The organism is Psychroserpens sp. AS72 (genome assembly GCF_038900375.1).
Lineage (GTDB): Bacteria > Bacteroidota > Bacteroidia > Flavobacteriales > Flavobacteriaceae > Psychroserpens.
Genome location: NZ_JBBMRC010000002.1, coordinates 403,699 through 519,041 on the forward strand (window position 1 = coordinate 403,699; position 115,343 = coordinate 519,041).

The 115,343-nt window shown below is 31.3% G+C and carries 111 protein-coding genes (2 of these 111 only partly in view); 45 read left to right on the forward strand and 66 right to left on the reverse strand.

Features of this window, described 5'->3' with window-relative positions; genetic code table 11:
• Window positions 1-924, reverse strand: the 5' portion of a protein-coding gene (locus WNY78_RS05295; protein WP_342872147.1) for a VWA domain-containing protein. 204 nt of this gene lie to the left of the window's left edge; only the first 924 of its 1,128 coding nucleotides appear in the window; it begins with the start codon at window positions 922-924; its stop codon lies off the left edge, out of view.
• Window positions 925-978: 54 nt separating this feature from the next.
• Entirely contained in the window at window positions 979-1,656 is a 678-nt protein-coding gene (locus tag WNY78_RS05300; protein WP_342872148.1) for a Crp/Fnr family transcriptional regulator, read from the reverse strand.
• A 105-nt stretch (window positions 1,657-1,761) separates the two neighbouring features.
• Between WNY78_RS05300 and WNY78_RS05305 the strand changes: the two genes are divergently transcribed.
• The 13 genes from WNY78_RS05305 (at window position 1,762) to WNY78_RS05365 (ending at window position 13,823) form a co-directional block, all read left to right on the forward strand.
• Window positions 1,762-4,134, forward strand: coding sequence for a heavy metal translocating P-type ATPase metal-binding domain-containing protein (locus WNY78_RS05305; protein ID WP_342872149.1), 2,373 nt, complete (start codon window positions 1,762-1,764; stop codon window positions 4,132-4,134).
• Between the two features lie 80 nt (window positions 4,135-4,214).
• On the forward strand, window positions 4,215-4,403 hold the full coding sequence (gene ccoS, locus WNY78_RS05310) for a cbb3-type cytochrome oxidase assembly protein CcoS (RefSeq protein ID WP_342872150.1): 189 nt from the start codon (window positions 4,215-4,217) through the stop codon (window positions 4,401-4,403).
• A 6-nt stretch (window positions 4,404-4,409) separates the two neighbouring features.
• Window positions 4,410-6,605: a cytochrome-c oxidase, cbb3-type subunit I gene (gene ccoN / locus WNY78_RS05315; protein ID WP_342872151.1), complete on the forward strand. Its 2,196-nt coding sequence runs from the start codon at window positions 4,410-4,412 to the stop codon at window positions 6,603-6,605.
• 6 nt (window positions 6,606-6,611) lie between these two features.
• Entirely contained in the window at window positions 6,612-6,797 is a 186-nt protein-coding gene (locus tag WNY78_RS05320) for a CcoQ/FixQ family Cbb3-type cytochrome c oxidase assembly chaperone (RefSeq protein WP_342872152.1), read from the forward strand.
• The gene (locus tag WNY78_RS05325) at window positions 6,794-7,744 is read left to right on the forward strand and encodes a cbb3-type cytochrome c oxidase N-terminal domain-containing protein (RefSeq protein ID WP_342872153.1); all 951 of its coding nucleotides are present in this window, start codon (window positions 6,794-6,796) and stop codon (window positions 7,742-7,744) included. The genes WNY78_RS05320 and WNY78_RS05325 overlap by 4 nt, the downstream gene beginning before the upstream one ends.
• Before the next feature lie 3 nt (window positions 7,745-7,747).
• Window positions 7,748-9,172, forward strand: coding sequence for a cytochrome c oxidase accessory protein CcoG (gene ccoG / locus WNY78_RS05330; protein ID WP_342872154.1), 1,425 nt, complete (start codon window positions 7,748-7,750; stop codon window positions 9,170-9,172).
• Window positions 9,173-9,258: 86 nt separating this feature from the next.
• Window positions 9,259-9,705, forward strand: coding sequence for a FixH family protein (locus WNY78_RS05335; protein ID WP_342872155.1), 447 nt, complete (start codon window positions 9,259-9,261; stop codon window positions 9,703-9,705).
• Window positions 9,706-9,809: 104 nt separating this feature from the next.
• Window positions 9,810-10,511, forward strand: a complete 702-nt coding sequence (locus WNY78_RS05340) for a sulfite exporter TauE/SafE family protein (protein ID WP_342872156.1) — start codon at window positions 9,810-9,812, stop codon at window positions 10,509-10,511.
• 77 nt (window positions 10,512-10,588) lie between these two features.
• Window positions 10,589-11,008: a CBS domain-containing protein gene (locus WNY78_RS05345; RefSeq protein WP_342872157.1), complete on the forward strand. Its 420-nt coding sequence runs from the start codon at window positions 10,589-10,591 to the stop codon at window positions 11,006-11,008.
• A gap of 108 nt (window positions 11,009-11,116) precedes the next feature.
• Window positions 11,117-11,821 (forward strand): purine-nucleoside phosphorylase, encoded by a 705-nt coding sequence (gene deoD, locus WNY78_RS05350; protein ID WP_342872158.1) that lies wholly within the window; start codon window positions 11,117-11,119, stop codon window positions 11,819-11,821.
• 81 nt (window positions 11,822-11,902) lie between these two features.
• Window positions 11,903-12,337: an Rrf2 family transcriptional regulator gene (locus WNY78_RS05355; protein WP_342872159.1), complete on the forward strand. Its 435-nt coding sequence runs from the start codon at window positions 11,903-11,905 to the stop codon at window positions 12,335-12,337.
• A gap of 134 nt (window positions 12,338-12,471) precedes the next feature.
• Entirely contained in the window at window positions 12,472-13,203 is a 732-nt protein-coding gene (ric, locus tag WNY78_RS05360) for an iron-sulfur cluster repair di-iron protein (RefSeq protein ID WP_342872160.1), read from the forward strand.
• 158 nt (window positions 13,204-13,361) lie between these two features.
• Window positions 13,362-13,823: a hemerythrin domain-containing protein gene (locus WNY78_RS05365; RefSeq protein ID WP_342872161.1), complete on the forward strand. Its 462-nt coding sequence runs from the start codon at window positions 13,362-13,364 to the stop codon at window positions 13,821-13,823.
• A 21-nt stretch (window positions 13,824-13,844) separates the two neighbouring features.
• On the opposite strand, the gene WNY78_RS05370 is transcribed toward WNY78_RS05365, so the two are convergent.
• The 9 genes from WNY78_RS05370 to WNY78_RS05410 form a co-directional block, all read right to left on the reverse strand.
• Window positions 13,845-14,231, reverse strand: a complete 387-nt coding sequence (locus WNY78_RS05370) for a hypothetical protein (protein WP_342872162.1) — start codon at window positions 14,229-14,231, stop codon at window positions 13,845-13,847.
• Between the two features lie 87 nt (window positions 14,232-14,318).
• Window positions 14,319-15,101 carry an ABC transporter permease gene (locus WNY78_RS05375; protein WP_342872163.1) on the reverse strand — a complete coding sequence of 261 codons (783 nt, stop codon included), beginning with the start codon at window positions 15,099-15,101 and terminating at the stop codon, window positions 14,319-14,321.
• Entirely contained in the window at window positions 15,094-15,801 is a 708-nt protein-coding gene (locus WNY78_RS05380) for an ABC transporter ATP-binding protein (protein WP_342872164.1), read from the reverse strand. Before WNY78_RS05380 ends, WNY78_RS05375 begins: the two co-directional genes overlap by 8 nt.
• A complete protein-coding gene (locus tag WNY78_RS05385) occupies window positions 15,795-17,030 on the reverse strand; it encodes a nitrous oxide reductase family maturation protein NosD (protein WP_342872165.1) in 1,236 nt (411 codons plus the stop codon). The genes WNY78_RS05380 and WNY78_RS05385 overlap by 7 nt, the downstream gene beginning before the upstream one ends.
• Before the next feature lie 4 nt (window positions 17,031-17,034).
• On the reverse strand, window positions 17,035-17,472 hold the full coding sequence (locus tag WNY78_RS05390) for a nitrous oxide reductase accessory protein NosL (RefSeq protein WP_342872166.1): 438 nt from the start codon (window positions 17,470-17,472) through the stop codon (window positions 17,035-17,037).
• A gap of 29 nt (window positions 17,473-17,501) precedes the next feature.
• Window positions 17,502-18,119, reverse strand: a complete 618-nt coding sequence (locus WNY78_RS05395) for a hypothetical protein (protein ID WP_342872167.1) — start codon at window positions 18,117-18,119, stop codon at window positions 17,502-17,504.
• Between the two features lie 155 nt (window positions 18,120-18,274).
• Window positions 18,275-20,245, reverse strand: coding sequence for a Sec-dependent nitrous-oxide reductase (gene nosZ, locus WNY78_RS05400; RefSeq protein WP_342872168.1), 1,971 nt, complete (start codon window positions 20,243-20,245; stop codon window positions 18,275-18,277).
• Between the two features lie 27 nt (window positions 20,246-20,272).
• A complete protein-coding gene (locus WNY78_RS05405) occupies window positions 20,273-20,845 on the reverse strand; it encodes a fasciclin domain-containing protein (protein WP_342872169.1) in 573 nt (190 codons plus the stop codon).
• Window positions 20,846-20,879: 34 nt separating this feature from the next.
• Window positions 20,880-21,383: a cytochrome c gene (locus WNY78_RS05410; protein WP_342872170.1), complete on the reverse strand. Its 504-nt coding sequence runs from the start codon at window positions 21,381-21,383 to the stop codon at window positions 20,880-20,882.
• Between the two features lie 190 nt (window positions 21,384-21,573).
• On the opposite strand from WNY78_RS05410, the gene WNY78_RS05415 reads away from it, so the two are divergent.
• Both WNY78_RS05415 and WNY78_RS05420 read left to right on the forward strand, forming a co-directional pair.
• Window positions 21,574-24,861: a hypothetical protein gene (locus WNY78_RS05415; RefSeq protein WP_342872171.1), complete on the forward strand. Its 3,288-nt coding sequence runs from the start codon at window positions 21,574-21,576 to the stop codon at window positions 24,859-24,861.
• A 20-nt stretch (window positions 24,862-24,881) separates the two neighbouring features.
• Window positions 24,882-26,834: a prolyl oligopeptidase family serine peptidase gene (locus WNY78_RS05420; protein WP_342872172.1), complete on the forward strand. Its 1,953-nt coding sequence runs from the start codon at window positions 24,882-24,884 to the stop codon at window positions 26,832-26,834.
• A gap of 92 nt (window positions 26,835-26,926) precedes the next feature.
• On the opposite strand, the gene WNY78_RS05425 is transcribed toward WNY78_RS05420, so the two are convergent.
• Window positions 26,927-27,748, reverse strand: a complete 822-nt coding sequence (locus tag WNY78_RS05425) for a universal stress protein (RefSeq protein WP_342872173.1) — start codon at window positions 27,746-27,748, stop codon at window positions 26,927-26,929.
• A gap of 37 nt (window positions 27,749-27,785) precedes the next feature.
• Window positions 27,786-29,150, reverse strand: coding sequence for an oxygen-independent coproporphyrinogen III oxidase (gene hemN, locus WNY78_RS05430; protein WP_342872174.1), 1,365 nt, complete (start codon window positions 29,148-29,150; stop codon window positions 27,786-27,788).
• Window positions 29,151-29,373: 223 nt separating this feature from the next.
• On the opposite strand from hemN, the gene WNY78_RS05435 reads away from it, so the two are divergent.
• From WNY78_RS05435 to WNY78_RS05465, 7 genes are all read left to right on the forward strand, one after another.
• Window positions 29,374-29,994 (forward strand): superoxide dismutase family protein, encoded by a 621-nt coding sequence (locus WNY78_RS05435; RefSeq protein WP_342872175.1) that lies wholly within the window; start codon window positions 29,374-29,376, stop codon window positions 29,992-29,994.
• Window positions 29,995-30,071: 77 nt separating this feature from the next.
• On the forward strand, window positions 30,072-30,602 hold the full coding sequence (locus tag WNY78_RS05440) for a sigma-70 family RNA polymerase sigma factor (RefSeq protein WP_342872176.1): 531 nt from the start codon (window positions 30,072-30,074) through the stop codon (window positions 30,600-30,602).
• Between the two features lies 1 nt (window position 30,603).
• Complete coding sequence (locus WNY78_RS05445; RefSeq protein WP_342872177.1) at window positions 30,604-31,407, forward strand: anti-sigma factor; 804 nt, start codon at window positions 30,604-30,606, stop codon at window positions 31,405-31,407.
• Window positions 31,408-31,549: 142 nt separating this feature from the next.
• Window positions 31,550-32,659, forward strand: coding sequence for a helix-turn-helix domain-containing protein (locus WNY78_RS05450; RefSeq protein ID WP_342872178.1), 1,110 nt, complete (start codon window positions 31,550-31,552; stop codon window positions 32,657-32,659).
• Between the two features lie 109 nt (window positions 32,660-32,768).
• Window positions 32,769-34,244 carry a S41 family peptidase gene (locus tag WNY78_RS05455; RefSeq protein ID WP_342872179.1) on the forward strand — a complete coding sequence of 492 codons (1,476 nt, stop codon included), beginning with the start codon at window positions 32,769-32,771 and terminating at the stop codon, window positions 34,242-34,244.
• A 148-nt stretch (window positions 34,245-34,392) separates the two neighbouring features.
• A complete protein-coding gene (locus tag WNY78_RS05460) occupies window positions 34,393-34,893 on the forward strand; it encodes a hypothetical protein (RefSeq protein ID WP_342872180.1) in 501 nt (166 codons plus the stop codon).
• A 6-nt stretch (window positions 34,894-34,899) separates the two neighbouring features.
• Window positions 34,900-35,394, forward strand: coding sequence for a hypothetical protein (locus tag WNY78_RS05465; protein WP_342872181.1), 495 nt, complete (start codon window positions 34,900-34,902; stop codon window positions 35,392-35,394).
• 201 nt (window positions 35,395-35,595) lie between these two features.
• Here WNY78_RS05465 and WNY78_RS05470 read toward each other — a convergent pair whose 3' ends face one another.
• The 4 genes from WNY78_RS05470 to WNY78_RS05485 form a co-directional block, all read right to left on the reverse strand.
• A complete protein-coding gene (locus WNY78_RS05470) occupies window positions 35,596-37,830 on the reverse strand; it encodes a TonB-dependent receptor plug domain-containing protein (RefSeq protein ID WP_342872182.1) in 2,235 nt (744 codons plus the stop codon).
• A 13-nt stretch (window positions 37,831-37,843) separates the two neighbouring features.
• Window positions 37,844-39,142, reverse strand: coding sequence for a cell surface protein (locus WNY78_RS05475; protein WP_342872183.1), 1,299 nt, complete (start codon window positions 39,140-39,142; stop codon window positions 37,844-37,846).
• 94 nt (window positions 39,143-39,236) lie between these two features.
• The gene (locus tag WNY78_RS05480) at window positions 39,237-39,785 is read right to left on the reverse strand and encodes a DUF4331 family protein (protein ID WP_342872184.1); all 549 of its coding nucleotides are present in this window, start codon (window positions 39,783-39,785) and stop codon (window positions 39,237-39,239) included.
• Between the two features lie 58 nt (window positions 39,786-39,843).
• Window positions 39,844-40,506 carry a DUF4331 family protein gene (locus tag WNY78_RS05485; protein WP_342872185.1) on the reverse strand — a complete coding sequence of 221 codons (663 nt, stop codon included), beginning with the start codon at window positions 40,504-40,506 and terminating at the stop codon, window positions 39,844-39,846.
• A gap of 206 nt (window positions 40,507-40,712) precedes the next feature.
• On the opposite strand from WNY78_RS05485, the gene WNY78_RS05490 reads away from it, so the two are divergent.
• From WNY78_RS05490 to WNY78_RS05500, 3 genes are all read left to right on the forward strand, one after another.
• Window positions 40,713-41,153 carry a nucleoside deaminase gene (locus WNY78_RS05490; RefSeq protein ID WP_342872186.1) on the forward strand — a complete coding sequence of 147 codons (441 nt, stop codon included), beginning with the start codon at window positions 40,713-40,715 and terminating at the stop codon, window positions 41,151-41,153.
• A 127-nt stretch (window positions 41,154-41,280) separates the two neighbouring features.
• Window positions 41,281-42,468, forward strand: a complete 1,188-nt coding sequence (locus WNY78_RS05495) for an LETM1-related biofilm-associated protein (protein WP_342872187.1) — start codon at window positions 41,281-41,283, stop codon at window positions 42,466-42,468.
• Window positions 42,469-42,531: 63 nt separating this feature from the next.
• Window positions 42,532-42,975 (forward strand): DnaJ domain-containing protein, encoded by a 444-nt coding sequence (locus WNY78_RS05500; protein ID WP_342872188.1) that lies wholly within the window; start codon window positions 42,532-42,534, stop codon window positions 42,973-42,975.
• A 2-nt stretch (window positions 42,976-42,977) separates the two neighbouring features.
• Here WNY78_RS05500 and WNY78_RS05505 read toward each other — a convergent pair whose 3' ends face one another.
• The 6 genes from WNY78_RS05505 to WNY78_RS05530 are packed head-to-tail and all read right to left on the reverse strand — an operon-like array spanning window position 42,978 to window position 46,853.
• Window positions 42,978-43,733, reverse strand: coding sequence for a LytTR family DNA-binding domain-containing protein (locus WNY78_RS05505; RefSeq protein WP_342872189.1), 756 nt, complete (start codon window positions 43,731-43,733; stop codon window positions 42,978-42,980).
• Window positions 43,734-43,764: 31 nt separating this feature from the next.
• Window positions 43,765-44,088 carry a 2TM domain-containing protein gene (locus tag WNY78_RS05510; RefSeq protein WP_342872190.1) on the reverse strand — a complete coding sequence of 108 codons (324 nt, stop codon included), beginning with the start codon at window positions 44,086-44,088 and terminating at the stop codon, window positions 43,765-43,767.
• Window positions 44,088-44,426 carry a 2TM domain-containing protein gene (locus tag WNY78_RS05515; RefSeq protein WP_342872191.1) on the reverse strand — a complete coding sequence of 113 codons (339 nt, stop codon included), beginning with the start codon at window positions 44,424-44,426 and terminating at the stop codon, window positions 44,088-44,090. Before WNY78_RS05515 ends, WNY78_RS05510 begins: the two co-directional genes overlap by 1 nt.
• 12 nt (window positions 44,427-44,438) lie before the next feature.
• On the reverse strand, window positions 44,439-45,788 hold the full coding sequence (locus tag WNY78_RS05520) for a histidine kinase (protein WP_342872192.1): 1,350 nt from the start codon (window positions 45,786-45,788) through the stop codon (window positions 44,439-44,441).
• A gap of 6 nt (window positions 45,789-45,794) precedes the next feature.
• Window positions 45,795-46,418 carry a hypothetical protein gene (locus tag WNY78_RS05525; RefSeq protein ID WP_342872193.1) on the reverse strand — a complete coding sequence of 208 codons (624 nt, stop codon included), beginning with the start codon at window positions 46,416-46,418 and terminating at the stop codon, window positions 45,795-45,797.
• 12 nt (window positions 46,419-46,430) lie between these two features.
• Window positions 46,431-46,853 carry a DUF2141 domain-containing protein gene (locus tag WNY78_RS05530; protein ID WP_342872194.1) on the reverse strand — a complete coding sequence of 141 codons (423 nt, stop codon included), beginning with the start codon at window positions 46,851-46,853 and terminating at the stop codon, window positions 46,431-46,433.
• A gap of 205 nt (window positions 46,854-47,058) precedes the next feature.
• Here WNY78_RS05530 and WNY78_RS05535 point away from each other — a divergent pair, with 205 nt between their 5' ends.
• Together WNY78_RS05535 and WNY78_RS05540 are read left to right on the forward strand one after the other, a co-directional pair.
• Window positions 47,059-48,852 carry a serine hydrolase gene (locus tag WNY78_RS05535; RefSeq protein WP_342872195.1) on the forward strand — a complete coding sequence of 598 codons (1,794 nt, stop codon included), beginning with the start codon at window positions 47,059-47,061 and terminating at the stop codon, window positions 48,850-48,852.
• Window positions 48,853-49,028: 176 nt separating this feature from the next.
• On the forward strand, window positions 49,029-49,409 hold the full coding sequence (locus WNY78_RS05540) for a hypothetical protein (protein ID WP_342872196.1): 381 nt from the start codon (window positions 49,029-49,031) through the stop codon (window positions 49,407-49,409).
• Between the two features lie 195 nt (window positions 49,410-49,604).
• Here WNY78_RS05540 and WNY78_RS05545 read toward each other — a convergent pair whose 3' ends face one another.
• Window positions 49,605-50,537 (reverse strand): peptidylprolyl isomerase, encoded by a 933-nt coding sequence (locus WNY78_RS05545; protein WP_342872329.1) that lies wholly within the window; start codon window positions 50,535-50,537, stop codon window positions 49,605-49,607.
• Window positions 50,538-50,650: 113 nt separating this feature from the next.
• Between WNY78_RS05545 and WNY78_RS05550 the strand changes: the two genes are divergently transcribed.
• Entirely contained in the window at window positions 50,651-51,085 is a 435-nt protein-coding gene (locus tag WNY78_RS05550; protein ID WP_342872197.1) for a hypothetical protein, read from the forward strand.
• 44 nt (window positions 51,086-51,129) lie between these two features.
• On the opposite strand, the gene WNY78_RS05555 is transcribed toward WNY78_RS05550, so the two are convergent.
• Window positions 51,130-53,331, reverse strand: coding sequence for a RecQ family ATP-dependent DNA helicase (locus WNY78_RS05555; protein ID WP_342872198.1), 2,202 nt, complete (start codon window positions 53,329-53,331; stop codon window positions 51,130-51,132).
• Between the two features lie 86 nt (window positions 53,332-53,417).
• Here WNY78_RS05555 and WNY78_RS05560 point away from each other — a divergent pair, with 86 nt between their 5' ends.
• From WNY78_RS05560 to lptB, 5 genes are read left to right on the forward strand one after another with little or no spacing between them, the layout of a single operon-like run.
• Complete coding sequence (locus tag WNY78_RS05560) at window positions 53,418-54,383, forward strand: KpsF/GutQ family sugar-phosphate isomerase (protein WP_342872199.1); 966 nt, start codon at window positions 53,418-53,420, stop codon at window positions 54,381-54,383.
• Window positions 54,383-55,213: a twin-arginine translocase subunit TatC gene (gene tatC / locus WNY78_RS05565; RefSeq protein WP_342872200.1), complete on the forward strand. Its 831-nt coding sequence runs from the start codon at window positions 54,383-54,385 to the stop codon at window positions 55,211-55,213. Before WNY78_RS05560 ends, tatC begins: the two co-directional genes overlap by 1 nt.
• Window positions 55,206-55,550, forward strand: coding sequence for a carboxymuconolactone decarboxylase family protein (locus tag WNY78_RS05570; protein WP_342872201.1), 345 nt, complete (start codon window positions 55,206-55,208; stop codon window positions 55,548-55,550). Before tatC ends, WNY78_RS05570 begins: the two co-directional genes overlap by 8 nt.
• Window positions 55,551-55,557: 7 nt before the next feature.
• Entirely contained in the window at window positions 55,558-56,376 is an 819-nt protein-coding gene (locus tag WNY78_RS05575) for a glycosyltransferase (RefSeq protein WP_342872202.1), read from the forward strand.
• Between the two features lies 1 nt (window position 56,377).
• Window positions 56,378-57,145 (forward strand): LPS export ABC transporter ATP-binding protein, encoded by a 768-nt coding sequence (gene lptB, locus WNY78_RS05580; RefSeq protein WP_342872203.1) that lies wholly within the window; start codon window positions 56,378-56,380, stop codon window positions 57,143-57,145.
• 104 nt (window positions 57,146-57,249) lie between these two features.
• Here lptB and WNY78_RS05585 read toward each other — a convergent pair whose 3' ends face one another.
• From WNY78_RS05585 to WNY78_RS05600, 4 genes are all read right to left on the reverse strand, one after another.
• Window positions 57,250-57,687 carry a hypothetical protein gene (locus WNY78_RS05585; RefSeq protein WP_342872204.1) on the reverse strand — a complete coding sequence of 146 codons (438 nt, stop codon included), beginning with the start codon at window positions 57,685-57,687 and terminating at the stop codon, window positions 57,250-57,252.
• A gap of 78 nt (window positions 57,688-57,765) precedes the next feature.
• Window positions 57,766-58,362, reverse strand: a complete 597-nt coding sequence (locus WNY78_RS05590; RefSeq protein WP_342872205.1) for a hypothetical protein — start codon at window positions 58,360-58,362, stop codon at window positions 57,766-57,768.
• A 9-nt stretch (window positions 58,363-58,371) separates the two neighbouring features.
• Window positions 58,372-59,199, reverse strand: coding sequence for a tellurium resistance protein TerC (locus tag WNY78_RS05595; RefSeq protein ID WP_342872206.1), 828 nt, complete (start codon window positions 59,197-59,199; stop codon window positions 58,372-58,374).
• 9 nt (window positions 59,200-59,208) lie between these two features.
• Complete coding sequence (locus tag WNY78_RS05600) at window positions 59,209-59,952, reverse strand: CDP-alcohol phosphatidyltransferase family protein (protein WP_342872207.1); 744 nt, start codon at window positions 59,950-59,952, stop codon at window positions 59,209-59,211.
• A gap of 124 nt (window positions 59,953-60,076) precedes the next feature.
• On the opposite strand from WNY78_RS05600, the gene WNY78_RS05605 reads away from it, so the two are divergent.
• Window positions 60,077-61,141 (forward strand): PorV/PorQ family protein, encoded by a 1,065-nt coding sequence (locus WNY78_RS05605; RefSeq protein ID WP_342872208.1) that lies wholly within the window; start codon window positions 60,077-60,079, stop codon window positions 61,139-61,141.
• Window positions 61,141-62,739 carry an apolipoprotein N-acyltransferase gene (gene lnt, locus WNY78_RS05610; RefSeq protein ID WP_342872209.1) on the forward strand — a complete coding sequence of 533 codons (1,599 nt, stop codon included), beginning with the start codon at window positions 61,141-61,143 and terminating at the stop codon, window positions 62,737-62,739. The genes WNY78_RS05605 and lnt overlap by 1 nt, the downstream gene beginning before the upstream one ends.
• Window positions 62,740-62,752: 13 nt before the next feature.
• On the opposite strand, the gene WNY78_RS05615 is transcribed toward lnt, so the two are convergent.
• From WNY78_RS05615 to WNY78_RS05650, 8 genes are all read right to left on the reverse strand, one after another.
• Window positions 62,753-64,147 carry a sugar transferase gene (locus tag WNY78_RS05615; protein WP_342872210.1) on the reverse strand — a complete coding sequence of 465 codons (1,395 nt, stop codon included), beginning with the start codon at window positions 64,145-64,147 and terminating at the stop codon, window positions 62,753-62,755.
• A gap of 61 nt (window positions 64,148-64,208) precedes the next feature.
• Window positions 64,209-65,216 (reverse strand): glycosyltransferase family 4 protein, encoded by a 1,008-nt coding sequence (locus WNY78_RS05620; RefSeq protein WP_342872211.1) that lies wholly within the window; start codon window positions 65,214-65,216, stop codon window positions 64,209-64,211.
• On the reverse strand, window positions 65,167-66,531 hold the full coding sequence (locus tag WNY78_RS05625) for an O-antigen ligase family protein (protein WP_342872212.1): 1,365 nt from the start codon (window positions 66,529-66,531) through the stop codon (window positions 65,167-65,169). The genes WNY78_RS05620 and WNY78_RS05625 overlap by 50 nt, the downstream gene beginning before the upstream one ends.
• Before the next feature lie 68 nt (window positions 66,532-66,599).
• The gene (locus WNY78_RS05630) at window positions 66,600-67,409 is read right to left on the reverse strand and encodes a transglutaminase domain-containing protein (RefSeq protein WP_342872213.1); all 810 of its coding nucleotides are present in this window, start codon (window positions 67,407-67,409) and stop codon (window positions 66,600-66,602) included.
• Between the two features lie 147 nt (window positions 67,410-67,556).
• A complete protein-coding gene (locus WNY78_RS05635; protein WP_342872214.1) occupies window positions 67,557-68,690 on the reverse strand; it encodes a glycosyltransferase in 1,134 nt (377 codons plus the stop codon).
• The gene (locus WNY78_RS05640; protein ID WP_342872215.1) at window positions 68,678-69,790 is read right to left on the reverse strand and encodes a glycosyltransferase family 4 protein; all 1,113 of its coding nucleotides are present in this window, start codon (window positions 69,788-69,790) and stop codon (window positions 68,678-68,680) included. The genes WNY78_RS05635 and WNY78_RS05640 overlap by 13 nt, the downstream gene beginning before the upstream one ends.
• Window positions 69,787-71,115: a glycosyltransferase family A protein gene (locus tag WNY78_RS05645; RefSeq protein WP_342872216.1), complete on the reverse strand. Its 1,329-nt coding sequence runs from the start codon at window positions 71,113-71,115 to the stop codon at window positions 69,787-69,789. Before WNY78_RS05645 ends, WNY78_RS05640 begins: the two co-directional genes overlap by 4 nt.
• A gap of 48 nt (window positions 71,116-71,163) precedes the next feature.
• Window positions 71,164-72,204, reverse strand: a complete 1,041-nt coding sequence (locus WNY78_RS05650) for a glycosyltransferase family 4 protein (protein ID WP_342872217.1) — start codon at window positions 72,202-72,204, stop codon at window positions 71,164-71,166.
• Between the two features lie 246 nt (window positions 72,205-72,450).
• Here WNY78_RS05650 and WNY78_RS05655 point away from each other — a divergent pair, with 246 nt between their 5' ends.
• Window positions 72,451-72,615 (forward strand): hypothetical protein, encoded by a 165-nt coding sequence (locus tag WNY78_RS05655; protein ID WP_342872218.1) that lies wholly within the window; start codon window positions 72,451-72,453, stop codon window positions 72,613-72,615.
• A 162-nt stretch (window positions 72,616-72,777) separates the two neighbouring features.
• Here the strand turns inward: WNY78_RS05655 and WNY78_RS05660 are convergent, their stop codons facing one another.
• The 11 genes from WNY78_RS05660 to WNY78_RS05710 form a co-directional block, all read right to left on the reverse strand.
• On the reverse strand, window positions 72,778-73,029 hold the full coding sequence (locus WNY78_RS05660) for a hypothetical protein (protein WP_342872219.1): 252 nt from the start codon (window positions 73,027-73,029) through the stop codon (window positions 72,778-72,780).
• Between the two features lie 140 nt (window positions 73,030-73,169).
• On the reverse strand, window positions 73,170-74,210 hold the full coding sequence (locus tag WNY78_RS05665; RefSeq protein ID WP_342872220.1) for a glycosyltransferase family 4 protein: 1,041 nt from the start codon (window positions 74,208-74,210) through the stop codon (window positions 73,170-73,172).
• A 571-nt stretch (window positions 74,211-74,781) separates the two neighbouring features.
• The gene (locus WNY78_RS05670) at window positions 74,782-75,984 is read right to left on the reverse strand and encodes a glycosyltransferase family 4 protein (RefSeq protein ID WP_342872221.1); all 1,203 of its coding nucleotides are present in this window, start codon (window positions 75,982-75,984) and stop codon (window positions 74,782-74,784) included.
• A gap of 46 nt (window positions 75,985-76,030) precedes the next feature.
• Window positions 76,031-76,543 carry a glycosyltransferase gene (locus WNY78_RS05675; protein WP_342872222.1) on the reverse strand — a complete coding sequence of 171 codons (513 nt, stop codon included), beginning with the start codon at window positions 76,541-76,543 and terminating at the stop codon, window positions 76,031-76,033.
• Entirely contained in the window at window positions 76,530-77,498 is a 969-nt protein-coding gene (locus WNY78_RS05680) for a glycosyltransferase family 2 protein (protein ID WP_342872223.1), read from the reverse strand. Before WNY78_RS05680 ends, WNY78_RS05675 begins: the two co-directional genes overlap by 14 nt.
• 409 nt (window positions 77,499-77,907) lie before the next feature.
• Window positions 77,908-78,819, reverse strand: a complete 912-nt coding sequence (locus WNY78_RS05685) for a hypothetical protein (RefSeq protein WP_342872224.1) — start codon at window positions 78,817-78,819, stop codon at window positions 77,908-77,910.
• Complete coding sequence (locus WNY78_RS05690; protein ID WP_342872225.1) at window positions 78,816-79,937, reverse strand: glycosyltransferase; 1,122 nt, start codon at window positions 79,935-79,937, stop codon at window positions 78,816-78,818. The genes WNY78_RS05685 and WNY78_RS05690 overlap by 4 nt, the downstream gene beginning before the upstream one ends.
• 38 nt (window positions 79,938-79,975) lie before the next feature.
• On the reverse strand, window positions 79,976-81,364 hold the full coding sequence (locus tag WNY78_RS05695; protein WP_342872226.1) for an asparagine synthase-related protein: 1,389 nt from the start codon (window positions 81,362-81,364) through the stop codon (window positions 79,976-79,978).
• A gap of 202 nt (window positions 81,365-81,566) precedes the next feature.
• On the reverse strand, window positions 81,567-82,337 hold the full coding sequence (locus WNY78_RS05700) for a class I SAM-dependent methyltransferase (protein WP_342872227.1): 771 nt from the start codon (window positions 82,335-82,337) through the stop codon (window positions 81,567-81,569).
• Between the two features lie 4 nt (window positions 82,338-82,341).
• A complete protein-coding gene (locus tag WNY78_RS05705; RefSeq protein WP_342872228.1) occupies window positions 82,342-83,259 on the reverse strand; it encodes a glycosyltransferase family 2 protein in 918 nt (305 codons plus the stop codon).
• A gap of 159 nt (window positions 83,260-83,418) precedes the next feature.
• Window positions 83,419-84,348: a glycosyltransferase family 2 protein gene (locus WNY78_RS05710; RefSeq protein WP_342872229.1), complete on the reverse strand. Its 930-nt coding sequence runs from the start codon at window positions 84,346-84,348 to the stop codon at window positions 83,419-83,421.
• Between the two features lie 255 nt (window positions 84,349-84,603).
• Here WNY78_RS05710 and WNY78_RS05715 point away from each other — a divergent pair, with 255 nt between their 5' ends.
• Window positions 84,604-86,040, forward strand: coding sequence for an MBOAT family O-acyltransferase (locus tag WNY78_RS05715; RefSeq protein ID WP_342872230.1), 1,437 nt, complete (start codon window positions 84,604-84,606; stop codon window positions 86,038-86,040).
• Window positions 86,041-86,043: 3 nt separating this feature from the next.
• Entirely contained in the window at window positions 86,044-86,913 is an 870-nt protein-coding gene (locus WNY78_RS05720; protein ID WP_342872231.1) for a hypothetical protein, read from the forward strand.
• Between the two features lie 77 nt (window positions 86,914-86,990).
• Here WNY78_RS05720 and WNY78_RS05725 read toward each other — a convergent pair whose 3' ends face one another.
• The 18 genes from WNY78_RS05725 to WNY78_RS05810 form a co-directional block, all read right to left on the reverse strand.
• The gene (locus WNY78_RS05725) at window positions 86,991-88,004 is read right to left on the reverse strand and encodes a hypothetical protein (RefSeq protein WP_342872232.1); all 1,014 of its coding nucleotides are present in this window, start codon (window positions 88,002-88,004) and stop codon (window positions 86,991-86,993) included.
• Window positions 88,005-88,051: 47 nt separating this feature from the next.
• Complete coding sequence (locus WNY78_RS05730; protein WP_342872233.1) at window positions 88,052-89,023, reverse strand: sulfotransferase; 972 nt, start codon at window positions 89,021-89,023, stop codon at window positions 88,052-88,054.
• Window positions 89,024-89,131: 108 nt separating this feature from the next.
• Window positions 89,132-90,355: a glycosyltransferase gene (locus WNY78_RS05735; RefSeq protein ID WP_342872234.1), complete on the reverse strand. Its 1,224-nt coding sequence runs from the start codon at window positions 90,353-90,355 to the stop codon at window positions 89,132-89,134.
• Between the two features lie 32 nt (window positions 90,356-90,387).
• Window positions 90,388-91,362, reverse strand: coding sequence for a glycosyltransferase family 2 protein (locus WNY78_RS05740; RefSeq protein WP_342872235.1), 975 nt, complete (start codon window positions 91,360-91,362; stop codon window positions 90,388-90,390).
• Window positions 91,363-91,364: 2 nt separating this feature from the next.
• Window positions 91,365-92,156, reverse strand: a complete 792-nt coding sequence (locus WNY78_RS05745) for a glycosyltransferase family 2 protein (RefSeq protein WP_342872236.1) — start codon at window positions 92,154-92,156, stop codon at window positions 91,365-91,367.
• A 425-nt stretch (window positions 92,157-92,581) separates the two neighbouring features.
• Window positions 92,582-93,316, reverse strand: coding sequence for a hypothetical protein (locus WNY78_RS05750; protein WP_342872237.1), 735 nt, complete (start codon window positions 93,314-93,316; stop codon window positions 92,582-92,584).
• A 287-nt stretch (window positions 93,317-93,603) separates the two neighbouring features.
• Window positions 93,604-94,545: a sulfotransferase gene (locus WNY78_RS05755; RefSeq protein WP_342872238.1), complete on the reverse strand. Its 942-nt coding sequence runs from the start codon at window positions 94,543-94,545 to the stop codon at window positions 93,604-93,606.
• Window positions 94,545-95,567 (reverse strand): glycosyltransferase, encoded by a 1,023-nt coding sequence (locus WNY78_RS05760; protein WP_342872239.1) that lies wholly within the window; start codon window positions 95,565-95,567, stop codon window positions 94,545-94,547. The genes WNY78_RS05755 and WNY78_RS05760 overlap by 1 nt, the downstream gene beginning before the upstream one ends.
• The gene (locus tag WNY78_RS05765) at window positions 95,560-96,366 is read right to left on the reverse strand and encodes a sulfotransferase domain-containing protein (RefSeq protein WP_342872240.1); all 807 of its coding nucleotides are present in this window, start codon (window positions 96,364-96,366) and stop codon (window positions 95,560-95,562) included. The genes WNY78_RS05760 and WNY78_RS05765 overlap by 8 nt, the downstream gene beginning before the upstream one ends.
• Window positions 96,363-97,061: a WbqC family protein gene (locus WNY78_RS05770; protein WP_342872241.1), complete on the reverse strand. Its 699-nt coding sequence runs from the start codon at window positions 97,059-97,061 to the stop codon at window positions 96,363-96,365. The genes WNY78_RS05765 and WNY78_RS05770 overlap by 4 nt, the downstream gene beginning before the upstream one ends.
• Window positions 97,058-98,128 carry a DegT/DnrJ/EryC1/StrS family aminotransferase gene (locus tag WNY78_RS05775; RefSeq protein WP_342872242.1) on the reverse strand — a complete coding sequence of 357 codons (1,071 nt, stop codon included), beginning with the start codon at window positions 98,126-98,128 and terminating at the stop codon, window positions 97,058-97,060. The genes WNY78_RS05770 and WNY78_RS05775 overlap by 4 nt, the downstream gene beginning before the upstream one ends.
• A gap of 6 nt (window positions 98,129-98,134) precedes the next feature.
• Window positions 98,135-99,373: an ABC transporter ATP-binding protein gene (locus WNY78_RS05780; RefSeq protein WP_342872243.1), complete on the reverse strand. Its 1,239-nt coding sequence runs from the start codon at window positions 99,371-99,373 to the stop codon at window positions 98,135-98,137.
• Window positions 99,374-99,425: 52 nt separating this feature from the next.
• Window positions 99,426-100,271, reverse strand: coding sequence for an ABC transporter permease (locus tag WNY78_RS05785; RefSeq protein ID WP_342872244.1), 846 nt, complete (start codon window positions 100,269-100,271; stop codon window positions 99,426-99,428).
• A gap of 187 nt (window positions 100,272-100,458) precedes the next feature.
• A complete protein-coding gene (locus WNY78_RS05790) occupies window positions 100,459-101,442 on the reverse strand; it encodes an SDR family oxidoreductase (protein ID WP_342872245.1) in 984 nt (327 codons plus the stop codon).
• The gene (locus WNY78_RS05795) at window positions 101,442-102,734 is read right to left on the reverse strand and encodes a nucleotide sugar dehydrogenase (RefSeq protein WP_342872246.1); all 1,293 of its coding nucleotides are present in this window, start codon (window positions 102,732-102,734) and stop codon (window positions 101,442-101,444) included. Before WNY78_RS05795 ends, WNY78_RS05790 begins: the two co-directional genes overlap by 1 nt.
• Window positions 102,735-102,736: 2 nt before the next feature.
• On the reverse strand, window positions 102,737-103,324 hold the full coding sequence (locus WNY78_RS05800; protein WP_342872247.1) for a sugar transferase: 588 nt from the start codon (window positions 103,322-103,324) through the stop codon (window positions 102,737-102,739).
• Between the two features lies 1 nt (window position 103,325).
• Entirely contained in the window at window positions 103,326-105,800 is a 2,475-nt protein-coding gene (locus WNY78_RS05805; protein ID WP_342872248.1) for a polysaccharide biosynthesis tyrosine autokinase, read from the reverse strand.
• A 3-nt stretch (window positions 105,801-105,803) separates the two neighbouring features.
• Window positions 105,804-106,598 carry a polysaccharide biosynthesis/export family protein gene (locus WNY78_RS05810; RefSeq protein ID WP_342872249.1) on the reverse strand — a complete coding sequence of 265 codons (795 nt, stop codon included), beginning with the start codon at window positions 106,596-106,598 and terminating at the stop codon, window positions 105,804-105,806.
• 104 nt (window positions 106,599-106,702) lie between these two features.
• Between WNY78_RS05810 and WNY78_RS05815 the strand changes: the two genes are divergently transcribed.
• The 7 genes from WNY78_RS05815 to WNY78_RS05845 form a co-directional block, all read left to right on the forward strand.
• A complete protein-coding gene (locus WNY78_RS05815) occupies window positions 106,703-108,571 on the forward strand; it encodes an ABC-F family ATP-binding cassette domain-containing protein (RefSeq protein ID WP_342872250.1) in 1,869 nt (622 codons plus the stop codon).
• A 57-nt stretch (window positions 108,572-108,628) separates the two neighbouring features.
• A complete protein-coding gene (locus WNY78_RS05820) occupies window positions 108,629-109,399 on the forward strand; it encodes a class I SAM-dependent methyltransferase (protein ID WP_342872251.1) in 771 nt (256 codons plus the stop codon).
• A gap of 67 nt (window positions 109,400-109,466) precedes the next feature.
• Window positions 109,467-110,153 (forward strand): ABC transporter ATP-binding protein, encoded by a 687-nt coding sequence (locus WNY78_RS05825; RefSeq protein ID WP_342872252.1) that lies wholly within the window; start codon window positions 109,467-109,469, stop codon window positions 110,151-110,153.
• Between the two features lie 241 nt (window positions 110,154-110,394).
• Complete coding sequence (locus WNY78_RS05830) at window positions 110,395-110,970, forward strand: cob(I)yrinic acid a,c-diamide adenosyltransferase (protein WP_342872253.1); 576 nt, start codon at window positions 110,395-110,397, stop codon at window positions 110,968-110,970.
• A 150-nt stretch (window positions 110,971-111,120) separates the two neighbouring features.
• Window positions 111,121-111,342 (forward strand): DUF2795 domain-containing protein, encoded by a 222-nt coding sequence (locus WNY78_RS05835; RefSeq protein ID WP_010177336.1) that lies wholly within the window; start codon window positions 111,121-111,123, stop codon window positions 111,340-111,342.
• 285 nt (window positions 111,343-111,627) lie between these two features.
• Entirely contained in the window at window positions 111,628-114,984 is a 3,357-nt protein-coding gene (gene secA, locus WNY78_RS05840; RefSeq protein WP_342872254.1) for a preprotein translocase subunit SecA, read from the forward strand.
• A 280-nt stretch (window positions 114,985-115,264) separates the two neighbouring features.
• Window positions 115,265-115,343: the start of a TlpA disulfide reductase family protein gene (locus tag WNY78_RS05845; RefSeq protein ID WP_342872255.1), read on the forward strand. It continues 464 nt past the right edge of the window; 79 of the gene's 543 nt are visible here — the first part of the coding sequence; it begins with the start codon at window positions 115,265-115,267; the stop codon falls past the right edge of the window.

Sequence of the window (115,343 nt, forward strand, 5' to 3'; positions counted from 1 at the left end):
TTTATTGGTTATATAAGGGTTGAGACCATTACTATCTTTATAATATTGACCATCTGGTAATTTTAAACAACTTGGTTTTCCATCGGTAATCATGAAAATTTGTTTATTGGTGTTACGCTTTCTTCGGAGTAAGTCCATTGCTAATTGCAAACCTGCAACGGTATTTGTATGATATGGTCCGACTTTAAGGTATGGTAAATCTTTAATTTCTATTTGCCAAGAGTCATTTCCGAAGACAATAATATCCAATGTATCTTTTGGATAACGCGTTGTTATCAATTCTGCCAATGCCATCGCAACACGTTTTGCTGGTGTGATACGATCTTCTCCGTATAAAATCATACTGTGGCTAATATCAATCATCAAAACCGTACTCATTTGAGATTTATGAAGCGTTTCTTCAACTACCAAATCATCTTCGGTTATACTAAAATCACCAATCCCATGATTAATTTGAGCGTTACGAATACTTTCGGTCATTGAGACTTTATCTAAAGCATCACCAAATTGGTAGTTTCTAAAATCTCCAGTATGTTCGTCTCCTAAACCTATTCCCTTGCTCTTATGATTTCCTTGACCGCTTCGTTTAATATTTCCGAAGATATGCTCTAAAGCTTGTTGACGAATAGCACGTTCAGTTTTTGCAGTAATAGCCATACCTCCATTTCCATCTGGATCAATGTCTTCTTTGATATAGCCTTTCATTTTTAAATCTTCGATAAAATCGTCAATTGTATATTCTGCAGTCGTTAATTCATACTCTTTATCTAATTCTCGAAGCCAAGAAATAGCTTCGTCAAAATCTCCAGACGTATGTGTAATTAATTCTTTAAAAATCTCAAAAAGTTTATCAAAAGGGGATTGATTAGGTGCTTCGTAAGGTTTAAATACGAAGCCTTTTTTTAAATTATTAGTTTCTTTCATAGCAGTATAAAAATACGACTATTTCAACTCAATTATTATAAAGTTTTTATAAAACTAGTCGACTAGTTTTAATTTTTGAAGATTTTCTATTTTTATCTGTTTTCCTTTTGTAGAAATCAAACCATCTTTCTTAAATTGAGATAATATTCTAATTGCAGACTCAGTAGCTGTACCAGCCATATTAGCATAATCCTCTCTAGATAAAACTAGATTTAAATAGCCCTTTTCATCTACACCAAATTCTTTCTCAACATATATTAGTGCCTGTGCAACTCGTTGTTTTACACTTTTTTGAGCCATATCAATCAAATCTCCTTCAGCACCTCTTAAATCTTTTGCTAAATTCTGGAGTACATCAAAAGAAAAGACTTGATTTTGCTGTAGAGGCTCAACAATTTGATCTTTTGGCACATAGCATAATTCAATATCATTTAGTGCTATTGCACTTAGGTTAGTACGTTCATCAGATATTATGGATCGTTGGCCAAGAAGCTCACCTTTTCCTAACAATTTTACAGTTTGGTCATTACCATTAGCACTTAGTTTAGTCAATTTCGCAACTCCATGACGAACACAAAATACACCATTTAAAGACTCGCCTTCTTCAAAAATAATCTCGCCTTTTTTATAAAATTTGGTCGTTTTACAATCTGACACTCGTTTTAACTCTTCTTTAGTTAAAGACTTCATGGAGTTTAACTGCCTGGCAATACAATGTTCACACTTACTCATACCTAGTTTTTGTCCTTTTGTAAAAATAATTAAAACATGACAAATATCATATTTTAAAACCTCTCTTTATGTGACTTTTGTTACAGGTATAAATGAGCAAATATTATGGAACAAACTACTTGTTTCCACTGTGGTGATGATTGTAATGCAGCAATTATTCTCTATGATGAAAAAAACTTCTGTTGTAATGGCTGTAAGACGGTTTATGAGATTTTCTCAGAAAACGACTTAACATGTTACTATGATTTACAAGCTTCTCCTGGTGCTATCCCAAAAGATATAGAAGGTAAATACGATTTTCTTTCTCAAGATAATATCATTGAAAAACTCACCGAATTTAACGATGGTAAGACTCAAATTGCAACTTTATATATTCCGCATATTCACTGTAGCTCTTGCATTTGGATTTTAGAAAACCTCAACAAATTAAATCCAAACATATCGTCGTCTCAAGTTAACTTCGGTAAAAAGAATATTCGTGTCACATATAATCCTGAGAGTACATCATTAAAAGACGTTGTCATATTATTAAGTACTATTGGTTATGAACCTTATATTTCATTAGATGATTTTAAAACCGGACAACAAAATGTCAATAGAAGTCTTATTTACAAATTAGGAATTGCAGGTTTCGCATTTGGTAATGTCATGTTTTTGTCTTTTCCAGAATATTTTCAAGTAGGCGAATTTTGGTTAGAGCAATACAAACACTTGTTCCGTTGGCTGATGTTTGTCTTCTCTTTACCAGTCGTTTTTTATTCTGGAGCAGATTATTTTATCTCTGCATTTAAAGGTCTACGATCCAAATTATTAAATATTGATGTCCCAATTGCATTAGGAATCGCTGTATTATTCATTAGAAGTACAGCTGAAATCATTTTTGATTTAGGTTCAGGATTTTTTGACAGCTTAACAGGTCTAGTATTCTTTTTATTATTGGGGAAATTCTTTCAGCAAAAAACATATTCCTTTTTATCTTTTGAGCGCGATTACAAATCCTATTTCCCTATTGCGATAACCATTATTTCTTCGGAAGGTATTGAAACTCCTATCCAAGTGTACGATATTAAAAAGGGAGATCGATTACTCATTAGAAATGAAGAGCTCATCCCAGTTGACGGTATCTTAATCAACGGAAAAGCACGAATTGATTACAGTTTTGTTACAGGAGAATCTGAAACTGTTAGTAAGATTTCTGGCGACAAACTCTTTGCTGGTGGTAAGCAAACCTCTGGTGTTATCGAAATGGAAGCCATCAAATCTGTAGAACAAAGTTACCTCACTCAATTATGGAGTAATGATGTATTCAGTAAAAACAAAGAAGATGGATTCACAACCTTAACCAATAAAATTAGCAAGAAATTTACAATTGCTGTGTTAAGTATTGCAGCTATTGCAACAACTTTTTGGCTCTTCGTAGACGCTTCAAAAGCGATGAATGTGTTCACTGCTGTATTGATTATTGCTTGCCCTTGTGCGATTGCACTTTCGGCACCTTTTACCTTCGGAAATTTGTTACGCATCTTCGGAAAGTTAAAATTTTACGTTAAAAACGCTTCTGTCATAGAACAGCTTGCATCAATTAATACCATCATTTTTGACAAAACTGGAACCATAACGTCTAATAAAAAAAGTACAGCGCAATACGATGGCTTAGCTCTAAACCCTTCCGAAGAAATTTTACTAAAAAACACACTTCGTGGTTCTAATCATCCGTTAAGCAGAACGCTTTATGATATTTTAGATGAACACAATATCATTTCGCTAAATAATTTTGAAGAACACTTAGGAAAAGGAATTGAAGCAACATATAACTCAGATCATATTAAAATTGGCTCAGCAAGTTTTGTTGGCGCACAAGAAACTTCGGTTTTAAATACTCAAGTACATATAAGTGCTAATAATGAATATAAAGGAAAATATACATTTTATAATAGTTACAGAAAAGGACTATCAAAGCTCTTTAACAATCTAAAAAAGAATTATGATTTAGTCATTCTTTCTGGTGATAATGAAGGAGAATTTGAGAATCTCAAAAAAATATTGCCTTCTAAAACAAAACTGATATTCAATCAAAAACCAGACGACAAACTAGACTACATCAAATACCACCAAACCGAAGGCGCAAAAGTCTTAATGATTGGTGACGGATTAAATGACGCAGGCGCTTTAGCACAGAGTAATGTTGGTATTGCCCTATCTGAAAATGTAAACGTCTTCTCTCCAGCTTGTGATGCTATTTTAGATGCATCAAAATTTAACCAACTTAACAAATTTATTGGTGCCTCAAAAAGTGCTATCAAAATTATAAAATGGAGTTTTGTTTTGTCTTTTATCTATAATATTATTGGGCTTTATTTCGCAGTCACTGGACAATTAGCTCCTGTAATTGCTGCCATTTTAATGCCTTTAAGCTCTATTAGTATTGTTGTCTTTACTACGATAGCAACAAATCTTTTAGGAAAGAAATTAGAATGATTAAAAATAACCAAACATGATAAAAATCATGTTTTAAAAACTTGTTCAAGCGTAATTTTGAACCATAACTTCTAATAGGTATGAGTGTTATATATATTTTATTGAGTATCAGCATTATTGTTGCTATTGTGTTTTTTATTGCATTTCTAACTGCAGTAAGAAAAGGACAGTTTGATGATAGTTATACACCTTCTGTTAGAATGCTATTTGAAGACGAACTCGTCAAAGAGGAACCAAAACCAACTATAAAAATCAAAAAGACTAATTAATTTACTATGGAAGTTCAACAGTTTCACTACGATAATAAAATCGTTAAAAATTTTCTCTATGCAACCATGCTTTGGGGAGTTGTAGGTATGTCAGTAGGTTTACTACTAGCATTCATGTTTTTATTCCCTAATATGACCAGCGGGATTTCCTGGTTAAGCTTTGGTCGTTTAAGACCTTTACATACCAATGCTGTTATTTTTGCATTTGTAGGAAATGCCATTTTTGCTGGTGTTTATTATTCTACTCAACGTTTGCTAAAAGCAAGAATGTTTAATGATACCTTGAGTAAAATTAATTTTTGGGGTTGGCAATTAATCATTGTTGGAGCAGCTATTACTCTTCCTCTTGGTTATACATCATCAAAAGAATATGCCGAATTAGAGTGGCCTTTTGATATCGCCATTGCTGTTATTTGGGTTGTATTTGGATGGAATTTAATTGGTACCTTACTAAGACGTCGTCAACGTCATTTATATGTCGCTATTTGGTTTTATTTAGCAACATTTGTAACTGTAGCAGTACTTCATATTTTTAATAGTTTATCATTACCCGTTTCATTAACAGGAATGAAAAGTTATTCTGTTTACGCAGGTGTTCAAGATGCTTTAGTACAATGGTGGTATGGACATAATGCAGTAGCATTTTTCTTAACCACACCATTTTTAGGTTTGATGTACTATTTTGTACCAAAAGCTGCAAATAGACCAGTATACTCATACAGATTATCTATTGTACACTTCTGGTCCTTAATATTCATTTACATTTGGGCTGGACCTCACCATTTATTATACACTGCATTACCAGAATGGGCTCAAAACCTTGGTGTTGCATTCTCAATCATGCTCTTAATGCCATCTTGGGGAGGAATGATAAACGGTCTATTGACACTACGTGGTGCATGGGATAAAGTGCGTACAGATCCTGTTTTAAAATTTATGGTAGTCGCCATTACCGGTTATGGTATGGCAACTTTTGAAGGTCCAATGTTATCTCTAAAAAGTGTAAATGCCATGGCGCATTTCACAGATTGGATTATTGCGCACGTTCATGTTGGTGCTTTGGCTTGGAATGGGTTTTTAACCTTCGGAATGATCTACTACCTAGTACCAAAACTATTTAAAACAAAAATGTATTCTATTGGTTTAGCAAATCTTCACTTTTGGATTGGCACTTTAGGAATCATCTTTTATGCATTACCTATGTATGTCGCAGGATTTACACAATGGGCTATGTGGAAACAATTTAATCCAGATGGAACATTGGTTTATGGTAATTTCCTTGAAACTGTAACTGCTATCATGCCATTATATTGGATGCGTGCAATTGGAGGAACATTATTTATTACAGGTATGATAATTATGGTAGTCAATGTGATTATCACTATTATAAAAGGTAGCAAAGTAACAGATGAACTTGCAGAAGCTCCTGCACTTCAACGTGTATCAAAAAAACGTGTTGCTGGTGAAGGATGGCACACTTGGTTAGAACGTAAGCCTGTTAAATTAACCATTTTTGCAACAATCGCTATATTAATTGGTGGTATTGTTCAAATCGTACCAACTATATTAGTTAAATCTAATATTCCTACAATTACCAGTGTTAAACCATATACACCTTTAGAACTAGAAGGTAGAGATATTTACATAAGAGAAGGTTGTGTTGGTTGTCACTCACAAATGGTAAGACCATTTAGAAATGAGGTAGAACGTTATGGCGAATATTCTAAAGCTGGTGAATTTGTTTATGATCATCCATTCCTTTGGGGAAGTAAACGTACAGGACCAGATTTACATCGTGTTGGTGGTAAATATTCAGACAATTGGCACCTAAACCATATGTATGATCCACAAAGTACTTCATCTGGTTCTATAATGCCTTCATATCAGTGGTTAGTGAGAAATGAGCTTGACAAAACGCAAATCGAAGCTAAAATGAAAGTCATGGTTACTCTTGGAGTACCATATACTGATGAGGAGATTGCTAATGCACAAAACTCTATGACTGAACAAGGTACTCAAATTGAGAAAAATCTTTATACAGATCCAGATTTTGCATCATCATACGAAGCTGATAAAGCTGCAGGTGGAGAAGCTTTTATTGAAATGCGAAATAGAGAAATAGTAGCAGTAATTGCTTATTTACAACGTCTTGGTACAGATATTAAGGTTAAAGATGAAGACGTTACAACAACTCAAAACTAATTAATCATGTTAAAATTTGTAAAAAACCACATGGAAAGTATCACAGGAATAGAGATATATCCTATGATTTCCTTAATCATATTCTTCACTTTTTTTGTCATCTTATTTTGGTGGGTTATTACTGCTAAAAAAGACTACATCACGACAGTGAGTAATATTCCTTTAGACAACCAAAATCCATCAGAACTATGAGAAATATACCATCATGGGTAAGAATACCTGTTGTATTCTTTATCATTGTAGCACTAACAGAATTTATTATTGATTCTGGAGATAAACCTGCATTTATAGAACAGCCTTTAGTTGCATTATTTTTATTACTTGTTTTACTTATAATCATTGCTATAGAAAGTATTATTGGTGCTTTAGACAATGTTCTATATCAAAGTTTAGATGCTGAAGCAAAAGCTAGATACGATGCAAATCGTAATGCGCCTTCTAAAATAATGCAATGGATTAATAAAACATATACTAAATCTTTAGGACAAAAACCTATAGAGCAAGAACATGTCATTATTCTGGATCATAACTATGATGGCATTAAAGAATTAGATAACGATTTACCACCTTGGTGGAAATATGGATTTTACGCATCTATAGTTTTTGGGGTATTTTATTTGACAAAATATCATGTATTTAATGGTGATAACCAAATTGATGAACTGGAAGCAGATATAGCTCAGGCAAAAATTGATATTGAAGAATACAAAAAAACTGCTAAAGACTTGGTCGATTTTAATACAGTAATTGCTTTAACTGAAGCAAGTGATTTAAATGCTGGAAAAGCAATTTTTGAAACCAATTGTGTGGCTTGTCATAAAGCAGATGGTGGTGGTGGAATTGGTCCTAACCTAACCGACAAACATTGGATTTTAGGTGGAGGAATCAAAAATATATTTAAAACAATATCTGAAGGTGGTCGTGACGGAAAAGGTATGATTGCATGGAAACAAAGTTTAAAACCTGCAGAAATAGCTCAAGTAGCAAGTTACGTCCTAAAATTTGAAGGCACCACTCCTGCTGAACCTAAAGCACCAGATGGCGATATTTGGGTTGATAAAGATGCACCTTCTGAAAATATTAAAACAAAAGCTACAGAAGTAAATACAGATTCTGTTATAACTACAGAAGACAATTAAATCATGGAAACACCCAAAAACGAAACTTTTAGAGATTCTATTGGTACACTTACCGAAGATGGAAAACGTGCTTGGGTATATCCAAAAAAACCAAGTGGTCGCTATTACGAAAAACGAAAGATTGTTAGTTATGGTCTAATAGCGTTTTTATTTATTGCTCCATTTATTAAAGTTGGTGGCAATCAATTTTTAATGTTCAATGTATTAGAACGTCGTTTTAATATTTTTGGATTTCCATTTTGGCCACAAGACTTCTACCTATTTGTAATTTCAATGTTGATTGGTGTTATTTTCATTGCACTTTTTACGGTAGCTTTTGGACGTATTTTCTGCGGATGGATTTGTCCGCAAACCATATTCATGGAAATGGTTTTTAGAAGAATCGAATATTGGATTGATGGTGATAGAAACAAACAACGTAAACTAGATAGACAAAAATGGGATGCAGAAAAGATTAGAAAACGTCTTTTAAAATGGTTTATATTTTTAGTCATTTCGTTTCTTATTGCAAATGTCTTTTTGGCGTATTTAATTGGAAGTGATAAGCTTATTAGATATATAACTGAAGGTCCTTTTGCACATACAGGTACACTCATTCCACTTATTATATTTACAGCCGTTTTCTATTTTGTATTTGCATGGTTTAGAGAGCAAGTATGTATCATAGCTTGTCCTTATGGTAGATTACAAGGTGTTTTACTTGACAACAAATCTATAATCGTTGCTTATGACCATAAACGTGGTGAAGCTGAGAATGGACGGAAAAAATTCAGAAAAAATGAAGATAGAGAAGCTCTTGGTCATGGAGATTGCATTGATTGTTTACAATGTGTAAATGTATGTCCTACAGGAATTGATATTAGAAACGGTACGCAATTAGAATGTGTAAACTGTACAGCTTGTATTGATGAGTGCGATCACATTATGGAAAGCATTGATTTACCAAAAGGCTTAATAAGATATGCAAGTGAAGATGAAATAGAAAAGAAAAAGAAATTTGAATTCTCACCTAGGTTAAAAGGCTATACAGCAGTATTGGTTATTTTAATTGGTGTACTATCAGGTTTACTTTTATTAAGATCAGATGTTGAAGCTAGAGTTTTAAGGCTTCCTGGTCAATTATATGAACATAAACAAGGCGATATTATTAGTAACGTATTTACATACAAATTAATCAATAAAACCACAGATACTATAAGTGATGTAAGCTTTAAATTACGGAAATACAAAGGTGAGATCAAATTGGTATCTACGTCTAATAATTTTGAAGTACCAGCTCAAGGCGCTGCCGAAGGCACATTATTTATAGAAATTGACAAGAGTGAACTTTCTGGTGATAAAAACAAATTAATGATTGAGGTTTATAGCAAAGATGAATTGATTGAAACCACAACTGTTAACTTTTTAGGCCCAAGAAGTTATAACTAAATTATCCTAAAAGGTATTTTTGATATCTTGTAAGTATAAAAAACAAATCGTTTAACTAATAGATACCCATTTCGTGGGCAATGATTATGAAATTTAATTGGGGAACAGGAATAGTAATTGCATTTATAGCTTTTATAAGCTTTATTATGTATTTCGTTATCAACATGAACATGACTGATAAATATGATACATCTTTAGTAAGAGAAGATTATTATGAAGCAGAATTAGAACTACAAAATGATATTGATAAAGAAAATAATTCTAAAAGTTTAGAAACAAATCTGACTTGGAAACGTACAGATGAAGGTTTAGAAATTTCGTTTCCTGAATCTTTAGATTCAGATAAAATCACTGGAAAAGTGTTCCTATATAGGCCATCTAATAAACAAGTGGACTTTGAAACTGCAATTTCATTGTCTAACCAAAATTTGCTCATACCTGACAAACGTTTATTGGATGGTCGTTGGAACATTAGAGTAGATTGGCAATATAATGGAAAATCATATCTCTACAAAAAAGAGATTACTTATTAAATAGTATTGTCACCTCGAGCGCAGTCGAGAGGTCACTTAAATAATATAATTAATAATTAGGTCTCGACTGCGCTCGACCAGACAAAATATAAAATTCTTAATAAATGCTCTGGTCTGCACTCATATTTGGTCTTTTAGGAAGTTTTCACTGCGTTGGTATGTGTGGTCCTATCGCCTTTATGTTACCTGTAGATAGAAGTAATTCTACAAAAAAAGTATTTCAGATTTTTTCTTATCACTTCGGAAGGTTGCTCGCCTACTCCATTATTGGTCTCGTTTTTGGCTTAGTTGGTAAAAGTTTATATCTCTTCGGAATCCAGCAACAACTTTCAATTTTTATCGGAATTTTAATGATAGTGGTTGTGTTAATTCCGGTTCGGATCTTTAATAAATACAACTTCTCAAAACCGCTGTTTAGGCTCATTTCCGCAGTAAAAACAGCTTTAGGAAAAGCTTTAAAAAAGAAAACAGCAGATACGTTTTTAACCATAGGGTTTCTTAACGGGTTTCTCCCTTGCGGATTAGTATACATGGCAGTTTTTGCCTCATTAGCGATGCAAAATGCAGTGTATGGTAGTTTATATATGATGCTTTTTGGTTTGGGTACAATCCCATTAATGACTACTGCAATTTATCTAGGCAAATTTTTAAATAGTACTGTAAAACAACGTATTCAAAAAGCAATTCCTGTTTTTGTTGTAATTATTGGATTACTATTTATAATTCGTGGTATGGGTTTAGGAATTCCTTACTTATCTCCTGCTCCTATAGTAGAAATAACTTCTAGTGCAATAGACTGTCATTAACTTTTGTAACTGATATTAATCATGGTTTTTTAGGGTATCTAATAGTAACTTTACTATAGAATTTAAAACCTAAGAACATGAAAAAAAGAACACCTATTTCTGCAATAATGACAACAGATGTCATCACATTAAATCATTCTGATAATCTAGAAATTGCAGAATCACTATTCAAAAAAAATAAAATTCGACATATTCCAGTTGTAAGTGGCGACGAAATAATAGGTATGTTAAGCTATACAGATTTATTAAGAATAAGTTTTGCAGATGCTATAGATGAAGAAGAACAAGATGTTGACACTGTAGTTTATAATATGTTTACCATTGAGCAAGTTATGGCTAAAAATCTTATTAGTGTAAATCCTAATTCTACCATAAAAGAAGTTGCAGAAGTACTTTCAAAAAAAGAATTTCATGCATTACCAGTAATAGACAATAATAAATTGGTTGGTATTGTAACAACAACAGATTTAATAAATTATTTGATTGAACAGTTTTAGTATGTTATCATTAAAAAACAAATCCTGAAAGATTTCTTTCAGGATTTGTTTTTTAATTATCTTAAACCCCTAAACATAAGTAATACGAACAAATAACATTAAAATATAATGAGTACACATATTGAAGCAAAAAAAGGAGACATAGCAGATACCGTTTTATTACCTGGTGATCCAATGAGAGCCAAATGGATTGCAGAAACATTTTTTGATACTCCTACGTTATATAATGATGTTAGAGGTATGTTAGGATACACAGGTACTTATAAAGGAAAACGTGTTTCAGTTCAAGGTACAGGTATGGGTATACCTTCTTGTTTGATTTACTGTCATGAACTCATAAATAACTATGGTGTTAAAAATTTAATAAGAGTAGGATCTGCTGGTTCTTATCAAAAACACGTAAAAATTAGAGACGTTGTTTTAGCAATGTCTGCTTCATCAACTTCTGGTATTAATAATTCTCGTTTTATAAATGCAGATTATGCTCCAACAGCAAATTTTGACTTGTTTATGAAAGCAGCATCATATGCTAAAGCAAATAATATTTCAGTAAAAGCTGGTAGTGTACTATCATCTGACGAGTTTTACGAAGATGACTTTGATTCTTATAAAAAATGGGCTGATTTTGGAGTCCTTTGTGTCGAAATGGAAACTGCTGGTTTATATACAATTGCAGCTAAATACAATGTAAACGCACTCTCAATTTTAACAATTTCAGATTCTTTAGTTTCAAAAGAATCACTTTCAGCAGATGATCGTGAATCTACATTTAAGACTATGATAGAAATAGCTTTAAATATGAACAATGATTAAATTATAACAAAAATTTAATTAAGACAAAACTATCCGTATTAAAAAAAAGCATTATTTTTGTAGTGTAAAAAAACCAGAGACATGTTTTCTAAAGCTTGTGAATATGGCATAAGAGCCTCTATATTTATTGCGAAAAATTCGTATGAAGGGAAACGTGTATCTCCCAAGAAAATTTCAGAAGAAATAAACTCACCTCAAGCTTTTACCGCTAAGATTCTACAAATTTTAGTGAAACATGATATTATAAATTCTGTAAAAGGAGCTTATGGTGGGTTTGAGATTGATAAAAAACGAATTGCTACAATTAAATTATCTCAAATTGTTGAAGCGATTGATGGAGACAATATTTATAAAGGTTGTGGACTAGGATTAAAAAAATGCAATGATAAACATCCTTGTCCTGTACATGATAAGTTCATAAGCATTAGAGAAGGACTTAAAACTATGCTTGAAAATACAAATCTAGAAGAATTAGCGCTTGACATTAAAACTGGTGTCTCATTTTTAAAAATCTAAAACACAAAAAAAACATTAAGATCCCAATATAAAATTGGGATGAGTTCAACTTGAAATTTTCAAATTGAAAATTGAGTTTCACTCAAAAAAATTTAAGTTTATTTAAGATAAATTTATCCGAAATAAAAATAATCATGGAAACATTACTTAAGAACACACAAAAACAAATTGGAGAATTTGTTGCAGACGATTTTAGAACAGCAGCTGTTTTTGCAAAACACAAAATAGATTTTTGCTGTAACGGAAATAGGTCTATACATGAAGCCTGTGAAAAAAAAGGGATTGATAGCAACCTAGTTATCGAAGAACTAGAAGCTGTTGTAAACTCCTCATCAAATCAATCTATAGATTACAAATCTTGGCCTTTAGATTTGTTGGTAGAATACATTGAAAAAAAACATCATAGATATGTTGAAGAAAAGATACCTGTATTACGTCAGTTTTTAGACAAACTGTGTCGCGTACATGGAGAACGTCATCCAGAGCTTTTTAAAATAAACGAATTGTTTACTGCTTCAGCTGGTGAATTAACTGCTCATATGAAAAAAGAAGAACTTATACTTTTCCCTTTTATAAAAAAAATGGTCAAAGCTAGTTTAGATCATGGAGCAGTAGAATCTCCACAATTTAAAACCGTTGAAAACCCAATCGCAATGATGATGGAAGAGCACGATAATGAAGGGGAACGTTTTAGACAAATTGCAGAGCTTACTGATGATTATAATCCGCCTTCAGATGCTTGTAACACTTACAAAGTCACATATGCAATGTTAGATGAATTTGAAAAAGATTTGCATTTACATATCCATTTGGAAAACAATATTTTGTTTCCTGAAGCTATAAAATTGGAAAAAATTTTTGAATAACATTTGGTTTGTTATTTAGCAACACTTCCTTTAAGTGACTTAACCTACTGTAATAATCACTGCTTTTGTTAGGAGTTATTACTGGCTTTTTATAAGCAGTATATTCTTACCACTAGGAATTTTACTCATACTCATTAATATTTTAAACACAAAAACACATGAGTCTAAAACCACAAAAACGACACAAAGCTTTACAACCATTAAGTAGAGAACATCATCATGGATTGTTATTATCCTGGAAGATAAGAACTGGTTTTAAGAAAAATATTGAACCAAAACGAATGCGAATCTATGCCAATTGGTTTTTTGAACATCACCTCATACCACACTTTGAAATTGAAGAAGCTCATATCTTTTCCATTTTAGATCAAGAAAATGAGCTGATAAAAAAGGCTTTAACAGATCACAGACGTATAAAACGTTTATTTTCCGAAGAAAATGAAGATTCGAAAACATTGAGTAGAATTGAAGAAGAATTAGAACAACACATTAGATTTGAAGAGCGCATTTTATTTCCAGAAATACAAAAGGTGGCTACAGAAGCTCAAATGCTTGACATAGAAAAAATTCATCAGCCAGAATCTTTTAAAGACAATCTAGATGATGAATTTTGGTTGTAAAATGTACTGTGAAATAGATGTCTAATCTATTTTAAAAAACTTAAAGTAAGCATCAATTAACTGTTCTAAATTATGAAGTGCAGCTTTAGCTTTTTGTTCATCCTCTTCCTCTTTTAAAATTGATATTTCATCAAGCATAGGAACTAAAACCACATGTAATTGGTCATGTGGCTCTCCTTTCATACTACAATGTTTTATAATGTAGCTTGTTTGCTTTGATAGTTTAATCCCTAAAGTTTTATATGTGGTTTGGTTACTTGATTTAAATGCTGAAATGATAGAATCCATTTTTAAAACGCCTTCTTCTGTTTCTAAATTAGCAATCCATTTTTCATCAACATTAAGTTTAATTGATAACGTATCCATAATAGAAATTGCTTCATTACTAGAATCGCGATTTAAATCCAACTTTTTTGTTTCACTTTTACAACTAATCATAAAAATTAGCAAGCATACTGTTATAAAAAACCTATTCATAATTAAAAATTAAGTGTATTAAAAATCTTTCTTTTTCGATTTAAAGACAATTCGTAAGACTGGCATAACCACCCAAAAAGTTAACATTACAAAAGATACAATTAGTCCAAAACTAGTTCCGAAGAATTGTTTAAAAACAGCTCCTGTATATCCTAATAATGCTGAAATATCTAACTTTAAAAGAATTAAAGTTCGAGATAAATCTATAGGATTTAACATGGTACCAATTAATGATAGTTTATCTAATGGGTAATCTTCAAACATGATTAAGGTCATTAAAAACAAGCCATCGTAAATGACTGCAAGAAATAGCCAAAGTAAGATGGCATAACCAAAACCTTTAATTTTATTTTCGTTTGAGAGCGCAATATTAAAGGCTAAAGCTGTAAAAATTAAAGTTAAAAATGTTCCTGTAATGAGTAATAACGAAAAGTCCCAAATAGCACTACTTTCAAACAAACCATAAAACACAAACGGAATTCCTAAACCTAAAATTAAACTCATAGAAAGTGAAAGAGCAACACCTAAATATTGACCTAAAAAAATAGACGAGCGTTTTACAGGTTGTGCTAATAGTAGCTCTGTAAATTCTTGCGAATTATAATAGTACATGACGCCAAAAATGGTCCCTATTAATGGTACCAAAACAATGATGACATTCATTAAGGTAATTACTGCTTTGGATAAATCGTTATTTAAAAATAATAACACAATACCAAGCAATAAATAAAATGCGAAATAGACGTAACTCCAACGACTGCGCATGAGGTCGTAAAAACTATATTTTAATATTTTAAGCATGATTATCTGTTAATATAGACGCAATTGCGTGTTCAAAATCTGGCTGATTGGTCTTGGATTTTAATTCTGAAATTGGCCCTTTAAAGTAAATTTTCCCTTCTAAGATAAATACAATTTCATCTGATATTTCTTCTACAAAACTCATAATATGTGAGGTTATGAGTATGGTTTTTCCTTTAGCTTTTTCAGCCTTTATTAAATCTTTTAAACGTATTAATGATATTGGATCTAAACCAGTTGTAGGTTCGTCTAAAATAACTAACGGACTATCAAACATGAAGGTCAACACAAGGTTTACTTTTTGTTTTGTTCCTCCAGAAAGGTTTCCTAATTTTTTATCTAAAAAAGGTTCTAATCTAAATAGTTCAATTAAACGTTGGTCTTCATTAGTTGGTTTGCGTAAGTCTTTAATCATTTTGATTAACTCCTTTACCTTAAGATTACTTGGAAAATTAGCTATTTGTGGTAAATAGTCAATTTTATGTCTGTATTCTGAATTTTTCTTAATGTTTTCACCAAGTACAGTTATAGTTCCTTTATTAGGAATAACCATTCCTAAAACAGATTTAATTAACGTTGTTTTACCAGAGCCATTTGGACCAAGTACAGCGAATATTCCGCCTTTACTTATATTTAGATCAACACCACTTAGCACTTGATTCTTTCCAAATCTTTTATGTAAGTTTTCAATAGTTACCATGTTACTTTTTTTATTTGTGGATTGTTATCTAGTAAATTATCTGGTGTAAATACTGGTGATACTTTTTCAGAAAAATCAATAATATCTATAAACATACTACGCAATAAAATAATGGTTTCTGGAGTGCGATTTACAATGTAAGAAAACAGTTTTACCGGTCTGTAAGGCACATCTCCTATTCCATTTTTATCTAAATCGTAACCTGTATAATTGCTCCAATAGTTTTTATCAAAAACATTATCATTTACATTACTGTTATAAGCAATATCAAAAGAATTGTATAAAAAATTATTTTCCGTAAACGTATTCGCATAACAAGCGCCTTTAACTTTAATTGCCCAACCATTATTTGAAAAATTGTTGTGTTTATAGTTTATTCGGTTAGAGCCTTCAATGTTGATACCAATGGTATTATCTTCAAAAGTGTTACCAATTATTTCGGCATCATTAATTTCTTTGAGTAACATACCATAAGATGCAGTTCCCCAATTCTCTTTGAAGATATTATTATACATTTTAATTTTCTTAGAAAACATGACTGCCACTCCTGCTCCATTATTTTCAAAAGTATTGTCTTGATATATATCATCATTAGAAAACATAAAATGTAAGCCATAGCGTATATTTAAAGCGCTAACATTGTTTTTTATTAGGCAATTATCTGAGAATTCTAAATAAATTCCGTCTCTAACATGCTCTACATAATTTTGTTCAATTTCAATGTTATTGCTATACCATAATTGAATCCCATTTCCGGAGTTATACTCTTCTAAAGCATCTCCAATAATCTTATTATGAAATACTTTTCCGTCTTTAGATTTTTCGATATAAATTCCGAAGAACAGCTTTTCTAAAACTAAATTTTGAATCACAAAATTTTTGCTTCTTTTAACTCTTATTGCTGCATAATCTTCAGTATAACTTGTACCAACATTAATGATAAATAAGCCATCTACAGTAACATCATCAGCAGTTATTGTAATAATTTCCCCTTTTGATTCACCATCAATCACAGGGTAGTTTTCACCGATGATTGTTAAAGATTTATCTACAATAATAGAATGCTCTTTATAAGTTCCTTTTTTTACAATTATAGTATCAAACTCTTTGGCTTGGCTAATAGCAGCTTTTAAAGTTGAAATAGAACATGTTTTACAAACCTCTATCGTTTGGGCGACACTTATATTAGCTAGTAAAATAGCTAATAAAAATAGACTTAGATTTCTCATGAGACTACTTATTTAAATGCGATAGTAACTCTGACCAAGAATATAATTCACCACCTTTTTCTGCTTGTACTTTTTCAGCATCAATTTTATTTTTAAAAGCTGATAAAAATGCTCCCATAGGACTCGAAATGTTTTTACTGATTAAGAATGTTGCTTGGGTAGCATCAATTAATTCTTCTGGCTCTGTGTAGTTGTTTGATAAATATAATGCTATTTCAGAAGTATCAAAATCGTCCAAAAAATTGACCATACACTCGGTTGCATCAAATTTATAGACTTTTCCTTTTTTGGTTACAATTTCAGCTGCATGAACTTTATCTACGATAGTCATTTTACAAAAATGACAACCATCATTTCCATAATCTATGGGTTTTGGTGACACATTACAGCTTATAAAAATTAACAGTAATATGAGTATTGAATAGTATTTTAGTGTTTTCATTTTTTTAGTGTTTTGAAAATGTAATATTACTAGGTTATTTTCTTCAAACTCGTTTTTCGGCCTAACCAAAAAGCGACAAGTGTTAAAGACATTCCTACAAACATAAGATATCCTCCAGTATGTGGTAAAGAAGTAACATCAAAGTTTAATAGTTTCTTAAAACCAATTAATGGTGGCTTATAAGACATTGGTGTACCATCAGGATTAGTAACTTTTATAATAGCATGTGGATCTAAATTACCACCATAATCTGCTAACCAATTATTAAAATCGTACATACCTAATACACCCAATATAGACATTAAAACAAACCAGCCTATAAAATATTTATAACTTACTTTATTAAAAAATCCTAACAGACCAATAACAATACCTAACATAACCATGCCGAATATTACTTTTGGAAACATTGAGAATTCCCACATTTCTTCAGCTTTTGGTATGGTTTTCATACCTATGTAGTGGTTTAACCCATCAATATTTTGTAAATCAAATTCTGAAACGCCTTTAATACCATCAATATAAATATTCATCCCTAAAGGGTCTGGATATTGAGGTGCTCCAAGCATAATGTTCCATAACGGAAATTTAAAAAGCCCTAATAACAGTAATGAACCTATAATCATTATAATGCTAGCCTTTTTCATGGTATTTAATATTTAACTATAATATATTCAGTGAGGTTTTCTGTATAAACAGAATTTAGTGATTTAAAAAGAAAGGCGAGAGCGAAAATTCAACTCTCGCCTTAATTAGAGAAATAAACACTAAAACAAAATTTCTCTAATTATTTTACTATTAATTATTCTATATCTTCTCCTAGAGACCACTTAATTGGTGTCTCTGAATCTGCAGCAGATACTCTAATATAACCTTGCATTTCCTGATGTAATGCAGAACAGAAATCTGTACAGTAAAATGGCCAAACACCAACTTGTTTAGGTTCCCAAACAGATGTTTTTGTTTGTCCTGGCATTATTAATAATTCTGAAGAATTTTGACCTAATACTGCAAATCCGTGTGGTACATCAAAATCTTGCTCTAAATTAGTAACGTGGAAATATACTTTGTCTCCTACTTTAACACCTTCAATATTATCTGGTGAGAAATGACTTCTAATAGTAGTCATATAAATATGTACATCTTTACCTTCTCTAACCACTTTGGTATCATCATCTGATTTAACTGCATAAGGATGCTTGTTGTCTGCTAGCTTATAGATTTTTTGAGATTGTGCTTTAATAATACCTGCTTCCATTGCAGCAGCATAATGTGGCTCTCCATGTGTTGGAAAATCTAAAAGCAACTCCATTTTATCTCCAGAAATATCATACAATTGTGCTGAATGCTCCATTTCTGGACCTGTTGGTAAATAACGATCTTTTGTTATTTTATTCATTGCAAACATGTATTTACCTTGTGGTTTTCCAGAATTTCCTCCAGGAATAGTTAAGTGACCAACAGAGTAATATGTAGGTTTTCTATCAATAACTTCCCAAGTCCCTAATTTCCATTTTACAACTTCAGAAGAAATAAAGAACGTTGTATATGCATTTCCTTTTCCATCAAACTCTGTGTGTAATGGTCCTAATCCTGGTTGCTCAACTACTCCTGCTAAAACATCTTCAAAGTTTAAAATTGGAATTCCGTAAGCTTCACCAGCAAACTTTTTGTTTTCAATGGCATCTAACATTTTTGTGAATGAATGCACTGTTAAGTTTGCAGACAATTTACCATTACCAACAATGTATTCTCCAGAAGGATCTACATCACAACCATGAGGTGATTTTGGAGTTGGAATAAAATAAACAGCTCCAGGAACCTCTATTGGATTTACAACACGAACTTCTTTTTTCATAGTAGATGTTGCTGTATGTGTGTGCTCATCATAAACATTATGTGCATAATTAGCAGGCATCATTTTCCCACCACCATTATTCACATATTCTTCAATTTTTTTCCAGTTTATAGCTGCAATAAAATCTTTATCATTTTGTGAAGCATTAACCTCTAAAAGAGTACTAGCCTCTTCAGTATTATATGTTGTAAAGAAAAACCAACCGTGAGATTTTCCACGTCCAGGATGCGATAAATCGTAGTTAAAACCTGGCATTAAAATTTGAAATTTAATATCCATGTTTCCAGTTTCTGGTGCTACACTAATAAAAGATAAGGCGCCTTGAAAGTTACCTTTATAATCTTTAATTGGCATGTCACGTTGCGGAATTGGAACAGAAAAACGCGTTCCTGCAACTACATACTCTGTATTTTCTGTTACAAATGAAGAACTGTGATTACCTGCACTATTTGGTACTTCAATGATTTCTTCAGTTTCAAATGTGGTAAGACTAATTCTTGCGATACGAGGTGTGTTATTTTCATTTATAAAAACCCAACGACCATCTAATTCTCCTTTTGATTGAGAAATATCTGGATGGTGAGAATCTCCCCAAGGTACAAATCCGTGAGATGTGTTTAATATTGGTTTAGTCTCTTCAGAATACCCATAACCAGAAGTTGCAAACTGAGAAAACACAGGGATTTCTTTAAACATTCTACCAGAAGGTAAACCGTAAACAGTTAAGTTACCACTATATCCACCAGATATAAATGCGTAATGCGAGTCGTAGTCTCCTGGAGCCACATAAACTTTTTCGGCAATATTACTTGCTAATGCACCAGATTTAGAACCTGATTTGCTACTATTATTACAACTTGTAAACCCAAAAAGGATGACAAACATTGCAATGCTTGATGTTATAATATTTTTCATTGTTTATAAAATTTTAATTAGTGTTTATTATTCAGTTGGTGGCAATAAAACTTTGTCTATTACATGTACAATACCATTACCAGCAGGTATACTTGCTAATATTCTTGCTCCACCAATCATTGGTTCTCCATCTACGACTTCAACTTTCACATAGCCATTATTAGCTTGTCCTAATTTTTTAAATTTCTTTAAGAAATCTTTAGAGTAGTTACCTGGAGTGACATGATACTTTAAAATATTAGCCAATGCATCTTTATTTTCTGGTTTCAATAAATTCTCAACAGTACCTTCTGGTAAAGCTGCAAAAGCCTCATTTGTTGGTGCAAACACCATTAATGGTCCTGCATTGACTAAAGCATTTTCTAATTGTGCAGCTTGAACTGCAGCTACTAAAGTTGTATGATCTTTTGAGCCAATCGCAATACTTAAAACTGTTGTACCTACATCGCCTTCAATAAATGCTTGACCAGTTCGTTCAGAAGATTCTGTTTCAGCTTGTGTATCTGTAGTGGTTGATGTTACTTCTTTGTTTTCGGTTTTACATGAAAGAATTAATGTTAAACATGCAAATCCAAGAAACAGATGTTTTAAAGTTTTCATTGGTTACTATTTTTATGGTTAGTATTCTATATTTTTATTTTAGTGTTCTAAAATATTCTAAGACAGCTCTAGCGTCTTCTTCTGTAAGTCCTTGGTTAGCCATAGGAGAACCATTAAATTCCATTAATAATTCTTTAGCTAAAGGATCTTCTTTTACCATTTGCTCAGGATTCAAAATCATGTTCATAACCCATTCTGGAGTACGTCTTTCTAAAATACCTGTTGGAGCTGGACCAATAAATTTTTTGTCTGCTCTGTGACAAGCTGTACACATTTTTTTGTAAACATCTGCTCCATGTGCAACCATTTTTTGGTCAACTTCTGGATCAAGTGTGATAGATTTAATTGGCCCAATACCTTTATTGGTTAAATCTATTTTTTTTGAAGCAGAAACTTGTGATGCTTTAGGTGTTTCTACCTTTGCAGGTGCTTCTTTTTTACCATAAGATATGGTCTCTTTCTTTTTTTCTTCTTTGCCTCCACAACTTAAGAGTAGTGTTACAAATAATACTGTCATTAATTTTAGTGTTGTTTTCATTTTTAATTTAGATTTATTTAACAAAAATAATGTCTTAACATGTCAATAAACATGACATTTATCATATTTCGGATAATAATATCCTAATTAAATTTTTTAAAGTTTTTTTGTTAAAATATGTGTTTAAGCTGAGCTCTGTATTAGTTGATTCAAACTTTTGCTTATCTTTAAAACAATCAAACCAAAACAAATGAAAAAATCACTTTTCTTGATGTTATTCTTAACATCAATTATACTCTCAGCACAGGACATTTCTCTTGACTTACTTAAAAACATGAAACCTAGAAATATTGGTCCTGGCGGAATGTCTGGACGTGTCACAGCTATTGATGTTGTACATAACAATACAGATATCATGTATGTAGGTACGGCTTCTGGTGGTCTCTGGAAAAGTAAATCTGGAGGTATAACATGGTCTCCTATTTTTGATAATGAAGTTACAGCTTCTATTGGAGCAGTTGCCATACAACAATCAAATCCTAGTGTAATTTGGGTAGGAACTGGAGAAGGAAACCCTAGAAATAGTTTAAATGGTGGCTATGGTATATTTAAATCTTTAGATGGTGGAAAAAGCTGGTCATCTATGGGTTTAGAAAACACAAGACATATTCATCGCGTAATAATTGATCCAACAAATCCAGATGTAGTTTATGTTGGAGCAATTGGCTCTCCTTGGGGAGAACATCCAGAGCGTGGTGTTTTTAAAACTACAGATGGTGGTAAAACTTGGAACAAAATTCTATTCGCTAATAATAAAACAGGTGTAGCAGACCTCGTTATGGATCCAACAAATCCTAACAAATTAATTGCTGCGATGTGGGAACACAAACGTGATCCTTGGTTTTTTAATTCTGGTGGTGAAGGTTCTGGTTTACATATCACTCATGATGGTGGTAAAACTTGGAGAAAAATCACTGAAAAAGAAGGTTTACCTAAAGGAAATCTAGGACGTATTGGTGTAGCCATAGCATCTAACAAACCAAATATTATTTATGCTTTAGTTGAAGCTAAGAAAAACGCACTTTACAAAAGTGAAGATGGTGGTTTTAAATGGTACAAAGTCAATGATAAATCTAGCGGAAGAGGTTCTGGTGGAATAGGAAATAGACCTTTTTACTATTCTGAAATTTATGTAGATCCACAAAATGAAAATCGGGTGTACTCAGTATTTACTTATATTAACGTTTCCGAAGATGGAGGAAAATACTTCAAACAACTCATGCCAGCTTATGGCGTAGATAATGGAGTGCATCCAGATCATCATGCCTGGTGGATTCATCCAACAAATGGTAACTTTATGATTGATGGAAATGATGGTGGAATGAACATCACCAAAGATGGTGGAAAATCTTGGCGATTTATTGGCAATTTACCTGTTGCTCAATTTTATCATATTAATGTAGATAATGAAATCCCATACAATGTATATGGTGGCATGCAAGATAATGGGTCCTGGAGAGGTCCAGCTTACACTTGGAGAGTTCAAGGCATTCGCAATAGTTATTGGCAAGAAATTAGTTTTGGTGACGGTTTTGATGTTGTGCCAGACAAAGATGATTCTCGCTACGGCTGGTCTATGAGTCAACAAGGTTATGTGAGTAGATATGATTGGCAGACTGGAAATAATTATTCGGTTAAACCAACACATCCAGATCCAAATGTCGAGTTACGTTTTAATTGGAACTCTGCAATAAATATTGATCCTTTTAATAATAATACATTGTACTTCGGAAGTCAGTTTGTGCATAAGTCTACAGATAAAGGAGATACTTGGACAGTTATCTCTCCGGATTTAACAACCAACGATCCTGAAAAACAGAAACAATCTGAAAGTGGTGGACTTACTATGGATGCAACAGGTGCTGAAAATCACACAACAATTTTAGTCATAGAACCTTCACCACTTGAAAAAGATATGCTTTGGGTTGGAACAGATGATGGTAAAATACATTTCACAACAAACGGAGGAGATTCTTGGAGTGATGTCACAAAAGGCATCAAAGGTTTACCTGCTGGAAGTTGGGTAACCCAAATAAAAGCGTCCAACAAAAACAAAGGAGAAGCGTTACTTGTAGCAAATGATTATAGACGATTTAATTACACGCCTTACGCTTATAGAACTACTAACTACGGAAAAACGTGGACTCGTATTGTAGATGCTGAAGATGTAGAAAGTTACGCGTTGTCTATTATTGAAGATCCAATAGAAAAAAATCTTTTATTCTTAGGAACAGACGATGGATTATATATTTCTTTTGATGCTGGAAACAAATGGACCAAATGGACTAATGGTTTCCCAACAGTTTCTGTTAAAGATTTAGTGATTCATCCAAGAGAACATGATTTAGTTATTGGTACGTTTGGTCGTGCTGCTTGGGTAATGGATGATATTCGTCCGTTACGTGAGTTAGCAAAAAACAAACAAATTATAAATCAAAAGCTAGAATTGTTTGAACCTCCTACTGCATATCAAGCTGCTTATCAACAACCAACTGGTAGTCGTTTTGGAGCAGATGCTATGTATCATGGAGAAAACAGAAGTTATGGAGCTAGATTAAGTTATTTTGTGAAAATTGATGCTTCTGAAAGTTCAACTAAAGACGAAAAGGATGATGACGCTTCGACTTCGCTCAGTGACCTAAAAGAGGATATGGATGTAAGTGAAGATATTTCCGAAGAGAAAGAGAATATGGATGAGAACCTGAAACAAGTTCAGGTGAGCTGGGATTCTATTCATTTAAAAATCTATGATGGTGAACGTTTAATAAGATCTTTAAAACAAAAAGCTCCAGACTCTACAGGAATTTATAAATGGACTTGGTTTATGGATGAAGCTGGAGTTGATTATCCTTCAAAACGCATTAGAAAGCAAACAAATGAACGTGGAGGCGTTTCGGTAAAACCAGGAAATTACAAATTGGTAATGAGCTTTGGCGATCAAACTTCCGAAGAAATGATAAGTGTAAAATCAGATCCAAGAATTAATGTATCAATATCAAATATTAATCAAGTGTATGAAGCTTCTAAACAATTAGAACGCATGCAACAAACTGCTGCAGATGCTGTAAAACAACTTATTGAAAGTAAAACGATTGCTAAAGATTACCAATCACTTTTAAGTAAATTAGACAAGAAAAAATATAAAGACGACATCAAAGCTTCAAAAAATATTATTAAAAACATTGATAGTATCGTTGATAAATTTTTAGGAAAAGAAGATAAACGTCAAGGGATTACAAGAAGTCCAGAAGTAACTGTGATGCAACGATTAGGTCAAGCGAGACAATATGTTAGCTCTAGACAAAATGGGATTACAGCAACAGAAACGACTTTGATAACTAATGCAAAAGATGCTTTAGAGACTGTTTTACTTGAAGTAAACACTTTCTTTAATGACAATTGGAAACCGTATCAAACAAAAATGGAAACATTACAGATGAATCCATTTAAAAACATAAAGACTTTTAAATTAGATTAACAACACTAAAACCAATCATTATGCAAACAAAAATTTTAGGATTATGCTTAGCTGTTTTGATGTTTTCTTGTAAAGAAGACACCAAAGATAAGGCACTAGTAAAACGAGAAATTAAACAGTACACTATTGAACAATTTATGGACAATGAAGCCGTTGGAGGCGGAAGTTTTTCATCAGACAACAGTACTCTTCTCGTATCCAGTAATCGATCTGGTATTTACAATGCCTACACAATACCTGTAAAAGGAGGAGAAATGACTGCAATAACAACTTCAGACAGCACTTCTATTTTTTCAGAATCTTATTTTCCTAATGACAACAGAATGTTATTGAGTGCAGATGGAAATGGTGATGAAATTGACCATATTTTTGTTAGAGACTTAGATGGGAAAATCACAGATATCACACCAACAAAAGGTGCAAAAGCTAGTTTCTATGGATGGTCTGAAGATGATAAACATCTATATTTTGGTTCTAATAAAAGAGATCCTCGTTATTTTGATGTTTACAAAATGTCAATTGATGATTTTTCTTCGGAAATGATATATAAAGATGAAAGCGGACTTACGTTTTCAGGAATGTCTAATGATGAAAATTATTTTGCACTTACCAAGTCTTTAAACACAAATGATAGTGATTTATCACTTTATAATGTTAAGACTAAAGAAATGACGAAAGTCAATGAGAACCAAAGCAAAAATTCTGCTCAGGATTTTTCGGTTGATAATTCTACTTTTTATTATACAACAGACGATGGTGCTGAGTTTTCTTATCTAATGTCTTATGACTTAGAAACTAAAGAAAAGAAAAAGATAATCGAAAAAATATGGGATGTTTCGGGTGCTGGTTTTACATCTAATGGCAAATATATGGTTGTTTATGTTAATGACGATGGTAAAAATGCCATTGATGTTTTAGATACTAAAACCATGAAACCAATAGATTTGCCAGATTTTGGTGATAAAAGCATCACTAGTGTAAGTTTTAGCGATGACGAAAAATGGATGCGTATGTATGTTGGTGGTTCTAATTCACCTTCAGATTTATACACTTATAATTTTGAAACCAAAGAACAACACAAACTTACAAATGTGTTAAATGAAGAGATTAATGCTGATGATTTAGTAACTGCTAAAGTAATCCGATTTAAGTCTTTTGATGGCACCATGATTCCTGCAATATATTATTTACCTCAGCAAGCTTCCAGTGAGAACCAAGTTCCAGCAATGGTATGGGTACATGGTGGTCCTGGAGGTCAAACACGTCAAGGTTTCAGTTCTCTTATGCAATATATGGTTAATCATGGTTATGCTGTTTTGGCAGTAAATAATCGTGGTAGTAGTGGCTACGGAAAGACATTTTACCAAATGGATGACCTCAACCATGGAGAGAAAGATTTGCAAGATTGTGTAGAAGGAAAAAATTGGTTAGCGTCGCAATCTGAAATTGATGGTGACAAAATAGGAATCATTGGAGGTTCATATGGTGGATATATGACAATGGCTGCATTGACTTATACACCAGAAGAATTTGATGTAGGTGTCAATTTGTTTGGTGTTACAAATTGGATGCGTACGTTAAAGAGTATTCCTCCTTATTGGGAATCGTTTAGAGAATCGTTGTATTTAGAATTAGGAGATCCGTTTTCGGCAGATTCCGTTAGATTAAAACGAATTTCTCCTTTATTTCATACAGATAAAGTAACCAAACCTTTAATTGTTTTACAAGGTGCGCAAGATCCAAGAGTATTACAAGTGGAAAGTGATGAGATTGTAGCTGGTGTTAGAAAAAATGGTGTTCCTGTAGAATACGTTTTATTTGAAGATGAAGGTCATGGTTTTGTAAAAAAAGAAAACCAAATAGAATCGTATAGTAGAATTTTGAAATTTCTAGATAAACACCTTAAAAAAGAAGGCGCACCTATTGATGGAGACACAGAAAGTACTGAGATTGAAATTGAAGATACTAATTAATGTTTTGACATCTAATTATTATAAATTAAAAAGCTTGAGCAAATTGCTCAAGCTTTTTTGGTTTTAGTAAATCCCTAAAAAACTAACTAAAACTATATTTTAAATGTTATCACTGGTAATGTTGCATGATTGGCAACATCTTCAGACACGCTTCCTGAGAAGAAATGCGCTAAACCTTTTCTACCATGTGTTGGAACTGCAATTAAATCTGCTCCAACTAAATTAGAAGCATTTAAAATTCCTTTTTCAACTGTATAATCTGATGTGTAATGCACATCATTTAATCTGTCTAAATTACCATCTGCAGTTTTAAGAAAATCGGCTACTATGCTTTCCATTTCAGCAGAACTTCTAAAACCTTCTCCAGGAACATTAACATGAATTAATTTTATATTGCTAAATAGGTTACGAGCTTTAAGGTATGGTTCTATCATTTCTTTAGAAAAATCTGATGCAAATGCCACAGTATTAAAGTTTAAATTAGCTGGTTTTTGTTTAACAACTAATACAGGAATCTCTGAGTATCTTACCACTTTTTCTGTATTAGAACCTACAAATATTTCTGATAAACCACTTGCTCCATGTGATCCCATAACAATCATATCCGCATCGTGTTCTTTAGCTACTTCTGCTACTTCACTAAACACTTTAAAATGCTTAACTATTGGTGTAACACTTATATCTTTGAGATAGTCTTTATCTAAATACTCATCAAACTTTTGTTCAGCCATTTTTAGAAAAAACACCATTTGTTGGTTTTGATCGTCACTAGAACTAATTAAACTTCCTTTATCAAGTTCTAACATGTGAAGAACTAGGAGTTCTGCATTATTTCTTTTTGCTAGGATTGCTGCTGTTTCTAGAGCAAACTCAGAGTATTTAGAAAAATCTATTGGTACAATTATTTTATTCATAATATTTATATTTAGTGTTTAGTTTTATTATCATGCTTTAAACAGTCATTGAAAATAATCTTGTTTCAGGTTGTTTTCTTTGAAGCAAAACATCAAAAGCCATACAGACATTCCTTACAAAAGGCTGTCCTTTTTGTGTAATCTTTATGCCTTCGTTTTCGAAGTTTACTAATCCGTCAATTTCCATTTCTTTTAGTTTAATAACGATGTCTTTTAGTTCATCTACATAAAGTGCAGGATCAGACCAATTGGTTTCAAAATGACACATTAAATTTAAAATATGCTGTCTTACTATGAGGTCTTCTGTACTTAAAATATGTCCTCTATAAACTGGAATAATATTTTGTTCTATTAAATGATAATACTCTTCAATGCCTTTAACATTTTGAGAAAACCCATACCAACTATCACTTATTGATGAGACACCCAAACCAATCATTGCTTGTGTTTTTGAATCTGTGTAACCCATAAAATTACGATGTAACTTATTAACTAACATAGCCTCGTGTAATGAATCTGTTTTTAGAGCAAAATGATCCATTCCTACTTCGTTATAACCAGCTTGACTTAGTAACTCTTTTCCTAATTCATATTGTGCTCGTTTTGAATCTCCAGAAGGTAAATTGCTTTCATCATAACCTCGTTGTCCATTTCCTTTAAGCCATGGTACATGAGCATAACTATAAAAAGCAATGCGATCTGGCATTAATTCTTTGGTGAGTTCTATGGTTTTAGCAACTTGAGCTTCTGTTTGAAATGGTAATCCAAAAATAATATCGTGACCAATTGAGGTGTAACCAATTTCTCTAGCAGCTAAAGTCGCTCGTTTTACGTTTTCAAAAGGTTGAATACGATGTATCGCTTTTTGTACTGTTTCATTATAATCTTGAACTCCAAAACTGACGCGAGAAAACCCTAAATTATAAAGGGTTTGCAAATGCTCACGAGTGGTATTATTAGGATGCCCTTCAAAACTAAACTCGTAGTCGTCTGCAAGATTAGCTTTTCTTAAAATGCCTTTGATGAGTCGCTCTAAATTTTCCGAAGAAAAAAATGTAGGCGTACCTCCACCTATATGCAGTTCTTTAATTTTTGGTCGTCCAGGTAGAATTTCACAATATAAACTCCACTCTTTTAATACTGCATTTATATATGGTTCTTCAACTTCATGTCGTTTGGTGATACGTTTATTGCAACCACAAAATGTACATAAACTCTCGCAAAAAGGTAAATGAATGTAAAGACTTATCCCTTCAACTGTATTGCTTTCATCAAAAGAAAGTAATAATGATTCTTTCCATTTTTTAAGTGAAAATGAAGTATCATCCCAATATGGAACAGTTGGGTAACTTGTATAACGTGGACCTGCCACATTATACTTATTAATTAGAGAATTGCACATACCTTAACAATTTTAATCAAAATTACGAGTATTAGTTTGTATAAAATATGACTTATATCATATCTTAAAACAAGTTTAACTTCTGTTATTTTATACTTAAATACAAACGTTATATAGTAAACTAATTGTGATATACTTGGTATCTAAATATATAATTGATTAATTTTCTTACGATTCAAATAATGATTATCTTTCAACATCTTTAACTTTTAAAATTTATACAATGAAAAAATCTATTTTATACATTTCAATATTAGCATTAGGCTTGAGTACATCTTGTAAATCTGACAAGAAAGAAGTCCCAAATGAGGTTGACACTACAGTAACCGAAACAGAAGAAACAACACCAAAAAATACGACTACAACAGAAAGACCTGCTTACTTTAATGAAACGAAAAAAGTAACAATGGTATTGGAACCTAAAAGTAATAGTGGTGTTAAAGGTAACGTCGTTTTTAAACAAGAAAAAGGTGTTGTTAGTATGGTTGCTGTTTTAAACGGATTGACAGAAGGCGAACACGCTATCCATATTCATGAAAAGGCTGATTGCTCATCTGATGATGGTAAATCTTCTGGTGGTCATTGGAACCCAACTGCTCAACCACACGGAAAATGGGGAGATGCTGCTGGATATCACAAAGGAGACATTGGTAATTTTAGTGCCAATGCAAAAGGTCAAGCTACAATTTCTAAAATTACAGATGAATGGTGTATTGGTTGCGGAGATGAAACTAAAGATATTTTAGGTAAAGCAATCATTGTACATCAAGGTGTTGATGATTTTAAATCTCAACCGTCTGGAAATGCTGGTAGTCGTGTAAGTTGTGGTGGCATTATTCAATAGAGTTCTTTATTCAACAACACCATCAATTAGGACTACAATAACCTAATTTACTGGATTATCCATCCCAAAAAAAACCAATGGAATTAGATTTATTAGTAGTCAATTTTCAGAAGAAAGATGAAAAAGCTTTTGAAAAACTATACAATATGTATAGTGATAGCATGCATGGTGTCATTTATAATATTGTAAGAGACCATGAGATAGCTGAAGAAGTTATGCAAGATGTTTTTATTAAAGCTTGGCATAAAGCAGATACTTATAACTCTAGTAAAGGTCGCTTTTTCACCTGGATTCTCAATATTGCTCGTAATGCAGCTATTGATAAAACAAGATCTAAAGCCTATAAAAATTCTGAAAAAAACCTTAATGCTGAATTCTTCGTAGATATTTTAGAAACCAGTGAGAATCTTAATGATAAGATGGATGCCATAGGAATTGGCAAATATGTTAAGGCACTTGGTGAAAAATGTAAAAAGATAATTGAATTCTTATACTTTAAAGGGTTTACTCAAAAAGAAACTTCAGAGGAATTAGATATTCCGTTAGGAACAATAAAAACGAGAAACAGAAATTGCATCAAAGATTTGAGAGCAATGGTATTAGAATAAGATGGATATTAAAGCATATATAGACTCTGGAGTTCTCGAGCTTTTTGTTGCTGGTCAATTAACAGACCAAGAAAACAAAGAGGTTCAAGAGCTTATGCTCAAGCATCCTGAAGTTTTACAAGAAGTATTAGAAATAGAATCTGCTATTATAAAACTATCCTCAGCAATGTCTCCAGGTGACAACAAACATTTGTTACAACTTATAAAAGACAAATTGCAATTAGGAGGACAAGATGTAAAAGTAGTCTCTATAGAAAAAGCTAAATATAATTGGTTTACATATACAGGATGGGCTGCAGCACTTATTGTAGGTGCAGGATTATTGTGGACTATGAATCAAAACCAGCAATTAGAAGTTAAAGTATCTAATGCTGAAACAGAAAAAGCCTATTTAGAAGTTCAAATTGAAGAAGCTAAAACAGATTTAGCAGTCAAAGACAACCTATTAAATGTGCTTAGAGATAGAAATATTATTTCTGTACCTTTAGGAGGACAAGGCGATTTTGTTAATAGTTATGCTAAAGTATATTGGAATAAATCTGACAACAGTATTTACTTAGATGCACAAGGTTTACCAGATGCTCCAGAAGGTAAAGTTTGGCAAGTTTGGTCATTAACATTAAACCCCTTAACGCCTACTAGTTTAGGAACTATCAATAATTTTAACAGTGATGACAATAAGATTTTCAATATAGCCAATGCTAACGAAAGTCAAGCCTTTGGTATCACATTAGAGCCTACAGGTGGTAGTGAATCACCAACTATGGATCAACTACATACATTAGGTATTGTATCACAACCTTAATTAAAATCATTAGTTATACTGAAAAGCGTCAGACTCAAGTTTGGCGCTTTTTTATTGACTTAATCAGAATTCAAAAGACTAAAATAAACCCATATCAATATCGTTTAAAGAAAATAGTATCTTTAACTACTGTTTAAAATCAATGAATTTAAATTACAACCTCCTTAATATCATTACCCTTTTTGGTGCTATTCAAGGATTAATCCTATGTGTATTTCTCTATAAAAAAAGAATTACCAACAAGTTAGCAGTACGGTTTTTTCTCCTATTCTTATTTTCTTTAGCATTTTACAATCTTATTTATGCCTTATTAGATATGCAGGTCTTTCAATATTACAGACCATTACATATGTTTCCTTATCCATATAAATGGCTAATAGGTGCAGGATTTTATTTTTATATAAAAAACCAATTCCCTTCTAAAGATGGTCATGTTTTTCATAAAAAAGAATGGTATCTCTTTGTTCCAGCTATAGTTTATGCATTACTTAGAACCTATTGGTTTGGTATTGCAATTAATGAGAATAGCTATAGAATTACTAAAGTGGTAGTAGATTCAGATTTTTTTAGAATCCATGAATTTTTCTATCAATTCTTTACCATATTCTTACTTATTGCTTCACTCAAAATCATAAGAACCAATGAAGAAAAACTTGCTAACATTCAAAAATCAAAACCTGTAATACAATGGTTAAAACGACTTACTATAGTCTTCTTAGCGATTATGATTATTGATGTATTACTATATTCTACAGATCTCCTACTCCATAATTGGAAAGAGAGTTTCGTGTTTTCTTATCCAACATTTATACTCAATACCGCTTTAATTTATTGGATAGGTTATATGGGTTTTACAAAACCAAAATTGTTTTTTAATGCTTTTCACTCAATAGAATCTAATCATGTTATTGCCAACCAAAGTTTAATGTGCAAAAAAATAAATGGTGCTTTAGACAAAGAGCTATATACAAATCCTAATATTACGTTAGCGCTTTTTGCTTCGGAAATTGATAGTTCTCCAAAAGAGTTATCTAAATATATCAATGAAGTACATCAACAGAATTTTTCAGAATTTTTAAATTTCCATAGAATAGAAAAAGTAAAACAATTATTAGCAAGTCCAGAAGCTAATAAATTCACATTAGTTACACTTGCTGAAGATGCAGGATTTAGTTCAAAATCATCTTTTAATAGTAGCTTTAAAAAAGTAGTAGGCATGACACCTTCAGCATATAAAAAGCAACATACATAATTTTAAAAAAATGTCCAAGATTCTTCTTTCTGGACGTAACAGCCTGTAAATGCTGTGTTTTTCTTTTTCAGAATTAGATATTTGTACTATCAATTCAAAAAACAAACAGATGAAAACGAACTCACAATCCATAGTACTATTTTGCTTTTTCACACTTTTTGTGTTAGTAAGAATACAAGCTCAAATACTAAATAATGATTTTGAATTGTCTAATGATAGTATACATGAGTATCCTAAAGATTGGAAATTTGTTACTACTGATGAAGCACAATTCTCACTCACTTCAAGTACTAAATCATCAGGTTCAAAATCCTTCATCGTAGACTTAACTAACAACACATCCCAAAAAAACAATTACTTCTCACAAGTTGTAAATTTTCAAGGTAAAAAACTACAACGTGTTCTACTCACATATTATATGAAATCAGATTTAGATGGAACTGCAGGTATATGGTGGCAAGCTCGTGGCAAAAACGATATTCAAATTGGTTTTACTAACAGTGGTATGCAAAATCAACAAGTTAGCGGTAAAACCGAATGGTCAAAATACACCTTGTTACTAATAATTAATGAAAAATGCACCCAATTTATTATTGGTGGTTATGCGAATGGAAAAGGCAAAGTCTGGTTTGATAATTTTAAAGTAGAAGACATTAAACTGTCAGATACAAATCCTCCAAAAGAAGTAAAAACATATTTAAAGGCCTTTAAAAAAATTGTAAATACGCACTCATTATATCGAGATTCTCTCAACTGGAAACAAATAGATAAAGACCTAAAATATTTATCTAAAGGTATTGACTCAATTGATGCTGTTGGATCTCCAAAAAATTACATCATAAATAGGTTAAAAGAAGCTGGAGATAATCATTCGTTTATTTCTCCTAAAGCATCTTTTGTGAAATCACAAAATTCACAAACGAGTACTTCTGTACCATATTCTAAATTATTAAATAATAACATAGGCTATGTAAATGTCCCAGATTTTAGCAGTAGAAACGATAGTATAAAAGTTGAGTTTGCGACCAAGATTCAAGGTTTAATAAAAAAACTAGATACAGAACACACCATAAAAGGTTGGGTTGTTGATTTACGGGATAATCCTGGAGGAAACATGCATCCCATGTTAGCTGGATTAGGTCCTTTAACTGGTGAAGGCACTTCAGGTTATTTTATATCTGGCAAAGACAAGATTAGTGAAGCATGGTTTTATAAAGACGGTAGTTTTGGCGTAGGTCACAATATAACAACTCAAGTTGAAAACCCATATGTTATAAAAGAAACTAATCCTAGAATAGCAGTACTCATTGGTTCTAGAACAGGAAGTAGTGGAGAAATGACTGCTGTTGCATTTATAGGAAAAGATAACACGACACTTTTTGGTCAAACAAGTGGAGGCTACACAACAACAAATCAAGATTTCGAACTACCAAATGGTGACCGTGTGTATTTAGCTTCAGGTTATGTAGCAGATAGAAATAATGTAATTTATCCTAAAAACTTACAACCGGATGTGACCGTTATTGAAGATAATAAAGATGTAGACAAAACGCTTGAAGCAGCATTAAAATGGTTATTTAAATAGTTCTAACTGACTTATTACTTTAAGATAATGATTATGAATAGGTGATATATAAACCATTTACTAAGATCAAAACACGTAAAAACACCTATACATTGAATTCGTTTATAATATAGTTTTATACACTCATAGAATATTATAAACAAAAGTAATGGATGAAGATTTAGTAGAATCACAAATAATTGAAGTACAAACAAATTGGGAAAAAAGGGTACCTTGGTATTTAACTATAGCTAGTAGTGTTGTTTTAATTGCGATAGGATATTTTTTGATTAGTAATATTAATTGGTTTAAAGCAGAAGTTTTTCTTCATGATGCAGATTTAAATTTAGAGTATAAAGTATATGCTTATCAAATGCATCTTAGTATGATTAAACGCTCTGTAGGACTATTTTCTGGTTTTGCAGTTATGTTTTTAGGTATTGGTGTGGCTTTTTACTCTATTAAAAAACAAACCACTTTAAATTTAGAAGGTGCAGGAATTACAGCTAGTCTCGTTACTGCTTCTCCAGGAATAGTGGCAATGGTTTTAGGTGCTTTTCTTATAATTAGCACTATAAAAAGTAAAGACGATTTCCCAAATTTTAAAGATTCAAACACATCTGAATTGAAAATTAATGGTCCAGAAAAACCACCTGGACGAATAAACTAAATTAAAATGAAACACTATATTATAATGTTCACCTTGATGACAATAAATTTTATTCAAGGATATGCTCAAGATATTTTGCAATCTGACATCGACACAACCTGCTTTGTAATTTCGGAACTAATGGCAGAAGCTAAAGAAAACAGAGACAATGAATCTATACTTATTTACTCCAATACTATTGAAAAAATCAAAGAAAAACATACTATCAATAAAGTCTATGCTGACTATTTTAATTCAATTAAAGAGCATAATCCTCAAATAACTGATGGAATTGTTATTTTTTTAGATAGTGATCCTAAATCTCCTGGATTTTCAAATAGACAAATTGAAAATTTCCTTATGTTAAAAAACGAAGGTATAACCATGTATGATTTTGATGACTTTGTCGTGTTGAAAAAGCTTAAATTAGGCAAAATACATCCTGATAATATGAGCGAACTAGCATTAAACAATGTGAAAAAATTAAAAGCTGAAGTAGAGTCTATTACAATAGAAAATTAAAAGTTCATATTGTTATATTATACAGTTAAAAAATATTTTTGAGCAAAAGAAAGCACCTACTCACAAACTGGAAGTAGATGCTTTCAACTAACAAAAAAACTCTAAAATACCATGTCTCCACATGGTAACTTACAAAAATCAATCAATTTTAAATGTTAGTATTTATCAGTTGATCCCCTCAAAGGTTATCCAATAAACGAATTAAAATTTATAGCTTACACTACCTTTTATAAAAAAGGGTGTTCCTGGTGTAAAATGAATTTCTTCAACAGATTGCGCCTCATTTTGTAAACGAGATTCTATAGCAAACTGTGTTTCATTCCATTCTACATCAAACATATTTTCTATAATTAAACCTAAAGTGATATTATTAAAGGTGTAATTAGCATTAAAATCTGTAATAAAATAACCGTCAGCAACTAAACTATTATCTTCATTTGCTGGTCTATCATCAATGTATCTGTATTTAATTCCGCCAGAAAAACCATTAAGATCATTTACTGATAAACCTCCAGCCATTGTAAAATCGGGTGCTAATGGTATAAAATCTTCACCATCAACAGCTTCTAGACTTCTTGCTTTTGTATATGTTGCATCTGTATCCAAATACAACCAATCATTAAATTGATAGCGTAATCCTAAATCTACTCCAAAGCGTTCTGTTTTTCCGCTTGGTTCAACAATTCCTGCATCACCAACGTACACAAACTCTTGCTCTAAGAATAAATACCATAATGCTGTGTTTACAACCAAATTTTTAGTTGGTTTCCAAATTTGCCCTAAATCTAATCCGTAAGCTCTAGGCAAAATATCTTTACCTAAATTATTGACAACGACTCTTGTATCGTTTGAGTGAAACCCTATTCCAGATTTTAAAAACAGCTGTAAATTATCTTTAGCATTGTAAAAGAAATTTAACTTAGGACTAACTATTGTCTTTGTTTCTGATTGTAAAGTATATTCTGTTTGCAGTTTATCATTGTATAAAAACTTGAAATAATCCAAACGCAAAGCTGGAGCAATTTTAAAGTTACCAAACTCAAATTCTGCATTTAAAAAGGCGTCAATGTTGGTTTGATTAATATCTCCTAGTTGAATATTTTCTAAAGTTGTTTTTCTGTTTAATGTTCTTGACAACTCAACATCATTAACAATGTCATGACGAAATCCTAAACCCGTAGTTAACACCAACTCGGTAGTTCCTAAAAAAGTTGTGTGTGAGACGCTTGTATTAGCTCCAAAAATTTGACGATCTTCTTTTTGTTTAATTTGATCTCCATTAATTGGATCTTCTAAAAAGAACGTAAAATTAGAATACAATTCAAATGCATAATGTGAATAATACGCATTAGATTTTAATGTTGTTTTATCCGAAATGTGCTTACTAAATTCTACGTTAAAATTGGTACGCTCAGTCTCTCCTCCTTCTGTATCGTCAATAGCACCAAAACGAGTAATGTTGCCATTATCTACTTCTCTTTGTGGTATTTGACCAGAAGCATCCCAACGACTCGTAAAATGTGATGCGCTTAATATTAACTTATCATTCTCTGGAGAGAACATCACATATTTTCCGAAGATATTAAGACGGTTAAAATTTTGTGGTGATTCAAAAGGTCCATCAGTTGCTATATATTCTGTAGCGATGTAGGCATTTTGGTTTTTTGTGTTTTCTAAAAGATTAAACATTCCTAGAGTTCTAAGGGAATTAAAATCTCCTACAGACATTGAAATCTCACTGTCTTTCAAATAATCTCTAGTAGAGAAATCCACATATCCAGCTGTATTAAAATCGCCCTCTTGAGCGTAATAAGGCCCTTTTCCGAAGTCAATTTTATATACCGTTTCTGGTATTAAAAAATGTAAATCACTATAGCCTTGACCATGAGCGTGGGAGACCATATTTACTGGCATTCCATCCACAGAAATCGAAACATCTGTACCATGATCTATATCAAACCCTCTCAAAAATAATTGCTCTGCTTTTCCTCCACCAGCATGTTGACCAATGATTAATCCTGGCACTTTACGCAGTACTTCTTGTGACGAATTTACAGGACTGGTATTTAAATCCAATCGCGTAATCGTGCTTAATGCGTTAAGTTCTTCAGTAATAGTCATTTCTTCTAATTGAAACGTTTTTTCTTCTAAAATGATAGTTAAGTTGGTTTCAAAACTTTCTGGTTGCAATACCAAAATTTTATTTTTATAACCCAATAAACCTATTTTTAGTGAGTCTCCTGTTTTACTATTCTCCAGTATGAACATTCCGTTTTCTGATGAGTGAGAGTGACTTTGAGAGTTTATATTATAAATGTAAGCTGCCTCCAAAGGTTGATCAATTTCATTTTTGATTTGACCTTTCACTTTTTGAGCATAGGCACTACTCGACAATGCTACTAATAAAAGTAGTATACTTATTTTATTAAAATTCATGAGGTATGGGCTTTTACAGTTGATTAATTTTATCTTCCATAGTTGGTCCTAACTCATAAAGACTTGCTATCAATTCTTCCTTAAGAGGCTTAACATCTTCTGTTCTACCTGCAGCTTTGTATATTTCGGCAACATGATATAAAGTTGCTGGCTCATAGGTTTTATTGATAATATGCTGTTCAACGATTTTGAGTGCGTCTATTAAATTTCCATTTTTGAAATATGACCAAGCCAATAAATCGTATGATTGTGGTGTCGGTCTATTTTCAACTTCGGTTTTAGCAATTGCTATAGCGTTATCTAATTGAACATTTTCATCAGTATATAAAAGCACGTTATATTTATTATACATATCACCATAAGCTTTATTTTGCATCGCTTTATGGTACATTTCTAATTGAGACTTGCTCATTTCTACATCTCCATTATAATCCGCAATTTCAGATTTAAGCAAAAAGTAATCTGGAGCTTTATAATTCTCGGTAACTGTATTTAAAATACGAAGCGCTTCATTTGGATTTTTCTCATGAGAATAGACAATCCAAGCAATTCCTTTTTTTGCATACGCATCATTAGGATCAAGTTCTAATGCTTTTAAAAAGTGAGTGTATGATTTTTCAATATCACCTGCATGACCATAAAAATCTGCAATGTTTGTATAAGACCATTGTTTTAATCCTTTTAAATTTGAAGACTCTGCAATTGCCATAGCTTTTTCCATGTACTTAATGGCAGCATCTAAATTCCCTTTATGATCACTCCATTTTGACAAACGAATGAGGTAATCAAAATCACTAAAATTTTCAAATGTTTTAAGATATACTTGCGCTTTTTCGTAATTTCCTAATTCTAGGTGAACATCAAAAAGCATTTTTTGAGTTTCACTTAGATTTTCTTTTAAAGCTTCTGCTTTTTCTAATAACTCTAAAGCCTCTTTAAATTTATGCTGAGAAATGTAATTGTAAGCTAAACTCTTTAAGTATGAAGGGTTTCCATATTGAGTTCTTTCATTAACAATTAATAATTGGCTTTCAGCTTTTTTAAGATATTCAACGTCTCCTGTTGTTGAAAAGTAAGCTGTGTATGAAGATGCCAATTTGCTATGGTAACCATATTGATTTGGCGTTTTTTCTAATTTTTCAGACCAAAAGACTTCGTTTTGTTTGGCACGATCCAGAGTTTCATTTTCTGTCATTGCCAAATACGTATCATAGTCCCTAGTATCTGTGAATTTTTGAGTGTTATTTTTAGAGCAGTTTGTAAATAGAACTGCAGCTAATACTGTAATTAAAAAAGTGTATTTAGAGTTCATATTAATGTGGTTTTGAGTAGTTGTTTAGAGTTTTAAGTATTAAATAATTCTGAAACAGGCTTGTTTGAAGCCCATTTCAGAATTAAAAATTATATTAATGAGGTGTTGCTAAGTAAGGAAAAACCGATAAAAATGCTTTATCATTTCCATCTACATTATCATCTGATAATCCTGGATTATCAGTTCCCATTGGCCCACCAAATATTAATAATAATTCAGTTGAAATAACATCATCTGCAAGAGCACGTCCTGTTAAAACATTTGTACCATCAAAAAATGTTGTAGTTCCAGTAAGTGAAACAGTTAACACAACTGTAGCTAATGCACCAGTAAATGTAGGTGCATCCCAAGTTAATGCGTTCGTTGTATAACCAGGATTTAATGCTAATAATCTAGCTTCAAATTTAGATTGAAACGCTGCATTTTGATTAGAAGGTATTGTTGTGTTAAACGCATTTTTATCTGCCATCTCTACAAATACCGTATTAATAGCTGGTCGTCCCATTTGATCTTCTTGAGCATAGGTTCCAGTAAAGTTTGGTCCTGTTGGTCCAGTTGGTGTATCATCATCACTACTACAGTTATATGCAGAAAACGATACTAGCAATGCAATTGCTACTAATTTTATATTATTGAATTTCATGTTCTTTATGTTTTAATTTTTAAAAATTTGTTGTTCTTCGGAAATGTGAAGAATCACTTTATTGTTTTCTTTTAGATTCTACCCAGATATTAACTGAATCTCCAGATCCAACCATAGCTTTTGGTAATTCTACGACTATAGACATTACGTTTGTTCCAGCAAAACTATCTGTCCCTGGATTGTTGAATGAATTAATTCCATTATCTGGTGTTAAAATATCTCCATAACGGAAAAAGTCCATAAAGAAAGGATCATCTCTTGGTCCAGCAAAAAATTTCATACCATTGTTAGATTCAACAATTGTACTAGCACCATAAGCAGAAATATCAACAGTATTCATAGTAGCTATACTTGATAAGATTGTACTGTTTAATCCAGATTGCGAAGGTTCAATTGGTCCAAAGAAATACATTTTACCATCTCTTGGAGTTGCTTGTATAACTAAATCTGCAACTGCATCTCCATCATTATCAATATTAAACTCAACTAATACATTTTCATCAAAAGCTGCTGCATCCGTATCTGCAGGACTTATCAATCCTTGTACGTTTGCAACAAACACAATGTTGTTATTGTCTTCTTGACTTTGAAATGCATAAATGTCTGTGATATCACTTGTATCACCAGCAACTGCAGGAGCATCAATATGATCTGCTGCGATTGCGAAAAAGCCAGCAATTGTTAATACTGCAGCTCCAATTAAAATTTTCGATTTTTTCATAATACTTTGAGATTTTTGTTGTTTAATTATTAGTCTCTGGTAACACTTACGCAAAAAACACAGATGCGGTTTTATATTTTTTTAAAAACCTTTAAAAAGCCCATTTATAAAGAACTCATCTTGACTTTTGTTTTTAACTTAAAATGAAATTGGATGAGAAAAGTTCACAGATAAAGAATTAACTTTACATAACTAATTCATTAGCGATGAGAGATACATTTTTAGAAGAGGCAATCAACGAAGCCAAAAAAGGACTACAAGAAGGAGGAATCCCAATAGGATCTGTAATTGTACACAAAAATAAAATTTTAGGCAAAGGTCATAATAGACGCGTGCAAGAAGGCAGTGTTATTTTACATGGTGAAATGGATGCTTTAGAAAACGCTGGAAGACAAAAAGCTTCTGTTTATAAAGAAAGTGTTTTGTATACAACGCTTTCTCCTTGCCCAATGTGTACAGGAACAATTCTATTATATGGTATTCCTAAAGTAGTAATTGGAGAACATCAAACATTTATGGGAGAGGAAGACCTATTAAAGTCTAAAGGAGTTGAAGTTATCGTTGTAAATGATAAAGAGTGTATCGAGATGATGACCAACTTCATCAACAACAAACCAGAATTATGGAATGAAGATATTGGTGTGTAAGTCAATATTTTAAATCACTTTGCTCACTTTTTATAACACCTATTTTATAAATTACGTACATAATTAAAAAAGCGTAATAAGTGAACAAATAAAAAATTAACTTTGCAACGTCTTTAAATTTAAACACATGAACCCATCTACTAGTGGTTGGATTGAAAAATTCTGTTCTCAAATATCCAAAAACGGAATTCCTTTTGAAAGCTACACGTCTCTGTATGACAGCTTAAAAGATTTTGGGTTTATCTATGGTGTCAATGTTGCTGTTACAGATAAAATTGATAAAATTCACCGATATTCGGAAGATGAATTAGCTAAAGTAAACCTCATTACTGGCTTATTTCATATTTATCATTTTAAAAATGAAAAATTTACTACAAAAGCCTTTATTAAAGATTTATTAGAATACTATAAAGCTTTAGAAGTTTCAGATTTATCAATTTGGGATAAATTAGTTATTGGTAAAAGTGACACGTCTTTGCTTGAGCGTTTAATTCATGACAGAATACAAATAGACGATAATTTATTAACCAGAAATTTTAATAAATCAATTACAAACTCTTTACTTTATGTAGATGTATTGGCGTTTGATGCCTATTTGACAGATAAAACAGATCCAAAATCTTATGCAGCTCATTTAGAAAGTATTATCGTAGGTACATTATATAAGTCTTTAAATTCTAAAAGTAAAATTACAGATTACGATAAGGAGATTATTAACATCATAGAATCTTCTGCTTCATATATGGACGATGATGACATAGATACAGAAGATCTTATTTATGATATTGATTATGATATCAATTTACATGAGAAAAAATATCTTTTAGACTTAATGTGTCTTTCGGTTTGGGATGATGAAATATTAGAACGCTCTGAGTACCAGTTTTTAAAACAACTCACTAAGCGTTTAGAAATGAATGTCTCAGAAATACAAGATTCTATTTTATCTATATCTCAATTTCATATAGACCATAAAAAAGAGGTTTTACTATTTCAGCAAAGTAATCCTTTATCTAATTTTTATGAAAATTCTTCTCAACTCGTTAATAAATTGATTAGACGTAACAGTAAACGTTTGGTAAAAGAAATGCAGCAAAGTAAAGATTTGATGCTACTAATTACTAAATCAACGCATTCTGATCTTAGCAAAGAGGAGCAAAAACAACTGCAAGCTCAATTACTAGATACTTTAAAAGCCATACCTAGTTTAGCTATTTTCATGCTTCCTGGAGGTGCAATTTTATTACCTTTATTTGCTAAATTGATTCCAAATTTATTACCATCTGCTTTTGATGATAATCGTATTGATGAGTAGTATTTATAGTATCGTTGTAACAAAATTAAATTAGAATTTACTTATAGGTAGAAAACTATTATCATGGAATTAACTAATTACTACAACATTCTTAACATTGAAGATTCAGCTGACTTAGACAATATTAAAAAAGCGTTTAGAAAAGAAATTGCCATTTATCATCCTGATAACAACCAATCTGAAAACGCCAAATCTCATTTTGATTTATTGGTAGAAGGTTTTCATATTCTATCAAATCCAGAAAGACGCAAAGCTTATGATAAAATGTTGTGTTCTTCGGAAATCAATAAACCCATAATTATAGATCAACCAATAGAGAAGTTTCAGTATAGCGAATGGAAACAAGAATCTAAGAAAAAGGCTGACTCCTACAGCGAGTATTCCATTGCTAAATTATTAGTACAAGACATATTTATTGAAGCAGGTATAGAAGGTTTATTTTCTATTGATGGAGATTTTCTTGAAGGTTTAGGAGACTCACTTGGTGATGTTCTTGATGTTTTTTAGAGCTATGTCAACCACTCTTTAAAATCTTTTACGCGCTCTCTCGCAACAATCACATCTTGCTCTTTATAAGTATTCAGTTTTATTTGAAGTCTGGAGTTTGTATAACTCACCATATCTTTAATGGCATTTATATTGATATAAAACTTACGGCTAATTCTGTAAAATTTGTGTGGTTCTAATTCATCTTCAAGCTGTTCTAAAGTCGTATCAAGCAAATAATTTCTTCCTTCTTGAGTAAAAGCATATGTTCCTTTATTCTCACTGTAAAAACATTCGATATCATCAATATTTATCAATTTTAAGTGCTGACCAACTTTTACCGAAAATCGTTTTTTATACTCGCGTTCAATTGGATTTACTAATAATTTCTTTATGTCATCAAAATCTAAAGTCACCGATTGTTGCTTTGGTGCACGTTCATTATATTTTTTAACTGCGATCTCTAAATCATCTTCATCAATAGGTTTTAATAAATAATCTATACTATTCAATTTAAAAGCCTGCAGAGCATATTCATCGTATGCTGTCGTAAAAATCACAGCAGATTTAATATCTATAGTTTCAAAAATCTCAAATGATAAACCATCACTTAATTGAATGTCTAAAAAAATCAAATCTGGATGTTCATTATTTTGAAACCATTCTATAGATTCTTCTACAGAATGTAACATCGTCTCTGCTTCCATATCTAAAGCGGTTAACATACGTTGTAATCGTCTAGCGGAAGGTTTTTCGTCTTCTATAATAATGATACTCATGTATTTAATTTATTTTGTGGTTGGTAGATAATTATTCGTATCGTTTAGTCTCATTAGACTCTTTATCCATAAATTCTCTAATCTTCTTGTCTTCCCAATTTTTACCAAAAATTATATTTGGCAAAAATACTGAGCCTGCATGTGCTAATACACCAATTCCCCAAAAAGAAAATGTGATAAAATTACGCCATTGAAAATAGCTTTCACCTTCTTCTAGGTTTTGAATATTAATAAAAACAAAGATGAGATTAACGATAATGTAAATTGTTAAATGTGTGTAAAACCCTTTAATTTGTTTTACTCTTTTTGCAGCTAGCTTATAACGCTCTTCATGTAAAAATTTATTTGTTTCCATTATTCCCAATGTTTATTATCGTCATCCATTAACTCCTTTATCTTACGCTCTTCCCATTTTTTTCCGAAGAAAAAATTTGGTCCAAAAACTCCCATGAAGTGAAAGAAAAGTCCAATTCCCCAAAAAAATGCTGTAGAGAATGTCCCAAAGCTAAATAGTGTTCCACCATTGCTAGTTATCAAAATGATTAAAAATACATTCACTATTACATAGGACGCCAAATGCCAGTAAAATCCCATCATGGCTTTTACTTTTTTCTGAGCTCTAAGATAAGCTTCTTCTTTTTTCCAAGTTCTTTGAGTATTACTATTTCCGAAGGGTTCTATATTATTTTCCATGATATTACTATTTTAATTCCAACGTTGTTCTTCTTCTTCACGCATTAATTTTTCAATTTTACGTTGTTCCCAACTGTTTCCTAATACTCCATCATTAACGTAGACTTTGTACGCATGGAACGCTAATCCCATTCCCCAACCTAGCATTGGGAACCAAAACCATTGTATGGTGTATGGCGTGTAGCGATACCAAATGAAAAATAAAAATGGGATAACTAAACAGTAGGAAATTAAACTATAATAAAATTCTTTCATTGATTCTACACGTTTACGTGCTCTTACATATCTGTCGTCAAATTGTGATTTTGGTTCTATTGATCTCATGATTGATACTTGTTTTGTAAGCATTGGTATTGCGACTGCAAAACTGTTTGCTTGTTGATTGATTGATACTGTTTTATTTGATAATAATTGATAGCGTTGCTTGATGTTTTCTAATCCAACTCCACTACTCTTTTTTACGATTTGTTTAGGCTGAAGGTTGTTCTCTACAATGAGCATTCCATCACTTTCATAAATTTTAATATGCAATGGCTTACTACTTGTCACCATATTATGCTTTACTGCATTCTCAAGTAATAATTGTAATGATAATGGTACTACTTTACTTTCAGGATTTGTTGCTTGCTCCGGAATTTCAAATATAATACTGTCTTCAAAACGCATTTTTAAAAGTGACATATAGGTTTTAGCAAACCTCAACTCTTCGTCTACAGTAATTAGATCTTTATTTTTTTGTTCTAAAACATAACGATACACTTTAGATAAAGAGGTTGTGAACTTTTGCGCATTTTTAGGGTTCTCTTCAATTAAACTAGTTAAAACATTTAAACTATTAAATAAAAAATGTGGATCCAACTGATTTTTTAAAGCGTCAAACTTTGCGCTTGCAGTTCCTGCAATAACCTTTTGCTCTTTTATTTTATTTTTTTGATACCTGTTATAGAAAAATACAACATGAAATATGGAAACGATTGTTAATGTAATCCATAACCCGAAACTATAGCCTCTGTTCCAAGTTTCAGTTTGTATAAATTTTTCAAACGTAACATCATATAAAACCATTGATGTAAACAGTCTTAAAAAGAACAAACCAATTAAGGTAATTATTGTAGAACCTAATATTCCTATTATAATACGTTTAATAGTATCACCTTTTTTCCAACTACGACGCTCCATGTAATCAAAGTAAGCCATGTTTGAAAGTCCAAGAACAAATGAATACAGTTGGTAAAACCCAAAATCAATTAAAAAATCATTAACTGTTTTATAGTCAAAACCTCCAGAAATCAGATTTCCGATGAGCCAAACAACAGACCCGATAATTAAGGTTAAAATGATATTTTTAGATAATTTTGACATATTGTATTATTCTTTACACGATTTAGCAACCTGTTCTGCACGCTCTATTCCCCAATTTGGATGTAAATTGCTTTCTGGTTTAAAGGTAGCAAAAAGTTCAATTGATTTTTCTATCTCAGCACAATACGGTTTGGTATCTTGACCAAAGTACCTAGCGCTTCCCATTGCCCAATCTGCCTTATTAAATGCTACTCTTGGGTTTTCTGGCGCTAGCTTATAGGCTTTATTATAGAGTTCTGTTATTTTTCCTGCATATTTCATTCCGTAGACTGCTCCATCATAAGCAACCCAATTGGTTAGAACTTGTGCTTGCATTACAAGAATTTCTGGATTATCATTACTAATTGCTAATGCACTATTTATGTGCTCTTGTGCTTTATCTAATTGTGCTTTTAAAACTTTTTCGTCTTTCTCATTCCAACTTTTTAAACTATTAATTTGAGCGATGTAATAATGAGGAAGCCATTCGTTAGTTTCTGCATTAGATATGCGTTCAAACATATTTTCTGCTTCGTCGGTTTTATTGTCTTGCCAAAGCGCAAAAGCCTTTTGCATTCCTTTTTCATAATTGGTTTGTGCAGATGTAAAACCTGAAACCAAAATAATTGCGATGAGTATTAATTTTTGCATAATGTTATAGTGTTATAGTGTTATAGTTTGTGTTATTGATTTATCTTTTACTTCAAATTTTGCGTCTTCCCACTTTGGTGGTCCCATAAAGCCTCTCGCATTATTAGAGCATCCATAATCTTCTTTAGGGATACCTAGAAAATTACTATCCATTTTATTGTTGTCATTTTCATCATGAAACATGGAAATTGCATAAACGCCTTTCGGGATGTCATTAAATGTAACTTCACAACTGTTACCAGTGATTATAGTCGTGGTCGATTTTATACCTGTGTTTAAAAAAGAACCTTCAGAGTCATATACTGCAACATACACTTTTCCTTTGTTACTCTCAAGATTATTAATTTTAACCGTAATATCCTGTCCAGTTGTTGTTTGTGCATTTAGTAATTGACTAAATAAAAAGAAGATGAAAATTTTGACTACTGTGCTCATGATGTTTTGTTTTATACTGAAATTGTTTCAGCTTGATTGATGTGACAAATATCTAACAGAAGTCTAGATTTTAAAAAAGAGAATAACTGAATTGTAATTTCTTCATGACGAATTGTAAAATACATAAAGAATTAAGTAACTTATAACAATAAATAGCTACTAACCAGAGTATAATCAATTATCTATTCTAACAAAAACCAATACAATGAAAAAATTAGCTTTACTCACTTTAGGTTTTCTGATCACCTTCTCAATTAATGCACAAGACAAACGACTTAAAAATATCGAAAAAGAATTAAATAAAATCCTTGAAACCACGAATACAGCAGGTTTTGCTGTAGCAGTTGTAGATGGAGACAACATCATTTACGCTAAAGGATTTGGGTTTAGAGATTATGAAAACAAAGTCCCTGTTGACGCTAATACACTTTTTGCTATTGGATCTTCTACAAAGGCATTTACTTCTTCTATTCTAGGATTGTTAAGAGCTGATGACAAATTATCTTTTGATGACCATCCAAAAAAGTACATTCCAGAATTAGAATTCTATAATGATGATATGAATAACAATATCATTATAAAAGATTTAATGAGACATAGTACTGGATTACCTCGTCATGATGGATCATGGTATTATTTCCCTACTCATGATAAAGACAGTCTTTTAATGCGTTTAAAACATCAAGAACCATTTACCGGAATTAGACAACAATGGTATTATAATAACTTTGGTTTTTTAACACAAGGTGTTATTGCAGAACGCATTACTGGTAAAAGCTGGGAAGACAACTTAAAAGAGCACTTCTTTACACCTTTAGAAATGACTAGAACAAATGCTACAATTGCCGAAATGAAATCTGCAAGTAATGCATCTTTTGGTTATGAAGTGAAAGATGATGTCATCAAAAAAATGGACTATTATGATATTGCTGGAATGTCTCCTGCAGGAAGCATAAACAGTAGTGTTAATGATATGTCTAAATGGTTAATAACATGGATTAATAATGGAAAATATAAAGGTGAAGAAATTATTCCTGACAGCTATATTAATGAAGCCATGAGTTCACAAATGGTTGTTGGTGCTAATATTCCTGATGATAAGTTTCCAGATATACATTTTGCGAATTATGGTTATGGCTGGTTTTTACAATCATACAAAGGTCATTATCGTGTTGAGCATGGCGGAAACATTGATGGTTTCTCAGCTAATGTAGCATTCTTCCCAAGTGACAACATTGGTATTGTAGTATTAGCAAATCAAAATGGTTCATCTGTACCAACGTTAGTTAGAAATACAATTGCAGATAGAATGATTGGTGAAGAACGTACAGATTGGATTGGACGTTATGAAGAAAACAAAGAAAAAGGTAAAAAATCCCAGGAAGAAGTTGAGGAAAACTCTGAAACTTCTTTTGTAAAAAACACCAAACCATCACATATCAATTTAGATTATACTGGTTCTTATTCTAATGAAGGTTACGGTAAATTTGAGATTTTCGTAGAAAACGATTCATTGTTTTCTAAACTCAATGACGATAAAACGTATTTTCACCATTATCATTATGATGTATATGAAATAATTGATGTTTCTGAAGGTAAAGTAGATACCACTCAATATGGAAAATCTGTAAAAGCAACTTTCATCACAAATGAAGCTGGAGATATTTCTGGAGCAACAATAAAGATAGAACCTGCTGTAGATGCAATTATGTTTAAGCGTACACCAAATACTATTGATGTAGACCCAAAAACATTAGAAAAATACACTGGATCATATGATATCTCTGGAACTGAAATAAAAGTGTATATCAAAAAAGATGTACTTTATTTATTTGTAAAAGGGCAACCAGAATATGAGCAAATCGCAACTTCTAAACATAAGTTTTCGTTTAAGACTTTAGAAGGTTTTAAAGTTGAATTTTTAGAATCTGAAGACGGTACAATTGGCGAAATAAAAATGACTCAGCCTAATGGAACATTTGTAGCAAAACGGAAATAAAAAAGACTTAGTAAATTATAAGAAGCACTCTAAATGGAGTGCTTTTTTTTAATCTTCTACTTCAGCCAACACTTTATTGGTTGCCCATTGTACAGCAGCATCTATAGAATTAAAGCGTTTAATCTTTTTATTAATAATAAATAGATATAAAACACGTTGTACCTAAAATCAAAAGAATGAAAAAACATCTAATATATATATTATCATTTGTTACATTTATTTCTCTTATTTATGTTGGTTTAAATCTCTTCGGAAAATTTATATATAACACACAATCGTGCGAACAATTTAACATTGATAATATCGAATTAAGAACAGGTGTTAATATTCCTGAAGTTACTACTACAGATTGCAAATGTGAAGACAATAAAAAGGTGTCAAAATTTATAATTGATACTGATAATGTTGATCTAGATGATTATGTCACTAAAAACGAATTTACACGTGTCGATGACTTATATATCAAAGAAAATGATAACAAAAACTCAACATACAAAGTAGTTTTAGATAAAAAAACTGCTGAGCTAACTGTAAATTTGATTTATAAGGATAACTAGAATCTTATTTTTATTATATAAAAAAGCACCAATAAAATTGGTGCTTTTTCCTTTATCTTATGAGATCCCGAAATGAGTTTGGGATAAGAGATGCTTTTAGTTTTGATTCTCAAAATTTATTCTTTGAGATCCCGAAACGAGTTCGGGATAAGCGATTCACTCAAGTTTTGCAAAAAGCAAAACTTGGTTCTCTGCTTACTTTACATCCATTAATTCCACATCAAATACTAATGTAGCATCTGGTGGAATAACGCCTCCTGCACCTGCAGAACCGTAACCTAAGTCACTTGGAATTACCAAACGTGCTTTATCACCAACGTTTAATAAACAAATTCCTTCATCCCAACCTGCAATTACTTGACCAACTCCAACTTGAAAATCTAATGGTGCATTTCTTTTGTAAGATGAATCAAATACAGTTCCATCTGCTAATTGACCTTTGTAATGTACAGAAACCATATTTCCTTTTTCAGCAGATTTACCTGCTCCTTTTTGGATGATTTGGTAACGTAAACCACTTTCAGTTTCATCAAAACCTGAAGCTAATTTATCTAATTCTGCTCTTGCAGCTTCACGCTCTGCAGCTACTCTTTTTTCTCTAGATCCTTCAAAAGTTCTGAATGCTTCTACTGCATTAAATTTTTCAGCATCTGCTCCTACTCTAACTATTTCTATCGTATTGATGGCATCGTCTTGAGTGATAGCGTCAACGACATCTTGTCCTTCTACGACATTTCCGAAGACAGTGTGCTTATTATCTAACCAAGGTGTTTCAATATGTGTTATAAAAAACTGACTTCCATTAGAACCAGGTCCTGAATTTGCCATAGATAAAACTCCTGGTCCATCATGTCTTAAGTCATGATGAAATTCGTCATCAAACTTATAACCTGGATCTCCAGTTCCTGTACCCTGAGGACAACCTCCTTGTATCATAAAATCTGGAATAACTCTGTGAAATTTCAATCCGTCATAATAAGGAGTCCCTTGAGGCTTCACTTTATTTTCTAAATTCCCTTCAGCTAAAGCTACGAAATTACCTACTGTTCCTGGTGTTTTCTGAAATTCTAAAGCGATTAAAATTTCGCCTTTTGTTGTATTAAATTTTGCGTATAAACCGTCTTGCATTGTCATGATTTTTAATGAAATGCAAAGATAAGAAACTAAGTTAAAAGTTATAAGCAATGCGTTATAAGTTTTTAACGTGAATTTTATTAGTTTTGAAAAAAATAAATTGATCTATGGGAATTTTTGGTGGCTTTGGAAAGAAACAAAAAAAAGAAGAAGCAGTTGATGATAATTATATAGAAACTATCTTAACACACAGTAAAGACGAACCTCTTGGTGTCTCTAAACAAAGTGTGATTTATGCTGGTTATAATGAACTAGGAGGCTATTATTATTTTCAAACCTACATTATTGGTGCATTTAAATTAAAAACAAAAACTGGTGCAAAACTATTAATTGAAGGTAATAATTACACTTTAGATTTGAAATCTGATATGGACGAAATAGAATCTGATCAAATTGATGATTTTATTAAGGGATATGTAACCAGAATTGATTTTGAAATTGAAAAAGAAGCCGTAGAAAGCATTAAACGTTCTACAATAAAACAATTAGTACTTACAGTAAAGAAACAAAAAGTTGTATTTGATTCTCAACAAAAAGTGTAAATATCATAAACTTACAACCAAGACTTCTTAATTTACATTAACAGTTAATTAGCCACCTCACTAATAAACTTTATGCGATATAAACGTAATTCTTCATCATCATAATCACCATCAAACTCTTCTATAGCATCATCAATTTTATCAGTTTCAGACTCCATAAAATAGTCATGAATTTCTTCTTGTTGATCTTCATCTAGAATATCATCAATCCAATAGTTGATATTCAGTTTAGTACCAGAAAAAACAATAGCTTCCATTTCTTTTATAAAATCTGCCATAGTCATCCCTTTACTAGAAGAAATATCTGTAAGTGGTAATTTTCTATCTACATTTTGAATAATATATAATTTTATAGCAGAATTTGAGCCTGTACTTTTAACAACAAAGTCATCTGGTCTTTCAATTTCATTATCTTCAACATACTGAGAAATTAATTCAACAAAGTCTTTACCGTATTTTTTTGCTTTTCCGTCTCCAACACCATGAACATTTCCTAATTCTTCTATAGTAATTGGATATTTAAGAGCCATATCTTCTAATGAAGGATCTTGAAAAATAACAAAAGGTGGTACACCTAAAGATTTAGCATTTCGCTTTCTTAAATCTTTTAGCATTTTCATTAATACTTCATCTGCTACTCCTCCAGCTCCTTTTGCTGCTGCTACAATACCATCATCTGTACCTTCATCAAAGACATGATCTTCTGCCATCATGAAAGATTTAGGTGATTTCAAATACTCATGACCTGCTTCAGGAATTCTTAAAACACCATATGTTTCAATATCTTTTTTGAGGAAACCAGCTACTAATATTTGGCGTATTAATGCCATCCAATAGCGTTTATTTTGATGTTTCCCTATTCCGAAGAAAGGTAAAGCATCTGTTTTATGAGAAGAAATAAGTGCATTCGTTTCACCATATAAAACCTGTACTAAATCTTTTGATTTATACTTTTCATTAGTTTTTTTGACGGTATCTAACACAATGACAACATCACTTTTTGCTTCATTTTGCTTTTTAGGATAACGCACATTATCATCCATATCTCCACCTTCTCCAGTTGCGTTATCAAATTCTTCTCCAAAATAATGAAGTATAAATTTACGTCTAGACACAGATGTTTCTGCAAAAGCAACAACCTCTTGAAGTAAAGCGTGACCAATTTCTTGTTCTGCAACAGGTTTCCCAGACATGAATTTTTCTAATTTTTCAATATCTTTATAAGCGTAATATGCTAAACAATGTCCTTCGCCTCCATCACGACCAGCTCGTCCTGTTTCTTGATAATAACTTTCTATACTTTTTGGAATATCATGATGAATCACAAATCTAACATCTGGCTTATCAATTCCCATCCCAAAAGCAATGGTTGCGACAACAACGTCACAATCTTCCATCAAAAACATATCTTGATGTTTGACTCTTGTTTTAGGATCTAATCCTGCATGATAAGGAACTGCTTTAATACCATTAACCTGTAATACTTGTGATAATTCTTCAACACGTTTTCTACTCAAACAGTAAACAATACCAGATTTCCCTTCGTTCTTTTTAACGAAACGAATAATATCTGCATCTACATTTTTGGTTTTTGGGCGAATTTCATAATATAAATTTGGTCTATTAAAAGAAGCTTTAAAAGTTGTAGCATCTTGTATATCAAGACTCTTTAAAATATCTTCTTGAACTTTTGGTGTTGCTGTAGCAGTTAGTCCTATAATAGGAATATTGTCTCCAATACGCTTTATTATATGTCTTAGATTTCTATACTCTGGTCTAAAATCGTGTCCCCATTCACTGATACAGTGTGCTTCATCCACAGCCATAAATGAAATAGTAACAGAACGTAAAAACTCTACGTGCTCTTCTTTAGTAAGAGATTCTGGAGCTACATATAACAATTTAGTCACTCCGTTAACGATATCTTCTTTAACCTGTTTGACTTCTGTTTTATTAAGAGACGAATTCAAAACATGGGCAACGCCTTCATGATCTGAAATACCTCTAATAGCATCTACTTGATTCTTCATTAGTGCAATTAGTGGTGACACTATAATTGCAGTACCTTCTGTTATTAATGCTGGTAGTTGATAACACAGTGATTTTCCTCCACCTGTTGGCATAATAACAAATACATCCTCACGTGCAACAACGCTTTTAATGACGCTTTCTTGAAGTCCTTTAAACTTAGAAAAACCAAAGTGTTGTTTGAGTGCAGAATGTATATCAATTTTTGTTGTACTCATTAATCCCTATTAGTATTTTTGATACATTTGCATAAACCTAAAGATAACAATTTCTTTAAACCCATCAAACTGAAAAAAAATTAATTTTGAACAGTATTCAATCTATCCTTAAAACCGCAAGAAAGACTATCAATTTAGAGCGTGATGCTATAGCCAATTTAAGTGATCTATTAACAGATGATTTTGCTAAAGCAGTCACTTTAATTTACAACTCTAAAGGACGTGTTATCATTACTGGTATAGGAAAAAGCGCCATCATCGCTAACAAAATTGTAGCCACTTTAAATTCTACAGGAACACCTTCTGTGTTTATGCATGCAGCAGATGCTATTCATGGTGATTTAGGATTAATTTTAGAAGATGATGTCGTGATTTGTATTTCTAAAAGCGGAAATACGCCTGAAATTAAAGTATTAGTCCCTTTTATTAAAAATGCTAAAAACACGTTGATTGCCATAACTGGTAATGACAAATCGTTTTTGGCACAACAAGCAGACTTTATTCTGAATGCTTACGTTGAGCAAGAAGCTTGTCCTAATAATTTAGCACCTACCACAAGTACAACCGTACAATTAGTTATGGGTGATGCTTTAGCTGTTTGTTTATTAGAGCTTCGTGGATTTTCTACCAAAGATTTTGCAAAATATCATCCTGGAGGCGCTTTAGGTAAACGTTTGTATTTACGTGTTAGTGATTTATCATCTGTGAATCAAAAACCAAAAGTAGAGCTCAATACAACAGCTAAAGATGTGATTGTAGAAATTTCAGAAAAAATGCTTGGTGTAACAGCTGTTGTAGATAATAACAAAATTGCAGGTATTATTACTGATGGAGATTTAAGACGAATGCTTACTAAAAATGACGCATTTATTCATTTAACTGCAAAAGATATAATGAGTAATAATCCTAAACGAATTGATGAAGATGCCATGGCTATTGATGCTATGGAACTCATGGAGAAATATGGTATTTCTCAATTATTGGTTGAAAAAAATGGTGATTATGCAGGTGTTATTCATATTCATGATTTAATAAAAGAAGGTATTATATAATGACAAAAACAAATACCGATGAGATGTCTTTTCTTGATCATCTCGAAGACTTAAGATGGCATTTAATTAGAATTACTGCATCTATATTTATATGTGCGACTGTCGCATTTATATTTAGTAAATGGATTTTTAAATACATTGTTTTTGCACCTAAGCAAATGGATTTCCCTACCTATAAATGGCTTTGTAAGGTATCTGAACTTATTGGCATTAACGACACCACTTTTTGTGCTGCAGAATTTCCTTTTAAAATTCAAAGTTTAGAGATGTCTGCTCAATTTTCAGCAGATATTTGGACTTCTATTTATGCTGGTTTTATTATCGCATTTCCATATATCATTTACCAATTTTGGAGTTTTATAAGTCCAGGACTACATTCTAATGAACGTAAGCATTCGCGAGGTTTTATTATTGTAACATCTCTACTTTTCTTTACTGGTGTTCTTTTTGGATATTATATAGTAACACCATTATCTATAAACTTTTTAGCAAATTATAGTATTAGTCCTGATATTGAGAATCAATTTCAAATTAGCTCATACATTGCATTGATAAGATCTTCATCTTTGGCTTCTGGTTTTGTATTTGAATTACCTATTATCATCTATTTTCTAACTAAAATAGGATTAGTAACGCCTCAACTTATGCGAAAATATCGAAAATTCGCATTAGTAATTGTATTAATTCTATCTGCAATAATTACACCTCCAGATTTAGCTAGTCAGGTTATTGTTGCAATTCCTATATTAATTTTATACCAAATTAGTATTTATATATCTAAAGTTGTAGTGAAAAATCAATCTAAAAAAGAAAAGAAAACCCATGTCTGATATAGTTAATGAATTTAATGCCTATCGTTCTAAAATGAATGATGCTATTTTAGCAGATAATAATAAAGTTATCAAACGCATATTTAATTTAGATACTAATGCGTTTACTGAAGGCGCTTTAGATAAAAAAACTAAAGAACTTCTTGGATTAGTTGCATCTACAGTCTTGCGTTGTGATGATTGTGTCAAGTATCATTTAGAGTCTAGCCATAAAGCTGGATTAAATAAAGAGGAAGTTGTTGAAGCCTTAAGTATTGCTACTTTAGTTGGTGGTACGATTGTGATTCCTCATTTACGTAAAGCTTATGAATATTGGGATGCATTAGAAGGTAAATAATAATTTTATGCAAAAGTTTGAGCATTTTATTATTACCCGTTTCAATTTAAAACTAAAAGAATGGGTCATAACAAAACAAGGTGAAGATGTTACTTCAATAGCATGGTTAAAACACCGCTTTAATTTGTTTGAAACGTATTGCTACCCATCAATCATACAACAATCAAACCTCAATTTTAAATGGCTTGTTTGTTTTGATATTGAAACACCTGAAATCTATAAACAAAAAATTCAAAATTTACGAGAATCATTTGCAAATTTTGTTCCTATATATATTGACAGTAGTACAAATGCCAACGAAATTATACTTAAAACAATCCAATCTTATTGTACTAATCACACAACCCATATAATTACATCCAGATTGGATAATGATGACAGTTTACATCAAGAATTTGTCGAGACTGTACAACAAAATTTTACTCCTAAAGCTTCTTTTATCATAGATATCATAAATGGATATCAATTAAATTTGAAGAGTCACAACACACCTGCTATTAGAAAAATTGAAGCAGCATTTAATCCGTTTGTGAGCCTTATTGAAGAAAAGAATAATTGTGTAACAGTTTTGAGTAGAATACATTTAGATTGGAACACTAATCCTCACAAAACGATTATAGATCACCCCTTATGGTTACAAGTAATCCATGAGAAAAATATTAGCAATTCTGAGAAACTTCATTTTAAAGAAATAAATACGATTCAATTTTCTGACTTCGGAATTACAAAATATTTTAAGCTTAAATCTAACGTTAATATTGCCTTAAGTAATATGATTACTAATTTTAAACGATTATTTTTGAAATTGAAAATTATTAAAAGCTAGGATGAAAACACTCAGAGCCGAAAATTTAATGAAGTCCTATAACGGACGAAAAGTAGTAAAAGACGTTTCTCTAGAAGTTAAACAAGGAGAAATTGTTGGATTATTGGGACCAAATGGTGCTGGTAAAACAACGTCTTTTTACATGATTGTTGGACTCATCAAACCTAATGGTGGAAATATTTTTCTAGAAGGTAACAATATCACCAATTACCCAATGTACAAACGTGCTCAAAATGGGATTGGATATTTAGCTCAAGAAGCTTCGGTATTTAGAAAATTGAGTATAGAAGATAATATTTTGAGCGTGCTTCAAATGACAAAATTGAGCAAGAAGGAGCAACAAGCTAAGATGGAATCTTTAATTGACGAGTTTAGTTTAGAGCACATAAGAAAAAGTAGAGGTGATTTATTGTCTGGTGGAGAACGTCGTCGTACCGAAATTGCTCGTGCACTTGCAACAGATCCAGATTTTATATTATTAGATGAACCGTTTGCTGGTGTTGATCCAGTTGCTGTTGAGGATATTCAACGTATTATAGCTCAACTTACCAAAAAGAATATTGGTATTCTTATTACAGATCACAACGTACAAGAAACTTTAGCTATTACAGATAGAACCTATTTGATGTTTGAAGGTAGCATTCTTAAAGCTGGAAAGCCAGAAGAATTGGCTAGCGATGAAATGGTTCGTAAAGTGTATTTAGGACAGAACTTTGAGTTGCGTAAGAAGAAATTGAATTTTGAGGCAAGTCCAAAATCTAAAGAATAGAATTCGATTTAATTTGAGAAACTTTTTTATTATTTTTTCTTATACTTTTCTATCATATATTCCCATTCTTTTTTTTCTGAAGCTATTACTGAGTCTAATTTCTTTTAATTAAAAAAATTTAGATTTTTCAAACTTTCGAAAACTGCACCACTATAAGAATCACTGAAATAACATTCGATATTATTTTTTTTAAATTCTATGAATGTTATTTGGTTTGGAAAAGACGCATATGATGTTTTCTCAAATTTACTTACAAAACTATTAAACGAATATTTATCAATAAATATTGAATCATTTGATTTCCTGCCTTGATGAATAACTTTAGTTTTCCCATCTTTGAATGATAACATTACTAAAGAATTATTATCTATAACTTCTCCCTCACTTGAAAAATGAGCAATTAGAACTTTCTCAAATAAATTATTGTTGTATTTTTTAGAATATTTCTGAATTTCATTTTCAAAAAATTCTCTTTGTATCCATTCGGTTTTTTTTACACAAATACTGTCATCATAAACTAAATCTAGGTTGATATCTTTCAATTGAAAGCTTTCAACCTCTTTATCTTTACAAGAAAACGATAATAGGACAAATAGTAAAAAAAATAACCGACACATATCTTACCCTCTCCTACGTTCCAACAACACCATCATCATAAATCCTAAAATGATACGTTCGTCATCATCATTATCAATTGGTTTGAGCTTGGAGAGTTTAAATTTTCTTCCGAAGAAAGAAGGTTCCTTTTTTAATTGACAAATAGCTTGACCATTTAAATCGGTTACTGTATAACTTGGATTGAATAGATATCCTGTAAATCCGCCAAGAATAGGAATATTTCCCAACATATTATCCATCACTTTAACCCAAGCATTATCTTCTCTTATATGATATTGTAGATTTTGATGTTGATCAATTAATTCGTAATGTGCTTTCCAAATGGAAGCCCAACCTTTTCTTGCAATCTTACCAATCTCTTTACCTTGAGCATTTTTAAAACTGTATGCTGCCGAAAAATCTATCCATTGATCTGCTTTTATAGTATGAGTTAAATTGGTTTTATTAGTATTATCATAAATACTTATGGCTTCTTTTAGCTTAAACATTTTTTGTCTCACGTAAGCAATAGTTTTACCTGAGGCATCTTTTGCTGTAAAATCGTTTGATAATGTCGTCACATTAAATGTGAAGCTTATTGGGAAGTTTAAGTCTTTCATGAGTTTAGCCTAAGCCTTTTTATCTTTATTTTTTAAAATTGTACTTTCTTGTTCTGCAATCAACTTCTTTTGGTAACGACCTTGAACAATATCTGTAATAATAAGAACCACAATCACAAAATAGAATGTTGTTTTACTCATTGGGACAATCTCATTTCCGAAGATTTTAAGATGCGCTAAGTGACCACCTTCTGTCACTAACATGATACCAACAATAAACAAAATAAACAAACCAAGCACTTCATACATTCTGTTTTTTGCTAAGAATGTAGAAATTTTATCGGCTAATAATAACATCAATAATCCGCTTAATACAATTGCAATTGCCATAACGATAAATGCAGTTGTAGGATTCTCAATCTCGCTAGTTAAACCAATAGCTGCTAAAATTGAATCAAACGAAAACACCAAATTCATAATGACAATACTGGTAATAACTGCATTGGCTGTTTTTCTACTTTTACCATCACCATCAACCTCTTCATTTAAATCTACTTTACCTATCATATGCCAAATTTCTTTAATGGCTGTATAAATAATGAAAGCTCCACCCGCTAATACAATTAAACTATGACCATTAAATGCAAAATGTAATACATCTTCAATTTCTCCTGTTAACCATGAGAAGGGCTCTTGAAAATATCCAATAACACGTACCAAAATAAAGAGTAATACAATTCTTAATACTATGGCTATTAAAATCCCGACTTTACGAACGCGTTTTTGATCGTCTAAAGGTGCCTTTTTAGATTCTAATGAAATATAAAGGAGGTTATCAAATCCTAAAACAGCTTGTAAAAGCACAAGCATTAATAGTGTAAAAATGACTTCTAACATGGTTTTGGTTTATTTTTTAATTAAGGATAAAATAATGTAGAGTAAAATAATTAATGGTATTGCCATAAAGTGAAAAATGGCTAATAAAACTGCAGTCGCAATTATTAGTGCGTACCTAAACTTATTATTTACAAAACTATAGTCTTTAAATTTTAAAGCAAATAGTTTAATTTTTGAATTCAGTAAATAACAACTCATTAAAGTAAACGCAATTAAAAACCACTGATTTAGTATTAAATTAGTAGCAAAACTGCTATTCTGAAATTCTATAATAAGAGGTAATGATATGACTAATAAAGTATTTGCTGGAGTTGGCAACCCTTTAAAATACGTTTGCTGATCCTCATCAATATTGAATTTGGCTAAACGATAAGCTGATGCTAGTGTTACAAATAAACCAATAAGTGCTAATGGAGCAATATTTAATTCATTAAAACTGAAATTAGTATTCCATTCGTTTTGAGTAACAATCTCTGGAGCGTTAATACTCATTGAAATTAATTTAAACATCACGATTCCTGGCACTAAACCACTAGTTACCATATCTGCAAGAGAATCTAATTGAACTCCCAACGGACTTTGAACATTAAGTTTTCTAGCTAAAAGACCATCAAAAAAATCAAAGAAAATACCTAAAAACACGAATACTGCTGTAGCAACGAAGTTGTTATGAACTGCGAAGATGACTGCAATGCTTCCGCAAAATAAATTAAGCAAGGTTACAAAGTTAGGGATGTACTTATTTATAGACATACATTAAGATTTGCGTAAAAATAGCAAACTATTTTTGACAAACACAAAACAAAGACAATATCTACTGCTTTTTGAAGTTCTCTAGATAGAAAATATTGTGCATCTTTGTAAAAAATTTTTGCTGTTGAAAAAGTACCTATTCATTGTTACAACATTGATTACATTTTTATGCGTTGGTCAAACTAAATATTCTAATGAATTTTTGAATATTGGTGTTGATGCAGCTGCTCTAGGAATGAGTAATAGTGTTGCCTCTCATACTGCAGATGTAAATTCTGGTTATTGGAATCCTGCAGGACTTGTAAATCTTGAAGACAGTCAATTAGCACTTTTACATTCTAGCTATTTCGCAAACATTGCTAACTACAATTATATTGCATTTGCCAAACCTTTAGATGATAAAAGTGCAATAGCGTTATCACTTATTAGATTTGGAGTTGATGATATATTAGATACCACACAATTAATTGACGATCAAGGAAATATTAATTATGATAGAGTGAGTTTATTCTCTACTGCAGATTATGCTTTGACATTCTCATACGCTAGAAAACTACCTTTAGACGGCTTGAGCTATGGTGTTAACGCCAAAGTAGTAAGACGTATTATTGGTGATTTTGCTAATTCTTGGGGATTTGGTCTTGATGCAGGAATTCAATTTGAAAGTAAAAACGATTGGAAGTTTGGTATCATGGCTAGAGACATTACTACTACTTTTAATGCCTGGTCTTTTGATGAAGATAAATTGGCAGAGATTCAAAATGCTATTGAAGGTCAAAATCAAACTGTTCCAGAAAGCACAGAGCTTACCATCCCTAAATTACAAATTGGGATGTCTAAAAAATTCATCTTTCATTATGACTATTCATTACTAGCCTCTTTTGACATGAATGTTAGATTTGAGCAAAATAATGATGTGATATCATCCTCTTTTGCAAGTTTCAATCCTGCTTTAGGGTTTGAGTTTGGCTATACAGACTTAGTATTTTTAAGAGCTGGAGCTGGTAATTTTCAAAATGAATTGCAATTAGATAATTCTGAAAATTTAACTTTTCAACCTAGTTTAGGTCTTGGATTTAAATACAGAGGCATTCAAATAGATTATGCTTTCACAGATATTGGCGACCAAAGTGCAGCTTTATACTCCAATGTCTTTTCATTGAAACTCGATTTAAGTATCTTTAGATAGTGAATAAATTTTTACTCTCAATTTCTTCAGGAATAATATTAGCATTAGGATGGCCAACCTATGGTTTTCCAATATTATTATTTTTTGCATTTGTACCATTATTAATCGCAGAGCATCAACTGAGATTATCTGAAGAAAAACGTAAAGGCCTCAAAATTTTTGGTCTCTCCTATCTCACATTTCTCATCTGGAATGCGATTACCACAAGTTGGTTACGTTTTGCCGACCCTTTTGGTGCAGGTTTTGCTGTTTTTGTAAACTCAGCATTAATGGCACTCATCTTTTTAATCTATCATAAATATGCTAAACGACAATCACAAAACAGATCGTTATTATTTTTGGTTGTACTATGGATTAGTTTCGAAAAACTACATTTAGGTTGGGAGTTCTCTTGGCCTTGGCTTAATCTTGGTAATGGATTTTCAGAATATATAAGCTGGATTCAATGGTATGAATACACTGGCACTTTTGGAGGTACACTTTGGGTTTGGATCTTAAACGTACTTCTTTTTAAAGGTGTTCTATTCTATCAAAAAGAAAAATCAAAACTGGTTTTAAAATCTTTATTGCTGAAATGTGCTGGACTCATAATTGTGCCTATTATTGTTTCCTTGGGAATATATAGTACATATTCACATGAAGGAGAAACAGTTAATGTGATTGCGTTGCAACCTAATATTGATCCGTATTCGGAAAAATATAACATGACTAATTTGAAGTTTGCCGAGCTCTTTTTTGAATTATCCAACTCAAAAATCACAGATTCTACAGATTTTGTAATTGCTCCTGAAACTTTTTTAGCAGAAAGCACAAGACTTAAACAGTTCAATAATTCGTTATTAAAAAACAAATTTGACCGTTACGTTTTAGAACATCCTAATGTAAATCTGTTGACTGGGATTTCATTTTACGACATGTTCAATGACAAGAGCAAAATTAGAAAAGAAACTAATGTTTATAAATTCACGCCTAATACTTGGTATGACGATTATAATTCTGCATTACTAATTAATAGATCAGACTCAGTACAACAATATAATAAATCAAAATTGGTTGTTGGAGTTGAAAACTTTCCATACCAAGATATTTTAAAACCTATAATTGGAGATTTCATGATAGATCTTGGTGGTACCATTGCCATGAAAACTACGCAAGATTATAGAGGTGTTTTTACATCATCAAATTCCAAGTACAAAGCTGCTCCAATAATTTGCTATGAATCTGTATATGGTGAATTTGTAACAGGTTACGTAAGAAATGAAGCCAACTTTTTAGCTATCATAACCAATGATGCGTGGTGGAATGTAACACAAGGTCATAAGCAACATTTAAGTTATGCTAAGCTAAGAGCTGTTGAAACACGTCGTGATATTGTACGAAGTGCTAACACTGGTATTTCTGCAATTATAAATGCTAAAGGTGACATAACTAGTAGTCTTGCTTATGGAGAAAAAGGAGCATTATCTGGTCAACTCGTAACTAATGACAAAATTACATTCTATGTAATGGCAGGAGATTACATTGCTAGAATTAGCATTTTTATTCTAATTTTTGTTGGATTGATTGGATTCTTCCGAAGAAAAAAAGAGCAACTGTAAACTTAAAATCTCCTTACTGACCTCTATAATACAGAATTGTACTCAAAGTCTTGACAACAATATTAATATCTAAAAACACACTCCTATGTTTTATATAATATAAATCATACTGAAGTTTTGTTAAACTATCATCAACAGAAGAACCATAGCGTGTATTGACTTGAGCCCAACCTGTAAGTCCTGGCTTTACGATGTGCCTAGTTTCATAAAAAGGGATTATCCTTGAGAGTTCATTTACAAAAAACGGACGTTCTGGACGTGGACCTATAATACTCATATCTCCTCTAAGAACGTTTACAAACTGAGGGATTTCATCGAGACGTGATCTTCTGAGGAACATACCAAATTTAGTGATTCTCACATCATTTTTTTGAGCCCATTTTGCGCCTCCAACTTCAGCATTTACAATCATGCTTCGCAGTTTTACAATTTGGAATAGCTTTCCATTTTGACCTACGCGCTCTTGAAAATAAAACAGAGGACCTTTGTTTGCAATAAAATTTCCGAGGAAAATAAATGGTAAAATACAACATCCAAAAATTAGTCCTAATACTGAAAATATAATATCAAATGCACGTTGAAAAAACAAATACAATTTGTTTTGATTACTACGACTAAACGGAAAATATTTATAAAAGTCTTTACCAACAAATTGAATGGGTACACGATAGGTAATTTCTTCAAAAACTTGGGTATATTCTCTAATTATGAATCCTTGATCGAGTAATGAAATAAGATCGTGATAAATCTCTGTTGTTATGGTTTCAGAGTTATAACTGGCTACAAGTATTTCTGAAATTTTCTCATCTCTTATGACTTGAAGTAAGTTTTCAGGCTTAAATTCTTTTAAACCTTTAAATTTTATTGGCGATTCTACTTCAGTTTCAGAATTTATAAATCCTACAATTCTATAATTAGGATCAGACTGGTTTAAGGGTTTTATAATATTTTCAATATTAGAAATTTCTCCTACTAGAAGTACTTTTTTATAAAATCTTGGTGTGGATATAAAAGTAATATAAATCCATCTCCAAATAAATATTACGGCTATTATACATAAATAAAAATATATAATTTGAAGTCGTTGCTCAGGAAGAAATGGTGTTAATACAGGAGTTAAAAGATAAAATAACACTGTTGTAGATACTGTTAAAACAATATTTCTAAAGGTGACATCTAACTTACTTGATTTTTGAAGATCGTAAATTTCAAAAATTGTTCCGAATATGGTTATATAAATTGCCAATACTATGAGATACCCTAAATTATCTTTAGCAACTGTTAAATAATCATAGTTTATTGAAATTTGCAAAAGGTACAAACCAAGAATTATAACACATATATCTATGATACGAAGTAGTATTTTACGTTCTGAAATCTCAAAATGTATATCTTTTTTTCGGCTCATTCCTTTCCTTTGGGTCTTTTGTAAATATAATAAGTTAAGTTACATTTTAACAATTATTTCGTCATAAGACTTCAGACCAGAGTTTTTTGACCTTTTGCCAATCAAATTGTTCAACTTTTATCCTTGCATTTTTAATAATATCACGTCGTTTGATATCATTATTTAGTATTTCAATTATTGCTTTTGTCATTTGTTGCTCATCTTTTGGCTCTACTAAAATACCGTTATGACCATTTTCTATTAAAAATGGCATACCTCCTACATTTGTGGAAACAACTGGCAATCCTAAAGCCATTGCTTCAATGACACTAACCGGAGTATTATCAAAATTCGTGGTATTGATAAAAACATTATAGTTTTTTGATAAATCAATCCATTCTTGTTTAGTAAGCTTACCTGTTATCTTCACATCTACATTTAAACTAAATGCTAAACTCTTAACTTCTTTAAGGCTTCCATCACTATCTGGTCCAACCATACAGAGTTGTGCATTAGGATATGTTTCTTTTAATAATTTCAAAACTTTAATCGCTAACTGAGGATTATATATTTTTGAAAATGAACGCACCCATAAAAGTTTTGGACATGTAAAGTCTTTTTCTATATAATTGTAGTTTTCTATGTTTAGCGTATTAGGAATGAATCTAACATTATCATAACCATGATGATTGAATTCTTTTTTTAAATACAACGATGGTGCTACATTAAAAATAGCATTGCTAAAAATATATTCACTTTTTTTACGGTGCGATTTAAGACGTTTTGGCAAATTGCCTCCATGCAAAATAGGAATATATGGTATGTTATATAATCTGCAAATTTTACTAATTGTCCATGCGTAGTAAAAATTTTGAGTACTATAAGTATCTATTAAAACAATATCTACAATTTTAGAATACTTAAAACATGATTTAATCATATCTAATAATCTAAGAACTTTATTTGTTTTAGATGACGCATAATGAATGAAATAACCTTCATTTTCTAATAATGGTCCTAAAATTTGAATTCCTGATAAGTTAGACTTGCTGTTTTTTAAGTTGTTTCCTATGTATAGGATTTTTTTCATTAACGACATTTAAAAGCGCAAGTGCATATATAAAAGCTGGTGCAGCAATACGCATAGATGAATGATTGATTGTAGCGAACCAAAAAGCTAAAAAAGCAAAGAAGTAATAGTTTTTTCTATTTTTACTTCTTAAATCAAGGGGTTTAAAAAGTAAAATAATTAATATTATGACTCCAAAAACTCCATGTTCGGCTAAAGTTCTACTTATTTCGTTATGAGAAGTAACTCCCTGTCCTTCCTCTTCAATACGTCTATCTTTTGCTCGACTAGACCCAATACCCAAAAAAGGGTTAGTAATAAAGCCTTCAATTTCTTCAAGAAATAGATGTTTACGACCTGTAGTTACATCTTTTTTCTGAACTCCTCTTGCATTTTGATTAGCGTAACGCTTATCTGTAAGCCCACTACTTTGGCTAGAACTTACAAACCAGGCCATGACTAGAGCTGTACTAAAAAGAACAAAAACCCCTAAAACTTGATTTTTAGCCTTAGATTTTGCTTGTATATAGTAATAAAATAAAAAAATGAGAATACATATAACACCAACAATTACACCTCCTCTACTTAAGGTGACCACAGCTCGATAAGATACAAATGTCAACAACAACATATTTAAAACCCTTACAGCCATAGTTTTCGAATTTATAAATAAGCGAATCCCAAGAATAAACATACCAAGCCCTAAAACTGTTGCTACTTGGTTTGAACCAAAACCACCAGCTGCTTCACGATTAGATGCTGTATTAGTTAAAACATCTCGTAAATCTGGCGCATAGAAATACACATATGCAGTATGAGTTAGAATAGGAAGCAGCATAAATAATAAAATCTGAGACATTTGTCTATAGGTAACTTTCTTATCGTAGCAAAATAATGCTGCCAAACCTAAACATAATGGCCCACTTAAAACAAAAGCTATATTTGTTCTAAAATTAGCATCAAAACTCAATGTTGTTGAGGCTACAAAAATTGATGGAATTAATAGCATAAGATAAATAAAATAAGGATATCCCTTACCGGAAATCCCCTTATAGAACATACCCAATATTATAAATACAATTACGAGGTACTTACCTGCTTCATAAGAAATAGCACCTTTTGTAGTTCTAAGAAAAACTTCTGCTCCAACAAAATAGGCACATGCTTTTAGAATTTCAAAGGTTTTTTGTTTTTCACCAACTAAGATAATTCTATATAAAAAATACACTAATGCAGATGCAAAATAGATTTTTGCAAGACTTTCATTTAAATAAATTAAAAGCCCAATTGCAATATGAAAAACCACAGCAGTTACGTATGTAATATTGGTTTTCACTATTTATAGTATTGATTAATGAATTGATTTTGATAATCCAAATTTAAAAATATAATTTGGGGCAATCTTTAATTAAAGATTTTTTTATAATCATTTAAAGGAAAGCGATAGTAATAGCTTTTTCCAACAAGAAATATAATAAAATGAGTAATAAACACAGGTATATGTGGTCTAGTCCGTTTTAAAAAAGCATCATAAGTTTTATTAGAATAATTACAAATTAAGAATGGTATCGTATTAGGATGTAAATAATTCTTATTAATATTCTTTTCATCTATTTTTTTAGATGCGTTAAAGCTTTCAAAATAAATTTCGTTTTGTTCTGGAAAAAACTCATAAATCTCTAATACTGATAACGGTTCATTTTTATTTCGGGTATAAAAAAACAAACTATATGATACATCTATTAAAATCCATTTATTTAAAGTTTTGGAAAAAAATTCATTAAATGAATGTCCACCATACTCATTACTAAAAGGAGCTCTAGTATTTCCCCACTCACGTACTTTAATATTATTTATGACGCAAAAATTATTAAAAACTTGTGCCATATCACTACAAACACCTCCTTTGCCAGAAAGCATAATTTTTAAAGCTTCGTCAGAAGGCTCACTCAATCCTGGACCACCTTTGATATTATTTTGTAACCAAACACTTAATTGTTTTACAAGATCAAAATCATTTTCTGGTTTACCTTCTTTAAAAATGATGTCATTAACTTCATTAAAATATTTAGGAATATCTTTTATGTGATTTTTAGCATTATAAGATTGCTCTTCAATACCTTCAATATTTGAATTTTTAGACAGCAGTTTAAAACGTGCTATATATAAAAATGGATGTCGTTTAAAAATCCAAGATATTTTCTTTAAAATCATTTACAATACTTCGTTTAATAGCAAGTGCTAAATGTAATTTTTTTTTACTGTTAGACCAAACAATCTTAATTATCTAATAACAGTAATAAAAAAAAAGGTAAAAATTAAGTGGAGTTGATTAACTAACTCCAAGGAGATATCCCTCAACTAATCTCCTAATAATTCTTCCTTTATTCGTTTATTATAATATTTGTAGGTAAATTTTATCAGTTCTTGATTTTGGGCCTGAATCATCTTAGAATACTGAAAACCAGACAAATTTAACGTTTTTTTAATTTTATCAGCAAGATTACTCAAAGTAATTGGAAAGAATAAAAACCCATTTATTTCATCCTTTACATAGTCTTCTATTGAAGATATGTTAGAGACTATTGGTAAACACCCATAATTCATTGCTTCGGCTATTACCTTAGGAAACCCTTCAGATGCCGAAGGTAGTATTATGGCATGTGATATTTTATAAATATTATGAACTTCATTACGAGACAAAAATCCATGAAAAATAAAGTTAAGGTCACTCTTATTTGCAAGTGTTTGGTAGTTTTTTTTGGCTTTTCCATCACCTACAATATGTATGGTATTTAGCTTCGCTTTTTCAGTTATACTCAAACTCGTTAATGTTTCAATAAGTAAACCTATACCTTTTTCGGCTTCTAATCGACCTACAAAACAAAAACTCAGAGAAGTGTTCTCTATGCTTTTATTGTTAATAACTCGTTTTCCTTCGGAAATTTCCTCCTGAGTCAAACAGGGATTTTCAAAAGTTAAACATTGCGATTTTTGATTTTTCCATTTACCATTAATTGTTACTTTTCTTTTTTGGTGCCTTAGTAACCAACGCTGGAAACTATAAGCAATAGGCGCATTTTTTTGTTTCCAATTACCTGCGTATTTAAACCAGCCCTTTTCCGAAGTAAAAAAAATTAAATAAGGAATAACAAAAACACCAATTCCTGTTGGTGCTCTGAATTGGAAATAATCTGTTCTTTTTATGGCTTGATTTACCGTTTTTATAACTGAAGGTGCTTTCCAAACAATAGCTAGCTTATCACTAATTTTAGGTCCTCCTAAAGCAGGCAAAGCAAAAAACTTAATCTTCTTTGATGTATATGGCAATGCACTTGGTGGTGGCACTGATTCATGTAACATCGCTACATGGATTACCTCATCAAACACCTCCACTAAGTGATTAATTTCGGTAATTGTTGACCCTAAACCTACAATTGTTCCTTGTGAAGTTTTATAGTGCTCTGTATGTGAAATTATTGTTAGTGTACGCATTCAATTAATTTCATATATTCTTTTATAATGTTTGCCCAATCATGCTGTTTTGCCCAATTTAACGCTCCCTTTTGATAGGTTGCTTTATGAGACAAAATTCGTTCTAAAGCCATACTTAGTTGTTCAGAATCATCATATGCAACTAATTCTCCAGACTCATTAGGTTTTATTGCATCTTCAATACCACAATCTCTGGAACCAATTGCAGGAACACCAAAAACATTAGCTTCTAAAATAGCAATCCCAAAGCCCTCAACATCACCTGATTTATCTTCAGAACTTAACATCACAAAAACATCTGTTTTACTCAACATATTTTTTAATGTTTGTGCATTGACACTACCATGAAATGTGATGTAACTTTCAACTTTTAGTTGTTTTGCTTCTTTTGAAAAGGCCTCAGCTTCAGTTGGAATTCCAATACAGTGATAATGCAATTCTGGAAATTTTTTGATAAGTTCAGGCAATTGTCTAATCACATTTAATTGTCCTTTTCTTGAACTTACACGACCAACAGTGGTCAAAGCTGGTTTTCCCTGTAATTCAAAACCTGAAGTTTCTGTGAGTTCCCAATCAGACAAATTGATACCATTAGGAATCACATTAACATTTCGATTTAAGTGAGATACTAAATCTTTTGTGTAGTTAGACACTGCAACAATTTTATCAAACCGCTTTAATGCTGAGTCTATAGATTTCCGAAGAAAAAAAGATTTAAAATTCACCTCTGTTCCATGTATCACAGCCATTGTTGGTACATTTCTAAAAATACTCAAAAGACCAACATTCCAGAGTGAGAACTTTCCAGTTGCTATAATAAAAGATGCTTGATTAATACTATTACGCGTCATCAAAACACGTTTTAAATACATTTTGTACCGAAAACTAAGTCGTTTAATTCGTGTAATAGAAAATGGTAGTGTTTGATCAAATTTATCTTCCTCTTTACCAGTTTCAGAACGTTGATCTGCTATAACTTGTACTTCAAAGTCCTGCTCATACAAATGTAATGCTAGATTAAACGCATGATTCCCTATACCACCTGGCTGAGGCGGAAACTCGGAAGTAACTATAACAATATGTTGCTTAAGTGAACTCACTTTAATGCTTTAATTAAAGGGCCATCCTTGATTTTTTTAGTTGCAAGACTCCAAGATTTTAAAACTTGATAAGCTACCAAAGGTAATATCAAAATACTTAATAAAACACCTAATAGCATTAAGGGTTTATTTTTTTTAAATTGATATGGAAAAATAGATAAAGGTATCATTCGTAACATCGCCAATCTTGACGGTTTATTACCAAAATAACGCCTAAAAAAATACAAAACGCTTGGTATTGGTCTAGGCGCAAAAAAGTTAGAGGGTCTAAAAGCATCCCAACTTCCCATTTCTCGCAATCCACCTTCACCAGCTTTTACATCTATACATGACGCTTTAGGGTTTGATATACTTTTAATATCTGCCAGAAACAAACGCAAACCAAACTCTCCATCACCCATTCTTTGTTTTTCGAATTGACGATCAAATAAATTCACTGTTTTAAATACGTCTCTATAAAGCATTGCATTTCCTGTTGCAAACTGTGAAGCTACAGCGAAAAACGAGCGCTCTTTAGGAATTTTCCCTCCTTCGGGATAAAAAACACCTGCAGATACTCGAGCTTCAAAAAAGTCTAAACATTTTAAATGCGACGAAATCCAATTTGGTTGTATTCTTACATCATCTTCTGAAAGTGCAATAAAGGTACCTTTAGCTTTTCTAATAGCATTATTTCTAGCCAACCAAAGCGCTTTTTCATCTTGACGTATAAGCTGAATATCTAATTTGAAATTTTTATAAAAATCTGCATTAAACGGATCTGATTGATCCACTACAATGACCTCAAAGTTTGAGTAATCTTGTTGTTCTAAATCATTTAAAACATCTTTCAAATAAATATACCTATTCAATGTTGGAATAACGACACTCACTTTAAGATTATTCTCTATCAAAGTTGACTCAAAAGCTGCATATTTGTTGTCATATATAGAAATATCATCAATCTGAGCTCTCTTGACATGCCTTGTTTTATACCAACCGCTAATTTCTTTAATAGGGTTCTTAAATGAAACTAAACGTAGAAGCAAAACATAAAACACCCAAGCTCTGTTAAAATATTTTCTAATGAAATGGTAGTTATCTATTACTGATATACATTTAAAAGTAGAGTAAGTTTCAACATCTCCTATGTAACCTTTTTGAATAGCCTGCCATGACAGATCATAATTTTTTGCAATATCAGAACTGAATGTTGTATCAAATTTTAATTGCTCTTTTATCATTTCTGGCAATTCTTCAGCAATAGGAAATATAGACTTACCAGTTGATGTAACTAACTGAAAATAATTTGTAGGCTGAAGATATTTTAGAAATTTAAATAGCATTTCTTGATGTCACTTATGTGATTTAAAATTATTGGATTACGAAGATTGTCAATTTTGATTTAAAATTACAGCTTTCACCTGATTATAAATAATATCCTTTTCAAAAGAACGCTCATACATGATTTTAAAATAATCAGATTGTTTTCCTTTTTCATCTATATACATACTCAATTTGCTAACTAATTCTTTAACAGAATGTGGATTAAAACTAATATCATCTATAGAAAACTTTTGAGAATCAATAAATCCTAAAGAACCAAAAGATTTAGATACCAAAACTGGTCTACCTAAAGCAATAGCTTCTATAAAAACCAAACCAAAAGCCTCGTGAAAACTTGGCAAAACGATAACATCCATACAATCATAAAAACTAATCATCTCACTAACATTAAGTAACCCTAGAAAAACAACGTCTTTTTCTAAATTTAGAGAATTAACTAATTGCTTAAGTTGAGGTTTATACGATCCATTTCCCGCTATAAATAATTTTACGGGTTGATTACTATTTTTCTTTAATTGGTATAAGGCTTCTATTGCTAGTTTATGGTTTTTATCTTCAACCAAACGACCAGGGCAACCAATACTAAGTCCTTTAAAATCATATTCTATTTTTGATATTTCAGAATTTGATCGATAATTAGATATATTAGTCCAAAATGGTATTGATATAGTTCGTTTTTTAGGCACTTTATAAACAGTATGAATCTCTTTCTCTAACTGTTTCGAATTTGCTATTACAACGTTTGCTCTATTTAAATAAAAAGTTTTATTTTTTATTTTAAGAAGGTTTGGTTTGGTATGTCCAAAAGCAGTATGAAACCAAGCAATATTATGAGAAACCCCTAATAAACGTCCAAATAAAACAGCAGGATTTATATAGCTAAAGTTTGATATGATTACATCTGGACGAACTTTTTTTATGATTTTATAAATATGATAATGTTTTGAAAAAAAACCACCACGTTTTTCTCCGTACACTGTGACATCTCCTTGATTAAAATAGGCTTTCTTATGCTTTAGATAAAAGTTAAAAACCTCAAAATTATCTTTACTTAATCTATCAGATAATTCTTGATAGAATTCTGACAAAAGACCTTTGTTGTAAGAAAAAAATATTAAAATTTTCAAAGAGAATTAGAAGTATTAATGAATTTGCAATATAGAAAATTCAAAGTATTCATAGGTAATAAGCAAGTTTAAAATAGTAAGTAGGTTTAAACATCTTTAATTTTATAAGAGTAATCATTTTCAATAAAGCCTAAATAATCATTAATCACTTTTTTTTGATTTACGAAAATGTTATTGATATTTAAATTAAATTAAATAAAACTTGAAATGGAAAGAGTTATTAGAAAGGTTGTAAGAAAATTTGGTTTTGATACTATCAAATTTAAAAAAAATGAAATAGGAATTTATCCATTTTATGATAAGGCAAAATTTATTAAATCTTCAGACCCCTTATTTTTAGAAGTAGGTGCTAATTGTTGGTCAAACAGGTAAAGATTTTAAAGAAGTATTTAAAAACTGTACTATTCACGCTTTTGAACCTAGTCCTGAAACTTTTGAAATTCTAAAAAACAATACTTCAAGTGTGAAAAATTTACATTTATGAAATTTAGGAGTTGGAGCCTCATATGGAGAGCTATTATTAAATGAGTATATTCATTCAAACACAAATTCGTTTTTAAATATACATGAAGATGATCCAAGTAGTCTTAAAAAGAAAACACGTGTAAAAACTACTACAGTTGATACATTTTCTAAAACTAATGAAATTAAAAAAATTGACGTTCTAAAAATTGATACTAAAGGTTTTGAATTAGAAGTATTTAAAGGTGCCAAAAACTCTTTTCTAGAAGGTAATATTGGATTATTATTTTTTGAGGCACGCTTTGTTAATGGCCATGAAGACATGCCAAAATTTACTGAACTTTGGGATTATGTTATAAAAAAAGATTTTGAATTAGTTTCAATTTACCCTTTAGTACACAGAAAAAAATGGGAGTATACACTAATATCTTATTTAAACATAAGAGTTATTAAATTCTATTTTTTTATTTGCTTAACTCATTTAAAAACTTAAAATCACGGTTTGTAGCATAATCATTCTCGTAAAGATTCAAAAATCTTTGATATCCATTTGTAGCTAAATAATCTCTCAAACTTTGATTAACTATAAGTTTTTCTATTTGAGTTGCTAAATCTTTAGAGTTACCAGTTTCAAATAGCAATCCACTTTCTTCAGGAATAATTATTTCTTTAATACCAGTATTATTTGCTCCTATAACACAGGTGCCAACGCTCATTGCTTCAATAACCGTAAAACCAAATGCTTCAGAATTGCTTGGAATAATAGTACAATATGACTCCTTATAAGCTTCTAAAACATCTTTTTTGTTTTTTTCACCTAAAAATGTAATGTTATTAGACACTCCTAAAACAGAAGTAAGTTCCATTAACTCCTCTAAAATAGCACCATGACCAATTATGGATAATTGAATATTTGGGAATTTTTTCAATGCTAGAGCAAATGATTGTATTAAAACATCAATACCCTTACTACGATGTAAACGCCCAACATATAAAAAATTATTTTTAGAAGTATTAATATGTTCTAACGAAGTACTATAATCTTTAACCGAATTAGGGAGTATGGTTACTTTATGATCAGGGATTTTAAAAAAATTAACCACATCATTTTTTGTTGCCTGAGAATTAGTAACGATATGAGTCGCCAAACTATAAATTTTAGACTTCCTGATTACCTTATATCGTGTTTGTGAATATTGTGAACTTAAAGTTCTAATCCAAGCTAGACGAGTCTTAACACGAAAAATCCATCCAGCTATCAAATAAAGATTAACGAAACCAAACATGGATATAATCATACTTGGTTTGTACACTCTCATTAACTTACACAGAAACCAAAAATTCTTCCAAGATGTTGTTTTTCTTGAAGGCCATTTTAAAACAGTTATAGAATCGTCTAAACTTACATTTGTTTTACGAATCTTGTGTGTTATCACAACGACTTGAAACTCCTCTGCCAGCTTATTACTTAATACAACAAAATAATCTGAAGTTGAATTATTCATTATATTGAAAGAAATAAAGCAGGTATTCATATATTAATTTTTATATAATCTCGAAATGAGATTAATAATAAGATAATAATTACGGTAAAAATCAAGAAACTCTTTTACTTGTTTGTCCAGATAAAACTTCTTATGAACTCTAATAATTGCAACTTGTTTCTAACTTATTTTTTCCATGGATAAATATAATAGTTTTTCAATAGTGTTTATTAATAATCTCGGTTTTCGTTCAAGGATTATAAAACCTGTTATTCTATTTTAAATATTTTCTGATTAACCATTAGTATTGCTAACCCACCAAAGTAAGCTAATAGCTTATGCATTAAGAACTGTTTTACAAAACCCTTTTCCTGAACACTTGGTTGAATCTGTATCTTCGAAGTTTAAAACCTCTGTTTCAACTTAGTTTTACTTAATTTCTTTAAATATCTAAAGATTCTTGTAAACCTAATTGATAACATACACGTTTTTATAGCCTTTTCTTTGGGTTTATTACAAGATTATGATACTAAAATGAAAGGTTTAGTTGTTTTGATAAGACTAAATTATTATAATTTACAAAAGTCTTTTTTTAATTGAATTGATAAAATTTAAGAAATTTACTATTCTGTATTTCCAAATTAAATTTTTCACGAACCCGATTGGAAGCTTTATTACCAATTTGTTGTTTTATATCAGAAGGCAAATTGATAACATCGATAATTTTCTGAGCCAATACCTCTGGTTGTCTTTTAGGCACAACCCAGCCAGTAACATTGTCTAGTACGTTTTCATCAAGTCCTTCTGCATTAGATACAATACTTAATAATCCCATTGATTGAGCTTCCAATACAGCATTGCAAAAGCCCTCTTGAATACTATACTGCAAATATATACTAGATTGTTCCAGCTGCTGTCTCACTTCAGTTGGTGACAATCTTCCAATAAAATTAACGTATTCAGTTAATCCTAGCTGATGTGTAGCAAAAACCAATCGCTCATATTGATCACCATCTCCTATAATTGTATATTTAAACAATACACCTTTTTCTTTCAAAATTTTCAGAGCTTCTAAAGTATATTCCAAACCTTTTTTCCAATGTAATCGAGCAATGGTTACAATATTAATAGTATGGTTTGTTTCAAAGACTGAAGATTGTTTTAATTTAAAAAAGTTTGTATTGATGGCTGGTGTAATGACATGAATAAAATCTTTAGGAACACCATAGTCTATCAATGTTTGTTTCATTTCGTTTGACAAGACATGATATTTCACTTCTTTTTTAAATAAAATATCATAGCATCCTAAATGTTTTAAAGGAGACAAATAGAGATCGTAACCTCTAAAACTGACTGCCATTTTCGCACCAATCGCTTTGGCAACATTTTCATGTCTATATGCAAGTATTCCAAATCCATAATGCAACCAGTCCAAATCAAAGGGAAGAAAGAATTGATTAAGAATAAGGTTTTTAAAACGTCTCTTAAATGAGACATCATCAGCCTTATCAAGTAGAAACAATCTCAAACTTCGTTTTGGGGTTAAGAACACTATTTTGAAAATTGTTACAATTCCATTGAACATTGTCTTAAATAAATTACCACCAAAATTTGGCGCTACAACCACTTTACATGGAAAATCAATTGCAACTCCTCGATTGTTCACAAACAGTATTACTTCAAACCCTTGAGACTGTAGACCTTTTATTTTATTCCGAAAAAAAGTTTCAGAATACCCAGGAACTGAAGTGAGTACAAGACCAATTCTTAATTTATTTATAGGTTTTTTCTGCATTAAATTCAAAATTACACTTTTCTAAACAATTCCAATATCACATTTATCATCTACTTTGTTTGTTTTGAGATTTGAGTGTTTTTAAGGCTTCATGCCTAATCTCAGATTTTATTTCTTCAGATAAGTTTTGAATTTCTATAATGCTTTTAGCTATTAATTTCGCGTTTCGTATGGGGACAATAAACCCAGTTTTACCATGTAATATAATTTCATCAACCCCTCCACAATCTGTTGTTAAAACTATAGTTTCTAATCCTATAGCTGTCAATACAAATTTGTTTATGCCGTTTTTCACACTTGTTTGCAGATATAGATTAGCATATTGAATCTTATCATTTATATATTCTAATGATTTTTGTCCCATTAATGTTACCTGATCAGTCAATTCTAAATCGTTGATTTGATATTGCAATTCTATATCATGAGAATCGCCTATAATGAAATAATGAAATGGAAGCCCAGCTTCCTTCAAAATTTTGCAAGCATCTAAAGCATAAACATATCCATTCTCCCATAGCGGTTTACCTACTGAAATAATTTCAAAATTAAATTTTTCCATTTTTTAGAATTGGATGATTTTTTGAATCAATTTTAGCAAATTGGTTAGCTCCTCGATTTATTAAAAATTGTGATAAAACACAACCCATTAAATAGGTTTTTTGGATTAAGCTTATATACTGAAACGAAAGTAATCTTTTAGTTGCTTCAAAATAGTAACCATTTCGCAGCATTATATTTAAACTATTTAAACACCTATATTTATATCTAGAGATACCTTTTGAATGGTTTTGCTCTACGAAATAATTTAAAACCATTAAATACACTTGATAAATGGATGCCATTTTAAAAATATCTTTCTCGGAACGATAGGTCATTGATCCACTGTGCGATCTTACTGTAAAAAGTATTTTATTAACATGAATGATTTTTATATCACTTAAAGATGTGAAAAATCGAAAGAAAAAATCAAGATCTTGGTTTTTTTTTAGCGTTTCATCATATTTAATTTTATCTAATTTATCTCTACGTAACATAAAAGAATATGGCCCAAAGGACACATTGTAGTCTACTAAATCATTAAGGATATTACCACTAAAACTTTGATTCGCAATTCTGGTTCTTTCACCCTTTTCATTAACATTTTCAAATGCGGAAAAAACTACGTCTATATCGGAACTTTCTAAAAAAGGCTCTATTTTGGCAGCTATAAAATCAGGAGCCATAATATCATCACTATCAAACCATTGTATATATTCTCCTTTGCTCTTAGAAAAACCATAATTTCTTGCGCCATTTCCTCCAGACAGATGTTCGTTTGGCCTATGATAATACTTAAATCGCTGATCCCTTTCTATATAAGCTTGCATCAATTCATCTGTGGTATCAGTACTTCCATCGTCCACAATGATACATTCCCAATTATTATAAGTTTGTCTGATAACACTTTCTAAAGTTTCAGAAATGAGGCTTGACCGATTAAATGTTGGTATTATAATAGAAACTAATGGACTCATTACAATAATACTATTTAATTTAGCAATTAGTTACAATAATCGCTTTTCTAGATATCTAATTAAAATTTCCTAAAAAAGATGTAAATTCAAATATAGTACAATAAGATTATATATCCGTAATTATACATAATTCCATAAATTTAACGTCTACAAGCCTTTTAAAAATTCGTACTTTATTATTTCTCATGCGAATAAAATTATTTGATACAGTTGAAAGTTTTATTTAATTTTTTTGGTAATTGACTTTAATATACAGTTTGACTATACTAATTTCTATATTAACCTATATGATGGTTTATTTTTTTTGTTTTGTCGTATTATTCTTCACTAGTAGCGAATCTCAATATTATCATAGATAGTTATACCTTTCTCAATATATTTATTGAAGTTTCAAACTTATTTAAGAAATCTATTCAAATGATTTTTCATCAATTCCAAAATAGGCAAAAGTGTCCTTGATCTGTTTGTCATTTTTCCCCTCAAAAACGTTGGTTGAATATAAACTTTTATTTTGGGAATTTGGAATTTCCATAAAAGAAGTAAAATAGCGATTTGTAAATACAACAGGGATATCACAACTAACTTCATTACCTTTCAACCAGATGTCATCGGCATTTAAAGCCAATCTCTTAATATTCTCCACATCAAACAGTTGCTCATTAAACAATCTAGGATTATACAAAACACCTCCAACTCCTGTAGCTAATAATGTATGCGAAGGCAAACTATGACCAATCTCATTTATCCGCCAACTCCTATAAACATTAAATTCCCCATCTGTCACACCTATTTCCCTCACTCTATTGGCTATAACACAATGTGATTGTTTTTTATGATGTTCCAATAAAGTTTCTAACATATCAATAGGGTAGAGCCAGTCATCATCAACAGTTACGATAAGATGTTCTGGGTATTTTTTAAACACGTAAAAATACTTAGTATGTGGTTTTAAATCATTACAAAATTCTATTTCCAAACCAACATTTTTTAATTCTAATAAAGATTCTGGAAGATCGTCCTCTTGGTTAGGAAACTGCTCTTGACCTAACCATAAAACGACCTTAAACGGTCGATATGTCTGATTTAACACACTTTTAATTGCAAGATAAATCACAGGAATTCTTTCAGGATATGAAGTTAAGCTTACCACTAATTCACTTTGAGAATCTACTCCTAGTTTTTGTATTGACAACTTACGGTAGTAGTTTGGTAACACTTTTTTTAAATACTTATATATCTGCCAATGTATCCAAAGAACTACTTTATTCGTTTTTTTTGAAGGTTTTCTTGCTAAAAAGTAATTATAAATAAAGTGAATCATTTGATGTTATCTCTATTTAAAAGTTTCAAATATAAAGCTTGATGATTTTTCAAAAAATCTTTTATAGAAAAGACATCCACAACTCGTTTTCTCATTGCTTTTTTTAAATCTAACTTTTCTGTATTAGGTAAATTTCGAAAGGTTTCAATTTTATTTGCTAAGCCAACAATATCTCCTGCTTGAAACATACATTCTGGAAAAGGTTCTAAAATATCTCGAATCCCAGTAATATTAGACCCTAAAACGATGCACTCCATAGACATGGCTTCTAAAGGTGCATTTGGAATTCCTTCTCGACGTCCTTCATCTTTAGTCGGTATTACAAACAAATCTGATAAAGCTAAATATGGTTTTACATCCAATTGTTTTCCAATAAACTGAAATTGGCGTTGATTCAAATACTTTGTTTTTAATTTTTGTGCATATGCTCCAGTATCATCTCCAACAATCAAAACTTTTAGGTTAGGATTGTTTAAGTAATTAACAGATTCCAATAAAACCTCAATACCTTTAACCTCTACCAAATTAGCTACTGAAATAATTACAAAATTTTCTGGTGTTAAATTCAATTGACGTCTAATGGTTTCTGAAGGGACTTTGGGTTGATAATGCTCAACATCAATAGCCAAAGGAAAATTCACAACTTTGTCTAACATATTTGAAAAATAATCAGTCATCATATCTTCGTTAACAGCAATTACCTTCCTACTCAATTTAGATCTTAATTTCCAATAGCGACCTTTCCAACCCATAGCTTTTTTAGTATATACGTAGGGTATGCCAGCCAATTTTGCAGCCAATGGCTCAGATATATCAGAGCTCCAATGCCAAGAATGAATAACATCAAATTCATTTGCTTTGAAAAAGGCTCTTATTTTTAAAACTTTTAACAAAAAACTTAATGGTGGTCGATAATCGGCAGTAAAAGGAAACAAATGAATTTTAACTCCCAGTGCTTCAACTTCTTTAAAAAAAGCCCCTTTATTATGGAAACAACAAACTTCAGGTTCAAAAAGGGTTCTATCCAGCCCCTTAACCAAATCATAAACAGATTTACCACTACCTGCGGTATTAAAATTTGGAATGGTATATAAAATTCTTAAACGTTTATGAGTCATCTTTTTTATATTACTTGATTCAATCAAAATAATGTTAACTATGAGTTCTTAAAATTCTGTTGATGCCATAAAGATAATGTTAATAGTACACTAACAGCATGCGAACTAGCAACAGCATCACCATGATTAAAATCTTGATAAACCTCCTTAATAATTGTTTGTGGAATCCAGTGATTAAATTTATCTTCAAACAAATGACTTTCTAATTGTTTAACATTTTCGTTTCCTACAAATTGTAATTCCCAATTACGTTGAATGTAGGGTTTCCCTATTAAGCCTTGTCCTACACGTTTTAATTTATTAAAAACCCGATATGGGATATTATATGGACTCCGATTATATTGGAAATTATTGAGATTGAAAGGTTTATTTTCTTGCCATGTGATATTAGATAGAGCTTTATCTTGTTTTAAATGTGCAATCTGAAGTCTTCTATCTGACAAATATGCTTCTGGAATGGTACAAATAAATTCACACATCTCGTCGTCATAATAAGGCATCGTTATAGGATGTGCAGCCTCAAACACACACAAATTAGTTGTAGTCCATCTGTGTGCCCACTGACTAGTTTTAAAAGCTCTTATTTTAGCACTTAATTCAGCTATTTTAATCTTATCTAAGCCTGTTTCAATCCGAGCTATTAAATAAGACTTAAAGTCCCCTTCTAGCTCCCAATATTGCCATAATTTTTCAGCAAGTTCCATCCCTTTGGGTTTGACCATCTTTTTAAGCAAAAAAGGAATAACTTCTGAATTCTTAAGTCCTTCAGGAACACCTCTATCAAACAACACGTCACCCCAATGTCCTAAAGAGAAAACTCCTTCCATCTGTTTTAATTCTGGTAAAACAGCCATTTGTCGAGGATGGGTGAATTCGGAATAACCATTTATCAACTTAGACAATTCATTTATGGATCCCCATAAATATCCTTTTGGAATGGTAAAGGCTTTGAAATCAAAATCACAAGCAGTAGCAATTTTTTTTGCTATCTGATGCTCTTGGTAGCCATTTTGAAATGCATAACTAAAGCTCTGTACTGGATTTGGTAAATTCTTAAAAATAAGAGCTTGGCTTCTGCTATCCAAGCCTCCTGACAGTGGCAGTATCACTGGTGAATCACCTACCTGTTTTCTAGTTATTTTTGTAAGTAAGTCTATATATTCTTCAAGTGCCGTTTCAAAGGTAATCTCTCTAGGTGTATAATGCCATTGAAAAGACGGGGTGCTTTTAATTAGATATCCTTGCTCATCTAATTCATGTTGATGTGCCGGAGATAAACAAACTAAATCATGCCAATAGGTGTCCTCATCCATAAAAAAACCCGTTGCCATAAAAATGCAAATAGCCTCTAAATGGAGAGTATGTTCTGCATCTGCTTTCTTAATAAACTGCAGTTTAGCAGGAATGATTGGGGTATTTATTATCATAAGATTATTAAGGTACTAATATAATAAAAAGAAGTAAAAGCATATAAACAATGTCTCAAAACAACCGACTGTAATTTTGTATTTTCCTTAGGTTTAAACATACAAATATTTAATTTTTAAAAGTAAGAACAAATCATAAACATATTTAAAACAACCTTACTACACTTGTAGAATAAAATTTTACAATTATATAGATGCCTTATTATTTTTTAATTTTTGTCCATTCCTCAAATAAATGTAGATTTAAGTGCTCTTTTCTATGTTTGTTTAAAACTGAAAATTCATAGTATTCGTTCTGCACTTTATCTTTTATATTATTAAAAGAAGGATACTGTTTTCTAGATATTATTCCAACTCCCCAATCTGTATCAAAGCAAATTGAAAACAAATCACTTTGATGTCTTACTTTATAAAATGCTTTCCAGGTAGTTCCATTCCAAAAAGACTTAGCTGGTGAGTTTTTAAAATTATATTCCTCTCGTTGATGAAATACTGAAGGTGGGTTACAATCGTGTAAAATTATAAATCCATTATCATTCAAAAACTCTAGACTATTTAAAATATCTTTTTCGACCTGAGAAGAAATATGCAATCCATCAATATAAATGACATCAAATTTAATATCTGATTTAATTTTCAATTCATCACTTTTTAATTTTTCAAAAAAGAGATCTGAAGTCATCTTAAAATCTACAGGGTTATCTTCAAACTCAATCCCTGGATCTACAGAATATTTATTTTTACATTGAATTTTATTAAAATTTTTTCTTGGGTCTCTTACACCAATTTCTAAATAAAACTGAGCATCTATTACTGATATCAAATAGTTTATTATATCTGTTCTTCGAGGCGTTTTTAAGTTTTCTGAAATTGATAATTGAGCTGTGTTTTTAAAATAATCATCAAAATAAATTTGTTTCCCTATCCGATAGGTATTAAGGAAATCAACAACATGTTGTTTTAAAAAATTCATAGTTTCAATTAAAATAAATGTTCTTTTTTGTTAATATTCTTTTCTTCAAGCTATTAAAATAACGTTTTTCTGAAGGATTTTTTATAAAGTATTTTATCAAATAAATTAGATAAGGCATCCCATTTTTTGAACTAATTTCCAGCAAATACTGGGTCCTCATAGCATATTCATAGTCTTTTTTATTAATTATTTCTGGGTATTCGTAAGCAAAAGAAGCTAATAATTCTCTAGTTGCTTTAAATTGTTTTTCTTTATTAGAAGTCACTGAGTTCCTATTCAAACGTCGATCTAAACGCACAAATACTTTATGCAATCCATAAATTTTAGAAACAAGTGAAAAACGTAATACATAGGTCCAGTCTACACTAATACTCGGATAATGTTGAGTAAAATACAAACCATTGTCTGTATGTACTGATTTTCGAAACATCATACAGCTGTTTACTACTTTTATATGTTGCTTATAGTTCAACATAAACATTTCTACACCTTCAGGATACTGCTTCCCTTGAACTAAGATGCCTGGAAACTTACCATGTATATGTTCCCCTCCACTAAATTCCGCAATTCCAGAAACCATTCCAATTGAAGGGTCTTTATCTAATAGCTCGACTTGTAATTGTAATCTTTCCGGATAATAATAATCATCCTGTTCAGCTACTGCTATATATATTCCTTTAGTTTGATGGACTAAACGATTCATTGTTGGTCCTAGCCCTCTATTTGTTTTATTCTTTAGGATAGTAATATTCCTGAATTTTAAAGCATACTGTTTTAAAATATCTTCTGAATTGTCAGAACTACCATCAATACAAGCTATAAGCTCAAATTCCTTATAAGTCTGCATCAACAGACTATCTAAAGTTTTCTCTAAAGTTTTTTCACCATTGTAAATGGGTAATATAACGGAAACGTGTATCATGAATGTGTAATGAAATATCCTTTTGCCATAGTGTATGGTAATATTCTTTTTGAAACCCTCACTTTTTGGAATGGCGCAAAAAAATTGGAATCATAGCTTTTATTTAGTTTATATACCTTCTTAGAACCATTTCTTTTCTCCCAGAGCAATATAGTTAACTTATTTAAAAAAGTAACGATTTGTTTTTATGAATAATGAATCAGAAATCAAATGATATTTATAAAGTATCAACAAGGCAAACCCGAAAAAATATTGAATTGTATTTATGTATTTTTTAGTATAAAACAACTTTAAACTCTCTTTTAGGTAAACCACATCCTGTCTGTTTTTAGAGCGATGTAAATTTTTCACACAAGCATAATAGTAAGATTTTAATAGACCTTGTTTTCTAACATCCAAAGAATAGGTACTGTGTATCTTCAAAATTAAAAACCTAACAGACTCACAAGACTTTCTTACGATATCATGTTTTAAACTTATGGGTTTTGCACAATAATAAAAATCAACTACATTATCAACAACTTTATAGTTTGTTCCAACAAACAGTGCTCTTATGGAGAGTTCAACATCTTGCAATCGCTCCAAATTAGGCTCAAATTGACCAATCTCCATAAAAAAGGGTTTCTTCCATAAGATAGCAGTTGTTTGCCAAATAAATTTAGCGTTTAAAAAAAAATCTAGATAGTTAATGTTTAAACTACTTCCTTTTGTATGAATGGTGTTATTTGCTACCACAGCAAAATTTTTAAATACTGCAAACTCATTAAACTCAAGAGCTCTATTTAATACAAAATCTTTAGAGATATAATCATCAGCATCTAAAAAAACTAGATTATTATAACATGATGCTTCTGCTCCTTGATTTCTACATACTGAACCATTTGTTTTGCTTGTGTTTTTTATGAATTGAATCCTATTTTCATTTATATCATTTATCCATTCTTCAATTTTAAGAATAATATTATTATCTGAAAAATCATCAACGACAATCCATTCCCAACCATTATCGGTTTGTTCCTGCAAACAATTATAGATTCTCTTTAACCCATCAAATTCATTATAATGTGGTGTAATAATACTTAAACTCATGCTTTATTTTAGCTCAAATTTTGACATTAATCATAACTGGCCTTCTAACTTTGTGGTGAAACTCAAATATATAAGCTTTATTGAATTATACAATGGAATCTACGAAATATTGACATTGAATCAACTGTTAGAAATAATATGTTCCAATAGATTAAAACTAGCCCAATATCTCGTTCTTTAAAAAAGATTATATTTAAATTTTATTTAGTATTTTTTATTTTAGATTTAACGTCTTATAATCGCTCACAAAGATAAATGTTATTTAATTCCATAGATTTTGCCATTTTTCTACCAATTGTTTTTTTACTGTATTGGTTTGTTACCAATAAACACTTAAAACAACAAAACTTTTTAATTGTCATTGCCAGCTATATTTTTTACGGTTGGTGGGATTGGCGATTTTTAGCATTGATTGCCTTTAGCACGATTGTTGATTATACAGTGGGCTATTATTTAGGTAAAGAAAATAATAGATTGAAAAGAAAAGTACTGCTATGGATAAGTATTTTGGTTAATCTCGGATTTTTGGGATTTTTTAAATACTATAATTTCTTTCTAGATAATTTTATTACAGCCTTTTCATTATTTGGTCACCCTATCAATGCTAGATCCTTGAACATCATTTTGCCTGTCGGAATTAGCTTTTACACCTTCCAAACCTTGAGTTACAGTATCGACGTATATCGAAAAAAATTGGAACCTACCAAAAACTTCATAGCTTTTGCAGCTTTTGTTTGTTTTTTTCCACAATTGGTAGCAGGACCTATTGAACGTGCCACCCAACTGTTACCGCAATTTTACAAAAAACGTCATTTCGAGTACTCAAAAGCTGTAGATGGGATGCGACAAATACTTTGGGGTCTCTTTAAAAAAATGGTCATTGCCGATAACTGTGCTGTCTTAGTTAATACTGTTTTCGACAATCATCAAGACTATTCAGGAAGCACTTTAGTATTAGGCGCTGTATTTTTTGCCTTTCAAATTTACGGAGATTTCTCTGGTTATTCAGATATTGCCATAGGTACAGCCAGGCTTTTTGGATTCAATCTGATGCAAAACTTCGCTTTCCCTTATTTTTCGAGAGACATCGCTGAATTTTGGCGAAGATGGCACATCTCGCTTTCTACTTGGTTTAGGGATTATCTATACATTCCTTTAGGTGGCAGTAGAGTCTCAAAATCCAAAGTGATAAGAAACGTCTTTATAATATTTATAGTTAGTGGATTTTGGCACGGAGCCAACTGGACATTCGTTGTTTGGGGTGCGCTCAACGCTATTTATTTTTTACCTTTACTGTTAACTAATAAAAACAGAAACCATCTGGAGGTGGTTGCTATTAATAAAACATGGCCATCTTTCAAATCATTTTCAAAAATACTCATGACATTCAGTTTAACCACATTGGCATGGATATTTTTTAGGGCAGAGAACATCACACATGCGTTTCAATACATTAAAGGAATTTTCAACACCTCTCTATTTTCTATTCCTGAAATAAGACCTACAAATATTTTGGTCCTTTTAGTTTTATTTATCGCAATCGAATGGATTGGAAGAAGAAACCAATACGCTATTGAAACACTCGGTTTTCAATGGAAACGTCCGTTAAGACTGACTTTTTACTATGCTTTAATTTTGATTATATTACTGTACAGTAAAAACGAAAATACTTTTATTTATTTTCAATTTTAAAGTATGAGGCTATTTTTAAAAAATACCATTCTGTTTTTGAGCATAGTTTACGGAAGCATTTTTATAATGTTAGTGAGTAGTAATTATGTGATCAATTCGAGGGCAGATTTTAAACTTAAACCTAATACAAATAAGATAGTACTTGGCAACTCACATCCTACTGGCACTTTTAATGATTCGCTGATTTCAAATCTTAAAAATCTATCAGACCCTGGAGATTCTTATTTTTATGGTTATCAAAAGTTGAAAGAGATTCTGAAACAAAATCCTCAAGTGGATTCTGTATTTGTGGAATTCAACCCAAAGACCATTTTAAAATGGGAAGACTCAAAATTATGGAGAAAGCATCAAGTACCTAACTATTTAGCGTTTTTTGAATTTGAAGATCATCGGCTACTAGCTACAGACAATAATATTGGATATCAACAGGAGTTAATTAAAGGTATTGCTAAAAATTTACAACGAATCATATTGAACCGCTACAACTATATAGATTCAATTGGTGGATATCGATATGTTAATAATACTCGTATTGAATCCATATTAGATACTTTAACATATAATCCACAAAAACAATATAGTCTAAAAGAGAATAGCTTATCCCAATACGATATTTCATATCTAAATAAAATGGTTCGTCTTTGTGAAACTGAAAATATTAAAATAGTTTTCGTGAGAAGTCCATACCACAAAAAATTCGATGGACACAGATTTGAAACTATTTTTCAAACGTATCGCAAAGAAAATTTCGAAACGATACCATTTTTAGATTTTCAAAATTTCCCAATGGAGGATTCCGATTTTAAAGATCTCGAGCATCTTAATCATATTGGTGCTAGAAAGTTCTCGTTATGGTTTGAAAAAGAATTTTAAAACTTATTATACACTTTAGAAATCAATAGTGATAAACTTTATTATAGAGATAGAATAATTGCTATTTGATATGCTTTTTAATATTTTGATTTTCGTATATATTCCGCTAATTTCGAGGCAATCAATTCTACTCCATTAGCATTCCAATGGGAATCATCAAGATGATAAATTAATTTAGAATTTGATTTTCGATAATTTTTAAATAATTCTAAAGTATTAAGTGTTTTGATTTGATTTTTGTGAAGTACTGAATCTAATTTTAAAAGATAATCAGGTTGCATTTTTAATGGAATTTTATCAAAATAAACAGTTTCTTTAATTGGTAACGGTAGAAATATAAAATCAACATCTATAGACTCACAATAGTCTTTATATGATTTAATAGTTTGAGCTACATTTAAAATCTTGTCATAATGGTATTTTTCTTCTTTTCCATTCAGAAAAAACATACTTGAATCTATCGTTCCTGGAACTCCTTTACCGTTTTTTCCATTAAGTCTAGAGTTAAGATATTTTAAAGAATATAATCGTGTTACCTTATCTTTAAAAACTGAGAATGATGACACATCTTCCATAATTCTTGTTTGTTCAGATAATTTAATAGGCGAAGGAATTCCCCTCTCATTTAATGAATATATAATTGTTTTAGGTTTTTCAATTTCTCCACGATTCAATAAATCAATAAAATCCACAAAATTGGCTGGAGAAATATTGTAGATTTTACGATTAAGTTTTTTTGTTAATAAATTTGTTACTGTTGAATCTTGGGTAATACTTGAACCTACAATAAATGAATCACCAATTATAAGCACGTCTGCTTGTTTTATAAATGTATTATTTCTATAGCCTAACTTGTCCGTAATCCAATTCTCATTTTTCTTGATTGCAAATGGCGTATGATGACATAAATCTCCAACAGATTGTTTAGTCAAATTCTGATTAGGGTAAAAATACATTGTTTTATTAGACTTAAAAAGCAAGGCTTCCCATGGTCTATGCGTGAATACATCTAAAGACATAAATATATCACCAGACAGCAAACCAACTAATGGTAGCATGAATACTATGCATCTAATAAAAAATTTATTCATTACTTACTACAATTGAAGGCATGACTTTATTAAACCACTCTTATTAATCATTTAAAATCAAACCATTTTGACATTACCTCTTGATCTATTAATTCGTCTAATCCTAATAATTGATTATAAAAATAAGCATCTAAAAACGTTTTAGTTTCTGGAAGTATTTCGGGAGGTTTTATTGCTAATTTAGGATTAATCTTTCCGTATACCTTATTAATTGCTTTTATGATAAATGGTCTTTGCTTAATTTCAGTTAATGATTTAAAAGGCAGGTCATTAGCATATTTTGCGTTAGCCAAACTTCTCAATAATGCGTTTTTTTGAAATTGGCGAGTAATACTCTTAGGAACACTAGCCTTATTTGAATGTATATTTAGTGAATCTGCTGGCAGTTCATCAAAATTAAGATTTAGAAACTGGCACAATTCTTTAATAACAGCCTCTTGATTTTCTATTAAATCCTCAAACAAAACTACCTTAATCCTGGATTTAGGAATAAATTTATAATAGCTCTCAATTTGTTCTTTGTATAAACTTCTATTAATTACAGTAAAAGGATTAAATCTAAGAGTATCTTCAAAACTGTGTGTAGCTCGTCCAGTCCGCAAAAGATGATAATAATTAGAATACGCACGTAAACTTGGTTGTCTTAATACAAAAATTAGTTTGATGTCTTTCTTTTGTAATGAAATCCGCTTAGCTGCTATTTTTGAAGCCAGATAGGTGGTTGAATCTTCTCCCATTAGACACGACTCATTCCCTTTAAATTTTTCCTGGTACCAGCTCCACATTTTTTCTGGATCTTTTTCCATAGATTGACTTACCCATTTATTGTCTGCAAAAAAATTAAAATCGCTATGTTCTAAAATATTATCTATGTCAAAAAAACCAATTTCCTTTTTTGGTATAAAAACCTTTGGATGTTTTTCTAAAATATTATGTATGGTACTTGTACCACTTTTCATGGCACCTCCAATAATAAAATCTGGCAGTAAATCAGTTTTAGGGGCAATCCAATTATTCATAGACACTATTTAATTCAATCATTTAAATAATATAAATTTAAATGATTGAAGTTCATTTTACACAATTTTTATTGAGTAAAAAATTTTTAATACAATATATTATAATTTTCAACTTTCATATAAGGTTAAAAATCGTTCTGTCATCAATTGGTTAGAAAAATTATTGACTGCAAATTCTCGAGCTTTTTTACTCATGTTTTGATATCTACTAGGATCACTTATTAATTCTAAAATTGCATCTGCATAAGATTGTACATCTTTTTCGGGTACTAAAATCCCAGTTTCACCATCACAAATGGTGTAAGGGATACCACCATTATTAAATGCCACTATAGGCAGCCCCATGGCTTGAGCTTCGGCTGTTACCACTCCTTGTGTCTCACACCTCCCTTTTGTATTGGTAATAGAACTCATTAAATATAAATGATGATATTGTAAAGCCTTCTTGATGTCTTCTTGACTTTTTTTACCAACCAATGTTACATGATTATTAAGATTTAATGATTTAATCTGATTTTGTAAAGTGTCAAATAATTCTCCATCTCCCACAATAGTATAATGCGTATTAACACCTTTCTCGACTAACAACTTCACCGCTTTAATAGCATATTCAAATCCTTTAAAATCAATGAGACGACCAACTGAAATAAGTTTTACTTCTCCTTGATTAGGCAATTCTTTTAACTCCTTACTTTTAAAATACGAAACATCAATTGCCATTGGAACAACTTTTAATGTCTCTTTTTTACATCCAAGCTCCATGACCTGGTTTTCCAAATATGGCGTATTCACCGTTATATAATTAGCAATACGAAACAAGACCTTATAGGAATTCTGCAACCATTTTAATTCTTTTTCATTTTTAAAATGTGCATCGTGACCATGAAATGTGGTTATTATTTTTGCATTCAATAATCCATTCATTGTCATTTCTGAAATTCCTGTGCCTACCATAGCATATTGGATATGAAACACATCAACATGTCGTAATTTTTCATAAAATTTAAGCAGAAATGGCCAATTTAAAATTCTATGTTTCATGGATACATTTACTGGCTTTGTCCAATATTTAATGTTTCTAATTGTTAAAAAAAAACCAACAGTGAGTTGTTTTAATTTGGATTTAGGAATCTTATAATCCATAACAATCGTATGACTTAATAAGTCATGCTTTTCTATAAGATCACGCTGTGAAGATTGTTCTAGTAATCCCAACTTATAGGTTAAAATACATACCGTATACCCTTGTGTTTTAGCACCTACAACTTGATTGACAACAAATGTTTCAGAAACAGATGGAAACCTATGGACAACAAAGCAAATGGTTTTCATAATTGGTATAACTTATCTTTTTATATTACTGATTAATTTCTCTTTAGTAATCGCCAAATTGGCTGTAAAAACTTATAGAGTTTAGTACCATTATATAAACCAAACAAATTTATAAATTTCCAATAGTAAGGTTTATTACCTAAAAAGCTAGGTGCTTTAATTCTATCAAAATTATGAGCTGCTCTTTTAGCTAAATCAGGATAGTTATTCTTTACGAGTTTATATTGCATGTAAAACATCCGTTTTGGGTAACTCATTAACCTATTGTCTAAGCATGTTAACAATAAAGATTCTATTTGTAAAAAACTTTTATATGATGCTTCAATTTTTGGCTCTGAATTTAATTTACTCAAACTATCACTTGGTGTTTTTCTGTAATAAGCTAAAACCTCATTGCTACAAATAACTTTTTTAGCCCAAAACAAGACTCTTGAAAAGTACTCACCATCATCATTTGGACATTTTGCAGGATTCCAATACCCAGCTTTTTCTATCAATTCTTTTTTTACCAACCAAGATACAGTGAGGATAAACCAATTTTCCATACCATAACTAATCATCAACTCCTTACCTGTCCTAATCTTGGAATGGTCAATATGAGAAAACCTAAATTGCGTTTTAATGGACTCATTAATAGTTTCTTCAAAATAAAGCCATGGAACATAACTTAAATCGGCATTTGCTTTTTGCATCATAGCAAGCTGCTTCTCTATCTTATAAGGAGCAATAATATCATCGGCATCTAAAAATTGGATATAATCTCCAGAAGATTTTTCTAAACCAAAATTACGAGCATTAGAGGCTCCTCCATTTTTTATATAAAAACAACTTACACCTTTAGCCTCAAAGTCAGGAAATAAATCACGTGTATCATCTGTAGACCCATCATCAACTACGATTACTTCTATAGGCTTGTAGCTTTGATTCAACGCACTTGCTACAGCATCCTTTAAATAAGCTTTAGAATTATAGCTTGGTATAATTACACTAACTAACGGTTGTTTCATAGTTACTTCTTAAAGTATTGTATAAATTGTCCTTTTTTTTGAAGCATCTTAACCATTATTCGCACTAAAAAACTATTTTTCAAACTATTATGTTGATTACGAATTAACTTATATTCTTTTAAAAGGTTTAAGAACATAGGATCAAAATTCTCCTTTAAATAACGTTTACGTTCTTTATTTCTTAAACTAAAATCACTACTAATACCAGGGTTTTCAAAACAGGAAACTAATAAATCTATATATCTAGTTGTACCATTTTTAAGAATAATAGCATCATTGGTAAAAATCCAATCACTAATAACTTTATAAGAGGTATTATACCTAAAATTGTCACTTGTTAAGTTACTACTATAAAAAATGGCCTGGTGATTTAATGTGTTAGTTAAAGCAATAACTGCATTCATTTCTTTTGGCATAGACTTTCTTTTCCATTTACTACCATTTCTAACCAAAGGATCTCCATAAACAATATCTTCAATAGGTTTTAAATTTACAAACTTCTCAACAACTAATTTATCAACCAACCAATCTCCACTATTCAAAAACAACAAATAATTACCAGTGGCTTGATCTATTCCTTTATTCATGGCGTCATAAATCCCTCCATCTTTTTCACTAACCCAATAGTATAAAGATTCTTTCTTGCTTTCAATAAAATCTTTACTTCCATCTGTACTCCCACCATCTATTATGATATATTCAATGTCCTTATAGGATTGCTCAAAAACACTGTTCATGGTATTTTTTAACCCTTGTAAATTGTTGTAGTTTATGGTGATGATCGAAATCAGCATTATTGTGAATTTATTTGCAATTTAAAATTAAAAATGTAAATACTAGAAGGCATCAAAAGATTTAAAGTTTTAATAAATTAAAATAGTTTACTATCATAATTTTTAAAGCTGCAGCGTTTTGAAACTTCTTCCCACAATATTGGAAAAAATTGATATAAATATCATTACAATTAGTAAAACCATGATTCCTCGCTGCTAAGGCTCCATTTTTAAATGTTTTGATGTTTGATAATATTGTATTCTTGAAATTGCTTCAATAAAATTATTGATGATTTCCTCAAAATTATCAGTAGACTAATCATCTACATTGATATATTCCTAATATTCATAACTCTGATTTTGCCAACTATAAATAGTATCAACAATCAAGTACCACCTATAATAAGAAGGAATAATTATTGATAGGATTGTACCCATCAAACTTCCTACCAAACCTTTAAACGGAAGGGCATTGTTATGAGGTCTATATCACTGGAAAGCAAGGCATACCGATGACTAATACTTGTATTGCAATTCAAACTTTTTTTCCATTCACTAACGATTTCTTTTTCCTCATCTCTTCCAATGTCGTCTAAATATATACTATAACTTGTAGAGAGTTTGGTTTGTAAATAAGGGATTGCTGAATATCTTGCGAAAGGAGTGGTTTTACCATGTGGACCATCAACCAATATTAAATCAATTGCATGAATGTCTACAAATATACTATCTAACACTTGTGTGTCATACCAATGCGTCTGTTGGCCATGTGAAATTCTTTTTGATATTTTAGTAATGGGTGCATAAATTATGGTGACAAAATCATCCAATTGCATTTTTTTTATATCATTTTCAATAGTTCTTGCCCATTTTTCATCAGATTCTATACTGAAAAATGAAGCTTTTGAACCTTTCGTTTTAAGAAGTTTTGCAATATATAATGTGGATGATCCTGCACCGAATTCTACAATACAATTTCGTTTGTTAATTTCAATGTCATTCAAAATATGTTGTATTGTACTAGGAGAAATTGACCACCTGGTAAATGGTATAAAGTGAGATTCATTAAATAACCCTGAAATAGCTTGTAACGCAAATTGTTCCTGTTGGATTTTAGATTGCTTTTTTATAATTCTAGAGATAACATTATTAATGTATTTATTCAAGAGGTTTTTAATCATTTTTTATAATTTTATTGTATACCATTTCAAGAGAAATTTTAAATATTACACAGATTAATTCCATCATTTTTTGAATGCTTCGATGTTTCTTTTCAATCCAATACCATCGAAAGGTATTAATTAATTTTCTAATATGTTTATCCAACGACTAGGTCATAACATGTTGATTCTTTGTGGCTATTATAATTTTTATTTTATTTTTTAATGAGCAAGTCATCCATCAAGGAAAAAATTACAAACACATCTGCTTAATAAACATTATGAATCAGAGATATATTATTATACCGTTATTTAAACAGTCTATAAAAACATTCTTTAAATAGATACTTAAATTCTTTTTTCAAATTAATCCCGTTTTTACCATTATTACGAAAATGCATAAAATAATTAAATGCTCTTGTCTGTTTTTGTTTTACTTCAATTACTTTATAATTACCATAAGCTATTAAAAATTCTGATCCTAAGTAATTCTCATAACCTATTAAAAAATCTTTAAACATTTTATTCAATGCTTTTTGTTTATTCTCTGTCTTAATCTCACCAAAAGGTTTCTCAGAATTTTGATATGGATCTCCAAATTTACCTTTGTACTTTTTGTTATTACTTGTGTCGGGTACTCCTAAATGATAAGTAATACCTATCCATTCATATACTTTTTTGATCTCCTCTGCTGTATCTTTAATTAAGTCTTCATATCGTAGAGTATATACATTGTGATTAGTACTATGTTTCTCACTAAAGGCATGGATTTGTTTTGGACCAAATAACAAATCTCTTTTGTAATAACTTAGTTTTGGTATTGAATTTATATTCCAAGTTTTAATAATTGATTTTGCAACATTTAATGGATTACGCTTTAAAATAATCATTTTACAATTAGGAAATAGGGCTATAATCTCATCCATAATTTCCCAGTATCTCGGTGTTTTATCAATGGCAAATTTATACCCCTCAAAAAGAGGTTTGTATAAGTTCAATAAAAATGTTTTTTGTTCCTCATTAAAGTTTATACTTGGGTGCTTTTCTAGATAATCACTAAAAGCAGCTATAGCTATTTTATTATCAAATTTCGCTTCAAATAAATTAGGTTTAAGTTGATTTGAAAAATATAATAACAACCATGGTTCACTACAAGTATTAGTTTCATCATTATTTGATAATAAGTTTTGCAAATAAGTAGAACCACTTCTTGGCTGTGAAATAATAAATATTAAATTCTCCTCTTTCATTAAATTTCTAACATTTTTTGGACTTTATTTTTAGCCTTTTTAAAAAAAGTTTTAATAAAAGCATAAGTAATTAAGAGCGTCTGTTTATATGTTTTCAAAAAGCCAACCTTTCTTTCAAAAATATTATAAGATATTAGCCTTATATAAGTCTTTAAAGATACTGAAGTGAGTTTTAATATTCTTATATAGAACTCTTCGATAGTTTTATCTACTTCGCTTTGATATTGATAATTATATTCAATATTTCCTAAATCCCAAATTTGGATCCAATTTTTAAAATGTTGTTCATTAAATTTCTTCCTTCCCAGTTCTTTTAGACCACTAGTTGACACACCTTTTTTAGTTTGTCTATAAACAGCCATTTTTTCATCTATAAAACCAAAATATCCGTGTTTACCCAAAAGCATTGATATAGGAACGTCACCAAAAGCAACTTGACTAAACCAATCTGGAATAAAATTAATATCAATGATATTTTTAAACATTAAGGTACGCATTTTAACACGCATCTTATTATTAAAAATATCCTGAACTGTTGAAATTGATTGCGGATGATATCCGTCTTTAGGTGATAGTTTTTCTATAAATATACCGTTTTCTTCTACTGCAATTTTTTGCCAGTGATGACATGCTATCATATCCTTGTCCGATTCCAATAAATCTACTTGTTTTTGTAATTTCAATGGATCTATCCAATAATCATCACCTTCACAAGTGGCTATATATTTACCTTGGCAGGCTTTCAAATTTTCCATAAAATTAAACCTCCCTGTTGCATTACCGTTAATTTTTATGACATCTTTCCTAGAACGGAGAAATAATCTTATAATGTTTGGAAATCTCTCTGCATATTCTTCACAAATAGCTCTAGTACCATCAGTGCTCTCGTCTTCACCTAAAATAATTTCAAATGGAAAAGTGGTTTTTTGCATTAAAATACCCTCTAGGCATTGTTTAATATAGTTAACATGATTATATGTTACCACACTTACACTAATAAGAGGAGCACTTTGGTTATTCATTTAAAAATCTTTCTAGATGTGTTCCTTTTAAGTTTTGAATAATTTCATTCTGGAACTCTATTGCTAAATCCATTTTATAAGCTTCATCATTACTCTTTACCTTATAGACACTATTAGGATCATCAACCTGTTTTGTTTTACTTTCTCGAATAAATTTCACACACTGCTCACCAAAGGTTATTTCAGCAAATTGATATAACTCTTCTGCTACTTCTAATGTATTTTTAAGGATTGATTTATACGTAATTATTTTCACTCTATTCGGGTAAGCTTTTTCTAAAGTTAAAAACATATTTGTTGCCTCTTTCCATTTATTAAATCCAAAATAATCAGCTCTGTCAACATTCTTATTCTGTGCTAATTTCCATTCCTTAGAAAAACTCCAATCTTTATTAAATTCTCTAGGGGCGTTTTTCCATGAACTTAAAACAGCCATTGGGTTTCTTACCACTAAAATCAACTTCAATTTGCTGTTTTTATTCATAATATTTGGCAAAACATAATGATAGCGTACATGCTTAAACACTAAATGCGGTTGTTCTTCTGATTTCATAAAATGAGGATAGCCTTTAAGCAATTCAGTATCTCTCATATTTATAAAGTCATCATCGCTGGCATAAATGGCATTAAAAAAATCAGTAATTTCTTCTGCCGAAGACATTTCATTAAGTTGATCTTTAAATGCATATGAAAACAAAGGTTGAAACTTTAATGTTACCTCGGGAGAGGCATTAAAAATTTGTGCCAACCATGATGTTCCCGACCTTGGGACTCCATGAATTCCTGTTATTGTTTTCATTGGTAGTTAATTTTTTCTATAAACCATCGGACTTTTTCTGGCTCATTAAACATTAAAACATCAATGATTGATAAATTTTCTACAAACTGATAATCAAACTGTTTATAAAATATTTCAGGCATTTCTAATATCTTTTTTTCAATATTGATAGGCTCCCAATCCATATATAATTGTTTTGAGCCTGGAGGTAATAAAATTGTTCTTGCCTCTAGTCGATTTAATATATATTCTAGTTTTTCTACTTTATCATTAATGTCTTTGAATTCTTTAATTTCTGAACTAAATAAAATATGATTTTGAATATTTAAATATTCAAGAATCATAATAACAGATTCTGATGAAAATTCACTTATCATAAAGTATTTTTTTTTTTGCAAAAAATTTTCCAAAACTTCATATATACTATCAAAGAAAGGGGCTTTAGAATAAGTAAACTTTATTTGTGTTAAAAATTTAGTTTTCCACGTGTCATAATCACTAATAAAAACTTCATTTATTTTCGTCCCTAGACTACTTTTCTTTACGGGTACTGTAAAATACTGTTTCCCATTACTAGACAATAGATTATTTCTATTAATAAATCCTCTTTGGATGTAATCTACGTTATCATAAAAAACAAATATTTCACTAGCGCTAACCATCTGAAAATAACCTATATATGGAAATAAATATGGTTGCATTATAGCTACTTTCATAAATTATCTTTAATAGTATTAATAATATCCTGCAGACTGTTTTTGTCTAAATTATGATAAAGAGGCAAACACAATATACGTTTTGATATTGATGCTGAATAGGGTAAGTTTGAAGTCTCTACATAAGATAAAGTATCTAAACTAGGATAAAAATAACGTCTAGGAAATATAGAACATTTTTCTAATGCCAATTTAACATTTAACAATTGTTTTTCATCTTCAAAAATCACTGGATAATAACTAAAATTCCATATTGTATGCTCCCTGATTTTTAAAAACTGTAAATTTAAAGATGCCAAAGCAGTAGAATAATCTTCTACTATTTTTTCTCTAGACGCTAATATAGATTCCATATATGGAAATACTGCTAACCCCATAGCTGCTTGAGGTTCACTCATTTTAGCGTTAATTCCTAATCCGTTAAATTGTTCAGGTCCATTATGACCAAAATTATGATGTGAAAATATAGTATTAAAATATTGAGGTTTACAAAACAATGCACCGCCTTCGCCAGTATGAAATAATTTAGTAGCATGAAAACTACAAGTACTTACGTCTCCAAAATTAAAAATAGATTGTCCTTTATAAGTGACTCCAAAACAATGAGCAGCATCATAGATAACTTTTAAATCATGTTTTTTTGCAATGGCTTCAATGGCTTCTACATTACATGGATTCCCAAATACATGAGTTGCTAGAATCGCTGAGGTTCTATCTGAAATTTTAGCTTCTATTTTCGTTTCATCAATAGTTAAGTAATCGGGATGTATATCTACAAAAACAGGTGTACATCCCTCCCAAACGATACTACTAGTCGTTGCAACGTAACTAAAAGGAGTTGTTATTATCTCACCCTGAAGCCTTAAAGCTTTTATCGCTATTTGTAAGGGCAGTGTACCATTAGTCATAGCAATGATATTTACGGTACCTAAATAGTCTTGTAATTTTAACTCAAGTTGCTTTACCAAAACCCCTCTATTGGTCATCCATCCTGTATTCCAGGCTTCTTTTAAAATAGTTTGGTATTCCTCTTGTGCGGGTAAAAATGTTTTAGTAACGTTTATCATAAAATCCTAATGGGTTTTACTAGAAATAGTCTTAAAACTAGAAGTTAATAAAAAAGGTTCCCAAGTTTCTTCTCTATGAATAATTTGAAATGGTAATATACCATTAATTCTAAAAACAGGGCATTTACTAATCCGTTCTCTCACAGCTAAATTAATAGAATATAATCCCTTAGACAACTGTAAGTTGTTATGACAAACTTTAAATGCAAATGAAGGATTACCATCAATAGGAGATAAGTTATCGTCATTTACTTTTAAACGCGCTATAGGTCGCTGTTCTTTATCTACAATAATAATAAAAAACTCATAATCCTTAATGGGTGAGAGAATTTTAAACTCAAACAAAAACTGAAGTTGAGTTCCCCATTGTAATTGTGCTATAGAATTCTCAAACGTGCTAGATACAACCTCGCTAAAGGATAACTCTATACTAGAATCAGTAAACACAACCAAACTCTCATTTTCAGCAAATCGATTATAATACAAATCTATAGCTTTACCAACATCATCACCCTGAAACTGAGATGAACCATGATCCATTAAAATAATTTGTGTACAAATACGTGATATCATTGGCATATTATGAGAGACAAATATCACTGCGGTTTGTGGTAAAATACTATCTATGGTTTTAAAGCACTTTAAGATAAAACCTAAATCTCCAACTGCCAACACTTCGTCAATAATCAATACATCAGGCTCCATTTGTGCAGCTACAGCAAAACCTAACCTTACCTTCATACCTGAGCTATAATGTTGCACAGGCATATCTATAAATTCTTCGAGCTCAGCAAATGATATAATAGTTTCAAGTTTGCCATCTATTTCTTTTCTGCTAAAACCTAAAATAGCACCATTATTATAAATGTTTTCACGTCCGCTTAAAATAGGATTAAAACCTGCACCTAATTCTATGAGTGCTCCTACACGCCCTTTTATAGTAACCTTACCTGCATCAGGATTAATAAGTCCGTTAAGTATTTTTAACAAAGTACTTTTACCTGCTCCATTATGTCCGATTAATCCTAAACACTCTCCTCGTCTTAATTCAAAATTAATGTCTTTTACTGCCCAAAACTCTTTATCCCGCAACAATCGTTCTTTGCTAGAACCACTTACACCACTTATTAAATCTTTAACACCATACCAAAGACTTGTTTTAAGATTTTTGCAAAATTTTTTGCTCAAACCTTCAACTTTTACAAGGACTTCGTTATTAGTCGTTATATGATTACTTTGAGCCATTTTTAATTCTTTACTTTATATTATTCATTTATACTTCTTTACACACTATAACCTAAGCACTCAAACGCTCAACAATTATAGGAATTGAGATACGATATACAATTAACCCTAAAAACAATAGAGGAATACAAACAACCAGTACCGCTAAAAAATAATTCAGATATTCTGGTGTAAATCCAACGACTAGATCTCTTGCCGTTAACATAATAGGAGTTATAGGGTTCCAGGTCATTATAGTTTTCATAGTTCCTGTTTCTGGTATCGCATAAACCACAGGTGTAACATACATTAAAAATTGCATGCCGAAAGTAATAATTTTACCAATATCTTTATAAAGAAGCCCAAGGGGTGTTAAGAACAAACCTAATGCACTTCCGAAAATAATAGCGCCTAGCATTGCAACAGGAAACAACAACAAACTCCAATTTAAACCTACTCCATATATAATTACAAATAAAACCAAAATGAAGATTTTTATAGCACTATCAAATAATAACTTATAAACCCCTGAAAGCAACAGCGCCTCTTTAGGGAAATTAATTTTAGTTAAAATACCTTTGGCTGATAATGTACTTTGCATTGGAGAATTAATAGAAGCAACAATAATAGACCATATTAAAGTACCGGAAAAAGCAAAAACAGGATAAGGGATTCCGGTATCTGACAATTTAATGGTACCACTATTATTTAAGAAAATCCATACAATAGCAGTAGCTAAAGGCATTACGAAAGCCCATATAATACCAAGATAAGATTGTCGGTACATAGCTTTAATGTCTCGCTCTGCTAACTGCCGTGCTAAAAACCGAGATTGATACATATCACTCAAGCTTGCTTTTAAAAGCATCCCAAATTTTATGTTGCGTTCTTTCTGATAAACTCGAGTTTCTAAAGCCATTTGTGGTTACAGTTATTAAGAAAAACATCCTGTTTTTCAATAAGCTAATATAATGATTCTATGAAGAAACTAGAATATGTTCAAAAGAATATATAGCGATATTAATGCAACATGAGTAAAAAAAAACAAAATGCTTAAAGTCAAATTAAATAAGTTATTACTACAGCGCATTTAAGCATTTGAAATTCTATTTAGCTTTAAAATAATTCCATGTTATTTTTAGTCCTTCCCTTACTGTAAACATTGGCTTATAACCTAAAAGAGTATTAGCTTTATCAATATTTGCTAAAGAGTCTCTAACATCACCTTGTCTGTTTGGACCGTAAATGGCTTCAACTTTAGAATTTGCAGAATCCTTAAGTGAATTCCATAAATAGTTTATAGTTATACGTTCTCCACAGGCAATGTTGAACACTTGATTCTTAGCTTTTTCCGAAGCAAAAAAGCCTTTTACATTAGCTTGAACAACATTGTCTATGTATGTAAAGTCTCTTGTTTGCTCACCGTCACCATTAATCTTTGGAGATTCTCCATCTTTTAGTGATTGCATAAACAAAGGAATAACTGCTGCATAAGCACCATCTGGACTTTGTTTTGGACCAAATACGTTAAAGTACCTAAACCCTATCACATCTGTATCATATGTTTTTCCGAAGACATCTGCATAGAGTTCGTTTACATATTTTGTAACTGCATAAGGAGATAAAGGGTTCCCTATATTATCTTCTACTTTTGGTAATGCTTTACTATCTCCATATGTAGAACTTGATGCTGCGTAGACCATTCGTTTTACCGAAGGAGAATCTTTGAGAGCAATCATCATATTTAAAAATCCAGATATGTTAACGGCATTAGTTGTAGCAGGATCATTTATAGATCTAGGTACAGAACCCAAAGCTGCTTGATGAGACACATAGTCCATATCTTTCATAGCATCTTTACAAGTTTGTAAATCTCTAATATCTCCTTCTATAAGCTCAAAAGCTGGATTAGAATGAAACTCTGTTAAGTTATATCTGTGTCCATTTGAAAAATCATCTAAAACACGTACTTTTTTTGCGTTATATTTTAAAAGATATTCTACAAGGTTTGACCCTATAAATCCGCCTCCTCCAGTAATAAGAAATGATAGTTCACTCAAATCCTGATTGTGATATTTGTTTTCGTACATTATAATCTTGCGTCTACTGTGTCTATTGGAAGTAATGATTTAACGTCAAAAATAACGCCAATTTCCGATTTTAATTTTTGTATGTCTATTTTCAAGAATTCGTTATGTGATACCGCTAATACAATAGCATCATAATCTGATTTTAATTGTGATTCTTTTTCTAATAAATCAAACCCATATTCATGCTTAACCTCATCTTTAGAAGCCCAAGGATCAAACACATCAACATTAACATTATATGATTCAAATTCTTCAATAATATCAATAACTCTAGAGTTTCTTATATCAGGGCAGTTTTCTTTGAATGTTATTCCTAAAACAAGCACATTCGAATCTTTAATTCTAGCTCCCTTTTTAATCATCATCTTCACAGTTTCCTGTGCTACATAACCTCCCATACTATCATTCATCTTACGTCCTGCAAGGATAATTTCAGGATTATAACCAGACTCTATTGCTTTTTGAGCTAAATAATAAGGATCTACTCCAATACAATGACCTCCTACTAAACCTGGAGAAAATTTGATGAAATTCCATTTAGTTCCTGCAGCTTCTAAGACAGCTTTAGTGTCTATATCTAATAATCTAAATATTTTAGACAACTCATTTACAAATGCAATATTAATATCTCTTTGAGAATTCTCAATTACTTTAGCTGCTTCAGCAACCTTAATTGAAGGTGCACAATGCGTTCCTGCTGTTATAATAGATTTGTATAAATCATCAACAACTTTGGCTATTTCTGGTGTAGAACCTGAGGTTACTTTTAATATTTTGGTAACCGTGTGTAACTTATCGCCTGGATTAATACGTTCAGGAGAATATCCTGCATAAAAATCTTCATTGTATTTTAATCCAGAATTTTTCTCTAAAATTGGCACACAAATATCTTCTGTTGCTCCTGGATATACTGTAGACTCATAAATAACAATATCTCCTTTCTTTAAACCTTTTGCAACACTTTCACTTGCCTTAATCAAAGGTGTAAATACCGGTCTTTTAAGTTCATCTGTTGGTGTTGGAACAGTGACGATATAAACATTAGAATCTACAATATGATTTGTATCATTAGTTATAAATAATCCAGTTTTAGAATTTGGGTCTAAAGTGAGTACAGACTTTAAATGATCGTCTTCTACTTCTAAAGTTTTATCTATGCCATTATTAAGTTCTTTGATACGTTTTTCATTGATATCAAATCCAATCACCATATATTTCTTAGCAAATTCAACAGCTAGAGGCAACCCTACATATCCTAATCCAAGAATTGTAATTTTTTTATTGGTATTCATTTTCAGTTAAGTATAGATTTAGTAATAAAGTTCAAATCTAAATAAAAACTCCAATTTTGTACGTATTTTTTATTAATTTCAACCTTATCTGCCCAAATAATCGTTCTATTGTAATTTTCAGGGTCAATTTGTTGAGATAAAATATCTTCTTCGTTTTTATATTTTAAAGTAGCAGGTCCTGTAATACCTGGTTTTACTTTTAATATGATTCTATCATCTCCAATTAAAGCATCAGCAAATCCTTGAACATCAGGTCTAGGACCAACAAAACTCATATCTCCGATTAAAACGTTATACAATTGTGGAAGTTCATCAATTTTTGAGTTTCTAAAAAATCGTCCTAATCGAGTAGCACTTTTATTAAGGTGACCTAATACATGGTTTTCTTGCTTAAGCGTTCTTAGTTTATATATTTTGAAATATTTACCATTTTGCCCTACTCTAAGTTGAGAAAAAACACCAAACTCTTTAGTATCTATAGTTGCTAATAAAATTAGAAAAATTAATGGAACAATACAGAAAGGCAAAAGAATAAGGGATAACAATAAATCAAATATTCTTTTGCCAAAAAGTTGCTTTTTAGTAATCAATTTAAATTCGCTTTAGAAAACGTTTTACTCTCTTTAGAATAGATTGATCATCTTGTTCATGATAAGCATTACCATAAACTCCATAACCATATCCATACCCATACCCATAACCATAACCATAATTATGATTGGTTTTATGCTTATAAAAATTCAACACGAAACTTATATTTTTAACTTCTCCAGTTCTATACTTGGCATTGATTAAAGCTAACATCCCTTTCTTTGTGTAATCTAAACGCACCATAAATATGGTAGCATCTGCATATTGCGTAAGCTCAAGCGCATCAGTAACTAAACCCAAAGGAGGTGTATCTAATACAATCATATCATAATCTTGTCTTAGTTGGTCAATCAAAATTTTCATTTGATCACTCATTAATAACTCTGATGGATTTGGAGGTACTGGTCCAGAAGGAACCACATCTAAGTTTTCTACATGTGTAGTAGACTTAACATCTTCAAAGCTACTTTCTCCAATAAGATAATTTACAATTCCTTTATCATTTTCAATATTGAAATCCCCAAATATTTTTGGCTTTCTTAAATCGAGTCCTAACAAAATAGTTTTCTTGCCAGACAGAGCATAAACCGTTGCTATGTTTATAGAACAAAATGTTTTTCCTTCTCCACTTACAGATGACGTTATCATAAGTGTTTTTCCTTCAGTTTTACCTTGTCTTTTATATAGAAACTGAAGACTGGATCGTATAGATCTAAAAGATTCTGCTACTGCCGACTTTGGTTTCTCAAATACAATTAAATTATTTTTATAGTTGTATTTTCCTATTAATCCTAATATTGGAATCTTCGACAACTGCTCCACTTCATCAGATCCATGAATAGTATTATCTAATAAAAACAAACCAAAAATCAAAAACATAGGAACAAAAAAGCCCATCATCAAAGCCATCATATAATTAAGAGACTTGTTAGGGCCAATACGACCTCCTCCTATATCTTTCGCTTCATCGATCACTGTAATATCAGATATATTAGCTGCCTTAACAATAGCCGCCTCACTACGCTTAACCATATAAATGTTGTAAGCTTCTTGACTAATATCTAGCTTTCTTTGAATTTTAAGATATTCTTGTTGATCTTCTGGCAAACCACTAAGTTTAGCTTCTAAATTCGCAATATTTCTATTTAAGGTTGTTAATTGAATTCCTATTGTTTTTTTAGTAGCACCAATGGTTTCAAGAAGTACATTTTTTTCTGCATCAATGCGTCGATCAAGTTCTTTAAATAATCCAGAACTTTCTTTAGTTGTGTACTCTAAGTTTTGGCGTTCTGCAGCCAACTGAATTATTTTACCAACACTAGATAATATATTATTTTCTTGTATTCCTACTGAAGTTGGAGCTGCAATTTCTGTGTAATTGGTTTTTGTATTTAAATAGTTTTCCAAATTATCTAAATAGGCCAATTTTGCTTTTTCTTGCTCTTTGGTTAAATCATAACCTCTTAACTGTCCAGATATTTGTGTGATTTCTTCAGTAACATCAAATACTTTATTCTGTTTTCTGAAATTATTCATTTCATCTCCAAAATCTTTGAGCTTAACGTTTACAGCTGCAAGACTACTATCAATAAACTTTATTGTATTTGTAGCATATAAATTTTTACGTTCTAATTCCGACAAACTTAAGATAGCTGAAGTGGCATTCAAATAATCAACAATTTTATGTTTATTATGTCCAGCGAGTTGCAATCTTAAAACAGAAGATGAAGCTTGAGCAGATGGAGCTATAATAATATTGTCTTGATAGTTTTTAACGATTCTATCAAAATTTGAAAATTCAATAAAATACTCAGATTGTGGCTTAACAATCAAATTAGGCTTAAACACTAATCTACCATTTAAAAAAGGCAAATCTATGACTTCACCACTTTTAAAAGTCTTTTTAAAAACTCCAACAGGCACATTAACTTTTTTAACCAACTGACTACTATATATTTGAGCAGACCTCGTACTGCCTTCAAACTGAGTAAACACTTCAAACTCATTGGCGTTTAAAAACCGAATCCCTACGGGACTCCCTAACAATTGTGGTTTTGTCTTATCAATAATAAATTCAAACGGTGCTTTTTTATAAATATCTTCCTTTCTATATTTACCCTCAACAAGATAATCCATGTAGAACTGAAGTGAATCCACAACTTTTTCATTATGTGTTCTTGTTTTTATTGCAGTTATTATTTTACCAACTTTCCCAGATACGCCTCCCCAATTAAAGGAGATACTAGTATTAGCAGTAAAGAAAGGATTTTGATCATTCTCAACAGAAATTAACGAATCAAGTTTATAGACGTTTTGTTTACGAACATTTATATAATAGGCTACCAAAAGTGCCACACCTATAGATAACAAGACAAATTTCCAAAGGTTAATTATTTTAAATAAATAACCTCTAAAATCAAAACTTACACGACCTGACTCACCAGAGTCATATTCTTCACGAGTATCTTGTTCCATAGTCTATAATCTTGTAAATAATAATATTGTAGTCGTAATTAATGACAATACTGTGGCGATTGTACCAAGTGTTTGAACTGCAGTTGTACCTGTTCCTAAAGATTTTTGCTTTAAAGGCCTCACATATATAATATCATTAGGCTGTATATAATAATAAGGGGATTGCATAACCTTGACATCTGTCAAATCAATACTGTGTATTTTTTGTCCTTGAGGATATTGTCTGATAATCTGTACTTCTTTTTTGTTCCCTGTAACAGGAATTTCACCAACATTAGCTATTGCTTCAAAAATATTGACACGATCTTGAAACAACGTAACAGTACCTGGAGAACCAACTTCTCCATTAGCAGTAAATCGTAATCCTGAAAGTTTAACTGTTATAAAAATATTTGCAGTCTCTTTAAATTGATCTTCTAAAAGTTTTTTCTTTAATGCTGCTTCAATTTCTTCAGTAGTAAAACCTAAAACATTGATTTTACCCAATGATGGTATTCTAATATTACCATGCAAATCAACCGTAAACCCATCAAAATATGCTCGCTCAGCACTAGAAGCATCTAAACTAGCCTCTCCAACAGGATTAAAAATATTTGCATTTTCTTGATCTAAAACTTTTATTCTAACATTAAGAATATCATTAATTTGAACACGGTATGGTTTTAACTGTTCTATCATTACTTGAGTAGAGTCAGTAGTAGTTGATTTATTCTGAAGGTATATCGTATCTTTATGTGGAATACAAGAAGTTGATAACATACATAGTAACAATCCTGTAAGCAATAATAGTCTATTCATTATAATGTTGCTTGTTGCTTCACAAATATAGCTTATCACTATTAATATCAAAACTATTAGTCGTTTTTTTGAGTAATATCACTTTCTTTGTAAAAAATATTCCTTTGAACTATTTAACTGTTGAAAACATATCAAAATCTTATGGCGAATTAGAGCTCTTTAAAGACCTCTCTTTTAGTATCCATAAAGATGATAAAATAGCATTCGTTGCTAAAAATGGAAGTGGAAAAACCTCCATCCTAAATATCCTTTCTGGTGCAGATACTCCAGATTCTGGACAAATTGTAATGCGAAATGGTTTACGAATCTCATTTTTATCGCAAGACCCTCAGTTTGATCCAAAATTAACAATCAACGATACAATTTTTAATTCTGAATCTCCTCAACTAAAAATAATAGAGAATTACGAAAAAGCATTACAAAATCCTGAAGATGCAGAAGCTTACCAAAAAGCGTTTGAGCAAATGGAAATCCATAACGCTTGGGAATTTGAATTGCAGTTTAAACAAATATTATCGCAATTAAACCTCAACAATCTAGAACAGAAAATTAGTACGATGTCTGGCGGACAAATAAAACGTCTCGCCTTAGCACAAGCATTAATTAGCAATCCAGATTTATTAGTACTCGATGAGCCAACGAATCACCTAGATTTAGAAATGATAGAATGGCTAGAACAATATTTTGCTAAAGCACAGTTTACTTTATTTATGGTCACTCACGATCGCTACTTTTTAGAACGTGTATGTAATGAAATCATTGAGTTAGATCATGGTAAAATGTACACCTATAAAGGTAATTACTCTTACTATTTAGAAAATAAAGAAACAAGAATTGCACAAGAACAAGTTGAAACCGGAAAAGCCAAACAACTCTTCAAAAAAGAGTTAGATTGGATGCGTCGCCAACCAAAAGCGAGAACTACAAAATCGAAATCTCGTATTGATGATTTTACAGATATCAAAAAACGAGCGCACCAACGTAGAAACGACCATAAAATTGAATTAGAAATCAATATGGAACGTTTGGGAAGCAAGATTGTAGAGTTTCATAAAGTGTCAAAATCATTTGATGACTTAGTAATTCTAGATGAATTTGAATACACCTTTAAACGTGGTGAACGTATTGGTATCATTGGAAAAAATGGGACTGGAAAATCCACATTTCTAAACATGTTGACAGATGCCTTAGAACCAGACTCTGGTAAAGTTATCGTTGGAGAAACCGTGAAATTTGGATATTACACACAAGGAGGAATACACGTTAAAGAAGGCCAAAAAGTCATTGATGTTATCAAAGAATTTGGTGAGTATATCCCATTAACAAAAGGACGACAAATTAGCGCAAAACAATTGCTAGAACGTTTTCTTTTCGACGGAAAAAAGCAACACGACTACGTAGAAAAATTAAGTGGAGGCGAACAAAAACGACTGTATTTATGTACTGTTTTAATTCAGAATCCTAATTTCTTGATTCTAGATGAGCCAACAAACGATTTAGATATCGTCACCTTAAATATTCTTGAAGATTTTCTATTGGATTTCCCAGGATGTTTACTCGTTGTGTCTCACGATAGATATTTTATGGATAAAATTGTGGACCACCTTTTCGTTTTTAAAGGTCAAGGTGAAGTGCAAGATTTTCCAGGTAATTATACCGATTATCGTGAGTATGAAGCCTCTACTCCTCCTGTAGAAAAAGCAGAAACTTCGACTTCTATTGCTTCGGAAATTCAACAAGACCAAAACAAAGCAGATAAATTAACTTATAACGAACAAAAAGAATACAAAAACCTAGAAAGTAAAATCCGTTCGTTAGAATTAGATAAGAAAAAACTGGAAGCCAAGTTTCTTGACGAGAATTTATCTCAAGACAAAATCACCGATTTATCTCAAAAATTACAAAAAATCATTGACGACATTACAGTAAAAGAAACCCGATGGTTCGAGTTAGCCGAAAAGCTAGGTTTATAAATTGTTGAGTTGTTTTCATTACAATGACTAAAAAATAAAAATCATAACTTTTTAAAGGTGTTTCAAATCATCCAGTACATAAAGTTCTTATTCAAATCTACCAATCAACATGGTGTGCATTCGCCTTTTGTCTATGATTTGGTCACCAAATGTTTTTATAACAGCACTAAATATTCACACTATTCAAGGCTTAAAAACTATCGCAACTCATTATTTAAAAACAAATCCACTATTAAAATAACCGACTTTGGCTCAGGTTCACGCGTCTTTAAATCTAACGAACGACAAATTAGAGCTATTGCAAAAAATTCAGGGACATCTTTAAAACGTGCTAAATTATTATATCGTGTTGTCAATTATTTTAAACCAAAACACACCTTAGAATTAGGAACCTCATTAGGTATCGCAACACAAGCTATGGCTTTAGGTAATTCTGAAAACAGTATTATTTCTGCGGAAGGTTGCCCAAATATTTCAGGATTTACAACCCATAAACTTTCCGAAGAAAACATTAAAAATGCAACGATAAAAACGGGTGAGTTTGAAACCATCATTCCGAAGTTAAAAGAAGAATCTTACGACCTCATATTTTTTGATGGCAACCATAACAAAGCAGCAACAATCAACTACTTTGAGACATTAATTGATAAAACTCACAACGACACAGTGTTTATTTTTGACGATATCTATTGGTCTAAAAACATGTTAGAAGCTTGGGAAATCATCAAAACACATCCAAAAGTTTCTGTAACAATTGATACATTTTTTTGGGGTTTTGTATTCTTTAGAACAGAACAAGTCAAAGAAAATTTTAAGGTTAGAATGTAACATCACGTGCAACTTAGCGTCATATTAAGTATATTGCAATAACCACAATCAAAAGTCATTTTTAAGTATGAGCAACGTCATTGAAATTAGAAATATCATTCGTGATTTCCAGTTAGGTCAAGAAACCGTACACGTTTTAAAAGGTATCGATTTAGATATAGAACTTGGAGATTATGTCGCAATTATGGGACCATCAGGTTCTGGCAAATCGACGCTCATGAACCTTTTGGGTTGTTTAGATACTCCAACTGCAGGTGCATATATCCTCAATGGCAAAGATGTGAGTCAAATGAGTGATGATGAATTAGCCGAAATTAGAAACACCGAAATTGGCTTCGTATTTCAAACCTTCAACCTATTACCAAGAACAACTGCGCTAGACAACGTAGCACTGCCAATGGTTTATGCAGGAAAATCTAAAGCAGAACGCACCAAACGTGCCGAAGAAGTACTAACAGAAGTTGGCCTCGCAGATCGTATGGATCATAGACCTAACCAACTTTCTGGTGGACAACGTCAGCGTGTGGCTGTAGGTCGCGCTTTGGTAAACAAACCTTCTATTATTTTGGCAGATGAACCTACAGGAAATTTAGATTCTAAAACAGGTCATGAAATCATGGCGCTTTTTAATGACATCCATAAAGCTGGAAATACTGTAATCATGGTAACTCATGAAGAAGATATTGCTGCACATGCTCGTCGTGTGATTAGATTACGTGATGGATTGGTAGAGACTGATACTTTGAATTATTAGTTTCTGATTCAGTCACAGTTTTCTATAAATATCAATAACGCTTCAATTAAACTTAAATGTGCAAGCATTCCAGAGTCAACTTTGCACCTCTGCGACTTTGCGAGCATTTTTAAAACCCCTAACTTTGATTCCACAACATGGATAACTGTAAAATGACCCGAACATGTCAAAAGCTTTATCTATTAAGAGAAATTTGTAATAGCTAACAGCATGTGACCGTCAAAAAAAATAAGCATAACACATGAAAATCTACACTAAAACAGGAGACAAAGGCACAACCGCATTATTTGGTGGTACAAGAGTTCCAAAACATCATATTAGAATTGATAGCTACGGAACCGTTGATGAACTCAACTCTCATTTAGGCCTAATTAGAGATCAAGAAATCAATAATCATTACAAAGATGTATTGATTGATGTTCAAGATCGATTATTTACCGTTGGAGCCATTTTGGCCACAGATCCTGAAAAGGCAACGCTTAAAAACGGAAAAGACAGACTTAATATCCCTAAAATTTCCGAAGAAGATATTGAACGTTTAGAAAAAGAAATGGACACCATGAATGAGTCTTTGCCTGAAATGACGCACTTTGTGTTACCAGGAGGACATCAAACCGTGTCATTCTGTCACATAGCACGCTGTGTTTGTAGAAGAGCTGAACGTTTAGCAAGTGCACTTAATGATATAGAACCATTTCAACCCGAAAGTTTAAAATATTTAAACCGTCTTTCTGACTATCTATTTGTATTGGCACGAAAGTTGTCTTATGACTTACAAGCCGATGAAGTAAAATGGATTCCGAAGAAAGAATCATAATATTATACTTTGCAGGATAAAGTCATAGTTCTACTAGGCTTAAAGCATAAAAAACACAAGTTCTTTTAAATTTTTATTTAATTAATTCACTTTTTTCTTGACTTTCTGAACTATAATTTTATTTTTGCAGAAATTTAAAACGCATAACACATGTATTGGACATTAGAATTAGCATCATATTTAAGTGATGCGCCTTGGCCAGCAACTAAAGACGAATTAATTGACTACGCTATTAGAACAGGAGCTCCTTTGGAAGTTGTTGAAAATCTACAAGCGATAGAAGACGAAGGCGACTCTTACGATTCCATCGAGGAAATCTGGTCTGATTATCCAACAGACGAGGATTATCTCTGGAATGAAGATGAATATTAAGTAATTTGTATTTTCAAATTACATTAATTGTAAAATAAAAGTTAAAAAGTCTCATCATGAGGCTTTTTTTGTGCCCAAATTTTAAATATAACTAACACAAATCATATCTTTGAGGTCTAACAATTTTGAAGATACGACGTTATCTAAATAACACATAAATTTAATCAACCTGAACTCGTTTCAGGTTCTCACACAAATGGTTTACCAAAATCATGAGATTCTGAACCAAGTTCAGAATGACGAATCTAAGTTTTTAGATAATTTCATTAAAATAAACAAACACCAATGAGTTTTTTAAATTCAGTATTAAAAGTATTTGTAGGAGATAAATCCAAACAAGATGTTAAGGCACTCTCTCCTATTGTAGATCAAGTAAAAGCATTTGAAAGTGCGCTTGAGCAATTGTCCCACGACGAATTAAGGGCAAAAACAGTAGAATTTAAGGCGAAAATTGCTGAGGCACGCAAACCTCTTCAAGATAAAATTGATCAATTAACAATAGATGCTGAAGCAACTGAAGATATTGATGCAAGAGAAGATATCTACGTAGAAATTGATAAGATTAACGATGAAATCTACACAGTAACAGAAGAAGTTTTGACTACCCTTATGCCAGAAGCCTTTGCTGTGATTAAAGAAACTGCAAAGCGTTTTGTTCATAATACAGAAATTTCAGTAACCGCTAGCGAGTTTGACCGTATCGTTTCTGGTGACAATGATTATGTCACTTTAGATGGTGATAAAGCTATTTGGGCAAATTCTTGGGATGCTGCAGGTAAACCAATTACTTGGGACATGATTCATTATGATGTACAGTTAATTGGTGGTACAGCGATGCATCAAGGTAAAATTGCAGAGATGCAAACTGGTGAAGGTAAAACGTTAGTAGCAACACTTGCGGTATATTTAAATGCATTGGCAGAAAAAGGGGTCCACCTAGTAACCGTAAATGATTACTTAGCAAAGCGTGATAGTGCTTGGATGGCTCCTATTTTTCAATTTCATGGTATGAGTATTGATTGTATTGATTATCACCAACCAAATAGTGAAGCGCGTCGTAAAGCCTACAGAGCAGATATTACTTATGGAACAAACAACGAATTTGGTTTTGATTACCTAAGAGATAACATGGCAAATTCGCCAGATGATTTAGTGCAACGTCCACATCACTACGCAATTATTGATGAGGTCGATTCTGTATTAGTTGATGATGCGAGAACACCATTAATTATTTCTGGACCAATACCACAAGGTGATCGTCATGAATTTACAGAGTTAAAACCTAAGGTTGAGGATTTAGCTAATGTTCAAAGAAAAGAACTTATTAGTGTTTTAGCCGAAGCCAAAAAATTGATTGCAGCAGGTGATACTAAAGAAGGTGGTTTCCTTTTACTGAGAGCTTATCGTGGAATTCCAAAGAATAAAGCGTTAATCAAATTTTTAAGTGAAGACGGAATTAAGACCTTATTACAGAAGACCGAAAACTTCTACATGCAAGATAATAATAGAGAGATGCCAAAAGTTGATGCAGAGCTCTACTACGTTATCGAAGAGAAAAATAATCAGGTTGAATTAACAGATAAAGGTGTTGAATATATCTCCGGAAAAGATAATCCAGATTTCTTTGTCATGCCCGAAATCGGGATGGAAATCTCTAAAATTGAGTCTAAAGGCTTAAGTAAAGAAGAAGAAGCTGATGCAAAAGAAGAGTTGTTTAGAGACTTCGGAATTAAATCTGAACGTATCCACACACTTAACCAATTATTAAAAGCTTACGCATTATTTGAAAAAGACATCCAATACGTTGTGATGGACAATAAAGTAATGATTGTAGATGAGCAAACTGGTCGTATTATGGATGGTCGTCGTTATAGTGACGGTTTACACCAAGCGATTGAAGCTAAAGAAAATGTAAAAATTGAAGATGCAACGCAAACTTTTGCGACTGTAACACTTCAAAATTACTTTAGAATGTATCGTAAACTATCTGGTATGACAGGTACAGCAGTAACTGAAGCTGGAGAATTATGGGAAATCTACAAATTGGATGTGGTTGAAATTCCAACCAACAGACCAATTGCTCGTGATGATAAGCAAGATTTAGTTTATAAAACAAAACGTGAAAAATACAACGCAGTTATTGATGATGTAACAGCATTATCACAAGCTGGTCGTCCAGTACTTATTGGTACAACATCTGTTGAGATTAGCGAGTTATTGGGTAAAATGTTGAGTATTCGTAAGATTCCGCATAATGTCTTAAATGCAAAACAGCACAAAAAAGAGGCAGAAATAGTTGATCAAGCAGGTAGAACTGGACAAGTTACTATTGCTACCAATATGGCAGGACGTGGAACGGATATTAAGTTAACAGATGAAGTAAAAGCAGCTGGAGGTTTAGCTATTGTTGGTACAGAGCGTCATGATTCTCGTCGTGTCGATAGACAGTTACGTGGTCGTGCAGGACGTCAAGGAGATCCAGGAAGTTCACAGTTTTATGTCTCACTAGAAGACAATTTAATGCGTCTATTTGGTAGTGAGCGTATTGCCAAAATGATGGATAAAATGGGACTGCAGGAAGGTGAAGTGATTCAACATTCTATGATTTCAAAATCTATTGAGCGTGCACAGAAAAAAGTTGAGGAAAATCAATTTGGTGTTCGTAAGCGTTTACTAGAATATGATGATGTTATGAATGCGCAACGTGAGGTTGTTTACAAACGTCGTCGTCATGCACTAGAAGGTGATCGTCTTCGTGTGGATTTGGCAAATATGATTTATGATACTTCGGAAGGGATTGCAGAGTCTAACAAAGCTGCAGAAGATTTCAAGAACTTCGAGTTTGAGTTGATTAGATATTTCTCTATGAGTTCGCCGATTTCCGAAGCTGAATTTGGAAAACTTAACGTTCAAGATATTGCTGGTAAAGTATATAAAGCGGCTTTTGAGCATTACAGAGCAAAAATGAAGCGTAACGCAGAATTGGCATTCCCAGTGATTGAGAATGTATATCTTAATCAGCGTGATAAATACAAACGTATTGTTGTGCCTTTTACAGATGGCGTAAAGAATTTACAAGTTGTTACAGATCTTGAAAAAGCATACGAAACGAAAGGAACTCAGTTAATCAATGATTTTGAAAAGAACATTTCATTAGCTATTGTTGATGATGCTTGGAAAACGCATTTACGTAAAATGGATGAGTTAAAACAATCAGTTCAATTAGCGGTTCATGAGCAAAAAGATCCTTTATTAATTTACAAGTTTGAAGCTTTTGAATTATTTAAAGAAATGATTGACCAAGTGAATAAAGATGTGATTTCATTCTTATTTAAAGGAGAATTACCTCAAGAAACTCAAAATAACATCCAAGAAGCAAAAGAACGTAAGCAAGAAAATCTACAAACGCAAAAAGAAGACATCCCAAATATGGATGAACGTGCTGCACAAAGTAGATCTGTAGGTGCTGGAGCGTCTCGTCAACAAGAGGTTGTAGAAACCATTGTACGTGATAAACCAAAAATTGGACGTAATGATCGTGTGACAATTAAACACGTGATGAGTGGTGAGAATAAAACCGTAAAATATAAGCAAGCAGAACCTTTAATCGCAAAAGGCGAATGGGTTTTGATTGAAGAGTAGTTGGTCGTTAAATGACGTTTGGTAGCTTAATCTATTATAAAATTTTAGACTGTCATTCAGAGCGTAGCGAAGAATCTCATATACATATTATTTGTCGTAAATGAAACGACATTTAAAAATCCCGAACTAACGTTCGGGATTTTTTATTTAATACAGTTTCCATTTAAAATAGTTACAAAAAAAATCATATTCAAATTAAACCATTGCAGTAAATAGGTGTCAAAGTATCATATGTTATAAATTGCCCTTAATTTCAATAAACACAAAACGCAATCTGCGTATGACAAGACATATCTACTACTTGGTTTTTATAGTATTTTGCATTAGCTGTAAAGATAATTCTTCTACAGTTGCTGAAA

Coding starts and splice junctions, on each gene's coding strand:
- WNY78_RS05320 (WP_342872152.1), top strand. CDS start 6,612: ATGTTAAAATTTGTAAAAAACCACATGGAAAGTATCACAGGAATAGAG.
- WNY78_RS05825 (WP_342872252.1), top strand. CDS start 109,467: ATGAGCAACGTCATTGAAATTAGAAATATCATTCGTGATTTCCAGTTA.
- WNY78_RS05505 (WP_342872189.1), bottom strand. CDS start 43,733: ATGAGTATCATTATTATAGAAGACGAAAAACCTTCCGCTAGACGATTA.
- WNY78_RS05835 (WP_010177336.1), top strand. CDS start 111,121: ATGTATTGGACATTAGAATTAGCATCATATTTAAGTGATGCGCCTTGG.
- lptB (WP_342872203.1), top strand. CDS start 56,378: ATGAAAACACTCAGAGCCGAAAATTTAATGAAGTCCTATAACGGACGA.
- WNY78_RS05325 (WP_342872153.1), top strand. CDS start 6,794: ATGAGAAATATACCATCATGGGTAAGAATACCTGTTGTATTCTTTATC.
- WNY78_RS05450 (WP_342872178.1), top strand. CDS start 31,550: ATGAATTTAAATTACAACCTCCTTAATATCATTACCCTTTTTGGTGCT.
- WNY78_RS05765 (WP_342872240.1), bottom strand. CDS start 96,366: ATGAAAACAATAACAGGAATTCATGGAGTCCCAAGGTCGGGAACATCA.
- WNY78_RS05660 (WP_342872219.1), bottom strand. CDS start 73,029: ATGTCTTCATGGCCATTAACAAAGCGTGCCTCAAAAAATAATAATCCA.
- WNY78_RS05485 (WP_342872185.1), bottom strand. CDS start 40,506: ATGAAAAAATCGAAAATTTTAATTGGAGCTGCAGTATTAACAATTGCT.
- WNY78_RS05775 (WP_342872242.1), bottom strand. CDS start 98,128: ATGATAAACGTTACTAAAACATTTTTACCCGCACAAGAGGAATACCAA.
- WNY78_RS05535 (WP_342872195.1), top strand. CDS start 47,059: ATGAAAAAATTAGCTTTACTCACTTTAGGTTTTCTGATCACCTTCTCA.
- WNY78_RS05550 (WP_342872197.1), top strand. CDS start 50,651: ATGGGAATTTTTGGTGGCTTTGGAAAGAAACAAAAAAAAGAAGAAGCA.
- WNY78_RS05465 (WP_342872181.1), top strand. CDS start 34,900: ATGAAACACTATATTATAATGTTCACCTTGATGACAATAAATTTTATT.
- WNY78_RS05345 (WP_342872157.1), top strand. CDS start 10,589: ATGAAAAAAAGAACACCTATTTCTGCAATAATGACAACAGATGTCATC.
- WNY78_RS05635 (WP_342872214.1), bottom strand. CDS start 68,690: ATGCGTACACTAACAATAATTTCACATACAGAGCACTATAAAACTTCA.
- WNY78_RS05300 (WP_342872148.1), bottom strand. CDS start 1,656: ATGAGTAAGTGTGAACATTGTATTGCCAGGCAGTTAAACTCCATGAAG.
- WNY78_RS05760 (WP_342872239.1), bottom strand. CDS start 95,567: ATGAATAACCAAAGTGCTCCTCTTATTAGTGTAAGTGTGGTAACATAT.
- WNY78_RS05690 (WP_342872225.1), bottom strand. CDS start 79,937: ATGACTCATAAACGTTTAAGAATTTTATATACCATTCCAAATTTTAAT.
- WNY78_RS05740 (WP_342872235.1), bottom strand. CDS start 91,362: ATGAAACAACCGTTAGTTAGTGTAATTATACCAAGCTATAATTCTAAA.
- WNY78_RS05645 (WP_342872216.1), bottom strand. CDS start 71,115: ATGCTATTTAAATTTCTAAAATATCTTCAGCCTACAAATTATTTTCAG.
- WNY78_RS05435 (WP_342872175.1), top strand. CDS start 29,374: ATGAAAAAATCTATTTTATACATTTCAATATTAGCATTAGGCTTGAGT.
- WNY78_RS05380 (WP_342872164.1), bottom strand. CDS start 15,801: ATGGTAACTATTGAAAACTTACATAAAAGATTTGGAAAGAATCAAGTG.
- WNY78_RS05665 (WP_342872220.1), bottom strand. CDS start 74,210: ATGAATAATTCAACTTCAGATTATTTTGTTGTATTAAGTAATAAGCTG.
- WNY78_RS05425 (WP_342872173.1), bottom strand. CDS start 27,748: ATGAATAAAATAATTGTACCAATAGATTTTTCTAAATACTCTGAGTTT.
- WNY78_RS05410 (WP_342872170.1), bottom strand. CDS start 21,383: ATGAAAACAACACTAAAATTAATGACAGTATTATTTGTAACACTACTC.
- WNY78_RS05455 (WP_342872179.1), top strand. CDS start 32,769: ATGAAAACGAACTCACAATCCATAGTACTATTTTGCTTTTTCACACTT.
- WNY78_RS05590 (WP_342872205.1), bottom strand. CDS start 58,362: ATGAAAGACTTAAACTTCCCAATAAGCTTCACATTTAATGTGACGACA.
- WNY78_RS05780 (WP_342872243.1), bottom strand. CDS start 99,373: ATGGCTCAAAGTAATCATATAACGACTAATAACGAAGTCCTTGTAAAA.
- nosZ (WP_342872168.1), bottom strand. CDS start 20,245: ATGAAAAATATTATAACATCAAGCATTGCAATGTTTGTCATCCTTTTT.
- WNY78_RS05415 (WP_342872171.1), top strand. CDS start 21,574: ATGAAAAAATCACTTTTCTTGATGTTATTCTTAACATCAATTATACTC.
- WNY78_RS05770 (WP_342872241.1), bottom strand. CDS start 97,061: ATGAAAGTAGCTATAATGCAACCATATTTATTTCCATATATAGGTTAT.
- WNY78_RS05680 (WP_342872223.1), bottom strand. CDS start 77,498: ATGAGTCCATTAGTTTCTATTATAATACCAACATTTAATCGGTCAAGC.
- WNY78_RS05675 (WP_342872222.1), bottom strand. CDS start 76,543: ATGGAAAAATTTAATTTTGAAATTATTTCAGTAGGTAAACCGCTATGG.
- WNY78_RS05795 (WP_342872246.1), bottom strand. CDS start 102,734: ATGAATACCAATAAAAAAATTACAATTCTTGGATTAGGATATGTAGGG.
- WNY78_RS05735 (WP_342872234.1), bottom strand. CDS start 90,355: ATGAAAACCATTTGCTTTGTTGTCCATAGGTTTCCATCTGTTTCTGAA.
- WNY78_RS05385 (WP_342872165.1), bottom strand. CDS start 17,030: ATGAGAAATCTAAGTCTATTTTTATTAGCTATTTTACTAGCTAATATA.
- WNY78_RS05475 (WP_342872183.1), bottom strand. CDS start 39,142: ATGAACTCTAAATACACTTTTTTAATTACAGTATTAGCTGCAGTTCTA.
- WNY78_RS05495 (WP_342872187.1), top strand. CDS start 41,281: ATGAACCCATCTACTAGTGGTTGGATTGAAAAATTCTGTTCTCAAATA.
- WNY78_RS05715 (WP_342872230.1), top strand. CDS start 84,604: ATGTTATTTAATTCCATAGATTTTGCCATTTTTCTACCAATTGTTTTT.
- WNY78_RS05710 (WP_342872229.1), bottom strand. CDS start 84,348: ATGAGTTTAAGTATTATTACACCACATTATAATGAATTTGATGGGTTA.
- WNY78_RS05490 (WP_342872186.1), top strand. CDS start 40,713: ATGAGAGATACATTTTTAGAAGAGGCAATCAACGAAGCCAAAAAAGGA.
- WNY78_RS05390 (WP_342872166.1), bottom strand. CDS start 17,472: ATGAAAACACTAAAATACTATTCAATACTCATATTACTGTTAATTTTT.
- WNY78_RS05355 (WP_342872159.1), top strand. CDS start 11,903: ATGTTTTCTAAAGCTTGTGAATATGGCATAAGAGCCTCTATATTTATT.
- WNY78_RS05830 (WP_342872253.1), top strand. CDS start 110,395: ATGAAAATCTACACTAAAACAGGAGACAAAGGCACAACCGCATTATTT.
- ric (WP_342872160.1), top strand. CDS start 12,472: ATGGAAACATTACTTAAGAACACACAAAAACAAATTGGAGAATTTGTT.
- WNY78_RS05520 (WP_342872192.1), bottom strand. CDS start 45,788: ATGTCAAAATTATCTAAAAATATCATTTTAACCTTAATTATCGGGTCT.
- WNY78_RS05655 (WP_342872218.1), top strand. CDS start 72,451: ATGGAAAGAGTTATTAGAAAGGTTGTAAGAAAATTTGGTTTTGATACT.
- WNY78_RS05555 (WP_342872198.1), bottom strand. CDS start 53,331: ATGAGTACAACAAAAATTGATATACATTCTGCACTCAAACAACACTTT.
- WNY78_RS05595 (WP_342872206.1), bottom strand. CDS start 59,199: ATGTTAGAAGTCATTTTTACACTATTAATGCTTGTGCTTTTACAAGCT.
- WNY78_RS05405 (WP_342872169.1), bottom strand. CDS start 20,845: ATGAAAACTTTAAAACATCTGTTTCTTGGATTTGCATGTTTAACATTA.
- WNY78_RS05705 (WP_342872228.1), bottom strand. CDS start 83,259: ATGATACACGTTTCCGTTATATTACCCATTTACAATGGTGAAAAAACT.
- WNY78_RS05670 (WP_342872221.1), bottom strand. CDS start 75,984: ATGCAGAAAAAACCTATAAATAAATTAAGAATTGGTCTTGTACTCACT.
- deoD (WP_342872158.1), top strand. CDS start 11,117: ATGAGTACACATATTGAAGCAAAAAAAGGAGACATAGCAGATACCGTT.
- WNY78_RS05515 (WP_342872191.1), bottom strand. CDS start 44,426: ATGGAAAATAATATAGAACCCTTCGGAAATAGTAATACTCAAAGAACT.
- WNY78_RS05750 (WP_342872237.1), bottom strand. CDS start 93,316: ATGATTAAAAACCTCTTGAATAAATACATTAATAATGTTATCTCTAGA.
- WNY78_RS05375 (WP_342872163.1), bottom strand. CDS start 15,101: ATGCTTAAAATATTAAAATATAGTTTTTACGACCTCATGCGCAGTCGT.
- WNY78_RS05395 (WP_342872167.1), bottom strand. CDS start 18,119: ATGAAAAAGGCTAGCATTATAATGATTATAGGTTCATTACTGTTATTA.
- WNY78_RS05545 (WP_342872329.1), bottom strand. CDS start 50,537: ATGCAAGACGGTTTATACGCAAAATTTAATACAACAAAAGGCGAAATT.
- WNY78_RS05620 (WP_342872211.1), bottom strand. CDS start 65,216: ATGAAAAAAATCCTATACATAGGAAACAACTTAAAAAACAGCAAGTCT.
- WNY78_RS05745 (WP_342872236.1), bottom strand. CDS start 92,156: ATGCTGATTTCGATCATCACCATAAACTACAACAATTTACAAGGGTTA.
- ccoG (WP_342872154.1), top strand. CDS start 7,748: ATGGAAACACCCAAAAACGAAACTTTTAGAGATTCTATTGGTACACTT.
- WNY78_RS05335 (WP_342872155.1), top strand. CDS start 9,259: ATGAAATTTAATTGGGGAACAGGAATAGTAATTGCATTTATAGCTTTT.
- WNY78_RS05365 (WP_342872161.1), top strand. CDS start 13,362: ATGAGTCTAAAACCACAAAAACGACACAAAGCTTTACAACCATTAAGT.
- WNY78_RS05525 (WP_342872193.1), bottom strand. CDS start 46,418: ATGCAAAAATTAATACTCATCGCAATTATTTTGGTTTCAGGTTTTACA.
- WNY78_RS05700 (WP_342872227.1), bottom strand. CDS start 82,337: ATGAATTTTTTAAAACAACATGTTGTTGATTTCCTTAATACCTATCGG.
- WNY78_RS05615 (WP_342872210.1), bottom strand. CDS start 64,147: ATGAGCCGAAAAAAAGATATACATTTTGAGATTTCAGAACGTAAAATA.
- WNY78_RS05805 (WP_342872248.1), bottom strand. CDS start 105,800: ATGGAACAAGATACTCGTGAAGAATATGACTCTGGTGAGTCAGGTCGT.
- tatC (WP_342872200.1), top strand. CDS start 54,383: ATGACAAAAACAAATACCGATGAGATGTCTTTTCTTGATCATCTCGAA.
- WNY78_RS05440 (WP_342872176.1), top strand. CDS start 30,072: ATGGAATTAGATTTATTAGTAGTCAATTTTCAGAAGAAAGATGAAAAA.
- WNY78_RS05460 (WP_342872180.1), top strand. CDS start 34,393: ATGGATGAAGATTTAGTAGAATCACAAATAATTGAAGTACAAACAAAT.
- WNY78_RS05730 (WP_342872233.1), bottom strand. CDS start 89,023: ATGAATAATTGGATTGCCCCTAAAACTGATTTACTGCCAGATTTTATT.
- WNY78_RS05685 (WP_342872224.1), bottom strand. CDS start 78,819: ATGATTCACTTTATTTATAATTACTTTTTAGCAAGAAAACCTTCAAAA.
- WNY78_RS05480 (WP_342872184.1), bottom strand. CDS start 39,785: ATGAAATTCAATAATATAAAATTAGTAGCAATTGCATTGCTAGTATCG.
- WNY78_RS05695 (WP_342872226.1), bottom strand. CDS start 81,364: ATGATAATAAATACCCCAATCATTCCTGCTAAACTGCAGTTTATTAAG.
- ccoS (WP_342872150.1), top strand. CDS start 4,215: ATGAGTGTTATATATATTTTATTGAGTATCAGCATTATTGTTGCTATT.
- WNY78_RS05790 (WP_342872245.1), bottom strand. CDS start 101,442: ATGTACGAAAACAAATATCACAATCAGGATTTGAGTGAACTATCATTT.
- WNY78_RS05575 (WP_342872202.1), top strand. CDS start 55,558: ATGCAAAAGTTTGAGCATTTTATTATTACCCGTTTCAATTTAAAACTA.
- WNY78_RS05785 (WP_342872244.1), bottom strand. CDS start 100,271: ATGGCTTTAGAAACTCGAGTTTATCAGAAAGAACGCAACATAAAATTT.
- WNY78_RS05530 (WP_342872194.1), bottom strand. CDS start 46,853: ATGAGCACAGTAGTCAAAATTTTCATCTTCTTTTTATTTAGTCAATTA.
- WNY78_RS05630 (WP_342872213.1), bottom strand. CDS start 67,409: ATGATTTTAAAGAAAATATCTTGGATTTTTAAACGACATCCATTTTTA.
- WNY78_RS05445 (WP_342872177.1), top strand. CDS start 30,604: ATGGATATTAAAGCATATATAGACTCTGGAGTTCTCGAGCTTTTTGTT.
- ccoN (WP_342872151.1), top strand. CDS start 4,410: ATGGAAGTTCAACAGTTTCACTACGATAATAAAATCGTTAAAAATTTT.
- WNY78_RS05570 (WP_342872201.1), top strand. CDS start 55,206: ATGTCTGATATAGTTAATGAATTTAATGCCTATCGTTCTAAAATGAAT.
- WNY78_RS05470 (WP_342872182.1), bottom strand. CDS start 37,830: ATGAATTTTAATAAAATAAGTATACTACTTTTATTAGTAGCATTGTCG.
- WNY78_RS05510 (WP_342872190.1), bottom strand. CDS start 44,088: ATGGAAACAAATAAATTTTTACATGAAGAGCGTTATAAGCTAGCTGCA.
- WNY78_RS05600 (WP_342872207.1), bottom strand. CDS start 59,952: ATGTCTATAAATAAGTACATCCCTAACTTTGTAACCTTGCTTAATTTA.
- WNY78_RS05305 (WP_342872149.1), top strand. CDS start 1,762: ATGGAACAAACTACTTGTTTCCACTGTGGTGATGATTGTAATGCAGCA.
- WNY78_RS05420 (WP_342872172.1), top strand. CDS start 24,882: ATGCAAACAAAAATTTTAGGATTATGCTTAGCTGTTTTGATGTTTTCT.
- WNY78_RS05725 (WP_342872232.1), bottom strand. CDS start 88,004: ATGAATAAATTTTTTATTAGATGCATAGTATTCATGCTACCATTAGTT.
- WNY78_RS05720 (WP_342872231.1), top strand. CDS start 86,044: ATGAGGCTATTTTTAAAAAATACCATTCTGTTTTTGAGCATAGTTTAC.
- WNY78_RS05755 (WP_342872238.1), bottom strand. CDS start 94,545: ATGAAAGAGGAGAATTTAATATTTATTATTTCACAGCCAAGAAGTGGT.
- WNY78_RS05540 (WP_342872196.1), top strand. CDS start 49,029: ATGAAAAAACATCTAATATATATATTATCATTTGTTACATTTATTTCT.
- hemN (WP_342872174.1), bottom strand. CDS start 29,150: ATGTGCAATTCTCTAATTAATAAGTATAATGTGGCAGGTCCACGTTAT.
- secA (WP_342872254.1), top strand. CDS start 111,628: ATGAGTTTTTTAAATTCAGTATTAAAAGTATTTGTAGGAGATAAATCC.
- WNY78_RS05340 (WP_342872156.1), top strand. CDS start 9,810: ATGCTCTGGTCTGCACTCATATTTGGTCTTTTAGGAAGTTTTCACTGC.
- WNY78_RS05500 (WP_342872188.1), top strand. CDS start 42,532: ATGGAATTAACTAATTACTACAACATTCTTAACATTGAAGATTCAGCT.
- WNY78_RS05810 (WP_342872249.1), bottom strand. CDS start 106,598: ATGAATAGACTATTATTGCTTACAGGATTGTTACTATGTATGTTATCA.